This is a genomic window from Rhodobacteraceae bacterium M382 (genome assembly GCA_025141015.1).
In the GTDB taxonomy this organism is placed as follows: Bacteria; Pseudomonadota; Alphaproteobacteria; order Rhodobacterales; family Rhodobacteraceae; genus Aliisedimentitalea; species Aliisedimentitalea scapharcae.
Window position 1 is genome coordinate 4,436,442 of sequence record CP081098.1, and the last position, 115,343, is coordinate 4,551,784.

A 115,343-nucleotide genomic window follows, 5' to 3' on the forward strand; every position below is an offset into this window, starting at 1 on the left:
ACTGACATCATAGCCTTTGTTCCGAAGCAGACGCATGGCCATCGGGTTTGGCTCGGTCGCGGGGGTCACACCCGCAGAATAGACATTGAACACCTGTCCCGCTTCATGACGCAGGATCGCTTCGGCAAAAATCGAACGCGCCGAGTTTGCGCTACAGATGAACAGAACATTCAGCTTGCGGTCCGTCGGCAGGGCAAGATCACGCCCCCCCCCTATGTCGGGCCTGCCGCGCCCACAATCCAGCAGCAGGTAATCCATGATCTGTTGCACGGCTGACACCTGCGCCTTGTACAAAAGAGATGTGCCGTGCCGGGTCTGAGATATCAGCCCAATTTCTCTCAGGGCCGACAGATAGACTGAAAGCGTGCTTGGCTTGATCCCAAGCGCCGCACCGATATCACCGGCTGAAACATCATCGGGATATCTGCGCACCAACAACCTGAACACGGCCATGCGGTGTGGATGTCCCAAAGTGGTAAGGCGTTTCAGAATCTCTTTTTCCATAATTCATGGATTATTGAATTAAGGCGGCATGCGCAACCTTTTTTTGCCTCCCAAAACGTCCCACCCTGTGTGATCCTGCGTTCTCGTCAGAACACATCCAACGAAACTTTGACCCGGTCCATGGCAATCGAGGTCTTGAACCGGCTGATATTGGATTCCTCAAAGAAATAAGTTTGGGTAAACTGTTCATATTCCTTGATATTTTCAACCACGAGAACCAGAATGAAATCCGCCTCGCCCGTGGTGTAATAACACTGCTGCACACATGATGCGCCGCGCATTCTACGTTTGAACGCCTCCAACGACGCCAGATTTTCCCGCTCCAGGATCACCTCGACAATAACCGTCATTTCCCGGCCCAGCTTGGCCGGAGACAGAACCGCAATCTCCTTTTCGATCACCCCGGTATCGCGCAATTTCTTGAGCCGCTTTTGCACCGCAGCCTGCGATAGCCCGACGTCAAGGCTGATGGTTTCCGCGGTCAAACGTGCGTCGCCCTGGACCAATTTGAGAATCTTGTGATCTGTTTCGTCCATTGCCCTCGCGGTCCTTTCCAATGGTTCCGAATTTCGTAACAGATTATCCGAAAATGTCCGTTTTGCATCTCATAAATCTTCTAACCTCGCCGCAACGATTCAAAAGGTTTCCCGATGCCCGACCAGAGTTTTGACGCCCGGTTGCGCGATATGCGCCACGATTTTCACCGCCATCCCGAATTGGGGTTTTCCGAACACCGAACCAAGGCACAGGTGGCCCAGCGTCTGAGCGACCTGGGACTGGAAGTCCATGAAGGTCGCGGGGTTGTCGGCATTCTGAGGGCGGGATCTGGCAACCGGGCGATTGGCCTGCGGGCAGATATGGATGCGTTGCCGATCCTGGAGACCACTGGGTTGGACTATGCTTCGACCACGCCGGGTACGATGCACGCCTGTGGCCATGACGGACATACAACAATGCTGCTGGGGGCCGCTGAGCTGCTGGCCGAGAACCCCGATTTTGACGGCACTGTCGTCTTTCTATTCCAGCCCAACGAAGAACACGGGCTGGGCGCAATGGCGATGATCGACGAAGGCGTGCTGGAGCGGTTCCCTGTTGAAGAGGTTTACGCAATTCACAACCTGCCCGGCGCTCCTGTGGGTCAAATATCAACCCGTGTGGGCCAGATCTGCGCCTCGGAAAGCCTGTTCGAAATCACGGTCACAGGCAAAGGTGGCCATGCTTCGATGCCACAGGTTGGCGTGGATGCAATTACCGTGTCGGCCGAGCTGGTTACTGCGCTGCAAACCATCGTGTCGCGCAAGCTTGCACCATCAGCCGGTGCCGTGGTGTCGGTCACCGAATTCATCGCCAATGGGCAGCGCAACGTCCTGCCTGGTCAGGTCCTTCTCAAAGGCGACGCTCGGGCGCGTTTGCCACAGGATCGCGCCGACATCGAACGATTCATGCGCCAGATCTGCAACGGTATTGCGATAGCACATGGCGTAGAGGTTCAGGTGGATTTCCGCACTGAATTCATCGAAACCATCAATGCACAGGATCCCGCTGATGCGGTCATCCGCGTCGCTGAGTCCCAGAGGTTGCCGACCTGGCCCAATCGCCCCGCCATGAGCTTCTCCGAAGATTTTGCCCATTTTGCCGCTGCAGTTCCCGGGTGCTTCCTGTTGCTCGGCAACGGCGAACAGGGGGCACATGCGCAGCCGCTGCATGCCTCGGACTATGATTTCAACGACGCGCTTTTGCCCATCGGGGCCCAGTTCTGGGCCGGATTGGTGCATGACCGCCTGCCCAAGACCAAGGACTGATCAATATGACTGATGTTTACACCCAGGCCCAACTGACCCACACCACCGGCAACCCACATGGCCATACGGCAGCAACCCGCGTGTTGAGCCGGTCAGATTTCGATCAGGCCATCAGCGAAATCACCCAATGGCCAGGCTATGCCGCAACCCCGTTGGTGTCGTTGGATGATCTGGCCAGCGATCTGGGGGTGGGCGCAATCCTGTACAAGCATGAAGGCCCCCGCTTTGGGCTGGGCAGCTTCAAGGCACTGGGCGGTGCGTACGCAGCGTTGCGGGTGCTACAGCGTGAGATCGCGCGGCGTCGCGGCACAGACGTGGCGCTGGCCGATATCCGCGCTGGAAAATACGCCGACGACTGCTCCCAAATCACCCTGTGTTCTGCCACCGATGGCAATCACGGCCGGTCCCTGGCCTGGGGTTGCCAGACCTTTGGCGCACCGTGCCGGATCTACATCCATGCCGAAGTCAGCAAGGGTCGCGAAGTCGCGATGCAGGACCTGGGTGCCGACGTCGTCCGTATCGCAGGGGATTACGATGAATCTGTCGCGCTGGCCCGGAGCGAAGCCGAAGCCAACGGCTGGTTCGTGGTGTCCGATACCTCCTGGCCAGGATACAGTGAACCACCGCGCGACGTGATGGCCGGATATGGTGTCATGACACAGGAAGCCTGTGACGCCATGGATCAGGCTCCAACACATGTGTTCCTACAGGGCGGCGTTGGCGGGTTGGCCGCATCGGTCGCCGCGCGTCTGCGTCAGGTTTGGGGCGACGATACCCCGCGCGTCGTGATTGTGGAACCCGAACTGGCCGCCTGCCTGTTCGACAGCGCCAAAGCGGGCAAGGCGACCAATTTTTCCATACACCAGGAGACCATCATGGCCGGTCTTTCCTGTGGGGAACCATCGGAAATGGCGTGGGAAATTCTGACCGAGGAATCCAGCGACTTTGTGACAATCCCAGATAGCATCGTGGCCCCCACCGTGCGGATGCTGGCCCGCCCAACAGGTGTGGCCAAAATCGTCGAAGCCGGAGAAAGCGCAGTGGCAGGCCTGGCGGCCCTGATTGCCGCCTGCAAGTCGGACCTCAAGACCACGCTGGGACTGGACGCGGGCTCGCGGGTTCTTCTGATTGGGTCCGAAGGCATCACCGACCCGGAAATCTACGCCGAGATCATGGAAGGCACCAAACATGGCTGACATCGCGCGCGGTTTTGAAGTCCGCGAATTCGAAGCGCGCACTGCCAAGGCCCAGGCACGGATGGCCGAACAGAGTTTTGACGGCCTGCTGCTGCTATCAGAACCGGAAGTGCGCTATTTCAGCGGCTTCCATACGCTGTTCTGGCAAAGCCCGACACGCCCCTGGTTCCTGTTCGTCCCACGCGAAGGCAAACCAATTGCCATCATTCCCGAAATCGGTGCCGCACTGATGCGCACCGGGTGGCTGGATGACATTCGCACCTGGGCCGCGCCCCAGCCCGAGGATGACGGAATATCCCTTTTGACCGACGTGCTGACCCCGCTGGCGGACCGCGGCGCGACTCTGGGCGTGATGAAAGGGCATGAAACCGGGCTGCGTATGCCGCTGGGTGATTATGAAAGGTTGATGTCAGGGCTGACAGGATTGCATGTGCGCGATTGCACCGGGTTGATCCGGGATCTGCGAATGGTGAAATCCGAGGCCGAGATCGAAAAGCTGGCGCACATCTGCGCCATCGGCTCGCGCAGCTTTGCGCAGGTCGAGAGCTTTGCCCAGGCTGGACAGCCTTTTGCCGATACATTTCGCGCCTTTCGCCGCGAGGCCCTGGCACAGGGGGCCGATGACGTGCCCTATTTGGTCGGCGGCGCAGATCAGGGCGGTTATCACGATGTGATTTCCCCCCCGTCTATGCGCCCCCTGCAGACCGGCGACATCATGATGCTGGACACCGGGGCCACGTTTGACGGGTATTTCTGCGACTTTGATCGCAACTGGGCCATCGGGCGCGCTGATGACGCGTCCAAACATGCCTACGACACCCTGTGGCGCGCCACCGAGGCGGGCCTGACCGCAGCCCGCCCTGGTGCCACCTGCGCTGATCTGTTCCGGGCGATGATGTCGGTGATCGGTGAGGCAGATGGTGACGTTGGGCGTTTGGGTCACGGTCTGGGCATGCAGCTGACCGAATGGCCGTCCCATGCCGCATGGGATGAAACCGTTCTAACGGAAAACATGGTACTGACACTGGAGCCGTCCATGGGCTACGGTGACGGCCGGATCATGGTTCACGAGGAAAACATCGTGGTCCGCGACGGCGCTGCGCAATTGCTCAGCACTCGCGCCGCGCGGGAATTGCCCATAATATGATCCGGACACCAGGGAGAGCGTCATGAAACTGGATTTTGAAACCGACGCGGGGGTCGGAACCCGGGCCAAGATGGGTCTGATCGTTTTGGAAACCGACGAATCCCTGGAGCCTGAGTTGGCCCGGGTCGCCGGCCTGCCGGGCGTGGCCATCTATCACACACGAATCCCGATGGTCGCCGAGATCAACCCCGAGACACTGATGCGGATGAAACAGGATCTGCCTGCTGCTGCCAATGCCTTGCCAGAGCCGATGGAATTTGACGTGATCGGATATGGCTGCACGTCGGCTTCGACGGTGATCGGGTCTGATGCGGTACGCGATGCTGTGCGCACAGCGCGCCCGGGCGTTCAGGTCACTGATCCGCTGCGGGCCGCAATTGCCGCCTGTCAGGCCCTGAACGTCACGCGACTGGGGTTCGTGACACCCTATATCCCGGAAGTCTCCAACAGGATGCGGACCAAGCTGGAAGACGCAGGGATCGAGATCGCCGGTTTCGGGTCGTTTGAAGAAAGCGACGACCGTGTCGTGGCCCGGATCTCCGAAGCATCCGTCCTGAGCGCGATCGAAACCGTGGCCGCCCAGGCGTCTTGTGATGCAGTGTTTGTGTCCTGCACCAACCTGAGGATCCTGAACATTCTGGAACAGGCCGAAGCGAGGATCGGGTGCCCGGTGATATCCAGCAATCTGGCATTGAGCTGGCATATGTTGCGCCTGTCTGGCGTTTCAGAGCCGCGCATCGGGTTTGGGAAGTTGCTGCAAGTCTGAGGAAGATTTGGGGCGCTGCCCCCCGCGTTGCAATCCCATAGGGTTTCCTCCTCCACCCGAGGTGGGTTTGATCAGAACGAAACCGTACTCTCAAAGAGATCAGTAACGGGTGCTCATCCGATAGCCGGGGTGGTAGCTCATTCTCACATAAGTGACAGGCTGACCTTGAAACCAGGTGGTCCGATCAAGCTGCAAGACGGGTGTGGCCAATGGTATGGCCAGAAACTCCGACAATGACGCGTCCGCTGCAACGGATGTCAGACCGATCTCTGCATCGGTAAAGGGCACCCGCTCGAGCAGCCATTCATTTGGTCCCAGGGATGCAAAATCTGCCTCGAGGACATCAGGAACCGCATCGACATTGATCCAACGATTTTCGAATTGAAACGGTCGGTTGTCGGCATAATGCATACATTTCACCTGCAACGCGCGCGCGCGATCCGGCAGGTTCAACTGGGCCGCCAACCAATCGGGAGCGGTGACCAGGGTGCGCTGTACCAAAGCATATCGATAGGTTGCGTTGGTTTCTTCAATGGTGTGGCGCACAACGGCAATTTCGAACACGGCCTGTTTTACCGGTGCCACAGCCACCCGCGTGCCGCTTTTGCGTTTGCGATCGACGATACCGCGTTCGGCCAATTCACGCATGGCCCTGTTGACTGTCGCACGCGCACAGCCGAATTCTTCCGCCAGTTCGAATTCGGTGGGCAACAGGGTGCCCTGAGGCCATTCGCGATCCTGAATTCGGCGGATCACTTCGTCGCGTACGTCCTGGAAGCTGGTTTTTCGGCTATTGGTCACTTAGGTTCCGATATCTGGAAGGATTATGTTCTGGTTATCGCGATTATGTCTGCGATTATGTCCGGATCACAAAGGAGACGCAACCGATGCACTTTGATATTGCAATCTGCCCACCGGTGCCCTGGAAAAATGGCGGCGGGATGACCCGGATGTTGATGTCACAGGAGGGACCGAATGGGCTGTCCTGGCGTCTGAGCCTGGCGGACATACAGACCGACGGGCCATTTTCGACATTTCCCGGATTGCAGCGAATCCTGACCATCGTATCCGGGGACGGGATCGACCTGTTCAATTCGGACCACCGCCTACTGGCTCGCCCCTATCAGCCTGTGTCCTTTTCAGGTGATCTGGCGTTGGACAGCCAGCGTGTCGGGGCGGACACAAGAGCATTCAACCTGATGTTTGATGCGGATAAGATCCGGGGCGACGTCCGCGTGCTGCAAACTGGGCGATCGGATCTTTCGGGGACAAATGTTGTTTTTGTCATGCAGGGGGCGGTTCGGATTTTCGGACAACCCGACCTGCAAGATGGGCAGGGAGCCCGATTGGAAGGGTCCACACAGATTCAGGCCGAACCGGGAGCGTCCGGCCTGATTGTCTCTTTGGAGTCCCGATCTGTTTAGATCGACGCCAGAAGGGATTTGATTGCGACACCGTAGTTGGCAGTGATTTCCGCACGAGCGACATGTTGACCGTTCTGGACTTGATGACGGCCAGCAGACCACAGATCGGTGACAACCCGATCCTTGGCAGCAAAACACAGGCCATCCAAAAGCTGATCATCCCGCAGCGCGACCAAGGCCGGATCGGCGCTGTCAATTGCCACCAGATCTGCAAATTTGCCCACAGCAATGGCACCGCTGTTGCGCCCTACGGCGGTGGCACCTCCAGTGGCTGACCCCATGTAAAGGACTTCGCCCACCGACCCTTCGCCCGGGATCATAACATTGCGGCTAATGTCGCGCAAACGCTGGGAATATTCGAGCATCCTCAGTTCCTCGGTCAAGGAAATGCAAACGTTTGAATCCGAGCCGAGCCCAAATGCGCCCCCCTCTTCCAAGTAGGCAGGGCCGTTGAACGGACCGTCGCCCAGATTGGCCTCGGTGATCGGGCACAGGCCGGCCACCGCGCCCGACCGGGCCATGTCACGGGTTTCCGAGGCGGTCATATGCGTGGCATGGATCAAACACCAATTGCTGTCGACCGGAGCGTTCTCCAACAGCCATTCCACAGGGCGCGCGCCAAGCCAGGATTGGATATCCTCGACTTCCTTGGGTTGCTCGGAGATGTGGATGTGGATCGGGTTTCCGGCGGCAACTGGAAGAACCTCGGCCAAATCTTCGGGGCACGTGGCCCGCAGCGAATGTGGCGCGATGCCGACACGGGTATCTGCGGGCAGCGTCGCCTCAGCCACGGCCCGAGCTTCGCCCACCAGGTCGGCGAATTGGGCAACCGAATTGCCAAACCGCATCTGACCACCGCTCAGATCAGCACGCCCAGCGCCACCATAGGAATAGAGCACCGGCAAATGGGTCAGCCCGATCCCGGTTTGATCCGCCGCAGAAAATACCCGCTGGCTCAGCTCGCTGACCTGATCGAAACGTCCCCCACCATTCTGATGGTGCACATAATGAAACTCACCAACCGATGCATAGCCAGCTTCCTGCATCTCCATGAACACCAGCGCAGCGATGGCCTGGTATTGTTCGGGCGTCACATTCTGCATGAATTGATACATCAAGGTGCGCCAGGTCCAGAAGCTGTCGCGCCCGGCTGCGCGCACCTCGGTCATGCCGGCCATAGCCCGTTGGAACGAATGCGAATGCAGGTTGGCCAGCGCAGGCAACAACACATCCACCATTATGTCGCCCTGCTGAGGTGTCACATCCGTCTCTATCGCGGTGATTTTGCCGTTCTTATGACTGACCCGCACATTTCTTTGCCATCCGGCATCGGTTCTGGCGCGCTGCGCGAAAATCGTCTGCATGTGATCCTCTTATGTATAGACATAATAATCTTAAACGCATACCTTAAATACAGCAAGCAGAATGAAGGGATCGGATTCGGTGACAAGGGATTTTGTTCTGACCGGGGCGCGCATCGCGACAATGAACACCGGTGAAACGCCTTATGGGCTGATCAAAGACGGCGCGGTTGCGGTTCGAAATGGCGTGATCGAATGGGTCGGAGATACAGGAGACTTGCCTGCATCCTACGCTGACCTGACCGCTCGGGATATGGCGGGACGTCTGATGACACCTGGCCTGATCGACTGCCACACGCATATTGTCTTTGGTGGCAACCGGGCGTTGGAATTCGAAATGCGCCTGAATGGTGCCAGCTATGAGGAAGTAGCCCGGGCTGGTGGCGGCATCGTGTCCACCGTGACGGCGACCCGCGCAGCGTCGATCGAGACCCTGATCGCAAATGCCCTGCCCCGTCTGGACGCGTTGATCGCAGAAGGTGCAACGGTGGTCGAAGTCAAGTCCGGCTATGGGCTGGATCGCGAAACCGAATTGAACATGCTGCGCGCTGCCCGCACGCTGGCAACACTGCGCCCAATGACGATCAGGACCACGTTTCTGGGAGCCCATGCAACACCGGCCGAATACAAGGATCGCGATGACCACTATATCGACGAGGTCTGTATCCCGACCCTGCGCGCCGCCCATGCCGAAGGGCTGGTGGACGCCGTCGACGGATTCTGCGAAGGCATCGCCTTTCAACCCGATCAGATCGAACGGGTGTTCCAGGTCGCGGCGGAACTGAACCTGCCGGTCAAATTGCACGCCGAACAGCTGAGCCATCTGGGGGGGACCCAATTGGCGGCCCGCTATGGGGCGCTGTCGGTTGACCACGTGGAATATGCCAATGACGACGACGCCAGGGCGATGGCCGACAGCGGATCGGTCGCGGTCATCCTGCCCGGGGCGTTCTACACCATTCGCGAAACACAGGTGCCCCCCATCGGATCATTCCGCAATCGCGGCGTGCCGATGGCGCTGGCCACAGACTGCAACCCCGGATCATCGCCTCTGACCTCGCTGCTGCTGACCATGAACATGGGCTGCACCCTGTTCCGCATGACCCCCGAAGAGGCACTGGCTGGTGTCACTCGCAACGCCGCCAAGGCGCTGGGTCTGAAGGATCGTGGCCAGATCGCCCCCGGCATGGTGGCCGATCTGGCGATCTGGGACGTCGAAACCCCCGGAGAGCTCTCTTATCGCATCGGGTTCAACCCGCTCCACTCACGCATTTACGCTCAGACGCAAGAAGGTACATCATGATTTCAATGACGCCCGGCGAAGTCACGCTCGTCACGCTGCAAGAGATCTACCGCAACCTAACACCGGCGCGGTTGCATCGCGCGGCCCGACCCGCCGTCGAAGCCGCCGCCCAGATGGTGGCAGACGCCGCCGCCGGCAGCGAAGCCGTCTATGGCATCAACACAGGGTTCGGTAAGCTGGCCAGCACCAAGATTGCCCCAGAAGACACCGAGACCCTGCAACGCAACCTGATCCTGTCGCATTGCTGCGGTGTCGGCGATCCGCTGCCCGAAGACAAAGTCCGCCTGATGATGACGCTGAAGCTGTTGTCGATGGGCCGGGGAGCTTCTGGTGTGCGTTGGTTGGTGATCGAACAGATCGAAAACATGCTGGAGCACGGAGTTCTCCCTGTGGTTCCCTCTCAGGGGTCTGTTGGGGCTTCGGGTGATCTGGCCCCCTTGGCCCATATGGCAGCCGCAATGATCGGCGCTGGCGAAGCCACATTTGAAGGTGCCCGCATGCCCAGCGCGGAGGCATTGGAAAAGGCCGGGTTGCAGCCGATCGTTCTGGGCCCCAAAGAAGGTCTGGGGCTGATCAATGGAACGCAGTTTTCAACCGCCTGTGCCTTGGCCGGGCTATTTGATGGCTGGCGGCTGGCCGAAGCGTCCATGGTGATTGCCTCGTTGACCACGGACGCGATCATGGGGTCGACTGCACCTCTGGTGGCGGACATCCATACGCTGCGCGGTCACGCGGGACAGATCGATGTCGCCCGCGAAATGCGCGCCATCATGGAGGGGTCGGAAATCCGCGAAAGCCATCGCGAAGACGACACTCGTGTCCAGGATCCCTATTGTATCCGCTGCCAGCCACAGGTTGTCGGTGCCGCACTGGACGTGCTGCGCATGGCCGCCAAAACGCTGGAGATCGAAGCCAACGCCGTCACCGACAATCCGCTGGTTCTGGTGAACGAAGGGCGCATCGTATCGGGCGGCAACTTCCACGCCGAATATGTCGGCTTTGCCGCTGATCAGATCGCGTTGGCCGTGGCTGAAATTGGTGCCATCGCCCAGCGCCGCGTTGCGCTGATGGTCGACCCAACGCTCAGCTTTGATCTGCCACCGTTCCTGACCCCGAATCCGGGTCTGAACTCGGGCTTTATGATCGCCGAGGTGACCACCGCCGCGCTGATGAGCGAGAACAAGCATCTCGCCAATCCTTGCGTAACAGACTCTACTCCGACCTCCGCCAACCAGGAGGACCACGTGTCGATGGCCGCCCATGGTGCGCTGCGTCTGGGCCGGATGAACACCAACCTGTCGGTCATCCTGGGGGTCGAACTGCTGTGCGCCGCGCAGGGTGTTGAAGCCCGCAGCCCGCTGGCCACCTCCACCCGATTGCAGGACGTTATCAACGCGCTGCGCGCCAATGTGCCGTCGCTGGAAGATGATCGCTATCTCGCACCAGATATCGAAGCCGCATCCGCCATGGTGCGCGCGGGCGAAATCGCGGCCGCTGCTGGTATCGAGGTGGCCGCATGATCGAAATCACCCAAGGCACATCTCCGCTGGTGTTGGGGCTGCCCCACACCGGGACCGATGTGCCCGACGACATCTGGGGTAATCTGAACGAGACCGGACAGGGGTTGGCTGATACTGATTGGCACATCCAAGATCTCTATGACGGGGTGGTGGAAAACGTCACAACGGTACGCACGCCGATCCACCGTTATGTGATTGACGTGAACCGCGACCCAGCTGGGGTCAGCCTGTACCCCGGCCAGAACACCACCACTTTGGTGCCGATAACCGATTTCGACGGGAACCCGATCTGGCGCGAGGGTTGCGAACCGGATGAGGCAGAGATCATCCGCCGCCGCGAGGCGTTTCATGCGCCCTATCATGCCGCGTTGGAGGCCGAGATGGAACGGGTCAAGGAAATCCACGGGTTTGCCATTCTCTATGATTGCCATTCGATCCGCGGCGACATCCCGTTTCTGTTTGACGGGCGTCTGCCGGATTTCAATGTCGGGACCAATCTGGGCACCACCTGTGATCCTGCGATCGAGGCCATGACCGTGGCCCGATGTGCCGCCGCCGATGGGTACACCGACATCCTCAACGGTCGGTTCAAAGGCGGCTGGACCACTCGTCACTATGGCCGCCCTGCCGAAGGGCTGCACGCCATCCAGATGGAATTGGCCCAGGCCACCTATTGCCAGGAAAGCCCCCCCTGGAGCTATGAAGCTGACCGCGCGACCCGGTTGCGCACACATCTCACCGATATTCTCACCGACCTGCAGAACTGGAGACCCGCATGAGCGATCCCCGTAAGAACACCCGCGACGTTTTCCCCCCCACCGGCACCGAGATCACGGCCAAATCCTGGCTGACCGAAGCGCCAATGCGGATGCTGATGAACAACCTCCACCCGGATGTAGCCGAAAACCCGCATGAATTGGTGGTTTATGGCGGCATCGGCCGCGCCGCCCGCACCTGGAAAGATTTCGACCTGATCGTCGAAACCCTGAAGGGCCTTGAAGAAGACCAGACCCTGTTGGTGCAATCGGGCAAACCGGTTGGAGTGTTCCAGACCCACAAGGACGCGCCGCGCGTTCTGATCGCCAACTCCAATCTGGTGCCGCATTGGGCCAACTGGGACCACTTTAACGAGCTCGATAAAAAAGGCCTGATGATGTACGGCCAGATGACCGCCGGGTCCTGGATCTACATTGGCACCCAAGGCATCGTTCAGGGCACCTATGAGACCTTTGCCGAGGCCGGGCGTCAGCATTTTGACGGCGATCTGACCGGCAAATGGATCCTGACCGGTGGTCTTGGCGGCATGGGCGGAGCGCAACCTTTGGCAGCTGTATTTGCCGGGGCCTGTTGTCTGGCGGTGGAATGCAACCCTGACAGCATCGATTTCCGCCTGCGCACCAAATATCTGGACGAAAAGGCCGAAACCCTGGACGAAGCGTTGGAGATGATCGAGCGTTGGACCGCTGCTGGCGAAGCCAAATCCGTGGGTCTGCTGGGCAATGCCGCGGATGTGTTTGCCGAACTGGTGGACCGCGCCAAGGCGGGCGGCACAAAACCCGATATCGTCACCGACCAGACATCGGCCCACGACCCGGTCAACGGCTACCTGCCGCAGAACTGGACCATGGCCCAGTGGAAGGACATGCGCGAAAAAGACCCTAAAGCAGTGGAAAAAGCTGCCCGAGCATCAATGAAGGTGCAGGTTGCGGCAATGTGCGAATTCCACGCGATGGGCATTCCAACCGTGGATTATGGCAACAACATCCGCCAGATGGCGCTGGAAGAAGGTTTGGAAAACGCGTTCGATTTCCCCGGCTTTGTCCCCGCCTATATCCGTCCGCTGTTCTGCAAGGGCATTGGCCCGTTCCGCTGGTGTGCTCTGTCGGGTGATCCCGAAGATATCCGCAAGACCGACGCCAAAATGAAAGAACTGTTCCCTGACAACGCTGACCTGCATCGTTGGTTGGACATGGCGCAGGAACGCATCGCGTTCCAGGGCTTGCCGGCGCGGATCTGTTGGATCGGCCTGGGCGATCGTCACAAAGCGGGTCTGGCGTTCAATGAGATGGTCCGCACTGGCGAACTCTCAGCCCCGGTTGTCATCGGCCGTGACCATCTGGATTCGGGTTCTGTTGCCTCACCCAACCGTGAGACAGAATCGATGATGGACGGCTCGGACGCGGTGTCGGATTGGCCGCTGCTGAACGCGCTGCTGAACACCGCATCCGGCGCGACCTGGGTTTCGCTACACCATGGTGGTGGTGTTGGCATGGGCTTCTCTCAGCACTCGGGCGTGGTGATCTGTTGTGACGGCACCGAAGATGCTGATCGCCGTATCGGTCGTGTGCTGTGGAACGATCCGGCAACTGGTGTGATGCGCCATGCAGATGCAGGGTATGATATCGCCAAAGATCATGCCCGCGAATGCGGCCTGAACCTGCCTGGCATTCTCTGAAATAGGTTGCGGCCATCCGACCAGGGTGGCCGCTTCTCCCACTGGCCATTTGCGCCAAATCATGCGACCTGTGCGCGTATGAGCACCGGTACAGACTACACCCCCCCGCAAACCCCGCTGGACGTCCTGCACGAGGACAGCGATATTGTTGTTGTCAACAAACCTGCTGGTCTGTTGTCGGTTCCCGGGCGCGGCGAGCATCTGTCGGATTGCCTGTTGACCCGTGTGCAGGTTGCCTTCCCTACCGCCTTGTTGGTGCACAGGCTGGACAGGGATACATCGGGGGTGATGGTGTTCGGATTGACACCGCATGCCCAGCGCCATCTGTCGATGCAATTCGAAAAACGGTCGACCAAAAAGACCTATGTCGCCCGTGTTTCCGGTCGGCTGGAACCCAAGACGGGTACAGTGGATCTGCCGCTCATCGTGGATTGGCCGAACCGTCCTTTGCAAATGGTGTGCCACGAGACGGGCAAACCCTCAGTAACGGATTGGCGGGTGGTCAAATATGGTGCCGGGGAAACCCGGGTGCGGCTGACACCCAAAACCGGGCGAACACATCAACTGCGGGTGCATATGCTGGCGATGGGTCACCCCATGTTGGGCGACCCGCTGTATGCACCGGAAACGATGGATCAATATGGCCGCCTGATGCTGCATTCCGAAGAATTGCGGCTGAAACACCCTGAAAACGAGAAATCCATGAAATTCCGGGCCAAGGCCGAATTTTGAACAGGGCCGACACAACCGGGGCCCTGTTCCAATCGCTTACATTTCGTGGACTTCGGCCACTTCTACGGACCCGGACCCGTCCACAACCATCGGACAGCCTTTGGCCACTTCGCAGGCGGCCGCAATGTCAGCCGCCTGTATAACAGAGTAACCGGAAATCGGGTTGGCACCGCCATCATCAGCGACACCGCCACCAGACACGGTTTTTGACATGCCCACAGGCGCGCCGGGGATCACCAGGTCATCGCCCATTCCCCCCATCCAGGCCTGCCAGGCAGCCATGACTTTGGCGCCTTCTTCAGGGGTATCGGGGGTTTTTCCGCCGTGATAGGCAAATACGAACTGTGGCATAATATCTTCCTCCTGTTGAAAATCAGTTGAGTTTTGCAGTGAGTTTGCTCAATGCCGAGCTCCAACCGCGTTCGTGGCTTGCGCTCATTTCGCTGTCATCCAGATCCCGGTGATCAATGGTCAAACGCGCACCCGTCGCGGTTTCGGACACGCTGAATGTCACATGGCTTTCTGGTCCGCGCTGATCCTGATCGTCATGCCAGCCCCAAGTGAAGCCAACGGACTTTGGCGGATCCACATGGGTCACCTGTCCGGAGACCTTGAATTTCTGCCCGCTATCGTCACCGACCATCACGGACAGCCAGGGCCCGGGTTTGGTCAGGTTCAGATCATGTTCGCCAATGGTCATCCCTTCGGGCCCCCACCATTGCAACAATTTGGCCGGATCGGTCAGCCAGACATACAGACGATCAGGGGTCACAGGAAAATCGCGTTCCAGACGCAGGTCGGTCATTCCAATTCCTCTTCGCGTATTGCCGCCTCCAGGCGGTCCAGGCTGCTGTTCCAGAAATCACGTCGCGAAATCGTCCAATTAGCGATCAGCTGTATACCTTCGGGGCGCGCGGAATAGAGCCGCCGTGTCCCATCGGCGCGCTGTTCAATCAACCCCGCTTCGCGCAAGACCTTGAGATGCCGCGAGATCGCCGGGGCCGAGATCCCAGATCCTCGCACCAGATCCCCGGCGGGCAGTTCACCGTGATCCATAAGTTGTTCGACGATGGTCAGACGGGTTTCGTCAGACAGGGCCGAAAATGTTCTGAGCAAAGGTGCCATGCTCTGATCATTAATCATTTTGTTAATTAACACAATAGTTAATTTACGGATAGCAATAGATTGTTTGACGTTTCCGTCGCTCCGCCACGAGCCCGTGTTTTCATTGTGTTATTCGTTGCGTTCTTCGCCGTTCAGGTGGCAAATTCCGCTTTGGAATAGCCTTGGAGATACAACAGGGCCGTCAAATCACCGTGGTTGATCCGAATATCGCATTGTGCCGCGACGGATGGTTTGGCGTGCAGCGCCACCCCTGCGCCTGCCCGGCCCAACATGCCCAGATCATTGGCACCATCGCCCACCGCGATCACATCGAATTCGGAAATGCCCAAACGCGCCGAGATGTCTTCGAGCGCCTGCACCTTGGCCTCGCGCCCCAGAATTGGATGCCCAACATCTCCGGTCAGCTTGCCGTTTTCGATATGCAGCGTGTTGGCACGGTTTTCGTCAAACCCCAGGGTCGATGCCACATAGGCCGTAAATGCGGTGAACCCACCAGAGACCAACGCCGCATACCCGCCGTTTGCTTTCATTGTCGCCAGCAAGGCCCGGCCACCTGGCATCAGGGTGATCCGTTCCGCCAGAACTTTGGCAATCACGTTTTCATCCAGCCCTTTGAGCAGCCCAACCCGTTCGATCAACGCCCCTTCAAAGTCCAATTCTCCATTCATGGCCCGGGCGGTGATGTCCTTGACGTGATCCCCCACTCCAGCTTCATCTGCCAATTCGTCGATACACTCCTGCTGGATCATGGTGCTGTCCATATCCGCCAGAAGCATCTTCTTGCGCCGTCCCTGTTCAGGCTGAATGATCAGATCGACCCCCATCCCCTGAAGGTCCTGCCACACAGCCCATTGGTTGTCGGGTTTGGTTTCCAGTTGAAATTCTGCAGCCTCATCCACGGACAGCCACTGGGCCTCTCCGCCACCCCAGGCATTGCGTAGGGAGTCCACCAAAGCGGGATCCAGCGCAGGATTGGCAGGAGAGGTCAGAAGAGTGGCATAAAACATGATGTGCGGATCCTCGAGCTTGCAAAGGCCACGATGGCCTGTTGCGATGCCTTTTGGACCGATTGCGACCAAGTTTCAATGCGGCGTACAGGACCCAAAAGCGAGCAAAGCTTGACTTGTTAGGGTGTATACTTATCAATTAAAGGCGTCACTCAATGAGGAACATCGCCATGACGGACGAACTGGGACGCCTCGAAGATCTGCCTCAGGACTATCGGGAAGAGCTGGTCGCCGCAGGTGTTGCGCCGCTCTGGCCGATGATGCGCAATGTTCTGCCCCACGATGCGCCGGTACCGAAAACCCGTGCGGGGTACTGGAACTATCAGACCATTCGCCCACTGTTGATCAAGGCCGGTGCGCTGACCCCGGTGGAAAAGGCGGAACGTCGGGTTCTGGTCCTGTCTGACCCCGGTCGCGGCGTCGGCGCGATGCAGGCCACCTCGTCAATCTATCTAGGGCTGCAATTGCTGTTGCCAGGTGAATCTGCGCCAGCTCATAAACATACTCCGTCTGCTGTGCGCATCGTTGTCGAAGGCGAAGGCGGCTATACCGTCGTTGACGGTGAACGCCTCCCCATGTGCGAAGGCGATCTGGTGATGACGCCAGGTGGCGACTGGCACGATCACGGCCATGATGGCACGGACCCGGTGGTCTGGCTGGATGCGTTGGATCTGCCGCTATTTGTCTATCTCGAAGGGTCTTATGCCATCGGCGGCGACCTTCAGGCCCAGCGCAGCCGCCCAGATGCCAGCGCGGTCGAATATGCCGCCGCAGGGATGGTCCCCACCCGAGTGCGCCAACAGGCCGTGCGGCGCTATCCAATGATGCGCTATCCGTGGGCGAGTGCGGAACGGGCATTGCGGGCCATGGCTGCGCATGGAGAGGTGGCCGAGCTCGACTACATCAATCCCGAGACCGGCACCGACGTGCTGCCAACCCTGGGTTTTACCGCCATGATGTTGCAGCCAGGTGAAATCGTGACCCCGCCCCTGCGGTCCAGTTCAGCGGCGTTTCACGTGGTGCGCGGCACAGGACGAACAACCATCAACGGAGAACCGTTTGACTGGGGCCCCAAAGACACCTTTACCGCCCCTGTTTTTGCCGATCTGATACACGAGGCTGACGACGAAAGCTTTTTGATCCGCATACACGATCGCCCACTGCAGGACCGCCTGGGCTATTACGAGGAAAGACCCCGATGACATCCCCCCTGTTCGAATTGCCCGCTATTCCGATGATCCCGGTCAACGGTGAAGATAACGCATTTCCCATTGGACGTATTTTCTGCGTCGGGCGCAACTACGCCGCCCATGCAGCGGAAATGGGGCACGAGGTCGACCGCGAAGCACCGTTCTACTTTACCAAATCCCCCGCCAATGCGATCCTGAGCGGCAGCGAAACCGCCTATCCTCCCGGAACCGAGAATTTCCACTATGAAATGGAGCTGGCCGTCGCCATCGGCAAGCCGGTGTTCCGTGCAACCGCTCAACAGGCGTGGGATGCGATCTATGCCTATGGCTGTGCGCTCGACATGACCCGGCGTGATTTGCAGATTCGGGAGCGTAACAAACAGCGCCCCTGGGATCTGGGCAAAGACGTTGAGAATGCCGCGGTATTTGCCCCTCTGACCAAGGCCGGCGACTGGAGCCCCCTGGACGCGACCCGTATTCATTTGTCTGTCAACGGTGACACCAAACAGGATGCCACGCTCGAAGAGCTGATCTGGAAGCTGGATGAGATCATCTGCCATCTGTCAGGGTTCTACCACTTGCGACCTGGGGATCTGATCATGACCGGTACTCCAGCCGGAGTTGGACCGGTGGTTGCCGGGGATCAGATCACCGGTGGCATTGACGGGTTGGACCCGATCAGGCTCGACCTGAGCGCAGCGGAGTAGGCACATATGACCACGGATCGGATCGTCATTGCCGGAGGAGGGATTGGCGGTCTGGCTGCGGCCATTGGATTGGCCAATCGGGGTCGCGATGTCATCGTGTTGGAAAAGTCCGGTGCCTTTGGAGAAATCGGGGCAGGCATTCAACTGGGGCCCAATGCCTTTCACGCCTTTGACGCCCTGGGGATAGGCGACGCGGCTCGAAACATGGCCGTCTACATTGACAACCTACGCCTGATGGATGCGCTGACCGCGCGCGAAATCACCCGCATTCCTTTGGGCGAAGAATTCCGCGCCTTTATGGGCAATCCTTATGGGGTGGTGCATCGCGGTGAATTGCACCGGGTGTTCCTCAAGGCCTGCCAGGCGCATGATCGGGTCGAATTGCGGACCGACGCACGCGTGATCGGGTACGATCAGACCCAGGACCATGCCAGGGCCATTTTAGAAGATGGTCAGGCCATTCAGGGCACCGCCGTCATCGGAGCCGATGGGCTGTGGTCCAAGATTCGCAGCCAAATGCTGCACGATGGTCCGCCTCGTATTTCGGGTCACACGACCTATCGGTCGGTGATCCCGGTCGACGAAATGCCCGAAGATCTGCGCTGGAACGCGGCAACTCTGTGGGCCGGCCCCAAATGCCACATCGTCCACTATCCCCTGTCGGGCTGGAAGCTGTTCAACCTGGTGGTCACCTATCACAATGATGCACCCGCCCCGGTCGCGGGAACACCGGTGACGCATGATGAGGTGCGACAGGGTTTTGAACATGTGCATCCAAAAGCTTTGCAAGTCATCGACAAAGGGTCGAACTGGAAAAAATGGGTGTTGTGTGATCGCGATCCCGTGATGACTTGGACAGATGGGAATGTTGCGCTTTTGGGCGACGCTGCGCACCCGATGCTCCAGTATTTTGCACAGGGTGCCTGTATGGCAATGGAAGACGCTGTATGTCTGGCCGAAGAGCTTTCCCGTCCAAATGTTGCACCCCAGGATGCCTTGGTGACCTATCAGGGCAAGCGCCACCTGCGCACGGCACGCGTACAGCTTCAATCGCGCGAAATCGGCACCCATATTTACCATCCCGAAGGGGCGCATGCCGATTTACGTAACAAGTTAATGATTGAAAAAAATCCCCTAAATTGGTACGAAACGCTAAGCTGGCTTTACAAAAAAAAATAAAACTTCGGCATCTGACGGTTGATAGTTACAAATGCACTCAATACGAGTAGGGTGAAGAAATTACCCGACCGAACGGTCAGTTGTAAAATTATCTCAACTGCACTTCGAGGTTCGGGACATCTTTGCAAAGATTTTGGCAATATATTGCAATATCGTAATGGGTAGGCATTATATTGCGAGTAAGGTCAAAGGGAGGAATCATATGACCACTCGGAGAATGCTTTTGGGCGCAGTTGGCGCCGCGGCCATGATGGCCATGGGCGCAACCTCAGCCATGGCACAAGAGGTCACACTGAAACTGCACCAATTCCTGCCTGCGCAGGCAAATGTGCCAAAGCTGATTCTGGACCCCTGGGCCGACAGCATCGAAGAAGCGTCGGGCGGGCGGATCAAAATTGATCGCTTTCCGTCGATGCAACTGGGCGGCAAGCCCCCAGAGCTGATGGACCAGGCCATTGATGGCGTTGCTGATATCGTCTGGACCGTTGTTGGCTACACCCCCGGTCGGTATCCATCGACCGAAGTGTTCGAGCTGCCGTTCATGATGACCAATGCGCGCGCCGTTTCCCACGCCTATTGGGAAATGTTCGACAAGCATCTGAAGGACACCGAATTCAAGGACGTCAAAATCCTGGGAACCTGGGTGCATGGCCCCGGCATGATCCACACTGCGGATCCGGTTGAAACTCCTGATGATCTGCAAGGCATGAAAATCCGTGGCGGGTCGCGTTCTGTGAACGCGCTGCTGACACAGCTGGGTGCAACCCCGGTTGGCATGCCGGTACCTGCAGTCCCCGAAGGTCTGTCCAAAGGCGTGATCGACGGCACCACGATTCCGTGGGAAGTCACCGCAGCCCTGAAGGTCCCGGAGCTGGTTGAAAACCACACCGAATTCACCGGCAAGGCCCTGTACACGCTGACCTTTGTTCTGGCGATGAACAAAGAGAAATTCGACAGCCTGCCCGCCGATCTGCAAAAGGTGATCGACGACAAATCTGGTCTGGAATTCTCGGTTTTTGCTGGTGGAACCCAAGCCGATGCAGACGGCCCGTCGCGTGAAATGGCGCTGGATCTGGGAAACAACGTGATCACCCTGGACGCCGACGCGACCGCCGAGTGGCGCACATTGTCTCAGCCAATTTACGACAATTGGCTGGCTGACATGGCGGAAAAAGGCAAAGACGGTCAGGCCCTGATCGACGAAGCCACCATGCTGATCGAAAAATACACTCCGCAATACGAAAAGTAAGGCGGTCGTTCCATAAAATTTGGCCGCGGCGACTGGTTCGCCGCGGCTTTGCTTATCCGGCAAAAGGCAAACAGCCATGCACAGTTTCATGACGGGATTGGCCAGAAAGATGGCCATGATCGGCGGGCTCATCCTGAGCGTTCTCATCATTCTCACCTGCATTTCGATTACCGGACGCCTGTTGAACGGTTTCTTTCACAGCGACTTGATGGAAGGCATCGCGCCCGGTTTTTCAAAATGGATGATCAATCTGGGTGTTGGACCAATCAACGGCGACTTTGAATTGGTCGAAGCAGGCGTTGCCTTTGCAATTTTTGCCTTCCTTCCCCTGTGTCAGATCACCGCGGGCCACGCGTCGGTGGATATTCTGGCGAACTCTTTTTCCAAGCGAGTGAACCGGTTCCTGCGCATGGTTACCGAAATCGTGTTTGCAGTGGTCCTTGTTCTGATTGCCGTCAAATTGGGCGATGGAATGCTGAGCAAACTGAAAAATGGAGAGACCTCGTTTCTTCTCGAATTCCCGGTCTGGTGGGCCTATGCCGCCAGCCTTGTTGCCGCCATCGTCGCCGCCATTGTCGGCACCTATATGGCCTGCATCCGCACTCTTGAATTCTTTACAGGCCGCATCCGGATCTGGGACGGCGTGGAGGCTGAATAATGACTACCCTTGAAATCGGCATCGCGTCTTTTCCGGCCTTGATGGTCCTGATCTTTCTACGGGTCCCTATCGGGCTCGCCATGTTTCTGATTGGATTGATCGGCCTGGTGATCGTCACTGACGGCACCCAAGTGGCCTTTGGCCGGCTCAAAAGCGAGACCTATTCAACCTTCTCCTCTTATTCGCTGACCATCGTGCCGATGTTTCTGCTGATGGGACATTTCGCGACGTTGGGCGGCATGTCCAATGCGCTGTTCAAAGCGGCCGAGGGTTTCCTGGGGCATCGCCGCGGTGGTGTTGCCATGGCCGCCATCGGGGCCTGCGCTGGGTTTGGTGCGATTTGTGGATCGTCGCTGGCCACCGCGGCAACCATGGGCCGCGTTGCCCTGCCCGAACTCAAGGAATATGGTTATGCAGGTGGGTTCTCGACGGCCACGCTGGCTGCCGGTGGCACATTGGGCATCCTTATCCCGCCGTCGGTGGTGCTGGTAATCTATGCGATCCTGACCGAACAGAACATTGCCAAACTGTTCCTCGCAGCCTTTGTACCTGGCCTGCTGGCGGCGCTTGGCTATGTTATCGTGATTTCGATCTATGTCCGCCTTTATCCTGAAAGCGCAGGCACCCGCCCGGCAATTCCATGGGCGGACCGCTTTGCGGCCCTCTTTCGGGTCTGGCCGGTTCTGATGGTTTTTGGCGCTGTTGTCGGCGGCATCTACGGTGGCCTGTTCACCCCAACCGAAGGTGCCGCTGTCGGAGCCTTTGGCACCGGATTGATTGCCTGGTTGAACGGCGGGCTGGATCGTCCCAACCTGATCGACAGTTTTCTGGTAACCGCGCGTTCAACGGCAATGATCTTTTTCATCGTGCTGGGTGCTGGGTTTTATAATGGGTTCCTCGCGCTGACCCAGGTCCCCCAAGAACTGGCTGACTTCGTTGTCTCCCAAGGGTGGAGCCCTTGGGTCGTGCTTGCCATGATCTTGTGCTTCTATCTGGTCTTTGGTTGCCTGATGGACAGCCTTTCAATGATCCTTCTGACTATCCCGATCTTCTTCCCTGTGATTTCCGCCATGGATTTCGGATTTCTGTCGCTTGCCCAAGAACAGGCAGACGCGGCCATGGCAGTTCTGAATGCGGGTATCCCCGAAGGTATGGGGGCGGAAATGCTGGATTCGATCCGTCAATCCATTGCCTCGGGTGCCGAACTGACCCGTGAACAGATGAAAGAACTGGGTATCCGGGTCACACAGGGCAAGATCAACCGGCTGGAATCCGAATTTGTTGCCATCTGGTTCGGCATCCTGGTTCTGATCGTGGTGGAAGTCGGCTTGATCACTCCGCCCGTTGGGATGAACCTGTTCATCATCAACGCGATGGACCGGAAAACCCGGATGGTCGATACCTACAAGGCGGTCATGTTCTTTGTCGCCTCGGACATTGTTCGTGTGATCATATTGGTCATGTTCCCAACCATAACCCTGCTGTTCTTACCAGGGTGGTTCTAAACAGCATCAAAGCCGGGGAAATTTCCCCGGCTTTTTTGTTGGGTTGACGCGGTTCAGAGACAGTTGCAATCTAAACGTGCGGCCCCGTTCCTGGCGCACTTGTCGATCCGGCATTCACGAAACATGCCTTGGATAGATCACGTGTCGATCAGAACGCATTGGGGGCATCAGGCAAACCAATATATTCTAGCCGCCCGTTAGGACCCACGTGACCCAAAAACAGACCACACTCCCCCGACACAAAACAAATCGGCCAACCGTTTCCGATCAGGTTCTGCGAAAATTTACCAGTTACTCGGTGCGTCGCACTGCCAGCGTCATCTACGCTGACATCAATCGGTCGTTGAAACACCTGGGACTTCGCATGATCAGCTTTTCGGTTTTGACCATGGTCGCCCGGAATCCCCATATCAGACAGGCAAACCTGGCCGAAGCGCTGGGAATGGAACGGCCAAACCTGGTGGCGATTGTCAACGAATTGCAAAATGTCGGTTGGGTCATCCGCATTCCCGACCCTACCGACCGGAGAGCCTATGGCCTACGGATCACGACGGCAGGACGTAACGTTTTGTCAAAAGCAACTGCAGAAGCCAACGCCCATGAGGCTAAGGTCACTCAGCATTTGGACGATGACGAGCGGCAGATTCTGATACGCGCGCTGAAAAAGATCGAGGACGCAACCAAACAAGGGGGATGACATGGCCAGACCAAAGTACCGCACGCAAAAGGTTTCACGACAAAACCGGGCGGACGGATCGATTTTACTCAGGTCTGAATATGCATTGTCTCCAACGGCCAACAGCACAAATGACTGGCTTGAACAGTGGGCCCATTCGCGTCCTGACGCTGTTTTTCTTGCAGAGCGAAGCGGAGCAGGCTGGCGCGAATTGCGATATGGTGCGGCTCTGGAACAGGTGCGATCCTTGGCGGGTGGCCTTCTGGCACGCGGGTTAACCGCCAAAACACCTATCCTGATCCTTTCGGGCAATGGCATAGACCACGCGCTTGTGACTCTGGCTGCGCATTATGTCGGCATTCCTACCGTCCCGGTGGCCGAGCAATATTCGCTGATCCCCGGTGCTGACTCCCAACTCTCCTACATCACTGATCTGATCGACCCCGCATTGGTGTTCGCCGTCGATGGCCAGACATTTGCCAAATCTCTGGCTCTGGATGTCATGGAAGGTCGTGATCTGGTGGTGGCGCAGTCGCCCGGCCCCGGTATGACCACATTGGATGAACTGTCTCGCAGTGACGTCATGGAGGTCACCACCGCACGCAACGACGTTGGTCCGGACACCATTGCCAAGATCCTTATGACTTCGGGTTCGACATCAGATCCCAAAGGCGTAATCACCACCCAAGGCATGATGTGCACCAATCAGGCGCAATACATTGGCGCTTTGCCCTTTCTCGACAGCCATCCGCCTTGCCTGGTTGACTGGCTCCCCTGGAATCATGTGTTTGGTGGCTCAAACAACTTCAATCAGGTTCTATGTCATGGCGGAAGCCTGTATATCGACGACGGCAAACCAATCCCGGCCTTGATCGGGCGGACCGTCGAAAACCTGCTGCTGAAATCACCGACCGTTGCCTATAATGTTCCGGTTGGCTTTGGCCTACTGCGCACTGAAATGCAGAACAATGATGCACTGAAGCAGGCCTATTTTCGGCACATGGACATGCTGTTTTATGCCGGAGCCCCCCTGCCCCCGGACATCTGGAGCGATCTGGATGACATGGCCCGATCCGTGCGCCCGGACGGGATTATGATGACTACGTGCTGGGGCATGACCGAAACTGCTCCGGCGTGCATCTTCCAGCATCAGCCTGCGGCCAGCGTGGGATTGGTGGGTGTCCCCCTGCCCGAAGTCACAGCCAAATTGGTCCCTGACGGGCCAGACAGGTACGAACTGCGCGTAAAAGGTCCGAACATCACGCCGGGATATTTTCATGCATCGGCACAAACCGAACAGGCCTTTGACAACGAAGGGTTCTTTTTGACCGGCGACGCCATGACTTTTGCCGACATGGACGATGTGAATGCCGGGTTGAAATTCGCTGGACGACTGTCCGAAGATTTCAAGCTGGCAACTGGAACTTGGGTCCGGGCCTCCGATCTTCGAATGGCAGTCTTGAGCGCATTGAAACCATTGGCGCAGGATGTTGTTCTGACCGGTGAAGGGCGGGACGCAGTTGGGGTTCTGATCCTTCCCGCTCCCAATCAGATTGCCAAGGCTGACCTGTCGCCTCGTCCCGGCCTGATCTGCTCTGACGCCCTGCAACAACAGATCGCAGACCGCCTGGCCCCTTTTTCAGATCCATCCCGCGGCAGTGCAAACCGTATCACCCGCGCCTTGATCCTGTCAGAAGCACCAATGATGGCTGCCGGAGAGATTACGGCCAAGGGTAATCTGAATTTCCGAAAGCTGCTGACCCGGCGCGCTGCCTTGGTTGATTTGCTCTATGGCCCATGGATTGCGGAACAGATTCTGCTGGCACCTGCATAATGGCGCCACCTCTTTAAGCATTATATTGCATTATTCCAAAAGGAGTGCATTATATCTCCACACGAAGGTTGGCCTGTCTGATCGGCTGACCGAATCGTTCACCCGGAACATCCGGGGATACGCGCGAACAGAGAGGAGCAAGCATGTCAGGTGAAGGCAACGCCGCGAGCTATTTTGTGGATCGCCATCTGGTTGAAGGTCGCGGCGATCACTGTGCCTTTCGCGAGGCAGGCGGTCGCAAACGCCAGATATCATATGCAGAGCTGGCCGACCTGAGCGCCCGGACGGCGGGGGCCTTTGAACGTGCCAATGTTCCGCGTGAAGCCCGCGCGTTGATGCTCGTTCTGGATCAGATCGAATTCCCCCAGATCTTTTGGGGGGCACTCAAGGCAGGTGTGGTACCGGTCCCGCTCAACACTCTTTTGGCCACGGATGTCTACGAACTTATCCTGCGTGACAGCCGCGCCACGATCTTGTTTGTCTCCGAAGAATTATGGCCCGTTGTCGCGCCAGCAACCAAATCCGCGCCGGACCTGAAACAGATCGTGGTGATCGCGGATCAGGCCCCCGACGGCACGCAAAGCTTTGCTGATTTCATGGATGGCGCAGGCCCCGTCGATACCGCTGCATGTTCAGAAGATGAAATCGCCTTCTGGCTCTACTCTTCGGGCTCGACCGGCCAACCCAAGGGGGTGCGCCACGTCCATGGCGCACTCAAGGCGACATCGGACACCTATGGGGCCCATGTATTGGGAATTGCGCCACAGGATGTGATTTTCTCCGCGGCCAAGTTGTTCTTTGCCTACGGGCTTGGCAATGGGATGACCTTTCCCATGTCGGTTGGGGCCACGGCGATCCTGTACAATGGTCGCCCAACCCCGGACACGGTCATGGATGTGATCAACGCCGAAAAACCCACTATTTTCTGCGGAGTGCCAACGCTTTACGCCGCAACCGTTATGCACCTGGATCATCATGAAAAACCGGATGCGCCCTTGCGGCGCTGTATTTCTGCCGGTGAAGCCCTGCCAATGGATGTAGGCAAGGCATGGGAAGCCATCTGGGGGGTCGAAATTCTGGATGGTGTCGGTTCGACAGAAATGCTGCATATCTTCTTGTCCAATGCGCCGGGTGACGTGTTGTATGGCAGTTCGGGCATCGCGGTCCCCGGATATGAACTTCGTCTGGTCGACGAAGACGGAAACGACGCCGCTCCCGGTGACATTGGTGAATTGCTGGTGCGCGGAGCCTCGGCGGCGGATGGGTATTGGAATAAACGCGGCAAAAGCCGTAGCACATTCGAAGGGGAATGGACCCGCACTGGCGACAAATATGAAATGACCGCCGATGGCCGTTATATCTATTGTGGCCGCACCGATGACATGTTCAAGGTTTCCGGCATCTGGGTGTCCCCCTTTGAAGTCGAACAGGCTTTGGGCTCTCATCCCTGCGTTCTTGAAGCCGCTGTCGTGCCGGCGCAGGATGACTCAGGACTGGACAAGCCCAAGGCATTTGTCGTGCTCAAGGACACCGAAGGGTCAGATGCGTTGTCGCAGGAGCTGAAAGATCTGGTCAAAGAGCGGGCTGGAAAATGGAAATACCCACGCTGGATAGAGTTTCGCAACGACCTGCCCAAGACGGCAACCGGCAAGATTCAACGATTCAAACTGCGGGGCGAATGATTATGGACACCTTTGACTGGTCTGCCAATCCGCACGGTCTGCTCGACATCGAAGGGGTCCGGCTGGAATGCGCCTGTTATGGACCCTCGCCGGATCAGGCCCCGACCATTGTGCTTCTGCACGAAGGGCTGGGGTCAGTTTCATTATGGCGTGATTTCCCGCAAAAGCTCGGCGCGGCCACAGGGTTTGGCGTTTTTGCCTATTCACGGCAAGGGTATGGGCAATCCCAATCCATCGACCTGCCCCGCCCTCTGGATTTTATGACCCGCGAAGCCCAAGGGCCGCTTCCCGAACTTTTGGATCGGATCGGACTGCAACGCGGGATCTTGATGGGGCACAGCGACGGGGCGAGCATATCGGCGATCTACGCTGGGAGCGTGGCCGATCACCGCATTCGCGGGCTTATTCTCATGGCACCTCATTTCTTTACGGAACCGATTGGGCAGGCTGAAATCGCGCAAGCTCGAATAGCTTTTGAAACCACCGATCTGAAAGATCGGCTCGCCAGACATCACCGCGATCCAGAAGGTGCCTTTCGCGGCTGGAACGACACCTGGCTTGACCCCGAATTCCTGTCATGGAACATCGGAGATGTGATTGATTATTTCCGCATTCCAACGCTGGCGATCCAGGGGCGCGGTGACCAATATGGCACATTGGCACAGATCGAAGAGATTGAAACCAGATCTTATGCCCCGGTAGAAATGGTGGTGCTCGAAGATTGCCAACATTCTCCACATTTGGAACAAACTGATGCGGTTCTGGAGGCCGTGACCGATTTTACCCAGAGGCTGGAGCGGATAGAGGCCGAAGTCGTCATTCCTGCGTGATCTCTGTGACACGTTTTAAATCCCCCCCTTTTGCCTATGTTCCGGGTCAGACGCCCCGGCACGATCCATCCCAATTCAATCTCCTGTGCGCCACCGCAAAACCAGGAATGTCGGTTTCCCAACTCCTGTCCAGCGATGCCTGGGCCGCAGGCATTCAGTTTCTGAATTCAGACTACAACTGGGAAGCGCATGAAGTGTTCGAACCAGTGTGGCAAGCCCTGCCAAACCCGAGTCCGGAACGCGCTTTGACCCGTGCATTGATCCAATTGGCCAACGCGCAGTTGAAAAGAAAGATGAACAGACCCAATGCTGTTTTGCGATTGTGTGATCAGGTTGTTGAACTGATGGATGGCCTTCCGAACGACACCTTTGTGACATGCGGCGTGGTACGGGAGACCCTTGAACACCAGGTGGATCAATTGCGATCCACCGTGATTCTTCGCAATCCCTAATATTGCATTATATTGCAGATTCTCGAACCCGCCCGACGGGAGGTCAATTTAATAACCCCAAGAAACTCATGTTTTACTGAAGGTTACGTTGAGCATTATTTTGCATCATTACCTTTACCCATTCCCAAAGATGTATTAAGTTGCATCAAACCGATCTATTCAGGAGCGCGCCATGTCCAAAGTCATCGACTTTCAGACCGACCCCTCGCGATACCGCCATTGGCGGGTCGAATATGATGGGGAAATTGCCAACCTGTTCATGGATGTGGATGAAAAAGGCGGATTGTTTGACGGCTACGAGCTCAAACTGAACTCTTACGATCTGGGTGTAGATATTGAATTGGCTGACGTGGTTCAACGCATGCGGTTCGAACACCCCGAAGTCAAAGTGGTGATCATGCAATCCGCCAAGGATCGGGTGTTCTGCGCCGGGGCCAACATTCGGATGTTGGGCGGAGCCAGCCACGCACACAAGGTCAACTTCTGCAAGTTCACCAACGAAACCCGCAACACTTTTGAAGCCGCCGAAGCAGACTCTGGTCAGAAATACATGGCTGCTGTCAAAGGTGCCTGCGCCGGGGGGGGATATGAACTGGCTCTGGCCTGCAATTACATCATGCTGACCAATGACAGTTCTTCGTCTGTCGCCCTGCCCGAAGTGCCGCTGTTGGCCGTGCTACCTGGTACCGGCGGGCTGACCCGTGTCACCGACAAACGCAAGGTGCGCCGAGACCTGGCCGATGTTTTCTGTTCCGTCGAAGAAGGCGTCAAAGGTCAGCGGGCAGTGGACTGGAAACTGGTGGACGAGGTTGTCGCCAATTCGAAATTCGACGCGACGGTACAGGACCGCGCTCGGGAGTTCGCCGCTGCATCCTCCAAACCCATCAACATCACCGGGATCGCATTGACCCCACTTCGGCGCAGCTTTGGTGATGATGGTTCAGTCGCCTATTCCAGCGTGGAAATCACCGTCAATCGAGACGCAGGGCGCGCAACGATCACCATCAGCGGGCCCCAAGAAGATGCACCAACCTCTGGTGATGCCCTGCAACAGCAAGGTGCCGATGCCTGGATCCTCCGGGCAGCACGCGAATTGGATGATGCTCTGCTGCATTTGCGTCTGAACGAACGAGAGCTTGGGCTTGTCGATTTTCGCACCCAAGGTGATGCAGACAAAGTTATGGCCCATGAAGCGGTGCTGCTGGAGAACACCGACAACTGGCTCGCCAATGAGATCCTGAAATATTGGAAGCGGGTGTTGAAGCGGGTCGATATGACGTCGCGCTCGCTGGTGGCGCTGGTCGAGCATGGTTCGTGTTTTGCCGGGCCGCTGGCCGAATTGCTGTGGGCCGTCGACCGGTCTTATATGATGCTGGACGAATTTGAGGGCGATAACCGCCCGATGGCGGCCGTCGCACTGAGCCCCGGAAATTTCGGCCTCTACCCAATGGGCAATGATCTGACCCGTTTACAAACCCGGTTCCTGGGCACTCCTGAAACTGTGGATGCCCTGCGGGAGCATATCGGAGAGTCGCTGGAGGCGGACCAGGCCGAGGAACTGGGCCTGATCACCTATGCCTTTGATGATATCGACTGGGAAGACGAAGTGCGGATTTTTCTCGAAGAACGCGCCAGCTTCTCGCCTGATGCGATGACAGGGATGGAAGCCAACCTGCGGTTTGCAGGGCCGGAGACCATGGAAACCCGGATTTTTGGCCGCCTGACCGCCTGGCAGAACTGGATTTTCCAGCGCCCCAATGCGGTGGGGGAAAACGGGGCCCTGCAACGCTATGGCACCGGGATCCGCGGCGAATACGATATGGAACGTGTGTAAAACAAGCGGTGCGTGCAAGCACGCACCCTACGGCGCAACGCGCTGTATGACCTGAGTCAACGGAGGAAAGACATGCTCGACCTGATCAATGTGAGCTACGATACCCAGATCCCAAACAACGTTGGGCTCAGCTCGGACAAACGGGTGCTGAAGGCGCTGGAAAAATGGCATCCCGGCTATATCAACTGGTGGAATGACCTGATCCCGCAGAATTTCCAGGAAAGCATGGTCTACCTGCGCACGGCCGTGTCGGTCGATCCCAAGGGTTGGGCCAAGTTCGACTATGTGAAGATGCCGGAATACCGCTGGGGCGTACTGCTGGCGCCTCAGGTCGAAGACCGCCGTATCCCCTGTGGCGAACACGCGGGTGAGCCGGCCTGGCAGGAAGTGCCGGGTGAATACCGGTCGCTGATGCGCCGTCTGATCGTGATCCAGGGTGACACCGAACCCGCATCGGTCGAGCAGCAGCGTTTTCTTGGGCTGACGGCACCGTCGCTTTATGACATGCGCAATCTGTTTCAGGTCAACGTCGAAGAGGGCCGCCACCTGTGGGCAATGGTCTATCTGTTGCAAAAGTATTTCGGTCGCGATGGACGGGAAGAGGCCAACGATCTGCTGCGCCGCAGTTCAGGCAGCGAGGAAGCGCCCCGGATGCTGGGGGCGTTCAACGAAGAGACACCGGATTGGCTGTCGTTTTTCATGTTCACCTACTTCACCGATCGCGACGGCAAGATGCAGCTGGAAAGCTTGGCGCAATCTGGCTTTGACCCTCTGTCACGCACCTGCCGGTTCATGTTGACCGAAGAGGCACACCACATGTTCGTCGGCGAAACTGGCGTGGGTCGCACCATCCAACGCACATGCGATGCCATGAAAGAGGCCGGGATCACCGATCCCTATGACATCGACCGGATCCGCGATTTGGGTGTCATCGACCTGCCGCTGATCCAGAAAAAGCTGAACCTGCATTACACGCTGTCGCTGGATCTATTCGGCCAAGAAGTATCGACCAACGCCGCAAACGCGTTCAACGCCGGGATCAAGGGACGCTATATGGAATCCCGGATTGACGATGACCACAAGCTGACCAACGACACATATACCGTCTGGGATATGGAAGACGGCCAACTGGTGCGCAAGGAAGTCCCCGCCCTGACCGCAATCAACATGCGACTGCGCGACGATTATACCAAGGACGCCGCCGGCGGTGTAGGCCGCTGGAACAAACTGATCCAAAAGGCCGGTGTCGAATTCGAAATGAAGCTGCCCCATGAAGCGTTCAACCGCAAAATCGGTGTCTTTGCCGACAAGCTGTTTGATCCGGACGGAGGGTTGGTGACCGGTGCTGACTATGACGCCGGGTTGCCCAAATGGCTGCCGACCAAGGCAGATGGCGATTTCATCCAATCGCTGATGAAGCCGTGTTTCGAGCCTGGAAAATACGCTGGTTGGATTGCACCACCCAAAGTCGGGATCGACAACAAGCCCGGCGATTTTGAATATGTCAAACTTCATATGGCATAACCAACCGTCCGGTGCCCAATCGGGCACCGGTCCCCATCGAGGGTTTTGGGAAATGCCATATCTTGTGCTAACCTATGATTCGTCAGGATAATCCCGACGCGCCACGTTGCATTCTATCGCTCGACCCGACCCATTCCAGTCCGGAGCTCTGTCATGCAGATCAACCGTAGCAAAGCTGAAACCCCACGCGTAAATTCCTTGTCTTCCGAGATCTCGGAGCTTCAAGGTCCCTGTGTCGGGTGCGCGGATTGCGTCGGATTGTGCATGCCGTTGATCGAAGCCTTGGTGGTGCCCGACGTCATCCTGTCCAAGAAACGCGAGACGCAATGACCGCACCGATCAAGCAGCATCTCATTGATCCTGAAATCTGTATCCGCTGTTATACCTGCGAAATGACCTGCCCGCTGGAGGCAATCCTGCATGACGATGACAATGTTGTCGTAGATGCAGAGAAATGCAATTTCTGCATGGATTGCATACCGGTCTGCCCAACCGGCTCAATTGATGAATGGCGGGTGGTTGCCCAACCCTATTCCGTTGAGGAGCAATTCGGCTGGATGGAACTTCCTGAACAGGAGGACATTGCCGAATCCGACACGGATCCCGGTTCTGACGAAGCCCTGGATTCCGAAATGGCGGCCTTGCTGGCGCAGGCCCACGCAGGTGCGGGTGGCAAGGCCAAGGCCCCTTCCAGCGCAGCGAAACCCGTAATCAACATGTACAATCTGGGCAAACCCGCGCAGGTCCGGGTGCAGGGCAACTATCGCCTGACTGACGAAAACAGCGACAGCGACGTGCGCCACATCATTCTGGATATGGGTGGTGCGCCAATGCCGGTGCTCGAAGGGCAATCTATCGGTATTTTGCCTCCCGGCACCGACGACACTGGCAAACCTCATCTCCCGCGTCTCTATTCCGTATCCAGCCCCCGCGATGGCGAACGTCCCGGTTATCAAAACATATCCCTGACGGTGAAACGTGAAGAACACGGCGTTTGCTCGAATTATGTCTGCGATCTGAACCCCGGAGACACCATCAATTTGACAGGTCCTTTTGGCTCGACCTTCTTGTTGCCATCGGATCCACAAGCAGATGTTCTCATGATCTGCACGGGAACCGGATCAGCGCCGTTCCGGGGCTTTACGATGCGCCGGTTGCGGGTGGCGCCTCATGAAACCGGAAAAATGACGCTGGTATTTGGGGCCCGCCGCTCGAGCGAATTGCCTTATTTTGGCCCGCTCAAGAAGATCCCGGACAGCTTTATGACCAAACATTTTGCGTTCTCCCGGCAAAAAGATGGCCCCAAGCAATATGTTCAGGATCGGCTGCGCGACGAAACGGATCGCGTTGCCCAGCTTTTGCAGAACCCCGATGGGTATATCTATATTTGCGGCCTGAAGGCGATGGAGCAGGGAGTTGAAGAGGCGCTCAAGGATATCGCTCGGGGTATCGGTTTGAACTGGTCAGAGCTGCGCGATAGGATGCGCGACGATGGCAGGTACCATGTGGAAACCTATTGAATGACCGCTCACGACACGCGCGCCGACCAAGCGACCTTTGTACATGAAATCCGCGTCGGCTGGGGGGATTGCGACCCAGCCCAGATTGCCTATACCGGCCATCTGCCCCGCTTTGCCCTGTCTGCGATTGACGCCTGGTGGGAACACCATCTGGACGGGGACGGGTGGTTTCAAATGGAGCTGGATCGTGGAACCGGCACCCCGTTTGTGCATATGAGCCTCGATTTCCGCTCGCCGGTTACACCGCGCCACAGATTGATGTGTGAGGTCTGGCCAGTCAAGTTGGGCAATACATCAGTGACCTTTCGGGTCGATGCGCGTCAGAACGGCAATCTGTGTTTCGAAGGACGGTTTGTCTGTGTGTTCATCGACCCGAACGCATTCCGCCCCAAGTCTCCCCCCGAGGATATGCGCGCCGTGGTCACCGCGAACCTCAGGCCAGAATAGGCACGACTTCGCAAGATACTGCAGGTACGACCCCGTACCTTGGGGATATATCATTGTATTTTGGCGCGATAACCACCAGAGTTGTGCAATATTATTCACAACGATACCGTAGACATGGCCGAAATCACCAACTTCCGTGGAGAGATCACTTCTGACGCTGATGGCGACGCGGTGTCAGCATCCGTAAAGGAAATGATCGGTCGGGTCGGTGACAGGGTCCGAAAGGCGAGGGAACGCAAGGGGATACCACGCCGTGTTCTGTCCGAAAGATCCGGTGTTTCTCCGCGTTATCTCGCACAATTGGAAGCAGGCGAAGGCAACATCTCTATCGGACTGTTGCAGCGTGTCGCGATCGCTCTTGACCATCGTATCGAATGGTTGACCGGCGAAGAAGATCCCTGGACATCCGAAGCTCTGCGCGTGGCTGACCTGTTCCGTTCGGCCAACGCCGATACACAACAGGCCGCTTTACGGGTTCTTGCCCCCGAACCTGTCACAACGATGCGTGCGCAACGGATTTGCCTGATCGGGTTGCGTGGTGCTGGCAAGTCCACGCTCGGCCGGTTGGCCGGACAAGCCCTGACCCTGCCCTTTGTTGAATTGAACACAGAGATCGAAGAGCAAAGCGGTATGCCTGTTGACGAGGTCATGGCTCTTTACGGCCAAGAAGGCTATCGGAAGCTCGAGTATCAAGCGATCAATCGCGTAATTGCAACCTATGAAACCATGATCCTTGCCGTGGCTGGTGGGATTGTTGCGGAACCCGATACTTACACCACATTGCTCAGCAACTTTCATACCGTATGGGTCAAGGCATCGCCCGACGAACACATGAACAGAGTCCGCGCCCAAGGCGATGAACGTCCAATGTCGGGCAATCCGGAAGCCATGGAACAGCTGCAGTCAATCTTGACCAGCAGGGAAGCTCTTTACAGCCGCGCCGAAGCCTGTCTCGATACAAGTGGCCAGGACGAAACCGTCTCGTTGGAAGAATTTCTAACCTTGATCGCCAAACACAAATTCCTGGACTAACGCACAGCGAGAGTGTCGCGCGATCCTGGGCCCTTTCTTATTCTGTCATTGATTTTTGTTTGTATTTTTTTGTGTTGTTTGGAGATTTTATTTGAGGCGCATTCGGGCACGTTGGGGTCTGAGGTTTTATTGCTGTCTTGGGTTATGTTTGGGTGGCTTTGCGTCTCGTATTCGCAAGTTTTTGACCCAAATTCACCGGCATTGGGGCGATGGGGGGCGCATATTGGTGTCATCAGACACGGAGCGGGCCGCAGATCGGTCACACCGCTCACAGGGAAAGGACCCAGATCATGTTCACCAAAGCCACCTTCGCCGCCGTCGCCGTTGCGCTCACCGCCTCTCTGGCTTCCGCTTCGACCGCGCCGATGCCCGTCCTGGACACGGGAATGATGCCCGCGAGCTCCAGCTATGAGGTTGCCGACACACGCGGCATGGACAACCGCCAGGACCGCCGGGGCGATCGCCAGGATTGCCGTCAATCCGAAGGTGCCGGGCACGACAAACGCGACTGCAAGCAGGACGCCCGCCAGGCGGGATAAGCCCTCAGAGACAGTCAATCCTCGGTTTTCGCACCGGATGAGCCAAGCTCGTCCGGTGCGATGGGTTTGAGGCCACGATTTTGTCACCGCATCCTGAGCCCACCGAATTTCCCGAAGGTTTCAGCCCTGTTCCTTGACCCTCTGAATGATCTGCTCGCCGATGTCTCCCACCTTCATTTCTCCGTCCTGTGGTTGGGCGGAGGTTACACAAAGCTGGAGGCGTTTCAGGGCCACACGTCAATTTTGTCGATGACATATCGACTTGCGATTATTTTAGTTTGTCTGGTGTTTTTTTGGGAGGGTGTGTGTTTTGGATCGAATTGAGAGATTTTGTGAGTATTTATTAGGTTTGGCGGTGACCTACTCTCCCACGACTTAAGTCGCAGTACCATTGGCGCTTCGGTGCTTAACTTCCGGGTTCGGGATGGGACCGGGTGTTTCACTCGTGCTATGACCACCAAACCGAATAAATACTCACTGTCCGCTCTCGGACAGTGAGAGTGACAGACAGCGTTTTCCAAAGGAAAGCGCGTTGTCACCCATTCATTGTCAGAGCGGATAGAGATCAATCAACATTGTGCTGTCCAAGCCAAGATTTTTTGGGGCTGTATGCTTTTGTTTGGTTCCAGTTTTGTTGGCCTATTGCGCGGAGCGCTACATGAGGCCAGCAGTCTTACTTTTACTGGATCAAATCAAGCCTATCGGACCATTAGTACCAGTCAACTGAACATGTTACCATGCTTACATCTCTGGCCTATCGACGAGGTGGTCTACCTCGGTCCTCAGGGATACCTTGTTTTGAGGGGGGCTTCCCGCTTAGATGCCTTCAGCGGTTATCCTGTCCGAACATAGCTACCCAGCACTGCCGTTGGCACGACAACTGGTCCACCAGTGGTTCGTTCACCCCGGTCCTCTCGTACTAGGGGCAACTCCTCTCAAGTATCCTACACCCACGGCAGATAGGGACCGAACTGTCTCACGACGTTCTAAACCCAGCTCACGTACCTCTTTAAACGGCGAACAGCCGTACCCTTGGGACCTGCTCCAGCCCCAGGATGAGATGAGCCGACATCGAGGTGCCAAACACTGCCGTCGATATGGACTCTTGGGCAGTATCAGCCTGTTATCCCCGGCGTACCTTTTATCCGTTGAGCGATGGCCCTTCCACTCGGGACCACCGGATCACTATGGCCGTCTTTCGACTCTGCTCGACTTGTCAGTCTCGCAGTCAGGCTGGCTTCTGCCATTGCACTCAACGAGCGATTTCCGACCGCTCTGAGCCAACCTTCGCGCGCCTCCGTTACGCTTTAGGAGGCGACCGCCCCAGTCAAACTACCCGCCACACAGGGTCCCGGATCCGGATAACGGACCGCGGTTAGACATCAAGCAGAGCAAGGGTGGTATCTCAAGGGAGGCTCCACAGAGACTTGCGTCTCTGCTTCAAAGCCCACCACCTATCCTGCACATGCTCGGCCTAATGCCAATGTGAAGCTGTAGTAAAGGTGCACGGGGTCTTTCCGTCTAACCGCGGGAAGCCTGCATCTTGACAGGCAATTCAATTTCGCTGAGTCTATGTTGGAGACAGCGGGGAAGTCGTTACGCCATTCGTGCAGGTCGGAACTTACCCGACAAGGAATTTCGCTACCTTAGGACCGTTATAGTTACGGCCGCCGTTTACCTGGGCTTCAATTCAGAGCTCTCACCCCTCCTTTTAACCTTCAGGCACCGGGCAGGCGTCAGACCCTATACGTCGTCTTGCGACTTCGCAGAGCCCTGTGTTTTTAATAAACAGTCGCCACCCCCTGGTTTGTGCCCCCAGCCCCTAGTTGCCTAGGAACCGGGCCTCCTTCTCGCGAACTTACGGAGGTATTTTGCCGAGTTCCTTCAACATAGTTCTCTCAAGCGCCTTGGTATTCTCTACCAGTCCACCTGTGTCGGTTTAGGGTACGATCTTATAGGAGGGCTATTTCCAGGAACCTCTCAGCAGCCCATTCAATCCGATAAGGATGAACTACCTTCGAGATCCGTCACCACTCCATGGCCCAGGAATATTAACCTGGTTCCCATCGACTACGCCTTTCGGCCTCGCCTTAGGGGTCGGCTTACCCTGCTCAGATTAGCTTTAAGCAGGAACCCTTGGACTTTCGGCGAGAGTGTCTCTCACACTCTTTGTCGCTACTCATGTCATCATTCTCACTAGTGATCTCTCCACGGGATCGCTCACGCGCCCGCTTCATCGAAAGCCTCTCTCCTCCAATACTCCCGAAGGAGTTAAGGAGGAATGAGACTATGTCACACTACGCTCTGCTACCATGCACTATGTGCATCCTAGACTTCGGCTCATGGCTTGAGCCCCGTTACATCTTCGCCGCAGGACAACTTGATTAGACCAGTGAGCTGTTACGCTATCTTTAAAGGATGGCTGCTTCTAAGCCAACCTCCTGGTTGTTTTGGTCGTCCCACCTGCTTTCCCACTTAGCCATGAATTAGGGGCCTTAGTCGTAGGTCAGGGTTGTTTCCCTCTCCACTACGGACGTTAGCATCCGCAGTGTGTCTGCCATCTAGTACTCCCCGGTATTCGGAGTTTGGTTAGGATCAGTAAGCCTGTGGGGCCCCATTACCCATCCAGTGCTCTACCCCCGGGGGTATTCGGATGACGCTCTACCTAAATAGATTTCGCAGAGAACCAGCTATCTCCGAGTTTGATTGGCCTTTCACCCCTAGGCACAATTCATCCCGATCTTTTTCAACAGATGTGGGTTCGGTCCTCCAGTGCATGTTACTGCACCTTCAACCTGATCATGCCTAGATCACTCGGTTTCGGGTCTGATCCATCTAACTCATGCGCCCTATTAAGACTCGCTTTCGCTGCGCCTACACCTAACGGCTTAAGCTTGCTAGATAGACCAAGTCGATGACCCATTATACAAAAGGTACGCTGTCAGGCCGCAAGGGCCCTCCAACTGATTGTAGGCGTTCGGTTTCAGGTACTGTTTCACTCCCCTCGTCGGGGTGCTTTTCACCTTTCCCTCACGGTACTGGTTCACTATCGGTCAGTAAGGAGTACTTAGCCTTCGAAGGTGGTCCTCCGATCTTCAGACAGAATTTCACGTGTTCCGCCCTACTTAATACGTCCATCAAAGCTTCCTATACGGGGCTATCACCCGCTATGGCCATGCTTCCCAACATGTTCTAGTCACTCATCTGGCTCGGCTGGTCCCCGTTCGCTCGCCGCTACTAGGGGAGTATCAATTGATTTCCTTTCCTCCGGGTACTTAGATGTTTCAGTTCCCCGGGTTTGCTCTTATAAACCTATGTATTCAGTCTATAAGTACCTGTTTAAGAACATTATAAACTACCGAAGTAATTATAATGAACTTTCAGGTGGGTTGCCCCATTCAGAGATCCATGGATCAAAGCTTATTCTCAGCTCCTCATGGCTTATCGCAGAGTATCACGTCTTTCATCGCCTCTTACTGCCAAGGCATTCACCAAACGCCCTTCTCGCGCTTGATTTGATCCAGAAAGAGAAAGACTGATCTTTCGCGGCACCCCAGCTGGTAACTAAAGGGGCCTTAACTTTCTGAACCAAAAGCATACTTTCCCGCTCTTCACCCCGAACCCACACTTCCGATGTCGGTCGGACCCGTGTGGAGGATGAAGAACATTTGGTTCAAATCCGTGCAGAATTTGAACCGGGTTAGTGTACTTGACTTGGACAACTCTGTTCGTTTCAGACGGGATACGCACAAAGGAGACGAGGAAACATCTCCAATCACGCCTTCTGGACCTTCTTGCGAAGAACCAGAACCGTACTGAGATCATCCACGTACTTGTGGCGATCAAACAGTGTTGATTGATTTTCTCTCTAAACGATGTCAATGCAACCGAAGTTGCGTGCGTCCGATTGGACGATCAAACACTCAATACAAAGTGCTTGATGATCTAATCGGGAAAGTAATGGTGGAGCCTAGGAGGATCGAACTCCTGACCTCCTGAATGCAAATCAGGCGCTCTCCCAGCTGAGCTAAGGCCCCACGTTATGCAGTCGCTATCGTGACCTTTTGCTCCGCAAAAGACACTGTCGCGACAACGACATTTTCTGCCAATGGCAAAAAATGTCTTGGTGGGTCGAGGAGGACTTGAACCTCCGACCTCACGCTTATCAGGCGTGCGCTCTAACCACCTGAGCTACCGACCCAGACAGGCCGGCAGGCCTGGTGTGTGCTGAAGAGATATGAGGACGGCCTGGTCCGTGATGTGGTCAGTTTTGATTACTGACCGTTGCTAAGTGTTCCACGAACAAAAACAAGTTCTTGCTGACTAGGAACATCCTTAGAAAGGAGGTGATCCAGCCGCAGGTTCCCCTACGGCTACCTTGTTACGACTTCACCCCAGTCGCTGAGCTCACCGTGGTCCGCTGCCCCCTCGAAAGGTTGGCGCACGGCCTTCGGGTAAACCCAACTCCCATGGTGTGACGGGCGGTGTGTACAAGGCCCGGGAACGTATTCACCGCGTCATGCTGTTACGCGATTACTAGCGATTCCGACTTCATGGGGTCGAGTTGCAGACCCCAATCCGAACTGAGACAGTTTTTTGGGATTAACCCATTGTCACTGCCATTGTAGCACGTGTGTAGCCCAACCCGTAAGGGCCATGAGGACTTGACGTCATCCACACCTTCCTCCCGCTTATCACGGGCAGTTTCTTTAGAGTGCCCAGCCGAACTGCTGGCAACTAAAGATGTGGGTTGCGCTCGTTGCCGGACTTAACCGAACATCTCACGACACGAGCTGACGACAGCCATGCAGCACCTGTCACTAGGTCACCGAAGTGAAAGCCAAATCTCTCTGGCGGTCCTAGGATGTCAAGGGTTGGTAAGGTTCTGCGCGTTGCTTCGAATTAAACCACATGCTCCACCGCTTGTGCGGGCCCCCGTCAATTCCTTTGAGTTTTAATCTTGCGACCGTACTCCCCAGGCGGAATGCTTAATCCGTTAGGTGTGTCACCGAATAGCATGCTACCCGACGACTGGCATTCATCGTTTACGGTGTGGACTACCAGGGTATCTAATCCTGTTTGCTCCCCACACTTTCGTACCTCAGCGTCAGTATCGAGCCAGTGAGCCGCCTTCGCCACTGGTGTTCCTCCGAATATCTACGAATTTCACCTCTACACTCGGAATTCCACTCACCTCTCTCGAACTCAAGACCAGGAGTTTAAGAGGCAGTTCCAGGGTTGAGCCCTGGGATTTCACCCCTTACTTTCTGATCCGCCTACGTACGCTTTACGCCCAGTAATTCCGAACAACGCTAACCCCCTCCGTATTACCGCGGCTGCTGGCACGGAGTTAGCCGGGGTTTCTTTACCAGATACTGTCATTATCATCTCTGGCGAAAGTGCTTTACGACCCTAAGGCCTTCATCACACACGCGGCATGGCTGGATCAGGCTTGCGCCCATTGTCCAAGATTCCCCACTGCTGCCTCCCGTAGGAGTCTGGGCCGTGTCTCAGTCCCAGTGTTGCTGATCATCCTCTAAAACCAGCTATAGATCGTAGACTTGGTAGGCCATTACCCCACCAACTATCTAATCTAACGCGGGCTGATCCAAATCCGATAAATCTTTCCCCCGAAGGGCGTATAAGGTATTACTCACCGTTTCCAGTGGCTATTCCTTAGATCTGGGTACATTCCCACGCGTTACTAACCCGTCCGCCGCTCGCCCCGAAGGGTGCGCTCGACTTGCATGTGTTAGGCCTGCCGCCAGCGTTCGTTCTGAGCCAGGATCAAACTCTCAAGTTGAAATGATCTTGCGATCATGTCCTTGACGTTCGAACCTCTGCACATCCACATAATGGCCTTACTGAAACCATCATGCGTCTTTTCTGTTTGTCTGTGCTTCAGCTACCAAAGTAACCGAAAGCCGTCCAAACAGTGAAGCTGACACTCCATCATCGGCCGAAGCCTAAGAGCGCGATATGCGAGGCTGATCCATCGAAATGAACCAAACCGCCCACATATCTCTTCAGATATTAGCAATGTCAAATAACGTTGGACCACCAAGCCTAAACCCGACAACCCGAGAGACAAAATCAACCGACTGCGCTAAACTTCCTAGCGCGGCCCGCTCAACTTATCCCCAATTCTTTCCGCCTCACTTCGCTCAAGTTCCGAACCTTCCGTCCGTCCCCGCCGCTCCGTCTGGCGTCCCGTTGTGCGCCTCAGCGCCGCCGGTGAGGGGGGTTCTACGGTTAACCCACCATACCCGCAACCCCTAATTTACAAAAAATACAACTTTCTCAAAAAATCACAAATATATAAACAATAACAATGACTTAGATGGGGTGTATAATGAGCGAAGACATGGAACGTCACCTCAAGACTGTACCGTCGGCGGACCCCATCCTCTACATATTGCGTTACCAACAGAGTTACCCACAAAATTGCCCACAACGCGGTGGAATCAACATGCCGAATCCCCGGTGAATCGTTGGTTTTTTCGCGAAGGTGGGCTCCAAACCAATCTCGGCACCAATGCCCGAGTCGCTTCAGGCCAGTATCCTGCGGCTGGGCAGCTTTATGCGAAGACACAACAACGCAACCGCCACACCAAGGTAGATCAGAGGTTCAATCTGAAACCCTTTGACCAGCATGACAAAATGCAGCGCACCAAGAAGGACCGCCAAATAGGTCAACCGATGCAATTGACGCCAGCGTGGTCCAAGTTTGCGCACAGACGTATTGTTCGACGTTATCGCCAATGGCAACAGAACCACAAACCCGATCATCCCAATCGTAATATAGGGTCGCTTCACGATGTCCGCCCAGATCTGATCGGGAAGCTGAACATCCAACACCAGCCAGACAAGAAGATGACAGGACACATACAGGAACGCCAACAGGCCAAATGCACGGCGAAACCGGATCAGTGATATTCCTGTAAATCGGCGTAGCGGTGATATGGCCAACCCGATCAACAGAAGCTGCAGGGCCAGCTCGCCGTATTCATGTTCCAATGCCTTGATCGGGTCCACGCCCAGACCACCGGTCAGCCCCTGATAGAACAGCCATGGCACAGGCAGAGCACCGACCAGGTAGATTCCCCAAGTCGGTACTTTGCGTAATAAGGCATTGAGACCGTCGGCCATCAATAGAACCTTGTCAGATCCATACCGTCATAAAGAGCGGCGACCTCCTCTTTGTAGCCATTGAACATCAAAGTGGGTTTGCGACGTGCGAACAACCCGCCCCCCAAAGGACGTTCCGACGCCTGGGACCAACGTGGATGATCCACATTGGGGTTCACGTTGCTATAGAACCCATATTCGCCAGGATTAGCCATGTTCCAGCTTGCCGGTGGTTCCTTGTCGGTCAGTGTAAGACGAACGATCGACTTGATCGACTTGAAGCCGTACTTCCACGGCACCACCAACCGCAGCGGGGCGCCGTTCTGGTTCGGCAATGGCTTACCAAAGATCCCGGTGGCCATCAGGGTCAACGGGTGCATAGCCTCATCCAGACGCAATCCCTCTCGATATGGCCAGTCCAGAACCCGGTATTGGGTGCCCGGCATTTCTGAGGGGCGGTACAGGGTTTCAAAGGCGACGTATTTGGCCCCATCCTTGACACCGGCCATGTTCAACAGATCGGCCAGTTCAAAGCCGTTCCAAGGAACAACCATCGACCATGCCTCAACACAGCGGAACCGATAGATCCGCTCTTCGATGGTCATCTCGGACAAGATTTCATTGAAGTCGTATTCGCCAGGGCGATCGACCATCCCGTCGATAGTGACACTCCAGGGCGAGGTGGTCAGACTGTGGGCATTGGCAGACGGATCGCCTTTGCCGGTGCCGAACTCATAGTAGTTGCAATAGGTCGTCACGTCTTCCCAGCTGTTGGGTTCCAATCCTTCGCCAGCCTGCGCTGCGCCGCCGGTCATCGCGGCCAATCCCGCCCCGGCCATTCCGGCCATTATCTGGCGGCGGTTCAGGAATGCCGCCTGTGGGGTAACATCAGCCGATGTCAGATCATTGGTCCAGCGATAAGCCATTCAGCGTGTCTCCTCGATTAAATCATTATACATGACTTAGTGAATGGGGCCGAAACAGCCAAAACATATCCTCTCACGATTCAGCGACGGGACTGTAACTTGGTTGGATTTCATTCATCGGAACCGACCGCCCATTGTCCTGCATGATCCGCATATGACGGCGGCGCATCAGACGGGGTTCAGACACGCCAACGGAATTCGCAATGGTTTCAACCTCGTGGATGATCTCGGTCGCATAGCGGGCCACGCGACGGTATTTCTGTTCTGCCACCAATCCCTTTTGGAACCTCGGGTCATGGGTGGTGATCCCTGTGGGGCAGGTATTCTTGTTGCATTTGAGCGCTTGGATACAGCCCAGCGCGAACATAAAGCCCCGCGCCGAAGTTACAAAATCCGCACCAGTCGCCAGCGCCCAGGCCACATCCGACGGGTTCACCAGCTTGCCCGAAGTGATCAACCGGATCCGATCCTTGAGCCCATATTCATCACGCAAGTTCGCCACCAACGGTAAGGCTTCGCGCACAGACATACCCACCAGATCAATCAACGGCATCGGTGCAGCACCAGTACCGCCCTCGCCCCCGTCAATGGTGATAAAGTCCGGCGCGCATTCTTCGCTACGTCGGCTGATGGTTTCAAACAGGTCGCGCATCACCTCTTCGGAGCCCACAACAGTTTTGATCCCAACGGGCTTACCAGTGACACCGCGGATATGGCGGACCATGTCCAGCAGGTCGTTAAAACAATTCATCTCGCGGTGGCGGTTTGGGGATAGGCTGTCGTGGTCTTTGGAAATGCCTCGGATCGCCGCGATTTCATCCGTGATCTTTTCGGCAGGCAGGATACCTCCCTTGCCCGGTTTGGCCCCCTGGGACAGCTTTAGCTCAAACATACGCACGGTGTCATGGGCGGCGATTTCGCGCAGCTTGTCATCGCTCAGATTGCCCTCGCTGTCGCGCACCCCATATTTGGCGGTTCCAATCTGAAATACGACGTCACAACCCCCTTCCAGATGAAACGGGCTCAGCCCCCCTTCCCCGGTGTTCAGCCAGACACCGGCCTCTTTGGCACCTCGGCTCAACGCCTGAACCGCGGGCTTTGAAATCGCGCCATAGCTCATCCCCGAGATGTTAAAGAACGACGGCGCATCAAAGGGGGTTCGGGCCGTGGGCCCAATCACAAGAGGTTCGGATTTGGCGTATTGGTCATCCAGTGGCGGAAACGGAGCGTTGACGAAAATTGGTGTGCCCGGAATGTTCAGATTGCGCGTAGACCCAAAAGCCACCGTATTGCTTTTCCCGGAGGATGCCCGACCAACCCATTCCCGCTGCGCCCGGTTGAATGGCAGCTCTTCCCGGTCCATGGCAAAGAAGTATTGCCGGAAAAATTCGCCCAACTCGCTGAACAGATGGCGAAACCGGCCAATTACCGGATAATTGCGCCGGATTGCATCGCTGGTTTGAAACCGGTCGACCACAAACATGACGACGGCCAAGACCGCCACCAGCCCGATGATAGAAACAAAACTTATCGCAAAGAATTCTATAGCCTTCATTGCAAAACCCATGCAAAAACTCCGATATGTTGACGTATCGCAAGGCAGTACTGCGCGACTCTCCCGAACAGTGAAAGGGAAGGACGCAGCTGGCAAGCCACGCCGGATCACATTGGGAGAAGATAGATGAAACAATTCGTTTTTGCAGCAATCTTGGGTGTTTGCGCCCAGACGTCTACAGCACAGGACATGGTGACCTATACGACAGATCAGGATTTTGATGACGTCGCCTTTGGGATCGAGAGCGCAATTACCGATGCAGGTCTGGTTGTGGACCACGTCAGCCACGTAGGTGCCATGCTGGAACGCACACGGGCGGATGTCGGTTCAGATATGGTTTTGTTTGAAAAGGCCGACGTCTATTCTTTTTGTTCGGCCACTATATCCCGTCAGGTGATGGAGGCAGATCCGATGAACATCGTCTTTTGCCCGTATGACATCTTTCTCGCCCAGCAACCTGGGTCCGATCAGGTCGTCGTGGGCTATCGCCAGTTCCCTGAAGGGGCAATGCAGACAGTACAGAAGCTGCTCGATGACATCGTTCAGGAAGCCATTGGCGAATAACATCCACTGTTATTTTCTGTTTTGGACAAAAAAGCCCGCCTTTGCCGGCGGGCTTTTTCATCTAACTGTGGCTTAATCGGATCAATGCACAACCGCATCGTCGGGACGCGGACGGTCCGAAGTGCCCAGCCGGTCCCCGATGATCAACCCATCGCTTCCAGCAGATACCGGCAGCGTGTCACCATCTTTGACATCACCGGCCAACAGCAGCTCCGCCAGCGGGTTCTGCAAGGCGCGTTGGATCACCCTCTTCAATGGGCGGGCACCAAACACCGGATCATACCCTTCATCCGCCAACCAGGTCTTTGCGGTTTCATCCAGCTCCAGCTGGATCTTGCGTCCGGCAAGCCGCTTTTTCAAACGGGCCAGCTGAATATCCACAATACCGTCCATATCTTTACGCGCCAGACGGTCAAAGATGATCGTCTCGTCCAGTCGGTTCAGAAATTCGGGACGGAAGTGCGCCCGCACCGCATCCATCACATCCCGACGCGCGTCGGACGCATCCGCTCCTTCGGGCAATTGGCTCAGAGCCTGCGCTCCCAGGTTTGAAGTCAACACGATCAGCGTCTGTTTGAAATCGACCGTGCGCCCCTGACCATCGGTCAGCACCCCATCGTCCAAAACCTGCAACAGCACGTTGAACACATCCGGGTGGGCTTTTTCAACTTCGTCAAACAGGACGACCTGATAGGGGCGACGCCGAACGGCTTCGGTCAGCGCTCCGCCTTCGTCATACCCGACATAACCGGGAGGGGCCCCGATCAGACGCGCGACGCTATGTTTCTCCATGTATTCGGACATGTCGATGCGCACCATCGCGTTGTCGTCATCAAACAGGAAATTCGCGACGGCCTTGGTCAATTCGGTCTTGCCCACGCCGGTCGGCCCCAGGAACAGAAAGGAGCCCAGCGGACGACCTTCGTCGTTCAACCCGGCCCGGGCGCGGCGCACGGCATTGGACACCGCAGTCACCGCCAAATTCTGACCAATCACGCGTGCGTGCAGGTCATCTTCCATGCGCAGCAATTTTTCCCGTTCGCCTTCGAGCATCTTGGACGTCGGGATGCCGGTCCAGCGTTCCACCACGGCAGCAATCTGTTCCGGGCGCACCGCCTCTTCGACCATCAGCCCACTGTCTTCCCGGTTTTCGGCCTCGGACAGCTTTTTCTCCAGATCGGGGATCACGCCATAGGACAGCTCTCCGGCCTTGGCCAGATTGCCCTCGCGCTTGGCGATTTCCAGGTCGGCTCGTGCCTTGTCCAGCAGCTCCTTGAGATCGCGTGCCCCTGCCAGCTTGTCCCGTTCCGCCTGCCACTGGGCCGTCATCTCGGCGGATTTTTCCTGCAGATCGGCCAAATCCTTCTGCAAGGTTTCCAACCGATCCTTGGAGGCCACGTCATCTTCGAGTTGCAAGGCTTGCTCTTCGATCTGCAATTGCAGGATCTGACGGTCCAGCTGGTCCAGCTCTTCGGGCTTGCTGTCTACTTCCATACGCAGACGGCTGGCCGCTTCGTCCACCAGGTCAATCGCCTTGTCCGGCAAAAACCGGTCAGTGATATACCGGTGCGACAGGGTCGAAGCCGCCACCAACGCGGAATCGCTGATCCGCACACCGTGGTGAAGTTCGTATTTCTCCTTGATCCCGCGCAGGATGCTGATTGTGTCCTCGACTGTGGGTTCGGTCACCACAACCGGCTGGAACCGACGGGCCAAAGCCGCATCCTTTTCCACGTACTTGCGATATTCATCCAGCGTGGTTGCACCGATACAATGCAACTCCCCACGGGCCAACGCCGGTTTGATCAGATTCGCAGCATCCATTGCACCATCGGATTTCCCCGCGCCAACCAGCGTGTGCATTTCATCAATGAACAGGATGATTTCACCGGCGGCTTCGGTCACTTCGGTCAGAACCGCCTTCAGGCGCTCTTCGAATTCGCCCCGGTATTTGGCCCCGGCAATCAGCGCGCCCATGTCCAGCGACAACAGTTTCTTGTCGCGCAGGGATTCAGGCACATCGCCGTTGACGATGCGCAGCGCCATACCTTCGGCAATCGCAGTCTTACCCACACCGGGTTCACCGATCAGAACCGGATTGTTCTTGGTCCGGCGGCTCAGCACTTGCATGGCGCGGCGGATTTCCTCGTCCCGGCCAATGATTGGATCGATCTTGCCTTCGGCTGCGGCCTCGGTCAGGTCCCGCGCGTATTTCTTGAGCGCATCATAGCCTTCTTCGGCACTGGCGCTGTCAGCGGTGCGCCCTTTGCGGATGTCGTTGATGGCTTCATTCAGCTTTTGCGCACTCACGCCACCGGCGTCCAATGCGTCCTTGGCCTTGGATTTGACCATGCACAGAGCCATCAGAACCCGTTCGACAGGCACAAAGCTGTCGCCAGCCTTTTTCGCCAGTTTTCCGGCCTCGTCCAGTACTTTGGCGGTCTGGCCATCCATATAGATCTGGCTTGCATCACCACTGACTTTGGGCTGTTTGCCCATGGCGATATCCAGGTGTTCAACCACCCGTGACGGCGTGCCGCCCGCGCGTGAAATCAGGTTGCTCGCCAACCCCTGATCATCATCCATCAGTGCCTTGAGAATATGTTCGGGAACCAGACGCTGGTGTCCCTCGCGCAGCGCGATCGTCTGGGCTGCCTGCACGAAACCACGTGCCCGCTCAGTGAACTTGTTCAAGTCCATCTCGTCTCTCCTTTTACAAGCGCCCGATGTAGGTACTGACGCCCGCTATGCGGCACGCCCCGGTTCGGGCCTCGCATTCAATCTGGGGAATGAGTGGCGATGCTTCAAGACCCGTTTTACAGGAAATTGCTTGCTTTTTTCTGATGCGTATCCTCTCACGGCCAGCACGAAATCAGCACGGCCGGGCCACAGTTCCACCGCAATTGAACAGCACCTTATTCCTGAGGCAAAATGGGAAAAACACTGTGCTGGTAACCGATATCGAAATTTCACACTATTCTTATGACCCGCTGTCGGCGCGCCATCAGGCCAACGTCGCCATGACGCTCAAGAACCAGGTGATCAGCCTGTTCTGCAAATTGGACATGCCCGAAGACGAACCGGACCGAACCCGGGCGACCGCCTTTGTACGCGATGCTATCCGGCAGTTGAAACGCATGCCTGAATTCCGCTCTGGGGCATCACAGCTGCAATTCTCTGATAATCTGACATATCGTTCGGCATGACCAAAGGGCGCGACCGCGCCACGCCCCGGCGTGGCGCCCGGCCCAAGGCTGTATCTCGCCCCGTCAGGGGCGCGATCAGGCGCGGGAGCCCCCCCGAATCAAGCCCCCTTTCCCCGGACCACTTTGCGGTTTAAACAGCCCCAACGCTGCGCAACCTCCGGAGACCTGCCATGTCCGCCCCCTCAACCGATGACCGCCTGATTGTCGCCCTCGACGTTCCCGACGCCCTGTCGGGATTGAAACTCGCCGAGCAGTTGGGGGATTGCGTATCCTTCTACAAAATCGGGCTGGGTATGTTGACCGGCGGCGGATTGGCCCTGGCCAACGAACTCAAGCAGGAGAAGGGCAAGCGTATCTTTCTGGACATGAAGCTGTTCGACATCGGCGCAACCGTAGAGAATGCGGTCCGCGGACTGGCCCAGTTCGACCTGGACTTTCTGACCGTCCACGGTGACCCGCATGTGGTTCGCGCCGCCAAAGAAGGTGCCGCGGACAAGGATCTGAAAATCCTGGCAGTGACCATTCTGACTTCTCTGGATCGCGCCGATCTGGACGCCGGCCTGATCAAGCCAGGAGACGTGCAGGAATTGGTGCTGGAGCGGGCAGCGCGAGCCTTCGAAGCCGGTGCAGATGGCGTTATTGCATCACCACAGGAAGCGGCCTTGATCCGTGCCTTGCCCGCATCCAAGGATCGTCTGATCGTGACCCCTGGTGTCCGACCTGCCGGTGCCGATCTGGGAGATCAGAAACGCGTTGCAACCCCAGCCAGTGCGATTGCTGATGGTGCAGATCACATTGTGGTCGGTCGCCCGATCTGGAAATCCCCAACCCCCCGAGACGCGGCAATGGCGATTCTCGATGAATTGAAGACAGTCTGACCCGCTCGTTTATTTTGCCACCCAAAATCCCGGTATCGCTGCGCCGGGATGACAGGCGTCCGGCTTAGCGTGCTGTTTGGGCCCGACCCTGCCCAAAGACCCAAACGTCAGATTACTTTGCATCCTTGCCCCTGAGCACAGCAGCTCCGGGTCGCGCCCAAATCTTTGAATTCAACTGGCTGTGTCTTCACAGCCATCATCAACCTGCCTGCAACCCCTTAATTACACATGATTTTGCCTGAGGCGTTGGCGGTTGAGACGGTCAACTGCACGGCATTTTGCCTGTGCCTGCAAAAGCACATTCGGAACTTCCGTACCAGAAATGAGGCATAACCAGCTTTGAGAATACACATTTTTAGGCGAGATTAAGATCAACACTCCCCAACGAACCATCTCTTCCTGAGGTTCGTCACCTCCCCCCGCCTCAGCAGCGGGGGGTATTTATTGAAACTTCATTTGATCCTTTGATCGGCCGCAAAAGAGCCCAATGATCATCGCGCTTGGTCCTCCGTCAGAGAGTTTCCAGGTAGCTGCGCAGCCGGTCAGCAAAATGGGGCACTGCCAATGGGTGCGCACAATATTGCCCCGGAGCCATTAACGCCCATCCCTGACCTTCTGATCCAAAACGCACGTCGTTCACCAACCGAGCGGGCTGATGCGACACAAAAAACCAGGTCAAGTCGCCTTCGGGCGAGATATAGGACGTTGCCCAAACCAGATCTTGCTCACGCAGCTCCAACCCAACTTCTTCCTGCGTTTCACGCAAGGCGCATTGCTCAGGGCTTTCGCCCATCTCTCGTCCGCCACCGGGCAAATCCCAATGATTGGGATAAGGGATATCCGCGTGATCATCCCGACGAATGACCAACAATTCCTTCCCCAGAAACAGGGCCAGTTTGGCACCAGTAAATTCCATCTTCGCTCCAAAATGTCGTCAGAATGGCCCGGGTCTGTCTGCACCCATAAAACGCACTAAACCCTGCGCATTGTAACGTGTAGACTGTGTAACAAATAGTCTGTCGAACCGGGAATACCAACCGCCATGCCCGCCTTTTGTCGCGACTGCCTGACCATTCAGCCCCCTGCCCGCCGGTGCAGTCAATGCACCAGCCCGCGGGTCAAGGTGCATGACGAGCTGTTTTCCCTGACGGTCGCGCATATGGATTGTGACGCCTTTTACGCAAGCGTTGAAAAACGTGACAATCCCGAACTCGCCCACAAGCCGGTCATCATCGGCGGTGGCAAACGGGGAGTTGTCTCCACAGCCTGCTACGTTGCCCGCATTCGTGGCGTCAAATCCGCCATGCCCATGTTTCAGGCGATGAAGCTGTGCCCCGATGCCGTGGTGATCAAACCCCGGATGGAAGTCTACGCGCAGGTCAGCAAGCAAATTCGCGCCCTGATGGAAGAGCTGACCCCGGTTATCGAGCCATTGTCTTTGGACGAAGCTTTCATGGATCTTTCCGGAACACAGCGACTGCATGGTGCACCGCCGGCCGTGATGCTGGGGCGTTTGGTCAAACGCATGAAAGACGAATTGGGCGTAACCGGATCTATCGGGTTGAGCCACAACAAGTTCCTGGCCAAAGTCGCATCAGATCTGGACAAACCCCGTGGGTTTTCGGTGATCGGAGAGGCCGAAACATCGGCGTTCTTACAGGACAAACCCATTCGTTTGATTTGGGGCATCGGCCCTGCTGCACAGGAATCTCTGGACAAGGCCGGAATTCGCACCTTTTCCGACCTGCTGCGCTGGGACCGCCGCGATCTGGGTGCCCGCTTTGGCAGTATGGGCGATCGTCTGTGGCATCTGGCGCGGGGCGAAGATCGACGCAGGGTTTCTGCCCACACTCCAATGAAATCCATCTCCAATGAAACCACCTTTTTCGAGGACACAGCCGATTTACTGACACTGGACGGGCACTTGTGGCGCATGGCAGAAAAAGTCGCGGATCGCGCCAAGGCCAAATCTCTGGCGGGCCGTGTCGTGACCCTGAAACTTAAGCGTGCCAATCATGCTCTCCTGACCCGCCGGCAATCACTGCGTGACGCCACCCAAATGGCTGACATTGTGTACCGCGTCGCACGGGGATTGATGGATCAGGTCGGCAATCAAGGACCGTATCGGCTCTTGGGCTGCGGGTTGTCAGATCTGGTGCCCGAAGAGCAGGCCGATCTTTCCGGAGACCTGTTGGATCCGGACGCGCAACGGCGCGCAAGAGCAGAACGGGCCACAGATGCGATCCGGGCGCGATTTGGAGCCGATGCGATTCTCAAGGGGCGCGCATTGCGATGACCCGTTATTCAGCGGCGCATGGCAACTGAGACTGACCAATGGCTGCGATATCACGAATCACATCGTTTAAAACCCCACGCAGCATGTCGAAATTTGCATTAGGCCGGATCTGGCGCTCATCCATATAAATTGAGCGATCAATTTCGATCTGAATCGCATGCTGTTCCCGGGAAGGGCGTCCATACGCCTGCGTGATATAGGCCCCCGCGAACGGCGAGTTGCGCACCACGTTCAAACCCGTTGCTACAAATGCGGCTTCGATCTTGTCCACGACTTCGGAGGAGGCAGAGGCCCCAAACCGATCCCCCAATACGATCTCTGGTCGTCGCCCCTTGACGGACAGATTCTCAATCGCTTCGTGCGGCATCGAATGGCAATCCACCAGGATCGCCTGTCCGAACTGGTCGTGTGCCCGGGCCAGAAGGAACTGCAATGCCTGATGATACGGATGCCAACAATCACGCAGACGGGATTCGGCCTCGGCAAGAGGGATCTTGCCCCGATAGATCGAGCGACCATTGGAAACGACTCGGGGAATCACCCCGAGACCCGAAGCGACTCGGGGGTTGTGCCCCTGCTTGCGAATCCCGGCGATCAGAGCCGGGTCCAGTTCGTCCGGCGACCGATTCAGGTCGACAAAAGCACGTGGAACCTGCGCACAGATCAGCGGCGCACCAAACCCAGGGGCTGCGGCGAACAGTTGATCCACAAACGCATCTTCCGAGGATCGCAACGCCTGCCTCGTCAAAACCGTCTTGTTTTTAAGGGCCTCAGGATAGACTGCACCACTGTGTGGCGATGCGAACACAACAGCCGATAGGATCTGCTGGGGCTCAATCAGGTCAAATACGGCGTTCGTCATCGTGTCTCCTTGTCTTTTCATCATAGACCGGAAATATCTTGTGCCAAAAGCCCTTGAACACAGCGTAACAACCTTTTATAGACCCCTCACCGGCGCGGACTTCCGCGCCCCTTTACATTAAGGGGCAGGATGAAACGCAGGTATTCATGGGCGATTAGCTCAGTGGTAGAGCACTTCGTTGACATCGAAGGGGTCACAAGTTCGAACCTTGTATCGCCCACCATGAATTCACTGTTCCGGCCATCCGGAACACCCGCAAACCCAGGCGCTGGCCCGCGCCGCATGAACAGGAGATCGGCTATGAAAGTCAAGAACTCGCTCCGCTCGCTGAAGAACCGGCATCGTGATTGCCGGATCGTGCGTCGTAAAGGCCGCGTGTATGTGATCAACAAAACACAGCCGCGGTTCAAAGCTCGCCAGGGCTGAGATCAACCGCATATGGTTTTGAAAACCGCGCCCTTGGGTGCGGTTTTTTTGTGCCTTCTTCAGATTTCAACGCTCTTGATCCGACTTGGGGCTGTTCCTGTTCAATGGCCCGCGTAAAGGCCGGGAACCAGGCATTCCGCGCTGTTCTTGATATCTTCGGAGGGCGTTCCCGGAGACAAGGGCGCGCCATAGTGGACCTCGAACTCTCCTCCCAATTTCTCCAACATCTCAGACGAATAGCGCAAGGATCCAACCATCGCGCCAAAGTTGTCATCCCCGCCGCTGAGAAACTGGGCCATTGACCGCAACCGGTAATAATATCGCGAATTCCTGGCATCAACAGCCGCCGGAACAATCGGGGCCTGGCAATGTTCGGATATGCGCGACGTCCCACTGCGCCAATCCGGTTCGATCAGGCGTCCGCTTTTTGCGTTCGGGACCCGGCCGGATCCAAAGATCAACAACGCCCCGCCCGCATCCAGATGGTGCAACATGGCCGCGTGGGTTTTGCGAGTCGAAGTTGCGTTGTTCTGTTTGTCGATACTGACCGGGACAATGTAATCCGCTCCTAGAAACATCTCAGTTTCCGCGTTCGCGACCACTTTGAGATCAGGACGCCGGTGAAACAGCGCCCCGGCATGAGCGACAAAATCGAACATGCCCGTTGGGTGCGTCGATGCGATGATCGTCGGACCTGATGTTGGAACATGCTCCAGCCCGAGAGGCGTAATCCGTGTGCCGCCCCTGCAATTCAGGATGTGGTGAACCAACCCTGGCCCTGTCAAACCGTCCACTTCGCCCAACAGATCTTCGCTTTCCCGCAAGGAAAAGAAGGGCTTGCCGACAAAGGTCCGGCTGACGGCATCCATAACGTGCAACGACAGACGCACGGCCGCCAGTTGGAACCGGGATGTTTCCGCCAAATGGAGACGCGCTCGCAGCGCGCCATCCAACGGGCGGCTTTGCTCGCTGTCTGTCACATTCGATCTCACGATCAGGGATATCTAATAGGTGTTTTATCACGCCAGACCACCAGTCCAAGGGTCCGGGATTCCCTACCCTCCAAATCGAGGTGGCAGGAAAGACGATTTTTTGCCTCTCGCCCACAAATCGTGCAACGTGGTCGAACTGGGGGAGAGGAAACCATGACCACCGCAAACAACCGTAAACCAAACGTCATCCTGATCCTTGCCGATGATATGGGGTTTGCGGATCTGGGCTGTACCGGATCAGAGATCCGAACCCCGAATATTGATGCTCTGGCCAGGGACGGTGCCATGTTGAGCGCAATGTACAACTGCGCCCGGTGCTGCCCTACCCGGGCATCGCTTTTGACTGGGCTATATCCCCACAACGCTGGGGTTGGGCACATGGGCGCCAATTTGGGAACCCCTGCCTATCAGGGCTTTCTGCGAAATGACTCTGCGACCATCGCGGAACATCTGCGCGCCGACGGATATCGCACCCTTATGTCCGGAAAATGGCATGTGGCTGGCGACTTCGAGTCCCGCGACTATGACAGCTGGCGACCGGGTGATCTGGAACATCCGACGCCGCGCCAACGCGGGTTCGACCGCTTCTTTGGCATCATGGATGGGGCGACACATTTCTTTTCCCCTCACTACATGATGGAAGACGACAGCAGGGTCGAAGTCCTGCCAGATAATTTCTATTTCACCGACGCCATCACCGAGAAGGCCATCGGCATGATCGAAGACGCGGTGACCGACGAGCAACCGTTCTTTCTGTATCTCGCACACACCGCACCGCACTGGCCGCTCCACGCCCACCCCGAAGACATTGCCCGTTATGAGGGGACCTATTACAAAGGCTGGGACTCTATTCGCACGGCCCGTCACGAAACGATGAACGCGACGGGCGTGTTTCAAACGACCTGGGACATCTCCCCGCGCGACACCGATGTGCACCCTTGGGATCACGAGGAAAACCCAGATTGGGAAGCCAGCAAGATGGCCACCTATGCGGCAATGATCGACCGGATGGACCAATCCATCGGCACCCTTGTCGCCACATTGAAGCGACTAGGTCAGTTCGAAGACACCCTGATCCTGTTTCTCAGCGACAATGGCGGCTGCGCCGAATTCATGGCCGAGGATGGCTGGGCACAGTTCTATCCCGACACCACCCACGACGGTCGCAAGATCACTATGGGCAATGTCCCAGGCCTGCGTCCGGGCGATGCTCAGACCTTTCAGAGCTATGACAAACCCTGGGCCAATGTCTCGAACGCTCCGTTTCGTCTGTTCAAACATTACGTTCATGAGGGGGGGATTTCGACTCCGTTGGTGGCCCACTGGCCAAATGGGTTCCAACCACGAAGCACGGCCCATGCCGCCTGTCATGTCGTGGATATCCTGCCCACCATTCTCGACGCGACGGGCGCAACCTATCTAAAGGAATTGGGAGGTCATGAAATCCAACCCTTACAGGGCGAGAGTCTGATCGATCTGTTACGTGACAAGGAATGGGAGCGCAGCCAACCCATATTCTTCGAACACGAAGGCAACGCCGCGATCCGGCTGGGACAGTTCAAATTGGTGCGTCTGCACGATCAGGATTGGGAACTGTACAACATCGAGCACGACCGAACCGAGTTGAACAATATCATAAAAGGCGAAGCTGTTCGCGCGCAGATGATGGTCCGTCAATATATGGATTGGGCCGATAAATCCGGGGTGATGGATTGGAGCATAGCCCTGCCCAGGCTGCTCACAGCCTGGGGAATGGATAACGCCGAAGGATAGGTCGGTGCCAATTGGCTTCAACGCCCTTCGGAATACCCAGCCCCAGCAAACCCGTGATCTGGTCGTTGATATCCGAGGAAAATGTACATTTTGCGTATCTCTCAGCTTCTGCATAGGTTCTGTTTTGAGGACCGTTTGCTGGGAAGGAATCTGAGGACAGGTGTTAGGCTGTGAGGGCCATGGCTTTCCCAGAGATGTTGCGGTCGCCATTCCCGTCGGATTTCGGGCAAAAACCGCCCTGACACTTCCTGAGTAAAATAATCAGAAATCTATTGCATTTCGGTGAAAATTCGATAATTGACTAATTCAGTCGGGTTAAGCCCACGAGAATGATTGACTAGGGACATGTCATGCTAAAATCTTCCTCTTGTCTTGCTGCTGTACTGGTAGCATCCGTTGCAACCTCGGCCACTGCCGAAGGTGAATTGAACTTGTACTCTTCGCGCCATTACGACACCGATGAACGCCTGTATTCGGATTTCGAGCAGGCAACCGGTATCACCATCAACAGGATCGAAGGCAAAGCCGACGAACTGATCGCGCGAATGCAGGCGGAAGGAGCCAACTCTCCGGCGGATGTTCTTTTGACCGTGGACACATCGCGCCTGGCCCGGGCCAAGAACGCCGGTATCCTGCAAGCCATCGAAAACCCTCTGCTGGAAGAGCGCATTCCTGCCAACTTGCAGGACGAAGACAATCAGTGGTTTGGGTATTCGCAACGCGCACGCATCATTTTCTTCGACAAGACAGACGTGAAAAACCCACCCGCCAGCTACCTGGATCTGGCCAAACCAGACTACAAGGGTTTGGTTTGCATCCGGTCCTCGACCAATACCTATAACCAGACGCTTCTGGCTGCGATCATCACCAATCATGGCGCTGAAGCGGCCAAAACCTGGGCTGCAGGCGTCGTCGACAACATGGCGCGCGCGCCACAGGGCGGGGACACGGACCAGCTGCGTGGCATTATTTCGGGTGAATGTGAGATCTCGGTTTCGAACTCCTATTACTTCGCCCGCGCTCTGCGCAAATCCGTAAAAGGCCTGTCTGACGAAATCGACCAAATCGGCATCGTATTCCCCGCACAAGACGCGGAAGGGGCCCATATGAACCTGTCCGGTGCAGGTGTCACGGCTCATGCCCCGAACAGGGAGAACGCCGTCAAATTCCTGGAATATCTGGCCGGAGATCAGGCACAGGTCTATTTCTCGAACGGCAATGACGAATACCCGGCCGTTTCCGGCGTTGCTCTGGCCGAAAATGTTGCAGCATTGGGTGAGTTCAAGGCCGATGACATCAATCTGTCCGCTGTCGCCAAAAACATCCCCGAAGCCCAGAAGATCTTCAACGAAGTGGGTTGGAAGTAATCCACTCGCATGGTTTGATCTTCAAAAGGCGCGGCTCAGACCGCGCCTTTTTTGTTGAACCATGTCCAAATCGTCTAGCACCTTGCATCCTCCTGCCCTAACCGGGTAGCGAGAGGTCAACTCGGCCAAAATAGGATGCCCAACTCATGATGCGAATGCCTGTCACTGTGATCAGCGGATACTTGGGTGCAGGAAAAACCACGCTCATCAACCAGCTTCTGTCCGAGGATCACGGCATGAACCTGACAGTGGTGGTGAATGACTTTGGTGCAATCAACATAGACGCTGACCTGATCGCGCGGGCCGATGGAGACCAGATCGCCCTGACCAACGGATGCGTGTGCTGCACCATGGGAAATGACTTGACCCTGGCGTTGAAAGAGGCGCTCAATCGGTCGCCGCGCCCGGATCATCTCCTTATCGAGGCAAGCGGCATTGCAGACCCTGCCGCAATTGCCAACACCGCGAGCGACGATCCTGATCTGGGCTATGCCGGCATTGTCACTCTTGTCGACGCCGACAATATCTTCACCCTCCTTGAAGATCCGCTGATCGCCCCCCAGGTCACGCAACAGATCAAAGCGGCGGACTTGGTTCTCATTTCCAAATCTGATGAAATTGATGCTCGGCTGAGCGAAACCCTAACCGGCCTGGGGGCACGTCACCCGGTTTTGCCAGTTCACGGTGCTTTGTCAGATCTGTTGCTCGACGTCATTCCCCTGCCAAAAGGACACAAGGTCGTTCACCACCCCGGATATACAACCTGGCAGCACACCAGCGACCTTGTCCTGGATCGCCGTGCTCTGGGTGACAAACTGGCCGACAGACCCGAAGGGTTGTACCGTTTGAAAGGATTTGTGCAGACAACCGGTGGCGGTTACGAGCTGCACATCGTAGGCCGCAACGTCGATGCCCGACGCGTGCATACTGATAAAACGGTTCTGGTGGCACTGGGACCGACTGGTCGGATCTCATCCGAAGAAATCGAAGCTTGGTGGTCTGCGTGACCCAGACTTTTATCAAAAAGTCTGGCCAAAAGTTTTAGAAAAACTTTTGGCTCTTCACCCCTTTCGCCCGACTTGGCGGCAGATCAAAATCACCGGCAGCAACCCGACGAGCATAATCACCAGAGACGGCACCGCAGCACCTTCGAGACGTTCATCAGAGGCCAATCGATAAGCCTGCACTGCCAGAGTGTCATAGTTGAAGGGACGCATGATCAGAGTAGCAGGCAATTCTTTCATCACATCGACAAAGACAATCAACAACGCTGTAAGCAAGCTGGGCGTCAAAATCGGCAGATGGACGCGTCGCAACATTCCCAAAGGCGTTTGCCCCAGTGATCGCGCAGCGGCGTCAATATTGGCCTGCACCGTGCTTAGCCCGCCCTCATAAGCTCCCAGAGCCGCCGCTAGAAATCGAACCATATAGGCCGCAACCAACAACCAAATGGACCCTGTAATCAACAGGCCCGTTCGGATGTCGAATGTCGCTCGCATCCAGGCGTCCAGGGCGTTGTCAAAGGCGGCAAACGGCACCATCAGACCCACCGCGATCACGCCACCAGGAACCGCATATCCCAAACGCGCCGAATAGGCGGCGGCCGAAGCCAACCGGCCAGGGCGCAATCTGAGATAAAATCCGATACAAACTGCAGCGCAAACCGTGATCATCGCCGCAGCCCCGGCAAGCGTCACGGAGTTTCTCAGGAAACCGATGTAGCGACGGCTGAACAGATCTTGTTCAGATTCGAGCCCCATGTTGATCAGGATAACAACTGGGAGCAAAAACCCCAAAACCACCGGAACCGAACATAAAACCCAGGCAAAAACCGCGCGTGCCCCTTTCAGTTGGGCCGGGGGCATCTTGGCATGGTGCTTGCCCGCTTGGTGGTATCGTGCCTTGCCTCTGGAAATCCGTTCAATGACCGCAAGGGTCAGTGCAAAGCTCAGCAAACACAATGCCAATTGTGCCGCCCCCGCCCTGTCCGCCATGGAAAACCAGCTCGTATAGATCCCCGTGGCAAAGGTCTGCACACCAAAATAGGCCACGGTCCCAAAGTCGGCAATGGTCTCCATAATGGCAAGCAACACGCCACTGGCAATCGCCGGGCGGGCCATAGGCAGGCTCACACGCCAAAACGCTTGCCACGAGGTTTTTCCCAACGCCCGCGCAGCCAGGAATGCACCCGAGCTTTGCTGTAGAAAGGCCGCCCGTGCCAACAGGTAAACATATGGATACAAAACCAGCACCAACATCAGCGCGGCACCGGGCAAAGACCGAATTTCGGGGAACCAATAATCTCTTGGCCCCCATCCTGTCACGTCCCGCAATGTGCTTTGCACGACCCCAGGGTGGTCGAGAATAAACGTATAGGCATAGGCCAAAACATACGCCGGGAAAGCAAGCGGCAGGATCAGGGCAATTTCAAACAGCCGCACACCGGGGAACCTGGTCATGGTCACCAGCCAAGCGGAACCAACGCCCAAACAGAACGTCCCGATTGCAACCAGAACCACCAGGGTCAATGTCGTTGCGGCATAGCCTGGCAGGACTGTCTCCAGAAGATGTGTAATCGTCCCTGTTCCGCCGGTCAGTGCTGCCAGAGCTACTGCGATCATGGGCAACAGACAGGATATCGCAACGGCCCAGGACAAACCGGCAAACAGCCCTGTCCCACCCTTCTTGCCACGTCGGCTGCCCCCGGGGGCATAGTGCTGTAACTCTGTCACGGCTGATCGGGCCTGCTCACGAATGTTTCTTTGATGCGGCTTAGCCCTGCCTTATTCGATGATTTCTGTCGGAAATTCCAGACTAAAACACTCATCCACAGGTGATTACGCTCGTCACGAGTGATCCGCGCGCCCTGCATCGGGCCATCAGGCCCGATGCAGGGCAAGGCCCAACGCTTTTTGCAGCATCTTGTGATGCAGGGAAAAGGGACGGGAGCGCATCGACTGAAGAAACCCCGGACGCGGGAGGAGCATCCGGGGTTGATGAGCCAGGTACAGGAAAATCAGTCGTAGCTGCGCTGATCTTCAATCACCAGCCCGTCTTTGGGCAGGGTGCCAGGCGCGACCACCTCGATTGCCCCCTTGAGCTTGAGAACTTCGATCACCGATTTGGCATAGGACGCATCATTGCCACTGCTGGCTTCGATCCTGACCGTCATGGTGTCCATTTCCCCATCCCGTGATGCCACCACGCGCGCCTTGAGAATTTCATCGTGTTTCTCAACCAATGCTGCCACCTGTTCCGGGCGCACAAACATGCCTTTGATCTTGGTCGTCTGGTCGGCACGTCCCATCCAACCTTTGATCCGCAGATTGGTCCGACCACAGGGGGATTGCCCTGGCAAAACGGCACTCAAGTCACCGGTTGCAAACCGGATCAGCGGATAGTCAGGGTTCAGCGTCGTAACGACAACCTCACCTACTTCACCCGCTGACACAGGTGTTCCGGTTCCGGGTGTCACGATTTCAACGATGACATTCTCATCGACAATCATGCCCTCCATCGCCGCACTTTCATAAGCAATGTTGCCCAGATCAGCGGTGGCATAGGATTGCAAACAGGTGATACCCCGATCCGCATACTCCTGGCGCAGAGATGGGAACAAGGCACCTCCACCCACGGCCGCCTTGGTGAACTTCAGTTTGACCCCCATGGAATCAGCCTTGTCCAGAATCACCTTTAGATAATCGGGTGTCCCGGCATAGGCGGTCGCGCCGACATCATGGGCCGCTGTGACCTGTAGTTCGGTTTGACCAGTGCCCGCAGGCAACACCGCTGCACCAACAGCGCGCGCGCCATTTTCAAAGATCATGCCAGCTGGTGTCAGGTGATACCCAAAACAGTTCTGAACCACGTCCCCCTGACCAATGCCTGCGGCATGCAGGAATCGACCCATTCGCCACCAATCCTGATCGGCACCACCGGGTTCGTAAATCGGACCGGGAGATTGAAAGACATGTGCGAACCCGGTCGCAGGCTTGACAGTGAACCCACCAAACGGAGGGTTCGCGGCCTGCGCCCGGCTGAGTTCGGATTTGCGCAACACCGGGAGGTCGGCCAAAGCAGTGACCGACGTAATGGTTAGGGGGTCAACATTATCCAGAACCCCATCATACCCGGACGTCGTTTTGGCACGTGCAATCTGCTCGGGCAGTGCGCGCGCCAGATCCGCGGCGCGCTCGTCCGGGGAACGGGTTTCGAGTGTATCGAAAAAGGTCATACTCAATACCCTCCTTAGCTCAGCCACCGCTTGCGGCGACGATACGACCGGACATCGCGAAAGCTTTTGCGGCCATCATCGGACATACCAAGATAAAATTCCTTGACGTCCGGGTTCTCACGCAATTCAGCGGCAGGGCCATCCATCACAACCCGACCGGATTCCAGAATGTATCCATAGTGCGCATAGCGCAGCGCCACATTGGTATTCTGTTCAGCCAAGAGAAAGGTCACGCCTTCCTTTTCGTTGATGGATTTCACGATCTCAAAGATCTGTTCGACCAATTGCGGAGCCAATCCCATAGAAGGTTCGTCCAGCAGAATGGTTTCTGGGCGGCTCATCAACGCCCGACCCATGGCCACCATTTGCTGTTCCCCGCCCGAGGTATACCCCGCCTGCGACCGGCGGCGTTCCTTGAGACGCGGGAAATAAGAGTACACCATTTCCAGATCTCTCTGGATGTTGGCACCACCATCTGAACGGGTATACGCCCCGGTCAGCAGATTTTCTTCGACAGTCAAATGTTCAAAACAGTGACGGCCTTCCATCACTTGAATCACGCCTTGCTTCACCAATTCGGCAGGGTCCGATTCATGCACATCCACGCCGCGGTATTTCACCGATCCCTTGGTCACCTCGCCACGTTCAGAGTGCAGCAGGTTCGAGATTGCCTTGAGCGTGGTGGTCTTGCCAGCACCATTGCCCCCAAGCAGCGCGGTAATGCCACCTTTGGGAACATTTAGGCTGACGCCTTTGAGCACGAGGATCACATGGTTGTAGATCACTTCGATATTGTTGACTTCAAGCAGAGTTTCGGTCTGCACGTCATTGTTGTTCGCTGCATCCAGCATCAGAGCTTGTCCTCATGCCTGTTCCGGATCTTGGCCGGAACCTGGTTGGGGTGGCGCGGCGAACAGACCCGCCGCGCCGATTTCGTCAAATTCTCCGGGTCAGACCCGGAGAAAGCCGCACTTATTTGCAGTTGGGTGCAATTTTGTTTTCAGCTGCATAGGCTTCCGAATCTTCGGTGATCAGCGCACCGATGACCTCGGCGTCAGTCGCCGCAAAGTCAGACACCTGCGACCAAGTCTGGCTACCGGCATCCCACTCAGCAACACCAACCAGGCCTGATCCACCGTGGTTTTTGCACGATACCTGGAAGCTGGGACCAAAGTTCGGCATTCCCAGACCAGCCATACGCTCCTCGGTGATATTCAGGCTTTCCATTGCATCGCGAACCATACCAGCGGTCACGTCACCTGTGCCATTGGCGGCTTGTGCATCCTTGATGGCTTCGGCTGCCAACATCGCAGCATAAAGACCACGGTTGTACAGAACACGGCCAACATTGTCGCCGGCGCCCGATGCATTCCCTTTGTCGACAACATGCGTACGGATGTCATCAAAAACCGGGAAGTCGCTGCCCACAGCGTGGAAAGTGACTGCCTTATAACCATCGGCTGCTTCACCGGCGGGCAGCACGTCATGTTCTGCGCCAGACCACCAGACACCGATAAAGTTTTCCATCGGGAAGCGAATGTTCGCGGCTTCCTGTACGGCCACCTGGTTCATCACACCCCAACCCCACATCGTGACGTAGTCTGGGCGTTCGCGACGGATCTGCAACCACTGGGACTTCTGCTCTTGGCCAGGGTGGTCAACGGCCAGAGTCACCAGTTCAAAGCCATGCTTCTTGGACAGTTCTTCCAGGGTCCGGATCGGTTCTTTGCCGAATGACGAATTGTGATACACCAGAGCGATTTTTTTGCCCTTGATGTCGCCACCGTTGATTTCCAGAAGATAGTTTACAACACCCGATGCACCATCCCAATAGTTGGCGGGGTAGTTGAAGACATGGCTAAACACATCGCCATTGGCGGCTGACGTCCGGCCATAACCCATGGTGTGAATCGGAATGTCGTCAACGGTGGCTTTGGGGATGATCTGATAAGTGATACCGGTCGACAGCGGTTGATAAATCAACGCGCCTTCACCCTTGGTGGATTCATAGCACTCCACGCCTTTTTCGGTGTTGTACCCGGTCTCACACTCAATGAGTTTAACTGGAACGCCTCCGATACCACCATCGCGCTCATTCAAAAGCTTGAAGTAGTCTTCGTACCCATCAGCAAACGGGATACCGCCAGCCGCATAGGGGCCCGTCCGATAGCTCAGCGACGGGATAACCAGATCCGCCAGCGCGGGGCCAGCGGCCATAACGACGCTCAGCGCCAGAGTTGTCAGTGTCTTTTTCATCGGTATCATTCCTCCCTTGGTATTATCCGATAGTGTATTTGGCGGAGCCCAATCAGAAAGCCCCACCTATTTCAGGCCTGCCCCAGTCAGTGCGGGAAGGGCCAGAGTCTCAGTTTTTCTTTGGCGACGCGCCACAGCTGGGCCAATCCATGCGGTTCCACGATCAGAAAAAACACGATCAACGCGCCCACGATCACCAGTTGAAAATGCGCAACGATATCCGTGGGCCATCCCATCACGTCCACGCCGACAACCTTCAAAACCACCGGCAGCAAAACCAGGAATGCCGCGCCGGCAAACGAACCAAAGATCGACCCCAGGCCACCAATGATGACCATGAACAGCACCAGGAACGACTTGGTGATGCCAAACGCTTCGCCAACTTCGACCGCGCCCAGATAGATGGCAAAGAACAACGCCCCGGAAATGCCAATGAAAAAGCCCGATACGGCAAAGGCCGTCAGCTTGGCTTTCAGTGGGTTTACCCCAATGATTTCAGCCGCGATATCCATGTCCCGGATCGCCATCCAGGATCGGCCGATTGTCCCGCGTGTCAGGTTCCGGGCGATCAGGGCACAAAAGGTCAGGAACACCAGGCAAAAGACATAGGTCGCTGTTGCCGATGCATTGGGACCCGTGATGATGATGCCGAACACTTCGCGTTCCGGTGCACTGATCTGACCCGACGCCGAGTAGTTGTAGAACCACGGCACCCGGTTGAACAACCAGACCAGAAAAAATTGTGCGGCCAATGTTGCCACCGCCAGATAAAACCCCTTGATCCGCAGACTGGGCAGACCAAAGGCCACACAGACAATGGCTGTGATGCCCCCCGAAATCAGCACATGTACCAACATCGAGACCTCGGGAAATCCGGTCATCAATTTGTAGCAGGCATAAGCGCCTACCGCCATGAAACCGCCCGTCCCCAAGCTGACCTGACCGCAATAGCCAACCAGAATGTTCAGCCCGATGGCCGCGATCGCATAGATCAGGAACGGCAACAGGATCGCATTGGCCCAATAATCATTGATGATGAACGGCACGACCAGAAAGGCAAACGCCATAACTGCATAATAACGAAACCGGTCGAACTTGATCGGGAACGTCTGGCTGTCCTCTGGGTAGGAGACTTTGAAATCTCCAGCTTCACGATAGAACATGACTTAGATGCTCCCTGTTGCGTGCGCACGGTTACGAGCCGTGGCATCAAGTTGATTTGACTTCCTTGCGTATCCGGCCTGCTCGGTAAACCGAACCAGCCGCAGATATGCGAGTACTCCTGAAACCAGACCACCGGCAGCCAGCAGAGCAGCGGTGATCAGTTGGGTCTGTGTCAGCCCCTGGGCCGAAATCGCCAGATATCCAAAAGCCCAGAACCCAGACCAGGAGACGACATTGATGATGGCAATCAGCTTGGGCATCGCTGCACTCCCTCGTCTAGCTTTCTCTCGCGAAGGGTCCGGGCGGGCGGGTGTCGTGGCGCACGGCGACACGCAGTCGCCCGAAATGACCCCGACGCCCTTGCCTCATCAGACCCTCTCAATGATCTTCTCACCAAACAGGCCTTGCGGGCGGAACACCAGGAACAGCAGCGCCAAAACATAGGCGAACCAGTTTTCTGTCGCGCCACCAACCATCGGCCCAATGGCGAATTCGAACAGTTTTTCGCCAACTCCAATGATCAGACCACCGACGATGGCACCGGGGATCGACGTGAACCCACCCAGCATCAGAACCGGCAACGCTTTCAGTGCGATCAACGACAACGAAAACTGCACACCCGACTTGGTGCCCCACATGATGCCTGCGACCAGCGCCACGAACCCGGCAACCGACCAGACCAGGACCCAGATAAAGTTCAACGAGATGCCAACAGACAAAGCCGCCTGATGATCGTCCGCCACGGCCCGCATCGCACGACCCTGTTTGGTGAACTGTGCGAACACGACCAGACCGGTCACCAGCAAGGCCGCGATGATCGTCGCAACGATATCCAGATTGTCGATAAAGAACCCGTAACCCAGGATATTGAACGTAACTTCGTCGATCCACAGATTGATCCCCTGCGGCAGACCCACGTCCAGCTTCTTGATCTCTGAGCCCCACATCAGATCCGACACTCCCTCCAGGAAGTAGGCCAGACCAATGGTCGCCATGAACAGGATGATCGGCTCCTGCCCAACCAAATGACGCATCACCAGTTGCTGCACCAGCCAGGCAAAGACCACCATCACGCCGACCGTCAGGACGATCGCGAGGAATCCAGGCACATGCCAGCCAAAATGGTGCACCTCAGTTCCCAGAACCGCGTTGATCATGTGGGAGAACGGAACCTGTCCATTCATGATCCCCACCAACGTCATTGCGGCGAACAACGCCATGACCCCCTGGGCATAGTTGAATATCCCGGAGGCCTTGTAGATCAGCACAAACCCCAGCGCCACGAGCGCATAAAGAACCCCGGCCATGAGGCCGTTGAGCGTGACCTCCATCGCAAATACGAGTTGTTCAGGCATCCCGCTCTCCTCCTGCAAACGTCGGTCCCGACATTTGCGCAAATTTCTCGAATTTATGTGTCAGCGCATCAATCATGAGCCACCCCCAGATAGGCGTCGATCACGTCCTGATTGTTGCGCACTTCGTCCGGGGTCCCGTCACCGATCTTCTTGCCGTAATCCATCACGACAACCCGATCCGACAGGTCCATTACGACCCCCATGTCGTGTTCGATCAATGCAATGGTAGTGCCGAACTCGTCATTCACATCCAGGATAAAACGACTCATGTCCTCTTTTTCCTCGACGTTCATGCCCGCCATCGGTTCATCCAGCAGCAACAGCTTGGGCTCCGCAGCCAATGCGCGGGCCAGCTCGACGCGTTTCTTCAGACCATACGGCAAACGCGCCACCGGGGTTTTCCGGATGTGCTGGATCTCCAAAAAGTCGATGACCTTCTCCACCACTTCCCGGTTCGCGGTCTCTTCGGCCTCGGCCTTTCCCTTCCAGATTGCCTGAGCAAACATCCCGGTTTTCATATAGTTCAACCGGCCTGTCATCACGTTGTCCAGAACGCTCATCCCTTCAAACAAGGCGATGTTCTGAAAAGTCCGGGCGATCCCTTGACGCGCAACTTCATAAGGGCGCATTTGCGGGCGCTTTTTGCCACGGAACAGAACCTCACCTTCCTGAGGCACATAGAACCCGGATATCACATTCAGCATCGACGACTTGCCGGCACCATTCGGGCCAATGATCGCGCGAATTTCGCCTTCGCGGATGTCAAAGCTGATATCCTTGATGGCAACCACACCACCAAAACGCAGCGTGATGTTCTTCATTTCCATCACCACGCTGCCGATCTGGCGGCCGTCTTCGGTGACATATCCTTCAGATGCATCCAGCATCGAATTCTCCCTTGTTAGATCGGTGTGCCCCATCGTGCCTCTCGGGACGGTGGGCGGGGCGACGCCTTGTAAAGGCGAGCGTCGTCCGACCGTTCTTTACTCTGCCGCCATTTTTCCAGTGATTGGCATGATCGCTGCATCCCGAATATCCAGAGTCGCGCTGATCGATCCTTTGCGACCGTCTTCATAGGTCACTTCGGTCGTGGTCGAGATCTCGGCAGCACCGCCATACATGGCATCAATGATATCCTTGAACTTGTCCGCGACGATGATGCGGCGCACTTTGCGGGTGCGGGTCATTTCACCGTCATCAGCATCCAGTTCCTTGTGCAGAACAACAAACCGATGCACCTGACAGCCCGACAACATCGGGTCCTCGGCAACCGATTTATTCACCGCCTCCACATGTTCCTGAATGGTTTCCAAAACCCGCGGATGTCCCGCCAGTTCCTGATACGACGCATAAGCGATATTGTTGCGTTCCGCCCAGTTGCCGACTGCTGTCAGATCAATGTTGATAAAGGCGGTGCACCGGTCCTTGCCATTGCCAAACAGCACGGCCTCCAGAATATCGGGATAGAACTTCAGCTTGTTCTCGACATACTTGGGCGCAAACATCCGGCCATCGGCCATTTTGCCAACATCCTTGGCACGGTCGATAATCCGAAGATGACCTGAGCCTTCTTCGAAGAAACCAGCATCGCCTGTGGCAACCCAACCTTCGGGGTCCTTGGTCGATGCCGTGGATTCCGGGTTTTTGTAGTACTCAACAAACGTTCCGGGCGAGCGATAGAAAATCTCGCCATTGTCGGCGATCTTGATTTCCACGTCTGGTGCCGGAACACCGACAGTGTCGGCCCGTACTTCGCCATCTGGCTGTACGGTGATGAACACGGTGGCTTCGGTCTGGCCATAGAGCTGCTTCAGGTTGATCCCCAGAGACCGATAAAACTCAAAGATCTCCGGTCCGATTGCTTCACCAGCGGTATAGCCGACACGCACCTTGCCAAAACCCAAGGTGTCCTTGAGCGGCCCATAGACCAGCACATTGCCGAGCGCATATTTCAAACGATCCGCAAAGCCGACAGGCTTGCCGTCCAGAATATCCGGCCCAACTTTTTTGGCGTGCGCCATATAATGCTTGAACATCTTGCGTTTGAAGGCCCCGGCGTCTTCCATCCGGATCATGACGTTGGTCAGCTGTGTTTCGAACACCCGCGGCGGCGCAAAATAATACGTTGGTCCGATTTCCCGCAGGTCGGTCATCATCGTGTCGGCGCTCTCGGGACAATTCACACAGAAACCGGTCCAATACGCCTGACCGATCGAAAAGATGAAATCCCCGACCCAAGCCATCGGCAGATACGCCAGAATTTCGTCATCCACACCCAGCTTGTCGAACTCGGACGCGTTCTTGGCACTTTCGATGATGTTACGATTGGACAGAACAACGCCCTTGGGCTTGCCCGTGGTACCGGATGTGTACAGCATCACGCAGGTGCTGTCATAGGTCAGCTTGGCCCGGCGGTCCTGCAGATCACTGATCCATTCGTCATAGGCAGCACGCCCCTGATTTTGCACATGGCTGTATTCGTGCAACTGATGGTGGTCATATTTGCGCATACCGCGCGGATCCAGATAGATCATATGTTCGAATTGATGCAGTTGATCCTGCACTTCGATCACTTTGTCAGCCTGTTCCTGATCCGCCACCACAACGAACCGGGCACCACAATGGCCCAGCACATAGGCCATCTCTTCGGCATTGGCGTCCTGATACAGGGGCACCGGCACGGCACCCACCGATTGCGCGGCAACGATCGCCCAATACAGATAGGGCCGGTTGCGGCCAATGATGGCGATAAAATCGCCTTCGTTCACGCCAAGGTTGATGAAACCAAGAGCAAGAGCCTCAATTTCCTTTTCCGCTTCAGCCCAACTCCAGCATTGCCAAATGCCGAATTCCTTCTCCCGATAGGCGGGGGAATTGCCGAATTTTGTCGCGTTGCGTTGAAGCAGCGCCGGAAGGGATTGCAACCCTTCGGCGCCCGACTGCGTCTGAGCCAATTTCATTCTCCTCCCAATCCGGCCCTCCGTGGCCGGAATGATCGCTTCCAGGCGATTCTGCCCCGATTAGGGACGCTGACATGATGCGCCGTCAACTTTTTCCTGATGTTTTCCCAATTGTTACGAATTGTAACAGCTTCGCACTGACCCTCGCGCTTCCCGATACATGTCAAGAAAACAAGGGGATTTACGTCCTGCTGCGGCACGCCGCCACACGCAAAACAAGCCGCACCAAGGACAAAAGATCTGCCACCACAACGGCCAAAGTTCGTATTGCGGCCGATTTCAAAGCCCAAAGGTGTTTCGGGTCGCGGTGGGATGGCAGGATTTTCTCCATCGTGCGTCGGATCGCGGGTAAACCACTGCCCCGGATTCGCGTCATCACAGTGCTGGGAATCCTGCTCTACCCTGGATTGCGCTCCCTATCCGCAAAGCGACAGGTTGCACCGCCCGTGACTCAATGACTCTTTGCGTCGCGCACCAGCAATGTTAGCCATGTGGCGGGAGGCGCTATGGATTATTCCGAAAAACAGACCAGAGCATTGACCAAAGCCGGGTTGAATTTGATTGCCCAGGCGCTGTCCATTTATGACAGCAACCTGCGTCTGGCAGTTTGCAACCATCGGTTTCAGGAAATGTTCGACCTCCCGGAGGCCCTCACCCTCCCTGGTGCCAAATTCGAAGACACGATTCGCCATATGGCAGAAAAGGGCGAATACGGCGATGTTGATGACATCGAAGAACTGGTGCAGATCCGCGTCGAGCAGGCCCAGGCTTTTGAGCCACATTACCTGGAGCGCAAGCGCAACAACGGTCAGGTCATTTCCATCGAAGGAGCCCCCTTGCCCCAGGGCGGCTGGGTGGCTGTCTATACAGATATCAGTCGTGCCAAGCAGATCGAGGAGCTGCTGCGCACCCGATCCGAAGAACTGTCTGATCAGTTACTGACCCACGCCGAAGAATTGAGCGCCACCAACCGAAAGCTCGCCGCAACAATTACCCAGCTGGAAGAAACAAAACGCCAGCTGACCGAGATTGAAAGCCGCACCCGTCTGACCACCGAAATGATGCCCGCCCATATCGCACATGTTGATGAGGACGGCCATTACACCTACACCAACAGACGCCTCAGCGCCGTGTTTCCCGGCCGACCTTCGGATATTGTTGGGCTTCACATAAGCGAGGCATTGGGCCCCTTTGCCTATGCCAAGATCGAACCGAATTTGCTGGCAGCGTACAAGGGCGCAAATTCGGTTTTCGAATTCACCGAAGATCACAACCAGCGCCGTATTCGAGTCGCATTGACCCCGGATCAGATGGGCGGGGTCTATGTATTGTCGATGGATATCACCGAAGAAACCCAAGCCAGGGTAGCCCTGCAACAATCCAGACGCCGGGCCATGGCCGCCCAGATGACGAGCGGCCTGGCGCACGACTTCTCGAATTTGCTGACTATCATCATGGGGATGCAGGGCAAGTTGGAGAAAATGGCGCTGGACTCCGAAGCCGACGATCTTGTTCAGGCCACCCTGTCCGCAGCACGGCGCGGCGGGCGGTTGCTGAACCGCATCGCAGATATGACCGGAAATAGAACTCTGCGCCCCCAAGCCTGCAACATGCACTCCCTGCTCGAAGAATTGAAAGTCCTGGCTTCGCCGTCATTGCCCCGCGACGTAGGCCTGAGCGTGCTCGACAACACGCCGGACAAATTGTTGCTGCTTGACCCTGGAATGCTACAGGATTCTCTGCTCAATCTTCTGCTCAACGCGCGGGATGCCTGCGGGACCAATGGGCAAATCACGGTCAGCGCGCACACAGTCGCCACAACTTGGTTGGAGATATCGGTTACCGATACCGGCCCCGGGTTTTCTGCCGAAGCATTGGACAAAGCCCTGAACCCGTTCTTCACCACCAAGGGTGGTGAAGGATCGGGGTTGGGGCTTCCCATGGTCTATGACATGGCGAAACTGGCCGGTGGTGATATGCGAATCGGCAATACCCCGTCAGGGGCCAGCATCACGCTGCGTCTCCCCTATCGCGAAGCTCCGGACGCCCGCGGTGGATTGGCATTGTTGGTCGAGGACAGTGATGAGCTGCGCGCTACCTTCCGCGACATGTTGATCGATTTGGGGTTTTCTGTGATCGAAGCAACTTCTGTGGATGAAGCCTGTGCCCTGGCCGCTGATCTGGAAAGCATCACGCTGATTCTGTCGGATATCAAATTGGAAGGCGAAGCAACGGGGATTGATTTGGCAGACCGTATGGCCGCGTCTCGGCTCCCGGTGATTCTGATGACTTCGCTTCCCGCAACCGACCCGCTACATCGCATCGCATTGACCAAGGGCCCAGTCCTTGGCAAACCGTTTACAACCCATCAGCTTTCGGCGCTGATCAAACCGGAGGCCGCCGCATGACCGCACCGCTGGTTACAATTCTGGATGACGAACCTGGCATTCGCCAGATTCTATCCGACGCGCTAGAAGAAGCCGGATTTCGCACACAGAGCTTCTCGCGCGCCCGCGAATTCGAAGCCTCGTTGAAACGGGTGACGCCTGATGTTTGCCTCGTCGATCTTTCGCTGCCCGACACCGATGGTCTCGCGTTGGTTCACCGGCTGGCGCTGGAACAGGGCGCGGCCGTGATCATCGTGTCAGGCCGGGCGCAAGTCCAGGACCGTGTGACGGGTTTGGAATTGGGCGCAGATGATTATATCACCAAGCCGTTTGACCCGGCCGAAGTTGTCGCCCGTGTTCGGGCGCGGTTGCGTGGCGGATCCAGAACCGTGACCCAATCTGGTGACACCGCAAGCTTCAATGGCTGGACCGCGCATTTCGACCGGTATGTTCTCGAAGACGACACCGGCACGGAAACCCCGTTTTCCCATGCCGAAGGCGAGGTTCTGCGGTTGTTTCTGGACAGCCCAAAACGACTGATCAGCCGCGCTCAGATGCAGGAAATGTTGGGTGGGGCCGCGGGTGACAGTTTTGATCGGGCAATGGATGTCCGCATCTCACGTTTGCGGACCAAATTGCGCGAAGATCCCAAAAATCCACGCCTGATCAAAACCATCTATGGCGCAGGATACATTTTTCTCGGCGATGTCAGCTGGGGTTGAAAAAAGCAGCAAACGGTTATCACGAGTCGTCCCCGGTCCCGCCAGCAATCTTCCAAACAAAAACGCCCCCGGAAAACCGAGGGCGTTTAGAATTTTGTCGGGGCTAACCCCAAGAAAGTGCTTAGTCGCGCTCTTCGATGATCTCGACCATGTGCGAAACTTTGCGCACCATGCCGCGGATCGCAGGAGTATCTTCCAACTCACGAGTCCGGTTCATCTTGTTCAGGCCCAGGCCCACCAAAGTGGCGCGCTGGTCTGCGGGGCGACGGATCGGCGAACCGACCTGCTTGACGACGATAGTTTTAGCCATGATGTCGTCTCCTTACGCTTCTGCGGTTTCAGCAGCAGGTGCTTCGTCCCGCTTGGGCAGGATGTCGGCAACTTTCTTACCACGACGCTGTGCAACCGAACGCGGGCTCTGCTCTTTGGTCAGGCCGTTGATGGTTGCGCGGATCATGTTGTAAGGGTTCTGCGAGCCGATCGACTTGGACACAACGTCCTTGACGCCCAGCATTTCGAACACGGCACGCATTGGACCACCGGCGATGATCCCAGTACCTTCCGGAGCGGTCCGCATGACCACTTTACCGGCACCGTGACGACCTTCGATGTCGTGGTGCAGCGTACGACCTTCGCGCAGCTGTACGCGGATCATCTGACGCTTGGCCTGTTCTGTTGCCTTGCGGATCGCCTCGGGTACTTCTTTCGCTTTACCCTTGCCGAAACCCACACGGCCTTTTTGGTCGCCTACGACAACCAGAGCGGCAAAGCCAAAGCGCTTACCACCTTTAACGGTTTTCGATACGCGGTTGATCGCAACCAAACGATCTGCGAATTCCGGTGTTTCATCGCGGTCGCGACGGTTACCCCGGCGGTTATCACGTTCTGCCATTAGGCATTCCTTTTTCTTGGCGACAAGCGCCCTTTGTCCAATCCCAGTGGGACATCAGCCCCCGGATCATCGAGGCAGGCGAACCTGCCTTCGCTTTAACATCGCAAGGTGCGTGACAAGCACGCACCCTACGGTTTTATCGCTGTTGTAGGGTGCGTGCTTGCACGCACCGCTCCATCAGATCTTCAGGCCGCCTTCACGCGCAGCGTCGGCCAAAGCCTTCACCTTGCCGTGGAACAGGAAGCCGCCACGATCGAAATAGGCTTCTTCGACGCCTGCCTTCTTGGCACGCTCGGCGATAGCCGCACCCACTTTGGTGGCTGCTTCGACGTTGTTCTTGCCCACAACACCCAGATCTTTTTCCAGGGTCGAGGCCGAGGCCAGGGTCACACCCTGCACGTCGTCGATCAATTGAACAGAGATGTTCTTGTTCGAGCGGTGTACAGACAGGCGCGGACGCCCTGCGTTGACCTTGCGAAGTTTGTTCCGGACGCGCAGACGGCGCTTCAGAAACAGAGTTCTTTTGCTGTTTGCCATTTTGCTGGTCCTTACTTCTTCTTGCCTTCCTTGCGGAAGATAAATTCGCCCTTGTAGCGGATGCCTTTGCCTTTGTAGGGCTCGGGCTTACGCCATGCGCGGATTTCAGCGGCGACCTGGCCGACCTTTTGTTCGTCGATACCTTCGACAACAATTTCGGTCTGCTTGGGCGCAGTGACGGTCACACCTTCAGGTGCAACATAGTCAACATCATGCGACAGGCCGAGGTTCAGCTTCAGGGTATTGCCCTGAACCTGTGCCCGGTAACCAACACCCTGGATCTCCAGCTCTTTCTTGAAGCCGGTGGTGACACCAGCAACGAGATTGGCAACCATGGTGCGGGACATGCCCCACTGTTGACGCGCGCGCTTGGACGAACCGCGCGGCGTGATTGTGACGACGTTGTCTTCGACAGCGAGCGACACATCATCGGTGGCGTTGAAGCTGCGGGTGCCTTTCGGACCTTTGACTTCGATGGTCTGACCCGACACAGAGGCGGTTACGCCGCTGGGCAGTTCGACCGGCTTTTTACCAATACGAGACATCGATGGACCTCCTTAGAAGACGGTGCAAAGAACTTCGCCGCCAACATTCTGGCTACGAGCTTTTGCATCCGACATCACACCCTTGGGGGTGGAGACAATCGACACACCCAGGCCCTGACGGACCGACGGGATGTCACTGACGCCCATGTAAACGCGACGACCGGGTTTAGAGACCCGCTTCAGTTCGCGAATGACAGGTTCGCCATCGAAGTACTTCAGGCTGATTTCGATCGCCGGGTGACCATTGGCCCCCGTCGAATTCTCATAACCGCGGATGTAACCTTCGTCAGCCAGCACATCCAGAACCCAACCGCGCAGCTTGGAAGCCGGGGTCGAGACAGTGGATTTGCCGCGCATCTGAGCGTTACGGATACGGGTGAGCATATCGCCGATAGGATCATTCATATCAATCTCTCCCTTACCAGCTCGATTTCACCATGCCGGGGATCTGACCAGCAGAGCCCAGCTCGCGCAGCGCGATACGGCTGACCTTCAGCTTACGGTAGTAAGCGTGAGGACGACCTGTCAGCTGACAACGGTTGTGCAGACGGTTTGCTGCGCTGTTGCGCGGCAGTTTCGCCAATTTCAGACGCGCTTTGAAACGCTCTTCCATCGGGAGACTTTCGTCTTTCGCGATCTCTTTGAGCTCGGCACGCTTGGCTGCGTATTTAGCCACCAGGCGTTCGCGCTTCTTTTCGCGTTCGATCATTGCTTTTTTAGCCATGTCTCTTCCTTCCCGCGCTTAAGCGTTGAACGGCATGTTGAAAGCTTTCAACAGGCTCTTGGCTTCCGCGTCGGTGTTCGCGGTGGTGGCAATTACGATGTCCAAGCCCCAAGGCTCGTCGATCTTGTCGAAATCGATTTCCGGAAACACGATGTGCTCTTTCAGACCCATGGCAAAGTTGCCACGGCCGTCAAAGCTCGGTTTGACACCACGGAAGTCACGCACGCGCGGCAGCGCGACGGTGATCAGGCGGTCCAGGAAGTCGTACATGCGGTCGCCGCGCAGGGTCACTTTCGCACCCATCGGCATACCTTCGCGAACCCGGAAACCAGCGATCGAATTCTTGGCGATCGTGGTCAGAGCTTTTTGGCCCGCGATCAGAGTCAGATCACCCTGGGCGGATTTGGCTTTCTTGCTGTCTTTGACAGCCGCGCGGCCACAACCAATGTTCAGAACGATCTTTTCCAGCTTGGGCAGCTGCATGTCGTTCTTATAGCCGAATTCCTCTTTCATGGCAGCACAGATGCTGTCCTTGTAGACGGTCTTCAGGCGCGGGGTGTAGGTTGCAGAATCAAGCATCGATCACGTCCCCTGTGGTCTTGGCGAAACGAACCTTCTTGTCACCTTCCATACGGAAGCCAACGCGGGTTGCTTTGCCGTTTGCGTCCAGCATTGCCAGGTTCGACAGTTCGATCGGCAGGGCCTTGGGCAGGCGACCGCCCTGATCTGTCTGGGTCTGACGGGTGTGACGGATGGCCATGTTCACGCCATCTACAACAGCTTTGCCGGCTTTGGGGTCAACAGAGGAAATGGTACCCTCTTTGCCTTTGTCCTTGCCGGCCAGCACGACGACCTTGTCGCCTTTGCGGAGTTTAGCAGCCATGATTACAGCACCTCCGGAGCGAGCGAGATGATCTTCATGAAGTTCTTGGCGCGCAATTCACGAACAACCGGGCCAAAGATACGGGTACCAACCGGCTCGTTGTTGTTGTTCAGGATGACGGCGGCGTTGCGATCGAAACGGATCGCTGTGCCATCTTCGCGACGGACTTCTTTTGCGGTGCGAACGACGACGGCCTTGCGGACATCACCTTTCTTCACGCGACCGCGTGGAATGGCTTCCTTGACCGAGACGACGATGATGTCGCCTACGGATGCGTATTTACGCTTGGAACCACCCAGGACCTTGATGCACTGAACTCGGCGAGCGCCGGAGTTGTCAGCGACATCCAGATTGGTCTGCATCTGGATCATGTGGTTTCTCCCGACCTGTGGGGGCTGGTCTTGTTAAATCCCCCAGGGTTTCGACTAAGTCGAAAGGATCTGAAAGCTTAGGCTTCCAGAACCTCCCAACGTTTCGTTTTCGAGCGCGGCGCACATTCGATGATGCGTACGGAATCGCCGACCTTGAAAGCGTTCTTTTCATCGTGAGCCCGGTACTTCTTGGACTTACGGATGGTTTTCTTCAGAACAGGGTGTGTGAAACGACGTTCAACCGAAACTGTTACGGTCTGGGCGTTGGCGTCGCTTGTCACGGTGCCGGAGAGGATACGTTTGGGCATACTTCAGGCTCCTTATTCTTCAGAAGCTGCTTCAGCAGCTTTTTGGTTCAGAATGGTCTTCACACGGGCAGCTTCGCGGCGAGCCGCTTTGATGCCTGCAGTGTTTTCCAGCTGTCCGGTGGCCTGTTGAAAGCGCAGGTTAAAGCTTGCTTTCTTCAGGTTGGTGAGCTCCTGACGAAGCTCGTCCGCCGATTTGGCGCGCAGTTCTTGGGCGTTCATCGCCTTTTCCTTTTCTCAAAACACCAGAAGGCCCCTGCAATAGGGTCACCTTTGACCTGGTGGATGAATGACAAACATACGAATCCCTTCAACAGAAGGAATCCGCAGGATGACGCTCTATAGGGGAGGATCGGCATGGGGGCAAGGGAAAGTTTCCCTATCCTCAAAGCTCTACAAAATAAGGGCTTCGACCCATAGCGTTTGGAACTGCATTCCTCAGTTTTTCCAGAGAAGTCTGCCCGGCACAGCCAAGGCAGTTCACGCCCCCCCTTTACCCGACAAATTAAATCAGGATTGACAACATTTCGACGACAAGATACCAAACCAAAAAAGTCAGGTAAGTGAAATGATCGTCTGTAGCTGCCAAACCATCAGTGACAAGGACATCCATGCCGCCATCAACTGGATGCGGGCGTCGGATAAAAGCACCATCATCACCCCCGGCAAAATCTACCATGCGCTCGGCAAAACCCCCGAGTGCGGCGGCTGCATGAAGCTTTTTGTTGCATCCATGCGGTCGAATTCTAATCTGGAAGTTCCATTCGAGCTTCGTGGATTGAAAGCCAAACAACAAAATTGGAGATGACGCATGAAGGGTGACAAGAAAGTCATCGAATACCTGAACAAGGCGTTACGTGTTGAGCTAACAGCCGTCAGCCAGTTCTGGTTGCACTATCGTCTGCAAAAGGACTGGGGCTATGGCAAGCTGGCTAAAAAGATGCGCGAAGAAAGCATCGAAGAGATGGAGCATGCCGACAAGCTGATCGACCGCATCATCTTTCTGGAAGGTCATCCAAACCTACAGACGCTGGACCCGCTTCGGATTGGAGAAAACGTCCGCGAAACCCTGACCTGTGATCTTGCAGCTGAGATGGAAGCCGTCTCGCTTTATGCCGAAGCCCGAAAATATTGCTCGGACGTGGGGGACTATGCCTCGATGCATCTGTTCGAAGAGCTTATCCTGGACGAACAGGGGCACGTCGACTTCCTCGAGACCCAGATCGGGTTGCTGGACGAAATCGGCGCGGCAAACTATGGCCAACTCAATGCCGACCCCGCAGATCAGGCGGACTGACCTGAGCCGATCAACTCAGATACCTGGCAAAAACGAAAAAGCCCTCCCGGATCATTCGAGAGGGCTTTGTCAATTCAGATGGCGCGGCAGGTCAACCCCAACTGTAGTTGAAACTCACCGAAATCCGCTCGTCTTCGTCTGCCATGTTCAGCGGTACTTCGTGACGCAACCAGCTTTCCCACAACAGGACATCCCCCACATCGGGGGCCAAATAGATGAACGGCTGCAACTTGCGTCGGGCGTCTTTCTTGCGCGCTGGTGCGGCCATCATCCGGGCGGACCGCGGGTCCTCCAGCTTGAGCGCGCTGGCTCCCTTGGGCATCGACACATAGGTGGTGCCGCTGATCACTGAATGCGGGTGGATGTGGCTGGCGTGGGTGCCGCCCGGGGGCAGGATGTTGATCCACAGGTCTTCCAGCTTCAACTTGCGACCATCCAGATCAAACTCCAGATCCTTGGCAAAGGCGGCGACATGTTTGTCCAACACCTTGACCAGATCCGCAAACACCGGGAACCGCCACGGCAAATCCGTCAGCGACGCATAGGACGTATAGCCAGGATATCCGTTTGCCTCGGACCAGGCCTGGCCTGCTTCGTCATCTTCGGCGATGACCAAACAGGAATTTTCCAATTCATCCGCATCGATCTTGGGCCGGTATTCCGACAATGATGCGCGATAGAGACGGGTTACAAAGAGAGATTCGATCTGTGCCATGGGCCGGGTGTAGCGCAGGAGAGCGCCAAGCGCGAGAGCGACATTTGCACCTGCGTCGCCTTTTCCTTTTCCTCCTCTCTGTCCTGCTGCACAGTTGGCCGCAAGCATCACAATCAGGGATACGGGCCATGCAGACCAGCAAAACAGACCAGATCCGGGCATTGCTGAAGAGCATCGAAACCGGAGACCCCGGCCCCATCGCCGTCGTGAACCAATCCAAATACATTCAGCACAACCCCCAGACCCATGAGGGCAGCGAAGGGTTGGAGGCGCTGTTCAAACGCCTGTCGCTGACCAACCCGCGGGTCAATGTCGTCCGCGCGTTCGAGGATGGGAATTTCGTGTTTGGCCACACCGAATATGATTTCTCCAGCCAGCGCATCGGGTTCGAGGTGTTTCGCTATGACGGGGATCAGGTGGTCGAACATTGGGACAATATCCAGGCCCGCAAGGGTCCGAATGGCAGCGGACACAGTATGGTGAACGGCCCGACCGATGCCGGGGACCTGAACCGGACCGAAGAAAATCGCGCTTTGGTCGCCGCGTTTGTTCAACAGATTCTGATCCGACGGGATCACACCCACATGGATGACTATTTCCAAGAGGACCAACTGATCCAACACGATCACGCGCTCTCGGACGGAGCAGATGCCCTCCTGGCCAGCCTGACATCCCAGACAACTGCCAAACTATATGAAAAATGCCACCGGGTTCTCGCCTGCGGGAGTTTTGTTCTGGCTGTCTGCGAAGGCCGTCAGCAAGGACGCCACAGTTCGTTCTACGAGATGTTCCGGATCGAAAACGGCAAGCTCGTCGAGCATTGGAACACTGTGGAAACCGTTCCACCCCGCGAGCTTTGGAAGAATGACAACGGTAAATTCTGAAAAGACTCCGAAAAAGCAAAAAGCCCCCGCCGATTTCTCGACGGGGGCTTTTGGTTGTCTCAAGACCGGAGTTACCAGTCTTCGCGAACCACGACGCGGGTTTTGACCGGGAGTTTCATCGCGGCAAGGCGCAGGGCCTCGCGTGCGATGTCTTCCGATACACCGTCGATTTCGAACATCACGCGGCCAGGTTTGACCTTGGCTGCCCAATAATCCACGGAACCTTTACCTTTACCCATACGGACTTCGGTTGGCTTCGAGGTTACCGGGGTATCCGGGAAGATCCGGATCCAAACACGGCCCTGACGCTTCATGTGACGCGTCATGGCACGACGTGCGGCTTCGATTTGACGGGCGGTTACCCGCTCGGGCTGGGTCGCTTTCAGACCGAATGAACCGAAGTTCAGGTCCGAACCGCCTTTTGCCAGGCCTTTGATCCGGCCTTTGTGCATCTTGCGGAATTTAGTACGCTTTGGCTGAAGCATGTGATCTTCTCCTTAGCGACGACCGCCACCAGCACCACGAGGTGCAGGGCCGTCCTGGAGTTCCTGTGCTTTACGGTCACGTGCCGCAGGATCGTGTTCCATGATCTCGCCTTTGAAGATCCAGACCTTGATCCCGATGATCCCATAAGGGGTCATCGCTTCGGCAGGTGCGTAATCGATGTCCGCGCGCAGTGTGTGCAGAGGCACACGGCCTTCACGGTACCATTCGGTACGGGCGATTTCAGCGCCACCCAGACGACCAGCAACGTTCACCCGGATACCCAGGGCACCCATACGCATGGCGTTCTGAACAGCACGTTTCATCGCGCGACGGAACGATACACGACGTTCCAGCTGCTGTGCGATGGACTCACCAACCAGAGCAGCGTCCAGTTCCGGCTTGCGGACTTCGACGATGTTCAGGTGCAGTTCGCTGTCGGTCAAACGGCCAAGTTTCTTGCGCAGACCTTCGATGTCTGCACCTTTCTTGCCGATGATGACACCGGGACGTGCAGTGTGGATCGTGACGCGGCACTTTTTGTGCGGACGTTCGATGATCACACGCGCGATACCGGCCTGCTTGCACTCGGTCTTGATGAACTCACGGATTTTCAGATCTTCCAGCAGGAGATCACCGTAGTCCTTGGTGTCGGCGTACCAGCGGCTGTCCCAGGTGCGGTTGACCTGAAGGCGCATGCCGATCGGATTGACTTTATGACCCATTAGGCTTGCTCCTCAACTTGACGCACCGTGATGGTGATCTCCGAAAACGGCTTCAGGATCTTGCCAAACCGGCCACGGGCCCGAGGGCGACCGCGCTTCATGACCATATTCTTGCCAACATAAGCCTCGGACACGATCAGTTCATCGACGTCCAGGTTATGGTTGTTTTCGGCGTTCGCGATGGCGGACTGAAGGCATTTCTTCACGTCCTGAGCGACCCGTTTGTTCGAGAAAGTCAGATCGGTCAAAGCACGATCAACTTTCTTGCCACGGATCATCTGAGCCACCAGGTTCAGTTTCTGCGGGCTGGTACGGAGCATGCGCGTTTTCGCCATTGCTTCGTTTTCAGCCACGCGGCGGGGGTTCTTTGCCTTGCCCATGACTTACTTCCGTTTCGCTTTTTTGTCAGCCGCGTGACCATAATAGGTACGAGTTGGCGAATATTCACCAAACTTCTGACCGATCATGTCTTCGGTGACGTTGACTGGGATGTGCTTCTTGCCGTTGTAGACACCAAACGTCAGGCCCACGAACTGGGGCAGAATGGTGGAACGACGAGACCAAATCTTGATGACTTCGTTGCGGCCCGAATCCTTCGCAGCTTCGGCTTTTTTCAGCACGTAAGCGTCGACAAAGGGGCCTTTCCAAACAGAGCGAGACATATATTAACGCCCCTTCTTCTTGGCGTGCCGCGAGCGGATGATCAGCTTGCTGGACGCTTTGTTCTTGTTGCGGGTGCGTGCACCCTTGGTCGGCTTACCCCATGGGGTCACCGGGTGACGACCACCCGAAGTCCGGCCTTCACCACCACCGTGGGGGTGATCGATCGGGTTCATGACCACACCACGAACCGACGGACGCACACCTTTGTGGCGCATACGACCGGCTTTACCGTAGTTCTGGTTGGAGTTGTCGGGGTTGGACACGGCACCAACGGTGGCCATGCATTCCTGACGGACCAAGCGCAGTTCACCCGAGCTCAGGCGGATCTGGGCGTAACCGCCGTCACGACCAACGAACTGAGCATATGTACCGGCTGCACGGGCGATCTGGCCGCCTTTGCCGGGCTTCATTTCGATGTTGTGAACGATGGTACCGATCGGCATGCCCGAGAATGGCATTGCGTTACCAGGCTTGATGTCGGCCTTGGCGGATGCCACGACTTTGTCACCAACTGCCAAACGCTGCGGAGCCAGGATATAGGCCTGTTCCCCGTCGGTGTATTTGACCAATGCGATGAAGGCGGTCCGGTTCGGGTCATATTCGATCCGTTCAACGGTTGCCGCAACATCAAATTTGTTCCGTTTGAAGTCAACGATACGGTAAAGGCGTTTCGCCCCACCACCGCGGCGACGCGATGTAATCCGTCCGGTGTTGTTCCGGCCACCCGATTTCGTCAGACCCTCGGTGAGGGATTTGACGGGGCGTCCTTTCCAGAGCTCCGAACGGTCGATCAGCACCAGCCCGCGCTGGCCCGGCGTCGTCGGCTTATACGACTTAAGTGCCATGCTTTCTGTCTTCCGTTTAGCGTGCCAGACCTTAGGTTGTTGTCTTTGGTCCGGCTATGTTTAAGGCCCCCGAAGGTGCCCGATGATATAGGGCCCCGAAGGTCCCCGATTCGCAAAAATCAAGAGCCCCGGAACGAATCCGAGGCCTCAAGATTGGTGGCATTTAGCAGGGATGAGAGGGGCTGTCTATAGAACGGCGTCAGAATCTTGGGTTCGTCAACAGGTATCGATGGCACGCGCTTTTCGACTCAGTCAAACACTGCCAGATCTAGCGGGTCTTCCCCCATCACTTCTTGTCGCGTGCTGCCTTTTCTTCTTTGGTGAGCTTGTTGTTCCAAACATTGTTGCTCAACCCCAACTCGGCCGGCTGAGGCTTGGTTTTACCAACACTGACCCGGCCTCCTTTTTCAAGGAACTCCCGAATTAATGCGTCATCCGTGGTTTCTTTGGGGACATGTTTCATACGGATCAGCCTAACGGGCCTTTGCGCGCGAGGCAACGGTACCCGTACAATCGGAAACAGGGCCAGATCAGCGTCCACTTGGTCCATGCGATTGGTTTCCCGAACATGCCCATTGTTCTGCAAAACTGATGTCAAATTGGAAAACGTGATCTCCTGGGCCCTGACGTCAGCGCTTCATTCGCTATGCCCATGTTGAAAAATGTCGTACACTCACCGGCATTATCCTATCCATTAAAACAGGACCTCCGATGAAACGCATTCTGACACTTCCCGCCGTTTGCCTCACGCTGGCGACGCTGCCGGCCGTGGCCAGCGCCTGCCCCTGGGGCGGTGGTGCCTTCAAATTCAGCGAGCACGGTATTTATGGTGATTTCACCGTCAATGGCGGTTGCACTGAAATGGTCTGGGATCGCCTGAGCGATGGCCCGGAAACCGCTGCATTGGAACGCACGAAATATGGCTGGAAGGGCTCGTTGGAAAAGGCGGACGTCGAGTTGCTGGAAGACGGCGAACACCTGCGACTGACCGGCCACGGCGGCCCGACCCGTCAATTTCCGGTCAAGCGCACCCAATAAATCCTGCTGCCAGAACCAAAAAACACCATGCTGGACAGGAGCGCAGCCAATTGCGGCGATGCGTATTATTCCAATCCAAGGAGTTTCCAGCATGGTTCATACGCCAAAACACTTGGGGTTTTCCGACACATCAGCTTGAGGTCCGACTTTCGTTTGCACCAGACGGGTTGAGCCCAAGACTTCTGTCTTCCAGCTTCCAGGCACCGTAATGCCGTTAGGATCGCAACCCAGTATTGTCTGCTAACCCAGCCGTTCGCCTCAAGGGCAAGACGACTGGACAGATCCTTCAAAGCCGACAACGTCGTCTGGTTGTTCATGCCACGTAACCACCGACTGACGCGGCAACCACCAAGATTGGCGTGTGGTGGGTTGTCGAGAAGTTCCTGTGTGCCACGCGCCCCATGGTTTCCTCATCGCCCACGAAAGTGCCGACAGTTTCCCTGGATAGCCAGCGCCGGCCTCAGCCAGACATCTCATAGCCAACAGACTGGCCGCGATGCCGCCTTTGACGTCGGCGTTGCCCAACCCATTGGCTTTGTCGCAGTCCAGCTCACCCTGGGGCGCGCGTCCAAGAGACCGCGCCAACTACAGCCAAGATCGTCGGACCGACCAGGCCAAGCAACAAAAAAGGCCCCCGCTTGCGCGAGGGCCTTTGATCTTGGCAAAAGCCGATCAATCAGAGTCCGGTGGACACGTCGATGGTGTTGCCCTCTTCCAGGGTTACATAGGCTTTCTTGACGTCTTTGCGACGACCCAGCTGGCCGCGGAACCGCTTGACCTTGCCTTTGGTGATCGTGGTGTTGACGGCTTTGACCTTCACACCAAAGAGGCTTTCAACAGCTTCTTTGATCTGGGGTTTGTTGCTGTCGATGGCCACTTCAAACACAACCGCACCGTTTTCCGACGCCATGGTCGATTTCTCGGTGATGATCGGCTTGCGGATCACGTCGTAATGTTCTGCCTTCGCGCTCATTTCAGACGAGCCTCCAGTGCTTCGATCCCCGCTTTGGTGATCACCAGGGTGTCACGCTTGAGGATGTCATAAACATTTGCACCCATCGTCGGCAGGATATCCAGACCTTCGATGTTGCGCGATGCGTTCAGGAAGCCTTCGTTGACCGCGGCACCGTCGATGACCAGAGCGCGTTTCCAGCCCAGGTTTGCAACCTGTTTGGCCAGAGCGGCAGTCTTGCCTTCTGCGGCAGCGTTTTCGATCACAACCAGCTCACCAGCTGCCATTTTGGCAGACAGAGCATGGCGCAGACCCAGCTTGCGGAACTTTTTGGTCAGCTCGTGACCGTGCGACCGCACAACGGGGCCTTTGTAAACACCACCACCACGGAAGATCGGTGCCGAACGGGCGCCGTGGCGTGCGCCACCGGTACCTTTTTGGCGATAGATCTTCTTGGTCGAGTATTTGACTTCCGAACGGGTCTTGACCTTGTGGGTACCGGCCTGTGCGTTGTTACGCTGCCAACGGACCACACGGTGCAGGATGTCCGCACGTGGCTCCAGACCAAACAGGTCTGCGTTCAGCTCGATGTCGCCGGCTTTGGAGCCGTCCAGATTGATCACATCAAGTTTCATGCTTCACCACCTTCCGCAGGGGCTTCTTCGGCCGGGGCCTCAGATGCAGCAGCTTTCAGACCAGCCGGGAACGGCAGACCTTCGGGCGCTTTCTTCTTCACGGCATCCTTCACGGTAACCCAGCCACCTTTGGAACCAGGTACGGCACCTTTGATGAACACCAGACCACGGTCGGCGTCGGTTTTGACGACTTCCAGGTTCTGAGTGGTCACGCGGGCAGCACCCATGTGGCCGGCCATTTTCTTGCCTTTGAACACCTTGCCGGGGTCCTGACACTGACCAGTCGAACCATGCGAACGGTGCGAGATCGACACACCGTGCGAGGCGCGCAGACCACCAAAGTTCCAGCGCTTCATTGCGCCAGCAAAACCTTTACCGATCGAAGTACCCGAAACGTCAACCTTCTGACCTTCGAGGAAGTGTTCGGCCGAGATTTCGGCACCCACTTCGATCAGGGCATCTTCGGAAACGCGGAATTCGACCAGTTTGCGTTTGGGGGCAACATTCGCAGCTGCGAAGTGACCACGCATGGCTTGGCTGGTGCGTTTTGCTTTGGCAGAGCCAGCGCCGAGCTGAACAGCTGTATAGCCGTCTTTGTCTTCGGTACGCTGAGCAACGACCTGCAAACCATCCAGATGAAGAACAGTCACAGGAATCTGCTTGCCGTCTTCTTTGAACAGCCGGGTCATGCCGACTTTCTTTGCGATAATACCAGAGCGCATATTCATTACCCTCCGATCTTACGATTGCAGCTTGATTTCGACGTCCACACCAGCGGCCAGGTCGAGCTTCATCAGCGCGTCCACGGTCTGGGGGGTCGGATCAACGATGTCGAGCAGACGCTTGTGCGTCCGGATTTCGAACTGATCGCGGGATTTCTTGTCAACGTGGGGACCACGCAGAACAGTGAATTTCTCGATCTTGTTCGGCAGCGGGATGGGGCCGCGTACAGTGGCACCGGTCCGCTTGGCAGTGTTGACGATCTCTTGTGTGCTGGCATCCAGTACACGATAGTCAAATGCCTTGAGCCGAATACGGATATTTTGGCTTTGCATTCAAAACAGCCTTTTATCTTAGGCGTCGAGGTTGAGAGGAGGGCCGGCGCTCATCGCAAACCCTCATCGAACCCAAAAGGCGGGAATCACCCCGCCCTCGTGTCGCAACTGCGAACTTGCGCGCTATACGCCTGTTAGCTGCGTCTGGCAAGAGTATATGTGTAATCCGGACCTGATGCTCGCCGAAAGCGCGATCAAGACAGATCAACAGGCGCTCGCCTCTCGGAATTGATCTTACTTGAGCAAATCACCGACGATCCCAACAGCGTCAACCACGGTCGACAGATCTTTCGAAACTTCCAAAATTTCATCATCCACCCGAATATAGCGATTGCCATTTCCAGGAGACTTGAGCTTCCATTTCGATAGGTCATCAATATTCACATAGTTCAGGTCACTCGGAAGCTTTGCCCCCCGAGTGTAGCGTTTGATCTGCCCGGGAGGGATCGTCTTTGCACCCTTGCCAGGTTTGCCTTCTACCTTAACTTTCTTTCCTTTGGGTTTTCCGCCCTTGTCTTTGGCCGCCGCAACGTCGGCCAAACCGAACGCCAAGCAGAAAGAAAGAATGGAAATCAACGCTGCAAAATATCTCAAAACGAACTCCCGCCATTTGCCTAACACCCATGTGACGCTGAAGAGCACATCGGTGTGGTTCCAAGCCTAGGTGCCTTACGTCCGTGCGTCAAATTTTCCAGCAAATGCAGAGAAGGCACCTGAATGTCTCAGCACGCAAAGCCAGTTTGCTTTTGCTAGCCCACACATTAGGTACAACCGCTTGCGCGCTGAGACCTCGGGAACTGTCTCTTTAGGCGAGACACCATTTTGGATTGAAGACTGCCGACTGTTTTGACCTGCAACAGGTGCCAAAACGCCTTGTCCAATAGAAAAAAGGCCGCTCCGGGTTGGAGCGGCCTTCTTTTGGTGTTCACCGGTGTGGCGCTTGGCAGGTTTTCCCGGAAGGGAAAACCGCCTGTTGCCACTGGCCAGAGTTTTCTGCGAAAACTCGGCCTTACTCAGTGATTTTGGACACGACGCCAGCACCAACGGTGCGGCCGCCTTCGCGGATGGCGAAACGCAGACCGTTTTCCATCGCGATCGGGGCGATCAGTTCAACGTCGAACTTCAGGTTGTCGCCAGGCATAACCATTTCGGTGCCTTCGGGCAGGGTCACGGTCCCGGTCACGTCGGTGGTCCGGAAGTAGAACTGCGGACGGTAGTTCGCAAAGAACGGGGTGTGACGACCGCCTTCTTCCTTGGTCAGGATATAGGCTTCGGCTTCGAATTTGGTGTGCGGCTGAACCGATTTCGGAGCACACAGAACCTGGCCACGCTCAACACCGTCACGGTCGATACCGCGCAGCAGGGCGCCGATGTTGTCGCCGGCTTCACCGCGATCCAGCAGCTTGCGGAACATTTCAACACCGGTACAGGTGGTGGTTTTAGTGTCGCGGATACCAACGATTTCGATGCTGTCGCCAACATTGATCACGCCACGTTCCACACGACCGGTCACAACAGTACCACGACCCGAGATCGAGAACACGTCTTCGACCGGCATCAGGAACGGCTGGTCAACAGCACGCGCCGGAGTCGGGATGTATTCGTCGACAGCAGCCATCAGCTTCTTGATGGATTCTTCGCCGATTTCAGGGTTGTTGCCTTCCATCGCGGCCAGAGCCGAACCAGGGATGACGGGGATGTCATCGCCGGGGTAGTCATACGAAGACAGCAGCTCGCGGATTTCCATTTCCACCAGTTCCAGCAGCTCTTCGTCGTCAACCTGGTCAACTTTGTTCATGTAGACGACCATGTGCGGGATGCCAACCTGGCGGCCCAGCAGGATGTGTTCGCGGGTCTGGGGCATCGGGCCGTCAGCTGCGTTCACAACCAGGATCGCGCCGTCCATCTGGGCAGCACCGGTGATCATGTTCTTGACGTAGTCGGCGTGGCCGGGGCAGTCAACGTGGGCATAGTGACGTGTTTCAGTCTCATATTCCACGTGCGCGGTCGAGATGGTGATCCCGCGCGCTTTTTCTTCCGGTGCGCCATCGATCTGGTCGTAGGCTTTGAAGTCACCAAAGTATTTGGTGATCGCTGCGGTCAGCGTGGTCTTGCCGTGGTCAACGTGGCCAATGGTGCCGATGTTGACGTGCGGCTTGTTACGCTCAAACTTTTCCTTTGCCATGGTAAGGCTCCTTTTGTCTTTCAAACGGTGCGTGCAAGCACGCACCCTACGGGGTGGTAGGGTGCGTGGTTTCCCACGCACCGTGGATTATGCGTACTTCGACTGGATCTCTTCCGAGATGTTCTGCGGTACCGGATCGTAGTGATCAAACTGCATGCTGAACTGGGCACGGCCCGAGCTCATCGAACGCAGTGTGTTGATGTAGCCGAACATGTTGGCCAGAGGCACAAAGCTGTCGATCGCAATCGCGTTGCCGCGTGGCTCCTGACCTGTCACCTGTCCCCGACGCGAAGTCAGGTCGCCGATGATCCCGCCGGTGTATTCTTCCGGTGTGATCACTTCGACCTTCATGATCGGTTCCAGCAGTTTCGCACCGGCTTTGCGCATGCCTTCACGCATGCCCATACGGGCGGCAATTTCAAAGGCCAGAACGCTCGAGTCCACATCGTGGAACTTACCGTCGATCAGAGCAACCTTGAAGTCGATCACGGGGAAGCCGGCCAGAGGGCCGCTGTCCATGACCGAGTTGATGCCTTTTTCAACGCCCGGGATGTATTCCTTGGGCACAGCACCACCAACGATGCGGGATTCAAACGAATACCCTTCGCCAGGTTCAGTCGGCGAGATGATCATCTTCACCTCGGCGTACTGACCCGAACCACCCGACTGTTTCTTGTGGGTGTAGGTGTGCTCGACCTCGTGACCAATGGTCTCGCGATAAGCAACCTGAGGGGCACCGATGTTGGCTTCGACCTTGAATTCACGCTTCAGGCGATCAACCAGGATGTCCAGGTGAAGTTCGCCCATGCCCTTCATGATGGTCTGACCCGACTCAATGTCGGTTTCAACACGGAAGGAGGGATCCTCGGCAGCCAGACGCTGCAGACCCTGAGACATTTTCTCCTGGTCGGCTTTGGTCTTGGGCTCAACCGCGATCTCGATCACCGGATCAGGGAAGGTCATGGTTTCCAGAACCACAGGATCGTTGACGGCGCAGAGCGTGTCACCGGTTGTGGTGTCTTTCAGACCTGCCAGCGCAATGATGTCGCCCGCGAACGCTTCCGTGATTTCCTCACGGTTGTTCGAATGCATCATCATCATACGACCGATACGCTCTTTACGACCTTTGGTCGAATTGAGCAGCGTGTCGCCCTTGGACAGAGTACCCGAATAGATGCGGGTAAAGGTCAGCGAACCAACAAAGGGGTCGTTCATGATTTTGAACGCCAGGCCCGAGAACGCCATCTCGTCATCCGCACGGCGCGGAATGTCACGAACTTCGTCTTCATCGCCAGGTTTGAAACCCATGTAATCGACAACGTCCAGCGGGCTGGGCAGATAGTCGATCACAGCGTTGAGCAGGGGCTGAACGCCTTTGTTTTTGAACGCAGAACCGCCCAGAACCGGAACAAAAGCCATTTCCAGCGTCCCTTTGCGCAGCAGTTTGCGCAAAGTTGGGACGTCGGGCTCTTCACCTTCCAGGTAGGCCATCATCGCGTCGTCGTCCATTTCGACGGCCGCTTCGACCATTTTTCCGCGCCATTCGGTTGCCATGTCCTGCAGGCTTTCGCGGATCGGTGCTTTGATCCACGACGCGCCAAGGTCTTCGCCCTGCCACAGCCATTCTTCCATGGTGACCAGATCAACCAGGCCCTCCAGCTCGGTTTCTGCGCCAATCGGAACACCAACCGGGATCGCAACAGCGCCGGTCCGGTCTTCGATCATGTTGACACAGTTAAAGAAGTCGGCGCCGATCTTGTCCATCTTGTTGACGAACACCATACGCGGAACCTTGTAGCGGTCAGCCTGACGCCACACGGTTTCGGTCTGGGGTTCAACACCAGCATTGGCGTCCAGAACACAGACTGCACCGTCGAGAACCGCCAGCGAACGTTCGACTTCGATGGTGAAGTCAACGTGGCCGGGGGTGTCGATGATGTTCAGACGGTGTTTGGGCGTGTCGGCGGTCTGACCGTCTTCGGTGCGTTCCCAAAAAGTGGTGGTCGCAGCCGATGTGATGGTGATGCCGCGTTCCTGTTCCTGCTCCATCCAGTCCATGGTGGCCGCACCGTCGTGCACCTCACCAATGTTGTGGGATTTGCCGGTGTAATACAGGATGCGTTCCGAGCAGGTGGTTTTACCTGCATCGATGTGCGCCATGATACCGAAGTTACGGTAATGTTCGAGTGTATAGTCGCGTGCCATAGGTCTGGATCCTCTGGATTACCAACGATAATGGCTAAAGGCTTTGTTTGCCTCGGCCATCTTGTGGGTGTCTTCGCGTTTCTTCACAGCGGTCCCACGGGACTGAACAGCGTCCAGCAGCTCGCCGGCAAGGCGCTCTTCCATGGTGTTTTCGTTGCGCTTGCGCGATGCGGTGATCAACCAGCGGATGGCCAGGGCTTCGCGACGCTCGGGGCGCACTTCGACCGGAACCTGATAGGTTGCACCACCCACACGGCGCGAACGAACTTCGACCGAAGGTTTGATGTTGTCCAGCGCTTCGTGGAAGACTTCGACGGGGGCGCGTTTGATCTTGTTTTCAACGCGATCAAGAGCGTTGTAAACGATGCTTTCTGCGACCGATTTCTTACCATCGATCATCAGGTTGTTCATGAATTTAGACAGAACGCGATCGCCATATTTGGCGTCGGGCAGAATTTCGCGTTTTTCGGCGGCGTGACGACGTGACATCTAAGCCTCTCCTTCTTACTTGGGACGCTTGGCGCCGTACTTCGAACGACGTTGCTTACGGTCTTTGACGCCCTGGGTATCCAGAACACCACGCAGGATGTGGTAACGGACACCCGGAAGGTCTTTTACTCGACCACCGCGGATCAGAACCACAGAGTGCTCCTGAAGGTTGTGGCTTTCACCCGGGATATAGGAAATCACTTCGAAACCGTTGGTCAGGCGAACCTTGGCCACTTTCCGCATAGCGGAGTTCGGTTTCTTAGGTGTGGTGGTGTACACGCGTGTGCAAACGCCGCGCTTTTGCGGGCATTCCTGCAGGTGCATGGACTTCGAGCGTTTCACTTTCGGCTGCCGCGGTTTGCGGATCAGCTGTTGGATCGTTGGCATTCCGGTTTTTTCCCCGTTTCCAAACTCACATTCGTGCACGTCGAGACGTGCGGCTCATATTCTGCTGCGCTGGTGCGTCCACAAGCGCAAAATCCGCGACGTTCCCATTCCGAGGTGAACGACGCGGTGGGTTATCAGCGGATCGGGACAGCAAAATCGTCCTGGATCTTGACCACTCAAGTATAGAAATCGACTGTTGGGGCGACCCCCGGCTGTCGAGATAGGCGCGCGTATATGGGGAGTCGCGCCCGCTGTCAACAGCCAGCCCCGGTTCCGGGTGGGCATTCCCGGCTCATGACGTGAAAGTCGCACCGGTTTAAACCGTTTGCCGTCCGTGCCTTGTTCGGTGGCGGTGGACCGGGCATAGTCGCGCAAACGAATATTCCACCAAGGCGTTCATATGCAAGTCATCGGATTATGCCGGTTTTCCTATCCCGCCATTGGCGGTTTTCAGGTTGAACATGATGCGATCCAGGATCGAATTCGTTACCTTTACGGTGCCCAAAGGATCGAAGAGCGGTTTCGCTTGTTCGAAACCTTTGCCCTGCCCTGTCTAAAGGAACAAACCGATCCTGATTTCACAATGGTACTGGTCATCGGGGACCAGATGCCACGGGAACATGTGCAGCGATTGATGGACCTGACATCCGGGATGAAACAGATACGCATCGAGGCGCATCCACCCCGCAATCATCGCGAAATCATGAAAGAGATCCTAAATCGCGCACGAATAAACCCGTCTGATCCCTGCCTGCAGTTCCGCTTTGACGATGACGACGCAATCTCAGTCGATTTTGTGGAACGGCTTCGCCAGACTGCGGTCGCCTGCCAGGGGTTGCTGGACCAGAACCGCACCGTTGCCATCGACTTCAACAAAGGATTCGTTGCCGAAGTTCAGGGGCACTCTCTTGTCGCGACACAAATTCTGCGCCCCTATTACACTGCGGCTCTGGGCATGTATGCCGCCGGCGGATGCGCGCGGACCATCATGAATTTTGCGCATCAAAAGATTCACCATCACATGCCCACCATAACCATGGCAGATGCGCCCATGTGGGTTCGCACGCACAATGGCTATAACGACTCGCGCCAAGGCAAGGTCAAGCATTTCGACATGACCCCACTCACGCGCGAACAGGAATCAGAATTCCAGGCTCGATTTGCCCTGGACGTCGATCTGATCCGGCAAACTTTTTCTTCTGACAGAGAAGGCTGATCATGCAAATTCTGGGACTCTGCCGGTTTTCCTACCTCGGGCGCGGTGGGTTCAAGGTTGACCACAAGACATTGGAAGAGCGGCACAGCTTCCTATACGATCCACAGCGGATGGACGAACGCCTGCGGCTGTTCGAGGCCATCACCTTGCCCTCCATCATAGGGCAAACGGACCCGGATTTCACCCTGATCGTTGTGACCGGCGAGACAATGCCAGCCCCTTATGTTGAACGATTGAACGCCCTGGTTCAGGGTATTCCACAAATCCGGATCTGCCCTTACCCACCTGGCCGCCATCGCAACGTCATGGCACGTGCCTTTCACGAGGCGACCGATAACACAGATATTGAACCCTGCCTGCAATTCCGCCTGGACGATGACGACGCCATGGGATGCCGGTTTGTCGAACGGTTCCGTGAAACCGCCTGGGACCTCCAGAGCCTGTGGTCAAAACATGATCGGATCGCAGTAGACTTCAACACAGGTTATGTGTTTCGCGCCGACATCAACGGTGTCTCGATCTGGCCTTACAAATACCAATACAGCGCCATCGCGCTTGGCATGATCGTTCAACCCGGTTGCACCGACACAATCATGAGCCACGGCCACCACAAACTGTGGACGACGATGCCGACCATGACCTTGACCGACGAAGACATGATGATGCGCGGGCACAACGACTTCAATGATTCACGGCTGAAAACCGGGGGAAACACGTTCGACTACCAGCCCCTGACGGCGGACCAGGAACTGTACTTCAAGAACACCTTCAATATCGACAATGCCAACGTACGCGAGATCTTTTCACGCCCCCCGCCTGAGCCGCTCGCGATATAGGGTGAACACGCCTGTCGACACAACCAGCAGCGCCCCCAACAACGTCACATTGTCCGGCCAATCTGCAAAAATCAGCCACCCCAGCAACAACGCCCAGATCAGGCCAGTATAACGGAACGGGCTGGTAAAGGAGACGTCCCCCACCCGCATGACCAGAACACTGAAGAGATAGCCGCCAAGGATCAGAAAACCTGCGACGGACAGGATCACAACCTGCCCTGTATCGACCGATTGCCAGGGCGTTCCCACCGACGCAAGCCCGGCGCAGACAGTGACCAGAGTGGATGTTAGCAATGTCACCGTCAACGACGGGACAGAGGATGACATGCCCCGCGAACACAGGTCGCGCACGGTGATGCAGGCAACGGCCAACAGGACATAGACCCCGCCATGCGAAAACCCTTCGGGGCCTGGGCGAATGATCAGCAAAACGCCAACGAACCCGATCAGAATAGCTCCCAACCGCCGCCAACCGACCGCCTCACGAAAAACCAGCGCCGCACCCAAAGTCACGGTCAACGGCAAGGCCTGAAGCACGGCCGTGACATTGGCAATGGGCATCACGAGCAAGGCCGTGAGAAAAAAGTAGGTTGTAAAGATTTCGGATACACTGCGTAGCCCCACCAGGGCCCAGTCCCGCCGAGAAAAATCAAACCGCAGCTTTCCCAGATACCGCGCCAGTGCATAGATAAGAGCGGTCGCCAGAATGCCGCGCATTGCAATGATCTGAAACAGGGGCAGATCCTGACCGATCACCTTCACCAACGCATCATTGAACGTGAAACACGCCATGCTGGCAATCATCAGCAAAGCGCCGCGGATATTGTCGGTCAAATTGGGCATCGGATTCCTGCGGGTGTTCAATCCAGGCGACCTTAGTCGCGGCCCGGGTCTGGGCCAAGCGGTGAAACCGAAAAGATGGTCAATCTCTGGCGTGCGAAAACGGCAAAACCACCGCTGTTCAGGATCGCGGCCCCTGGACCTGTATTGCACAAAAAAAAGCCCCCGACATGCGGGGGCCTTTTCGAATTTATTTGACGTGGATCAATCGCGGCTTTCGGGCGTATCGACCATGTTGCTGAACGTATCGTCGATGATATCGCCATCCATCACCGGAGCAGCCAGCGCGGCCGCTGCTTCGGCTTCTTCGCGACGGGCTTCGACCACCACGTTGTCGCGATCCTGGGCGATACGGCGCACGCGCTGAGTTGCGCCACCGGTACCGGCCGGGATCAGACGTCCCACGATGACGTTCTCTTTCAGGCCAACCAACTTGTCGCGTTTGCCCTGAACCGAAGCTTCGGTCAGAACTCGCGTGGTTTCCTGGAACGACGCCGCCGAGATGAACGAACGGGTCTGCAACGAAGCCTTGGTGATCCCCAGCAGGATCGGCTCGCCCTGTGCCGGACGACCACCTTTGGAGATCGCCTTTTCACAGGCCGCGTCGAATTCCTGTTTGTCGACGTGTTCGCCCTTCAACAGGGTGGTGTCGCCGCTGTCCTGGATTTCCCATTTCTGCAACATCTGGCGCACGATCACTTCGATGTGCTTGTCGTTGATCTTCACGCCCTGCAAACGATACACGTCCTGCACTTCGTCAATCATGTAGTTTGCCAGCGCTTCGACACCCATGATCGACAGGATGTCATGCGGCGCCGGGTTGCCGTCCATGATGTAATCGCCCTTTTGCACAAAGTCGCCTTCCTGCACCGGGATGTGCTTGCCCTTGGGCACCATGTATTCGACTGGATCCCGCCCTTCCTCGACCGGGTCGATCGAGATACGCCGCTTGTTCTTGTAGTCGCGGCCAAAGCGCACGTGACCATCAACTTCAGCGATGATTGCGTGATCTTTCGGACGACGGGCTTCGAACAGTTCGGCAACACGCGGCAGACCACCGGTGATGTCCTTGGTCTTGGCACCTTCACGCGGGATACGCGCAACGACGTCACCGGCCTGAATCTCCTGACCGTCTTCGATCGACAGGATGGCATCCACGGACATCGGGTAATGCACCGGGTGGCCCAGGCTGTTGCGCACCGGTTCACCGTCTTCACCAACCAGGATGATTTCCGGTTTCAGATCATTGCCCTTGGGTGCCGCACGCCAGTCGATCACGATCTTCTGGGTCATCCCGGTCGCATCGTCGGTTTCGTCGCGAACGGCGATCCCCGACACCAGGTCGACGAATTTCGCGGTACCCGGCTTCTCTGCGATGATCGGCAGAGTGTAGGGATCCCATTCGTACAGCTTGTCACCGCGACCAATCTTCTGGCCTTCCTTGACGAACATCTTGGAACCATAGCCCAGCTTGTGGCTGGAGCGTTCCTCGCCGTGCTCATCGCGGATGATCAGCTTCATGTTGCGGCCCATGACCATGGTGTCGCCCTGAGCGTTGTCCAGAACATTGGGGTTCTCGAACTCGATCACACCTTCCTGGCTGGCTTCCTGGAATGACTGCTGGCCACCCTGGGCAACCCCACCAATGTGGAAGGTCCGCATGGTCAGCTGTGTACCAGGTTCACCGATCGACTGTGCCGCAATGATACCCACGGCTTCGCCAGTGTTCACCATTGTACCACGTGCCAAGTCGCGACCATAACACATGGCGCAGACGCCCTCTTCGGCCTCACAGGTCAAAGGCGAACGGATACGCGCGGTGGGGACACCGGCCTCTTCGATCGCATCGGCCATCCGTTCATCGATCAACTGACCCAGGGCCACGATGATCTGCTCTGTGCCCGGCTTTTTGATGTCCTCGGCCGCGACACGACCCAGGATACGCTCAGAGATAGACGAAACGACTTCGCCATCATTGACCGCCGCTTCGGCTGTGATCGCACGATCGGTTCCACAGTCACGGGCCCGCACGATGCAGTCCTGTGCCACGTCCACCAGACGACGGGTCAGATACCCCGAGTTCGCAGTTTTCAACGCCGTATCCGACAGACCCTTACGGGCACCGTGGGTCGAGTTGAAGTACTCAAGAACGGTCAGACCTTCCTTAAAGTTCGAGATGATCGGCGTTTCGATGATGTCGCCGTTCGGCTTGGCCATCAGACCACGCATCCCGCCCAGCTGTTTCATCTGCGTGACCGAGCCACGCGCACCAGAGTGAGCCATCATGTAGACCGAATTCGGCTCCATGACTGCGCCGTTCTCGTCGCGTTTATCGGCCGAGATCGTGCCCATCATCGCATCGGTGACGCGGTCGTTACACTTGGACCAGGCATCAACAACTTTGTTGTACTTTTCGCCCTGAGTGATCAGGCCGTCCATGTACTGCTGTTCGAAATCTTTCACCTGGTCGCGGGTTTCGTCCACGATGCCCCATTTGTCGTCCGGGATCACCATGTCGTCCTTGCCAAAGGAAATGCCGGCCTTGAACGCTTCGCGGAAACCCATGGTCATGATCTGGTCACAGAAGATGACCGACTCTTTCTGACCACAGTAACGATACACTGTGTCGATGACCTGCTGCACTTCCTTCTTCCGCAGAAGACGGTTCACCAACGCAAACGGAGCTTTGACGTTCTTTGGCAGCAAGCTGCCCAGACGCACCCGACCTGGCGTGGTTTCAAAGCGATCAAACACTTCGTTGCCTTCTTCGTCGATCTGGGTGATCCGCGCGGTGATCTTGGTGTGCAGGTGCACTTCACCGGCGTCCAGCGCGTGCTGAACTTCGTCGATGGACCCAAAGACCTTGCCTTCGCCAACCATGCCTTCGCGTTCCAGGGTCAGATAGTAGAGACCCAGAATCATATCCTGCGACGGAACAATGATCGGCGCGCCGTTTGCAGGCGACAGAACGTTGTTGGTGGACATCATCAGAACACGTGCTTCCAGCTGGGCCTCAAGGCTCAGCGGGACGTGAACAGCCATCTGGTCACCGTCAAAGTCAGCGTTGAACGCCGAACAGACCAGCGGGTGCAGCTGGATGGCCTTGCCTTCGATCAGCGTGGGTTCAAATGCCTGGATGCCCAAACGGTGCAGCGTCGGCGCGCGGTTCAGCATGACGGGGTGTTCGCGGATGACTTCATCCAGGATGTCCCAAACTTCGGGACGTTCCTTTTCCACCAGCTTCTTGGCCTGTTTCACGGTGCTGGACAGGCCTTTGGCCTCCAGACGCGAATAGATGAACGGCTTGAACAGCTCGAGCGCCATCTTCTTGGGCAGACCACATTGGTGCAGCTTCAGCTCCGGACCGGTCACAATGACCGAACGACCGGAAAAGTCGACGCGTTTACCCAAAAGGTTCTGACGGAAGCGGCCCTGCTTGCCTTTCAGCATGTCGGACAGCGATTTCAACGGACGCTTGTTGGCACCGGTGATCACGCGACCGCGGCGGCCGTTGTCAAACAGCGCATCCACAGATTCCTGCAGCATCCGCTTTTCGTTGCGCACGATGATGTCAGGCGCACGCAGTTCGATCAGACGCTTCAGACGGTTGTTCCGGTTGATCACACGACGATACAGATCGTTCAGATCCGAGGTCGCAAACCGACCGCCGTCCAGCGGCACCAGCGGGCGCAGCTCTGGCGGGATCACGGGGATCACTGTCAGAACCATCCATTCCGGGCGGTTGCCGGATTCCAGGAAGCTCTCGACCACTTTCAGGCGCTTGATGATCTTCTTGGGCTTCAGTTCACCGGTGGCTTCCTTCAGATCGGCACGCAGCTGTTCGGCTTCGTTTTCCAGATCGATGGCGGCCAACATTTCACGGATCGCTTCGGCACCGATATTGGCCGTGAAAGCGTCCATGCCATAGGCGTCCTGGGCGTCCATGAACTCTTCTTCGGTCAACATCTGGCCATAGGTCAGATCGGTCAGACCGGGTTCGATCACCACATAGTTTTCGAAATACAGCACACGTTCCAGATCACGCAGGGTCATGTCCAGCATCAGGCCGATGCGCGATGGCAGCGACTTGAGGAACCAGATATGGGCGCAAGGCGCGGCCAGTTCGATGTGACCCATGCGTTCGCGACGCACTTTTTGCAGCGTGACTTCGACACCGCATTTTTCGCAGACAACGCCGCGATATTTCATGCGCTTGTATTTGCCGCACAGGCATTCATAATCTTTGATCGGGCCAAAGATACGCGCGCAGAACAGACCGTCACGTTCGGGTTTGAACGTCCGGTAGTTGATGGTTTCCGGCTTTTTGATCTCACCGTAAGACCACGACAGGATCCGCTCGGGCGATGCGAGAGATACTTTGATCTCATCAAACATCTTTTGCGATGCGAGCGGGTTGAACGGGTTGTTCGTCAGTTCCTGGTTCATTTTGATACCTCAAATTCGTGCGGAAGGGGGGAGAGGTGAGCGGAAACTTTCAAAGTTTCCGCCCAAGAATTTTTGCAAAATTCTTATTCCTCGACCTCCGCATCCAGGAGTTCCATGTTCAGGCCAAGGCCACGGACTTCTTTCACCAGAACGTTGAACGATTCCGGAATGCCCGCTTCAAAGTTGTCCTCGCCCTTGACGATCGATTCATAGACCTTGGTCCGGCCTGCCACGTCATCCGACTTCACAGTCAGCATTTCCTGCAGGGTATAGGCAGCGCCATAGGCTTCCAGAGCCCAGACTTCCATTTCCCCGAAACGCTGACCACCGAACTGTGCCTTACCACCCAGCGGCTGCTGCGTAACAAGCGAGTAGGGACCGGTAGACCGGGCGTGGATCTTGTCGTCGACCAGGTGGTGCAGTTTCAGCAGGTATTTGATACCCACGGTGACCGGACGGGCGAATTGTTCACCTGTACGACCATCAAACAGCACCGACTGACCCGACGTGTCGAACCCGGCACGCACCAGCGCGTCGTTGACGTCTGCCTCTTTGGCACCGTCAAAGACTGGCGTTGCGATCGGCACACCACGGGTCACATTGCCAGCGGCCTCCAGCAGTTCACCTTCGGTCATATCCGACAGACCTTCGGCATAGACGTCTTCGCCATAGGCGTGGCGCATCGCGTCCCGCACCGGGGTCAGATCGCCGGACCGGCGGTATTCCTGCATGGCGTCGTCGATCTTGATCCCCAGACCGCGCGCGGCCCAACCCATGTGGGTTTCCAGAATCTGACCAACGTTCATCCGCGATGGAACACCCAGCGGGTTCAGACAGAAATCGACAGGGGTACCATCGGCCAGGAACGGCATGTCTTCCATCGGTACAACTTTGGAAATAACACCTTTGTTCCCGTGACGACCGGCCATCTTGTCACCCGGCTGCAGCTTGCGCTTCACCGCGATGAACACTTTGACCATCTTCATCACACCCGGGGGCAGATCGTCGCCACGACGGACTTTTTCGACCTTGTCCTCGAACCGTGCATCCAGGGCCCGCTTTTGCACTTCGTATTGGTCGTGCAGCGCTTCGACCACCTGGGCGTCGGCCTCGTCTTCCAGCGCCAGCTGCCACCACTGACCGCGGGTCAGCGTTTCCAGCAGGTCCTGGTTGATTTCCGAATTCGGACGTACACCTTTGGGGCCTTTAACCGCGGTCTTACCCAGGATCATGCCCTGCAGACGCGCATAGATGTTGCGGTCCAGGATCGCCAGCTCGTCGTCCCGGTCACGGGCCAGACGTTCGACTTCTTCCCGTTCGATCTGCAACGCACGTTCGTCTTTTTCAACGCCGTGACGGTTAAAGACGCGCACTTCGACAACAGTCCCGAAATCACCCGGCTTTACACGCAACGAGGTGTCGCGCACGTCAGATGCTTTTTCACCAAAGATGGCACGCAGCAGCTTTTCTTCCGGGGTCATTGGGCTTTCGCCCTTGGGTGTGATCTTGCCGACCAGAATATCGCCCGGCTCAACATCCGCACCGATGTAAACGATGCCAGCCTCGTCGAGGTTGCGCAGCGCTTCTTCACCGACGTTTGGAATGTCGCGGGTGATCTCTTCCGGCCCCAGCTTGGTGTCACGGGCGGCGACTTCGAATTCCTCGATGTGTACCGAGGTAAACACGTCGTCCCGTGCGATACGTTCGCTGATCAGGATCGAGTCTTCGTAGTTGTAACCGTTCCAGGGCATAAACGCGACGACCACGTTTTTACCCAACGCCAGTTCACCCATGTCGGTGGACGGGCCATCGGCAATCACTTCGCCTTTCAGAACCGTGTCACCCACTTTGACCAGCGGACGCTGGTTGATACAGGTGTTCTGGTTCGACCGCTGGAATTTACGCATGCGATAGATGTCAACGCCTGCGTCACCCAGTTCCAGATCCTCGGTTGCCCGGATCACGATACGCTGGGCGTCGACCTGGTCGATGATGCCAGCGCGTTTCGCCATATAAGCCGCACCGGAATCTCGGGCCACGATCTCTTCGATCCCTGTGCCAACCAGCGGAGCTTCGGCCCGCAGCAGCGGAACCGCCTGACGTTGCATGTTCGAACCCATCAGGGCCCGGTTGGCGTCGTCGTTTTCCAGGAACGGAATCAGCGAAGCCGCAACCGAAACCAACTGTTTCGGGCTCACGTCGATCAGGTCGACATTTTCCGACGGTGCCAGAGTGTAGTCACCGGATTGACGGGTCGAAACCAGGTCATTCTTGAACTTGCCAGCTTCGTCCAGCTGCGCGTTCGCCTGAGCCACAGTGTGGCGCATTTCTTCGGTCGCGGACATATAATGGACTTCGTCCGTAACCTGACGCTCTTTGACAACGCGATAAGGTGTTTCGATGAACCCATATTTGTTCACGCGGGCAAAGGTCGCCAACGAGTTGATCAGACCAATGTTCGGACCTTCAGGCGTCTCAATCGGGCACATCCGACCATAGTGGGTCGGGTGAACGTCGCGCACCTCAAAGCCAGCACGTTCGCGGGTCAGACCGCCAGGCCCAAGCGCCGAAAGACGGCGTTTGTGGGTCACTTCGGACAGCGGGTTGGTCTGGTCCATGAACTGCGACAGCTGCGAAGAGCCGAAGAATTCGCGCACAGCAGCAGCGGCAGGTTTCGCGTTGATCAGGTCCTGCGGCATGACGGTGTCGATTTCGACCGACGACATGCGCTCCTTGATCGCGCGTTCCATACGCAACAGACCCACGCGGTACTGGTTTTCCATCAGCTCGCCGACCGAACGCACACGACGGTTGCCCAGGTGGTCGATGTCGTCGATATCGCCCTTGCCGTCACGCAGCTCAACCAATGCCTTGATACAGGAGACGATGTCTTCCTTGCGCAGGGTGCGCATGGTGTCTTCTGCATCCAGCGCAAGACGCATGTTCATCTTGACCCGGCCAACGGCCGACAGGTCATAGCGTTCACTGTCAAAGAACAGCGTGTCAAACAGCGACGATGCGGCTTCGACGGTGGGCGGCTCACCCGGGCGCATCACACGGTAGATATCCATGAGCGCGCTTTCGCGGTTCATGTTCTTGTCCACAGCCATGGTGTTGCGGATGTAGGGGCCGACATTGATGTTGTCGATGTCCAGAACCGGAATGTCGGTGATACCGGCGTCCAGCAGTTCCTTGACCGACCCGCCAATGATGTCACCATCCTTGTCGTGTTCCAGGGTCAACTCATCCCCGGCCTCGACATAGATCGCGCCGGTTTCTTCGTTGATGATATCCTTGGCAACAAATTTGCCGACGATGTGATCAAACGGAACCAGCAGATCGGTAACAGTGCCTTCGTCGATCAGTTTCTTGACCGCACGAGGGGTCACTTTCTTGCTGGCTTCGGCGATGATTTCACCGGTGGCCGCATCGACCAGATCATATGTAGGACGCGTGCCGCGCGCACGCTCCGGGAAGAACGGGGTAACCCAACCCTTGTGCTTCTCCAGGCGATAGCTGACGGTGTTGTAATAGGCATCCATGATGCTTTCCTGGTCCAAACCCAGCGCATACAGCAGGGTGGTCACAGGCAATTTACGACGACGGTCGATCCGCGCGAACACGATATCCTTGGCATCGAATTCAAAATCCAGCCAGCTGCCGCGATACGGGATGATGCGGCAGGCAAACAGCAATTTACCCGAAGAGTGGGTCTTGCCCTTGTCGTGGTCAAAGAACACGCCGGGGGAACGGTGCATCTGGGACACGATAACGCGTTCGGTGCCGTTCACGACAAAAGTGCCGTTCGGGGTCATCAGGGGCATATCGCCCATGAACACGTCTTGCTCTTTAATATCCTTGACCGATTTTGCACCGGTATCTTCGTCCACATCAAACACGATCAGACGCAACGTCACCTTCAACGGTGCGCTATAGGTCATGTCGCGCTGCATGCATTCTTCGACGTCATACTTGGGCTTTTCCAGATCGTATTTCACGAACTCCAGAACGGAGGTTTCGTTGAAATCCTTGATCGGGAAAACCGACTGAAAAACGCCGCGGATGCCTTCGCCGTCCATGGGTTCGGCTTCATCGCCAGACCGCAGGAACAGATCATACGAAGACTTCTGAACCTCGATGAGGTTCGGCATGTCCAGCACTTCACGGATTTTACCAAAGTATTTACGAAGACGTTTCTGGCCAAGGAACGTTTGAGCCATGTCAGATGTCACCTTTTCAAGTTCTCACCGGACAAGAACGCCGTCGGGTCCCGACGCCTTGCCCATACGAGACAGCGTGTTCAGATCAATTCATGGCTACCGTCCCGAGTGGTAGCCTCCCGATCCATTGAACCTCGCCTTAGAAAAAACCTCATGACCAAATTGGCAAAAGGTCCTTTCTGAGACAGATTCGGCTGGACCCGGTTTTCCCGGATCCAGCCTGAATATCTGGGTACGAACCGGATCATTTCAAGATGATCCGGACGTTTCCCTCGAAGGCGCTTAGGCGACTTCGACTTCGGCGCCAGCTGCTTCCAGCTTGCCTTTGACTTCTTCAGCTTCGTCTTTGGAAACTGCTTCTTTGATCTTGCCGCCAGCTTCGACCAGTTCTTTGGCTTCTTTCAGGCCCAGACCGGTGATTGCGCGAACTTCTTTGATCACGTTGATTTTCGAAGCGCCGGCGTTCTTCAGAACGACGTCGAATTCGGTTTTTTCTTCTTCTGCAGCTGCGCCACCTTCGGCGGCCGCCATGACAACTGCGCCGCCAGCTGCGGGCTCGATGCCATACTCATCCTTCAGGATGGTTTTCAGTTCTTGTGCTTCCAGCAGGGTCAGACCCACGATGCTTTCTGCGAGTGCTTTCAGATCAGCCATTGTATCAGCTCTTTCCGTTTTCAGTATATGTGTTCCAACGTCCGGGCACATGCCCCACGCCAGTCATTCAGTACCAACCGCTTACGCAGCTTCCGCCTTCTCTTCGATGGTCGAAAGGATGCTTGCGATGTTGCTTGCAGGTGCGCCAATCGCGCCCGCGATGTTGCTTGCAGGTGCGCCAAGCATGCCGGCGATGGTAGCAATAAGCTCCTCGCGAGACGGCATTTTCGACACGGCTGCAACGCCAGCGCGGTCCAGAGCGTTCTCGCCCATAGCACCACCAAGGATTTCAAACTTCTTGTTATCCTTGGCGAAGCCCTCGGCAACCTTGGCCGCAGCCACAGGATCCTCGGAATAGGTCAGAACGGTCATCCCTGTCAGCAGGTCAGAAATGCTTGCACATGACTTTCCCTCGAGGGCGATTTTGGCGAGCCTGTTTTTGGCAACACGCACAGATCCACCCGCTTCGCGTGCACGCGCGCGCAGATCTTGCATCTCGGCAACTGTCAGACCGACGTAGTGTGCAACCACCACGACGCCAGAGCTTTCGAAGATCTGGCCGAGTTCCTCGACCAATTTCTCTTTCTGGGCTCTATCCACAGTTCTCTCCAAGTTTGGGATGATAATCATCCCGGCTCAATTTTGCCGGGCGTTAACCCGGCGTTCAGGTCCGTTTTACGGGGTGAGCCAAAAATCGCCCGAGGCGTCCAAAAGGATCCCTCGTCATATTGGTCGTTCCCGTCTCAGGAGGGAAATTAAGACCCTATACAGGGTCACCCACCATCTTGGACGAAACGAAATAAAGCGCACGACGAATCGCACGCTTCACTTCGAAGACTTTCCTAGTGCGAAAACAGGGGACTTCCAAGGGGTAATTTACCCGGAAAACACATCCGTACCAAAAATCCGTCGTGCAACCGCATCCGGGTCTACCGGCAATTCCAGACAGACCCCTTCGGCACGCAATCGCTCGAGACGCGACTGATCCATCCCGTGCAGATCAGCATGCAAGGCTCTCAGCCGATCCTCGGCTTCCGGCTCCTGCATGACTTCGGTGATCTTTGCAGACAATGGTACGGTGAACCCGCGTGACTGAATGCGCCAATCCAGCTTGGCCCGCCAAACATCGTAATCCAGCCCGATATGATGCAACAGCGCCAGGTTGGCCTGCGCCGCCACGATCCGTTCGGTCAAACCGCCCGGACGCTGGGCCCAATGCTGGCGCAACGTCACCCCGTCCAAACCGCTGCGCACGAATGATTTGCCCTGTGAATGACCGATCAGCCCCTTGCGCCTGGGCCCAAAATATCCGGCACTCCCTTGATACACCCGCTTGGCCACGTCCCGCTCCATCGGAAGCCGATAGACCCGGCCCACATGATCCGGCGCGTCAACGATCTCGGCTGTCCCAACCCGAAACACATCCACCTCAGCCGGAAGATCACTCAGGCAGGCGGCAATATCGCTGTCGGGCAAATACATGAATTCATCCGCATCGACATTCAAAAGCCAGTCACAGCCTTGCTGCCGATAGATCCAGGTCAGCCCAACATTCTGTCGTTTGGTGAAACGTGTGTCCTGTGTCACACCCCGCGCCTGCCAGAATTCTGGTGTGCAGGGGATACAGGTTATTTGGGGGTGGTCACCCAGGACCCCGATGGCGGGGTCCTGGGGATTATCAAACAACAGGGTCAGACCTGTGGCACCAGCATCCAGATACCAAGCCGCAAACCGAAGCGTTTCGGCCAAAGGCTCGTTCAGGATTGCGCCGACATGCCAGGTCGCAGTCAAACCCTGCGCTCCGGCTTATTCGCCGGTTGCGTTTGCAACATCAACCGTGATGCCCGGACCCATGGTCGAGCTCAGCGCGATTTTCTTCATGTAGGTGCCTTTGGCGCCCGACGGCTTGGCACGGGCCACAGCCGAAATGAATGCGCGGATGTTCTCGATCAGCTTGGCTTCGTCGAACGACGCTTTGCCAACACCGGCGTGAACAACACCACCTTTTTCGGCCTTGAACTGGACTTCGCCGCCTTTGGCCGCTTCCACAGCTGCTTTGACGTCCATGGTCACGGTGCCAACCTTGGGGTTCGGCATCAGGTTGCGCGGGCCCAGGATTTTGCCCAGACGACCAACGATGGGCATCATGTCCGGGGTTGCAATGCAACGATCGAAATCGATGTTGCCGCCCTGGATGGCTTCCATCAGGTCTTCTGCGCCGATGACATCTGCGCCGGCTTCCTTGGCTTCGTCTGCCTTGGGGCCACGTGCAAACACAGCAACGCGCATGGATTTGCCTGTGCCGTTGGGCAGGCCAACAACACCGCGGACCATCTGGTCTGCGTGACGGGTGTCAACGCCCAGGTTCAGAGCCACTTCGACGGTTTCGTCGAATTTGGCAACTGCGCTGGCTTTGATCAGCGCGACGGCTTCTTCAACAGTCACGTTCTCTTTGCCTGCAAAGGCTTCGCGTGCTGCGCGGGTACGTTTTCCGAGCTTTGCCATCTTACTTCACCTCGATGCCCATGGAGCGGGCCGAACCCAGAATGATCTGCATCGCCGCTTCAACGTCATTGGCGTTCAGGTCGGTCATTTTCGCTTCTGCGATTTCCTTGACCTGAGCAACGGTCACGGTGCCGGCGGTCTCACGACCAGGGTTGTTGGCACCCGACTTCAGCTTGGCAGCCTTCTTCAGGTAATAAGACGCAGGCGGCGTCTTGATTTCCATGGTGAAGGATTTGTCCTGGTAATAGGAAATCACGGTCGGGCAAGGTGCGCCAACTTCCATGTCTGCGGTCTTGGCGTTGAACGCCTTGCAGAATTCCATGATGTTGATGCCGCGCTGACCCAGCGCAGGACCCACTGGCGGGGACGGGTTTGCCTTACCGGCAGGAACCTGAAGCTTCAGGCTCCCTACGAGCTTCTTGGCCATTGGCCTTCTCCTTTGCAACACCCCTGGGACGCGTCCCTCGGGGTTCATGTTGTGTGGTCTGGGTCACGTATCGCGATACGCTTGCCTCCCACAATGAAACGACGTCTTCACGCCGTAGGGTGCGTGCTGGCACGCACCGTTCGCTCAGATCTGTTTGTTGACCTGAGTGAAATCCAGTTCGACCGGGGTTTCCCGGCCAAAGATCGACACCGTCACCTTGAGCTTCTGGTTGTCGTCGTCGACCTCTTCGACCATGCCGTCGAAATCTTCGAACGGACCGTCGTTGACCTTGACGCGTTCACCAATCTCAAAGCTGATGAGCGTCCGCGGTGCGTCTTCACCTTCCTGAACACGGTTCAGGATCTGGTTCACCTCGGCATCACGCATCGGCATCGGGCGGCCCTGGGGACCCAGAAACCCGGTGACGCGGTTGATCGAGTTGATCAGGTGATAGCCCTGGTCGGACATTTCCATGTGCACCAAAACATACCCCGGCATGAACCGGCGCTCGGTGGTGACCTTCTTGCCGCGGCGCACTTCGATCACTTCTTCGGTCGGCACCAGAACTTCGTCGATCTCATCCTCGAGACCCTGTTCGGCAACCGAGGTGCGGATCTGCTCTGCGATCTTCTTCTCGAAATTCGAGAGAACGCTGACCGAATACCATCGTTTCGCCATGAACCTGCCGTCCTTGTATTGCCCGACGCGCATCAATCTCGGCGTCATTTGCGTAAGTCATTTCGTTGCGGTGTTCCGCTGCGACCCGGAACAAAAAGCGGCGCGCAACACGAATCGCCGCACGCCCATCCAGAGTCAGCCAGTCACCTAACCGGCATTGCCGACCAAATCAAGGGGGGCATAGGATCAACCGTCCGTCGCAAACGCACGATCCCGGAATTATCCGAAATAGCTCAGAACACCCGTCAGGCCAGCTTTGATCAGCACATCGACCAAGGCAAAGAAAATCGCCGTCAACGCCGCCATCAGGAACACCATGACCGTGGTCAATAGCACCTCACGACGAGTCGGCCAAACGACCTTGGAGACCTCGGCGCGGACTTGCTGAACGAACTGAACTGGATTGGTGGTGGCCATGTGGCTCTCGTTTCTTTGGGTATGTCGACAACAGGGCACATAACCGGGCCGACCGGCATTTTCAAGACCGCTTTGGCGCACAGTCGATCATATCGCCGACACCGGGGCGCAAACGCATCACCGCACATGCGGCCAGCAACCCGCCCAGTGACACCAACAGCATCAGAACAAACAACACCAAAACCGACCCACCCGGAGGCAAGAGGGCGGCCGCCATCCCGGCAAAGGCCGCTCCGCCTGCCACCATCAGCGCTCCGCTCAATCCCGACGCGCTCCCGGCCAGCCGCGGATTCACCGACATGACCCCGGCCGTCGCCGCGGGCAGCGTCAAACCGTTGCCGATCCCGACCCCGACAACCGGCACAAAAAATCCCAACGCAGACGGCCCCACCAACAGATACCAAAACAGACCCGCCGCCATCGCGCTACAGGCAACGACCCGCCCCGCAATCATCAATCCCGTCGGACCCCAGCGACGGTTCAACCGACCCGACAGGAAACTGCCGAACATGAAACCACCCGTGATCGACCCCATGCCGACGCCCACAGCCACCGGGGACAACCCAAAAATCTCTGCGGCCACCAACGGTCCGCCCCCCAGGAATGCATAAAACGCCCCAACCGAGAACGTCAGACACAGCGCATAGGACCAGAAAACAGGGGACGCGATCAGCGTCGGATACGCCGAAAACTGTGCGGCAAAGGTGCCAATCGGTTTGGAATTCGTTTCACCCAGATCAACCCAGCACAGACAGAACATGGCCGCTCCGGCACCTGCCAGCACAACAAATCCCGACCGCCAACCGAACGCCACGTCCAGCGCGCCGCCCAACGCGGGCCCCAGCATCGGGGCCACCGCCATGACCATCGCCACCAGACCGATCAGACGCACCGCTTCCTGTTCAGGGGCCATGTCCCGGATCACTGCGCGGGACAGAACTGCCCCGGAAATAATCCCGCCCTGCAACAGCCGAAAGGCCAGAAACACCCGAATATCCTCGGCCCACACACATCCCAGCGAGGCCAGCGTGAAAACGGCCAGCGCCCCCAACAGAATCGGCCTGCGCCCATATCGGTCCGACAACGGTCCCAGAACCAGTTGCAAGACGGCAGACACCAACATGAACCCGGACACCGCCAGATTCATCACCGAATACTCCACGCCAAATTCCAATGCCATCTCTGGCAAGGACGGGAGGAACAGGTTGAGCGACAATACGGCCAGCGCTGTCATCAGAATAAGTGTTGCCAGATGCGGTGGCGACCGAAAGGCAGAAGTCATACAGGTGCTTTCTGTGCATGTCCCTTAAATCGCTAACAGGTTCACCGCGCGGGGCTAAGATAGCGCAGGCAGTCGCTGACGTATTTCACGGAAGTTTATTGTAACACAGCTCTTGCCTGTTGAACCGGACCCGGCTGCACCGCCCAGCACACCATCATACAGAGGTTCCAAGGCTCAAGCCTGCGACACACATGCAGGATCAGTCAACGCACGTTTGACAGCCAGGGACAGGCGCACCGTATTTACTGTTTTCTGGGGGCCTTTTCGATCGTGTCCACGGGAAATCCCGCCGCGATGTCCGCCTTGTCCGTGATCTCATCCAGCGACGCCTCCAGGCTGAGCCGCAGCTGTTCCATCTGGTCTTCGCTGGGTTTGCGCGGCACCGGATCCGTCCATTCCTGACATATCAGCACGCCACGCGACCAGGGTTTGGGCAACATCTGCCTGTCCCAGGTCGGCAGACGGAACACCCGATGTTCGGCAAAGGCCACCGTGAACACCCGGCACCCGGTCATGCGCGCCCAGACCAGCGGTACGGTTGACGACACCCGCGCCGGACCTCGCGGCCCATCCGCTGCAATCCCGATCGAGCTCCCCTCCTTGACCAGCCGCAACACCTCACGCGACAGGGCGACGTGCCGTTTGTGGCTGGACATCGGTATCGTTTCAAACCCCAACCGCACCAGGATCTGCCCCGCCAGACGCCCGGCCCGCGCAGCAGAGGTCAAGGCGCAGATTCGGCCCAGGGATGTATCGAAGAGAAAGGGGGCCATGATCAGCCGCTGATGCCACAGCACAAAGATCACCGGCTCGCCATTTCGCACACAGTCATCCATCGCGTCGAATCCGCTGCGCTCCCATGTCGAGGTGCGGTAAGCGAATCGCACATAGGACGTGATCAACGCCTGAATGCTGTTGTTGAACCACGCGCTATCCGCGATCCTTTTCCTCAAACTCACCAGCCTGTTCCTCTGATTGACGGCCTCTGTCATATCGCAAAGGCAAAGCTGCACAAGCCCCGAGCACAGAGTGTGCATTCTTGCCCCCCGAATATGCAATTCCCTCTTGTTTCTGCCTGCGCGCTGTCTTAGGAGAGGGCCCACTGCAGGGGTATAGCTCAGTTGGTAGAGCGACGGTCTCCAAAACCGTAGGTCTCGGGTTCGAACCCTGATGCCCCTGCCAGTACCTCAAAATCAGACCAGCCCCCCAAACAGATCACATAACCTTTTGTCAGCCGACTCTCACCGTTTGTCAGCCGACTCTGGTGCAGCTGGGGTGCAGCTGACTCAGGCTTACCTGATTTGGGGCCCGCCTGATCTGGGGCCTATCTGATCTGAACCCCACCAACCGGCGTATCTGTCATTCGAAAAAGACCGCCCAAAAGGGCGGTCTTTTCTGTTTTAATTGGTGGTGGTCTCCAACCCGTCGGGTCTTCCCACCACGACAAAATGCAGACCGTCGGGTTTCAACCATTCGCGCGCAACCCGTTTGATATCCTCCAACGAGACGGCATTGATCCGGTCATTGCGAGTCGCGATATAGTCGATCGGCAATCCCTGTATCTGCATCCCGACCATGATCCCTGCAATCTGGCCATTGCCATCGAATCGCAACGGATAGGCACCGGTCAGATAGGTCTTGGCGTCTTCCAGCTCCTTGGGTGTCACCCCTTCGGTCGCCATATGTGTCCATTCATCATGGATCACCTTGATCGCCTCGGCGACCTTGTCATTCGAAGACGCCACGCTGCCCATGTACAAGGATGCCAGATCCTTGGGCACCAGATAGGAATAGACCCCATAGGTCAGCCCGCGTTTTTCACGGACTTCGGTCATCAGACGGGATTCAAACGACCCGCCTCCCAAAATCTGGTTCATCACGTAAACGGCAAAGAAATCATCGTCGTCGCGGTCAATACCCTGATGGCCAAACATCACCGTGGATTGCGGGGTATCATAGTCGACCACTGTTACACCGCCAGGAATTGCAACCTCGGCTTTGACCGGGAACGCGACCCCGGTGTCCGGCAGATCGCCCAACAGGCGGTCCAACAGCTCTCCCAACTCTTCTGGCGTAATGTCACCGACAGCCGACACATACAGCCGGTCCCGGGCAAACACGGCCCGGTGCGCGGCGAACATGTCGTCACGGGTCAACGCGGACACGCTCTCGGTCGTGCCCTTGCCATCGGTTTCATAGGGATGATCCTCATAGGCGGCCTCGGCAAAGGTGCGCCCGGCGATGGCTCCGGGGTCTTTGGCGTCCGACTTCAGGCCGGACAGCACCTGCGCGCGCACCCGTTCCAACGCGTCTGGATCAAACCGGGGCTTCATCAGGGTATCGCGCAACAGGTCAACGGCCTGATCGCGGTTTTCGGTCAGGAACCGGGAAGACAGCGACATCGAATCGCTGCGGGCATCATGGGCGAACGACGCCGCAAGAGATTCCACCGCACGGGCATACTCCTGGGCGTTCAGGTCCCCCGACCCTTCCTCGAGCAGCCCGGACATCAGATAGATCGCCCCGCGTTTGCCCGGCGCATCCAGCGACGTCCCGCCGCGGAACCGCAATTCCAGCGCGGTAAAGGGAATCGAATGCTCTTCGACCAGCCAGGCCGTGATCCCGCCAGGCGACACGACTTCCTGGATCTTGATTTCGGCCTGCACTGGCAAGGCCAGGACAACAGCGACCGCGGTCGCCCAGATCAGACGCAGATGTTTCATTGGGTCTTCTCCTCATCCCGCATCAACCATCCGGTGACGGACCGCTCCGGTTGGAACAGATCACGGGCTGCTGCGATAATTTCCTCGCCCGTAACGGCCTGCACGATATCCGGCCACTGCTGAACATCCTCGATCGTAAGTCCACTGGTCAGCGCCCGCCCATAGCGGTTGCCGATCCCGTCCACATTGTCCCGGGCATAGATTTCCGAAGCCCGCAATTGCAATTTGATCCGCTCCAGCTTCTCCTGATCCACGCCCTCCGCAATAAACCCGGCAACGGCCTGGTCCAGCGCGTCTTCGGCCTGCTGCAGACTCACCCCTTCGGCAGGAACAATAATCAAACCAAAACTGGTTTCGTCCAGGGCAACGCCATTGTAAAAGGCCCCGCTGTAGACGGCGGTCTGGGTTTCGAACTGCAATTTGTTGGTCAAATAAGACGTGGTCCCACCGCCCAAAAGTTTGGCCAGCAGAAACAGGGCGGCGGCCTCTTCTTGGTCACCGGCGTCGCGTTCAGGGGCCAGATAGGACCGATGCACATAGGGCTGCGCCACACGGGCATCGCGAAAGATCAAACGGCGTTCGGCCGTCTGGGGCGGTTCCTGCGCCCGGTACCGCTCGGGCAGCTCCGGATTGGCAGGGATCACGCCATAATACTGTTCGGCCAAGGCCCGCACCTGATCAGGATAGACATCTCCGGTCACCACCAGAATTGCATTGTTCGGCGCGTAATAGGTTGAATAGAACGACAGCGCGTCGTCCATATCCAGCTCTTCCATTTCGTGACGCCACCCGATGATCGGCACCCCATAGCGGTGGTTCAGATATTGCGCGGCATTCAATTGTTCGCCAAACAACGCACGGGGATTGTTGTCGGTTCGCTGGTTGCGCTCTTCGAGAATAACATCACGTTCGGTGACGATATCGGTTTCCGTCAGACGGATGTTGCGCATCCGGTCCGCTTCCATTCGCATCATCAATTCCAGACGATCCGCGGCAATACGTTGATAATAAGCGGTGTAATCATAGCTGGTAAACGCATTGTCCCGCCCGCCATTGGCGGCCACGGTTGCCGACAATTCTCCGGCTTCCAATGTGTCCGTGGCCTTGAACAGCAGATGTTCCAGAAAATGGGCCACTCCGGATTGTCCCTTGGGTTCATCCGACGATCCGGCGCGATACCAGACCATGTGCTGCACGACCGGCGCGCGATGATCTTCGACCACCACGACATCCATTCCGTTTTGCAACGTAAATGTTGTCACCGCTTCATCCGGGGCGGCTGATGACCCGGTGCCGATCCACCCGAACAGGGCGGCGGCGCATACGATCCTGCGGATCATGCATAGTCCTCCAATTGCGACATGCCTGTAACCTACGTCAGCCGTGGCCACAGACAAGAAGTCATATCGCAATTGTGAGGATATTGGCGGATTTACAGGTCGCTTGGCGGAGCGGACGGTGTCCCAAACCCGGAGCGACGGAATTTCTCGGTCTCATTGAACGGATTCAGCGACTCTTTGCGATAGGCCTGTGCATATCGGTCGACCGGGAACAGCTTGATCCGCCCCGTACGTCTGGCCCGTTTGCGATAGGCCGCATCTTCGGTCGCCAGCGAACTGCGCACACCCGGTTCAACGCCGTACCGGCTCGCAGCCGTGACCAACGCCCCATCAGACCCCGGAATTGCCGCATTCGGGTCAAGCGCGCTGGAGCGCCCACCCAAGGCCGCAACCAGATCTGCCTTTGGCGTCGGATCGACCAGATTTCCGCCACCCGGCGTCGGCGCTGGCAAGGCACTGTAATTGGTTGGCGGCGTCAGGGGTTTGTTGGGCAGCACCATGAATTCATCCGGCCCCGGCCCATTCGGGCGCAGGTCACGCAATCCTTTTTGCGCACAGCCCGACACGGCAATGGCACCGACCAGTACAACGATAAATGGCGAGATCCGCATGGGCCCCAACTCCTGCCTATTTGCGAGGCTTTTAACCCATTTGAAACCAGAGGTCACGCGGGCTTTTTGCTGCGCCCCTCGAACAGGACCAAACCCGCCGCTCCGGCAAAGACAAAAATGTCGGCCACATTGAAAACAAACGGGTTTTCGATGCCACAACACGACATGTTCAAAAAGTCGAGAACATAGCCATACAGCAGCCGGTCCACCACATTGCCCAGCGCGCCACCGATCAACAGACCAGCGCTGAGTTGCATCAGGCGCCGGGGGTGTGATCGCTGAACCCAGACGGCCACCGCCAGACACACGACCAGCGAAAACCCGATCAACAGCCAGCGGGCGGTATCGGACCCTCCGTCAAAGAGCCCGAAATTGATGCCGGTGTTTTCGCCATAGCGAAAATTCAGCAACGGCGGCAGCACGTCGATGCTGCGAATGCGGGACAGCTCCATCCAGTGAACCACCAGATATTTGCTGGCCTGATCCGCCAAAAAGACCCAAAACCCGGCCCAGAACATCAAACGTGCACCCATCGCAATCATCCTTTAGTGACGGAAGTGACGCATACCGGTGAACACCATGGCCAGACCTGCGTCATTGGCCGCCTTGATCACCTCGTCGTCACGCATCGACCCACCCGGTTGGATCACACAGGTCGCACCTGCGGCGGCGGCTTCCAGCAGCCCGTCCGCAAATGGGAAAAACGCATCCGACGCCACGGCAGATCCTTTGGCGAGACTGTCGGGCAGACCCAATTCATTGGCCATGCGCTGCGCCTTGGAGGCGGCGACATTGGCGCTGTCCAGGCGGCTCATCTGGCCAGCCCCCACACCGACGGTTGCATTGTCACGGACATAAACGATGGCATTGGATTTGACATGTTTGGCAACTTTCCAGGCAAACAGCAGATCCTGCATTTGCTCTTCGGTCGGGGCCTTCTCGGTCACCACCTTCAGATCATCCATACCGATGTATCCGACATCCTTGTCCTGAACCAGCATACCACCGGCAACCTGCTTGTAGGCCACGATGGGCTTGCGTGGGTCGGGCAGACCATCGGTCAACAGCAGACGCAGGTTCTTCTTGGCGGCAAAGATGGCTTTGGCCTCGTCCGATGCCCCCGGAGCGATCACCACTTCGGTAAAGATCTCGACGATCTTGGCGGCGGTGTCTGCATCCAGCGGCTGGTTCAGCGCCACAATCCCGCCAAAGGCCGAGGTGCGGTCACAATCAAACGCTTTCTGGTAGGCGTCGACCAATGTCGCACCGCGAGCCACCCCACAGGGGTTGGCGTGTTTGATGATCGCCACCGCCGCAGTGTCTGCCGGATCGAATTCCGCGACCAGCTCATAGGCGGCGTCGGTGTCGTTGATGTTGTTATAGGACAGTTCCTTGCCCTGCAGCTGCACCGCAGTGGCCACACCGGGGCGGTTCGTCCCATCGGTATAGAACACAGCTTTTTGGTGGCTGTTCTCGCCATACCGCAGCGTCTGTTTCACTTCACCGGCAACGGCCCGACGACGCGGGGCCTCCAGCGCCAGCGCACCAGCCATCCAGGTCGATACAGCTGCATCATAGGCCGCTGTGCGGGCATAGGCGGTCTGGGCCAGCTTTTGGCGGAACCCGTATGAAGTCTGACCCTCATTGGCGTCCAGTTCCGCCAACAGCGCGTCATAATCCTGCACATCCACCACCACGTTCACAAACAGATGGTTTTTCGATGCCGCGCGAATCATCGCCGGGCCGCCAATGTCGATGTTTTCGATGCAGGTGTCATAATCGGCACCCTTGGCGACGGTCTCCTCGAACGGATACAGGTTCACCACCAACAGATCGATGGCACCGATCCCATGGTCGGTCATCGCCTGAACGTGACTGTCCTTGTCGCGCAGCGCCAACAGACCCCCATGCACCATCGGGTGCAGGGTCTTGACCCGGCCGTCCATCATTTCCGGGAACCCGGTGATTTCGGCCACATCCTTAACCATCAACCCGGCATCGCGCAGCGCCTTGGCAGATCCGCCAGTCGACAACAGCTCGACCCCACGGTCGGCCAATGCCTTTCCCAGCTCGATCAGGCCG

At 56.7% G+C, this 115,343-nt stretch carries 113 protein-coding genes, 4 tRNA genes and 3 rRNA genes (2 of these 120 cut by a window edge); 47 read left to right on the forward strand and 73 right to left on the reverse strand.

The genetic code is table 11. From position 1 onward, the window contains the following. Both K3727_20560 and K3727_20565 read right to left on the reverse strand, forming a co-directional pair. Window positions 1-504, reverse strand: partial view of a helix-turn-helix domain-containing protein gene (locus tag K3727_20560; GenBank protein ID UWQ91102.1) — the 5' portion only. It extends 312 nt beyond the left edge of the window; 504 of the gene's 816 nt are visible here — the first part of the coding sequence; its start codon is at window positions 502-504; the stop codon falls past the left edge of the window. Between the two features lie 86 nt (window positions 505-590). Further along, window positions 591-1,040, reverse strand: a complete 450-nt coding sequence (locus K3727_20565; protein UWQ91103.1) for an Lrp/AsnC family transcriptional regulator — start codon at window positions 1,038-1,040, stop codon at window positions 591-593. A gap of 150 nt (window positions 1,041-1,190) precedes the next feature. Here K3727_20565 and K3727_20570 point away from each other — a divergent pair, with 150 nt between their 5' ends. From K3727_20570 to K3727_20585, 4 genes are read left to right on the forward strand one after another with little or no spacing between them, the layout of a single operon-like run. Continuing rightward, entirely contained in the window at window positions 1,191-2,306 is a 1,116-nt protein-coding gene (locus tag K3727_20570) for an amidohydrolase (protein ID UWQ93477.1), read from the forward strand. 5 nt (window positions 2,307-2,311) lie between these two features. After that, the gene (locus K3727_20575; GenBank protein ID UWQ91104.1) at window positions 2,312-3,502 is read left to right on the forward strand and encodes a diaminopropionate ammonia-lyase; all 1,191 of its coding nucleotides are present in this window, start codon (window positions 2,312-2,314) and stop codon (window positions 3,500-3,502) included. Further along, complete coding sequence (locus tag K3727_20580) at window positions 3,495-4,649, forward strand: Xaa-Pro peptidase family protein (protein ID UWQ91105.1); 1,155 nt, start codon at window positions 3,495-3,497, stop codon at window positions 4,647-4,649. The genes K3727_20575 and K3727_20580 overlap by 8 nt, the downstream gene beginning before the upstream one ends. Before the next feature lie 22 nt (window positions 4,650-4,671). After that, window positions 4,672-5,415, forward strand: coding sequence for an Asp/Glu racemase (locus K3727_20585; GenBank protein UWQ91106.1), 744 nt, complete (start codon window positions 4,672-4,674; stop codon window positions 5,413-5,415). A 99-nt stretch (window positions 5,416-5,514) separates the two neighbouring features. Here K3727_20585 and K3727_20590 read toward each other — a convergent pair whose 3' ends face one another. Continuing rightward, window positions 5,515-6,216, reverse strand: coding sequence for a GntR family transcriptional regulator (locus K3727_20590; protein UWQ91107.1), 702 nt, complete (start codon window positions 6,214-6,216; stop codon window positions 5,515-5,517). An 86-nt stretch (window positions 6,217-6,302) separates the two neighbouring features. On the opposite strand from K3727_20590, the gene K3727_20595 reads away from it, so the two are divergent. Then, window positions 6,303-6,839: a HutD family protein gene (locus K3727_20595; protein UWQ91108.1), complete on the forward strand. Its 537-nt coding sequence runs from the start codon at window positions 6,303-6,305 to the stop codon at window positions 6,837-6,839. Here the strand turns inward: K3727_20595 and K3727_20600 are convergent. Then, window positions 6,836-8,203, reverse strand: a complete 1,368-nt coding sequence (locus K3727_20600; GenBank protein UWQ91109.1) for a formimidoylglutamate deiminase — start codon at window positions 8,201-8,203, stop codon at window positions 6,836-6,838. The two genes, K3727_20595 and K3727_20600, sit on opposite strands and share 4 nt — an antisense overlap. Before the next feature lie 61 nt (window positions 8,204-8,264). On the opposite strand from K3727_20600, the gene hutI reads away from it, so the two are divergent. The 5 genes from hutI (at window position 8,265) to K3727_20625 (ending at window position 14,210) form a co-directional block, all read left to right on the forward strand. Beyond that, window positions 8,265-9,503 carry an imidazolonepropionase gene (hutI, locus tag K3727_20605; GenBank protein UWQ91110.1) on the forward strand — a complete coding sequence of 413 codons (1,239 nt, stop codon included), beginning with the start codon at window positions 8,265-8,267 and terminating at the stop codon, window positions 9,501-9,503. After that, complete coding sequence (gene hutH, locus K3727_20610) at window positions 9,500-11,023, forward strand: histidine ammonia-lyase (GenBank protein ID UWQ91111.1); 1,524 nt, start codon at window positions 9,500-9,502, stop codon at window positions 11,021-11,023. The genes hutI and hutH overlap by 4 nt, the downstream gene beginning before the upstream one ends. Next, on the forward strand, window positions 11,020-11,802 hold the full coding sequence (gene hutG / locus K3727_20615; protein UWQ91112.1) for an N-formylglutamate deformylase: 783 nt from the start codon (window positions 11,020-11,022) through the stop codon (window positions 11,800-11,802). The genes hutH and hutG overlap by 4 nt, the downstream gene beginning before the upstream one ends. Further along, window positions 11,799-13,478, forward strand: a complete 1,680-nt coding sequence (locus K3727_20620) for a urocanate hydratase (GenBank protein UWQ91113.1) — start codon at window positions 11,799-11,801, stop codon at window positions 13,476-13,478. Before hutG ends, K3727_20620 begins: the two co-directional genes overlap by 4 nt. A 78-nt stretch (window positions 13,479-13,556) precedes the next feature. Then, window positions 13,557-14,210 (forward strand): RluA family pseudouridine synthase, encoded by a 654-nt coding sequence (locus tag K3727_20625; GenBank protein UWQ91114.1) that lies wholly within the window; start codon window positions 13,557-13,559, stop codon window positions 14,208-14,210. A 36-nt stretch (window positions 14,211-14,246) separates the two neighbouring features. On the opposite strand, the gene K3727_20630 is transcribed toward K3727_20625, so the two are convergent. From K3727_20630 to serB, 4 genes are all read right to left on the reverse strand, one after another. After that, window positions 14,247-14,561, reverse strand: a complete 315-nt coding sequence (locus tag K3727_20630) for a YciI family protein (GenBank protein UWQ91115.1) — start codon at window positions 14,559-14,561, stop codon at window positions 14,247-14,249. A 22-nt stretch (window positions 14,562-14,583) separates the two neighbouring features. Continuing rightward, window positions 14,584-15,015 carry an SRPBCC domain-containing protein gene (locus tag K3727_20635; protein ID UWQ91116.1) on the reverse strand — a complete coding sequence of 144 codons (432 nt, stop codon included), beginning with the start codon at window positions 15,013-15,015 and terminating at the stop codon, window positions 14,584-14,586. Continuing rightward, entirely contained in the window at window positions 15,012-15,335 is a 324-nt protein-coding gene (locus K3727_20640; protein ID UWQ91117.1) for a metalloregulator ArsR/SmtB family transcription factor, read from the reverse strand. The genes K3727_20635 and K3727_20640 overlap by 4 nt, the downstream gene beginning before the upstream one ends. A 131-nt stretch (window positions 15,336-15,466) precedes the next feature. Further along, window positions 15,467-16,342 carry a phosphoserine phosphatase SerB gene (gene serB / locus K3727_20645; protein ID UWQ91118.1) on the reverse strand — a complete coding sequence of 292 codons (876 nt, stop codon included), beginning with the start codon at window positions 16,340-16,342 and terminating at the stop codon, window positions 15,467-15,469. A gap of 170 nt (window positions 16,343-16,512) precedes the next feature. On the opposite strand from serB, the gene K3727_20650 reads away from it, so the two are divergent. The 18 genes from K3727_20650 to K3727_20735 all read left to right on the forward strand — a co-directional run bounded on the left by K3727_20650 (window position 16,513) and on the right by K3727_20735 (window position 35,200). Beyond that, window positions 16,513-17,544 carry a cupin domain-containing protein gene (locus tag K3727_20650; protein UWQ91119.1) on the forward strand — a complete coding sequence of 344 codons (1,032 nt, stop codon included), beginning with the start codon at window positions 16,513-16,515 and terminating at the stop codon, window positions 17,542-17,544. Next, complete coding sequence (locus K3727_20655) at window positions 17,541-18,239, forward strand: fumarylacetoacetate hydrolase family protein (GenBank protein UWQ91120.1); 699 nt, start codon at window positions 17,541-17,543, stop codon at window positions 18,237-18,239. The genes K3727_20650 and K3727_20655 overlap by 4 nt, the downstream gene beginning before the upstream one ends. 6 nt (window positions 18,240-18,245) lie before the next feature. Further along, window positions 18,246-19,418, forward strand: a complete 1,173-nt coding sequence (locus K3727_20660; GenBank protein UWQ91121.1) for a 3-hydroxybenzoate 6-monooxygenase — start codon at window positions 18,246-18,248, stop codon at window positions 19,416-19,418. Window positions 19,419-19,620: 202 nt separating this feature from the next. Next, complete coding sequence (locus K3727_20665) at window positions 19,621-20,667, forward strand: TRAP transporter substrate-binding protein (GenBank protein ID UWQ91122.1); 1,047 nt, start codon at window positions 19,621-19,623, stop codon at window positions 20,665-20,667. 76 nt (window positions 20,668-20,743) lie between these two features. Next, complete coding sequence (locus K3727_20670; GenBank protein ID UWQ91123.1) at window positions 20,744-21,325, forward strand: TRAP transporter small permease; 582 nt, start codon at window positions 20,744-20,746, stop codon at window positions 21,323-21,325. Then, on the forward strand, window positions 21,325-22,830 hold the full coding sequence (locus K3727_20675) for a TRAP transporter large permease (protein UWQ91124.1): 1,506 nt from the start codon (window positions 21,325-21,327) through the stop codon (window positions 22,828-22,830). The genes K3727_20670 and K3727_20675 overlap by 1 nt, the downstream gene beginning before the upstream one ends. Window positions 22,831-23,038: 208 nt before the next feature. Next, window positions 23,039-23,527, forward strand: coding sequence for a MarR family winged helix-turn-helix transcriptional regulator (locus K3727_20680; GenBank protein ID UWQ91125.1), 489 nt, complete (start codon window positions 23,039-23,041; stop codon window positions 23,525-23,527). Between the two features lies 1 nt (window position 23,528). Then, window positions 23,529-25,340: a feruloyl-CoA synthase gene (locus K3727_20685; GenBank protein UWQ91126.1), complete on the forward strand. Its 1,812-nt coding sequence runs from the start codon at window positions 23,529-23,531 to the stop codon at window positions 25,338-25,340. 143 nt (window positions 25,341-25,483) lie between these two features. Then, window positions 25,484-27,022: a benzoate-CoA ligase family protein gene (locus K3727_20690; protein UWQ91127.1), complete on the forward strand. Its 1,539-nt coding sequence runs from the start codon at window positions 25,484-25,486 to the stop codon at window positions 27,020-27,022. A gap of 2 nt (window positions 27,023-27,024) precedes the next feature. Beyond that, window positions 27,025-27,852: an alpha/beta hydrolase gene (locus tag K3727_20695; GenBank protein UWQ91128.1), complete on the forward strand. Its 828-nt coding sequence runs from the start codon at window positions 27,025-27,027 to the stop codon at window positions 27,850-27,852. Window positions 27,853-27,959: 107 nt separating this feature from the next. Next, window positions 27,960-28,304 (forward strand): DUF309 domain-containing protein, encoded by a 345-nt coding sequence (locus K3727_20700; protein UWQ91129.1) that lies wholly within the window; start codon window positions 27,960-27,962, stop codon window positions 28,302-28,304. Window positions 28,305-28,476: 172 nt separating this feature from the next. After that, entirely contained in the window at window positions 28,477-30,138 is a 1,662-nt protein-coding gene (gene boxC / locus K3727_20705; GenBank protein UWQ91130.1) for a 2,3-epoxybenzoyl-CoA dihydrolase, read from the forward strand. A 72-nt stretch (window positions 30,139-30,210) separates the two neighbouring features. Then, window positions 30,211-31,662, forward strand: coding sequence for a benzoyl-CoA 2,3-epoxidase subunit BoxB (boxB, locus tag K3727_20710; GenBank protein ID UWQ91131.1), 1,452 nt, complete (start codon window positions 30,211-30,213; stop codon window positions 31,660-31,662). A gap of 153 nt (window positions 31,663-31,815) precedes the next feature. Further along, window positions 31,816-31,992, forward strand: coding sequence for a hypothetical protein (locus tag K3727_20715; GenBank protein UWQ91132.1), 177 nt, complete (start codon window positions 31,816-31,818; stop codon window positions 31,990-31,992). Further along, on the forward strand, window positions 31,989-33,182 hold the full coding sequence (boxA, locus tag K3727_20720; protein ID UWQ91133.1) for a benzoyl-CoA 2,3-epoxidase subunit BoxA: 1,194 nt from the start codon (window positions 31,989-31,991) through the stop codon (window positions 33,180-33,182). Before K3727_20715 ends, boxA begins: the two co-directional genes overlap by 4 nt. Next, a complete protein-coding gene (locus tag K3727_20725; GenBank protein ID UWQ91134.1) occupies window positions 33,183-33,629 on the forward strand; it encodes an acyl-CoA thioesterase in 447 nt (148 codons plus the stop codon). Window positions 33,630-33,743: 114 nt separating this feature from the next. Next, complete coding sequence (locus tag K3727_20730) at window positions 33,744-34,661, forward strand: helix-turn-helix transcriptional regulator (protein ID UWQ91135.1); 918 nt, start codon at window positions 33,744-33,746, stop codon at window positions 34,659-34,661. A 290-nt stretch (window positions 34,662-34,951) separates the two neighbouring features. Next, on the forward strand, window positions 34,952-35,200 hold the full coding sequence (locus K3727_20735; GenBank protein UWQ91136.1) for a hypothetical protein: 249 nt from the start codon (window positions 34,952-34,954) through the stop codon (window positions 35,198-35,200). Between the two features lie 347 nt (window positions 35,201-35,547). Here the strand turns inward: K3727_20735 and rrf are convergent. From rrf to K3727_20775, 8 genes are all read right to left on the reverse strand, one after another. After that, a 5S ribosomal RNA gene (rrf, locus tag K3727_20740) occupies window positions 35,548-35,662 on the reverse strand. Between the two features lie 226 nt (window positions 35,663-35,888). Beyond that, window positions 35,889-38,716: ribosomal RNA gene (locus K3727_20745) — 23S ribosomal RNA — on the reverse strand. 445 nt (window positions 38,717-39,161) lie between these two features. Then, a tRNA-Ala gene (locus tag K3727_20750) sits at window positions 39,162-39,237 on the reverse strand. Between the two features lie 87 nt (window positions 39,238-39,324). Continuing rightward, window positions 39,325-39,401 (reverse strand) — tRNA-Ile (locus K3727_20755). Window positions 39,402-39,539: 138 nt separating this feature from the next. Continuing rightward, window positions 39,540-41,003: ribosomal RNA gene (locus K3727_20760) — 16S ribosomal RNA — on the reverse strand. Together the 16S, 23S and 5S rRNA genes with 2 tRNA genes alongside form the textbook arrangement of a ribosomal RNA operon. A 746-nt stretch (window positions 41,004-41,749) precedes the next feature. Then, complete coding sequence (msrQ, locus tag K3727_20765) at window positions 41,750-42,349, reverse strand: protein-methionine-sulfoxide reductase heme-binding subunit MsrQ (protein ID UWQ91137.1); 600 nt, start codon at window positions 42,347-42,349, stop codon at window positions 41,750-41,752. Then, on the reverse strand, window positions 42,349-43,254 hold the full coding sequence (gene msrP, locus K3727_20770; protein ID UWQ91138.1) for a protein-methionine-sulfoxide reductase catalytic subunit MsrP: 906 nt from the start codon (window positions 43,252-43,254) through the stop codon (window positions 42,349-42,351). Before msrP ends, msrQ begins: the two co-directional genes overlap by 1 nt. 73 nt (window positions 43,255-43,327) lie before the next feature. After that, window positions 43,328-44,821: an FMN-binding glutamate synthase family protein gene (locus K3727_20775; GenBank protein UWQ91139.1), complete on the reverse strand. Its 1,494-nt coding sequence runs from the start codon at window positions 44,819-44,821 to the stop codon at window positions 43,328-43,330. Between the two features lie 114 nt (window positions 44,822-44,935). On the opposite strand from K3727_20775, the gene K3727_20780 reads away from it, so the two are divergent. Continuing rightward, window positions 44,936-45,373 carry a DUF302 domain-containing protein gene (locus tag K3727_20780; GenBank protein UWQ91140.1) on the forward strand — a complete coding sequence of 146 codons (438 nt, stop codon included), beginning with the start codon at window positions 44,936-44,938 and terminating at the stop codon, window positions 45,371-45,373. Window positions 45,374-45,454: 81 nt separating this feature from the next. Here K3727_20780 and clpB read toward each other — a convergent pair whose 3' ends face one another. Next, window positions 45,455-48,073, reverse strand: coding sequence for an ATP-dependent chaperone ClpB (clpB, locus tag K3727_20785; protein ID UWQ91141.1), 2,619 nt, complete (start codon window positions 48,071-48,073; stop codon window positions 45,455-45,457). Window positions 48,074-48,318: 245 nt separating this feature from the next. Here clpB and K3727_20790 point away from each other — a divergent pair, with 245 nt between their 5' ends. Together K3727_20790 and pyrF are read left to right on the forward strand one after the other, a co-directional pair. Further along, window positions 48,319-48,579: a hypothetical protein gene (locus K3727_20790; protein UWQ91142.1), complete on the forward strand. Its 261-nt coding sequence runs from the start codon at window positions 48,319-48,321 to the stop codon at window positions 48,577-48,579. 170 nt (window positions 48,580-48,749) lie between these two features. After that, window positions 48,750-49,457, forward strand: coding sequence for an orotidine-5'-phosphate decarboxylase (pyrF, locus tag K3727_20795; GenBank protein ID UWQ91143.1), 708 nt, complete (start codon window positions 48,750-48,752; stop codon window positions 49,455-49,457). A 511-nt stretch (window positions 49,458-49,968) separates the two neighbouring features. Here pyrF and K3727_20800 read toward each other — a convergent pair. Next, window positions 49,969-50,373 carry an NUDIX hydrolase gene (locus tag K3727_20800; GenBank protein ID UWQ91144.1) on the reverse strand — a complete coding sequence of 135 codons (405 nt, stop codon included), beginning with the start codon at window positions 50,371-50,373 and terminating at the stop codon, window positions 49,969-49,971. A gap of 126 nt (window positions 50,374-50,499) precedes the next feature. Here K3727_20800 and K3727_20805 point away from each other — a divergent pair, with 126 nt between their 5' ends. After that, the gene (locus K3727_20805; GenBank protein UWQ91145.1) at window positions 50,500-51,753 is read left to right on the forward strand and encodes a DNA polymerase IV; all 1,254 of its coding nucleotides are present in this window, start codon (window positions 50,500-50,502) and stop codon (window positions 51,751-51,753) included. Window positions 51,754-51,757: 4 nt separating this feature from the next. Here the strand turns inward: K3727_20805 and K3727_20810 are convergent, their stop codons facing one another. Next, window positions 51,758-52,615: an N-formylglutamate amidohydrolase gene (locus K3727_20810; GenBank protein UWQ91146.1), complete on the reverse strand. Its 858-nt coding sequence runs from the start codon at window positions 52,613-52,615 to the stop codon at window positions 51,758-51,760. Window positions 52,616-52,763: 148 nt separating this feature from the next. Between K3727_20810 and K3727_20815 the strand changes: the two genes are divergently transcribed. Both K3727_20815 and ykgO read left to right on the forward strand, forming a co-directional pair. Beyond that, window positions 52,764-52,838 (forward strand) — tRNA-Val (locus tag K3727_20815). Between the two features lie 77 nt (window positions 52,839-52,915). Beyond that, entirely contained in the window at window positions 52,916-53,041 is a 126-nt protein-coding gene (gene ykgO, locus K3727_20820) for a type B 50S ribosomal protein L36 (protein UWQ91147.1), read from the forward strand. A 101-nt stretch (window positions 53,042-53,142) separates the two neighbouring features. On the opposite strand, the gene K3727_20825 is transcribed toward ykgO, so the two are convergent. Continuing rightward, entirely contained in the window at window positions 53,143-54,021 is an 879-nt protein-coding gene (locus K3727_20825; GenBank protein UWQ91148.1) for a 1-acyl-sn-glycerol-3-phosphate acyltransferase, read from the reverse strand. 165 nt (window positions 54,022-54,186) lie between these two features. Here K3727_20825 and K3727_20830 point away from each other — a divergent pair, with 165 nt between their 5' ends. The 3 genes from K3727_20830 to K3727_20840 all read left to right on the forward strand — a co-directional run bounded on the left by K3727_20830 (window position 54,187) and on the right by K3727_20840 (window position 58,180). Continuing rightward, window positions 54,187-55,806 carry an arylsulfatase gene (locus K3727_20830; GenBank protein UWQ91149.1) on the forward strand — a complete coding sequence of 540 codons (1,620 nt, stop codon included), beginning with the start codon at window positions 54,187-54,189 and terminating at the stop codon, window positions 55,804-55,806. A 350-nt stretch (window positions 55,807-56,156) separates the two neighbouring features. Then, window positions 56,157-57,173 carry an extracellular solute-binding protein gene (locus K3727_20835; protein ID UWQ91150.1) on the forward strand — a complete coding sequence of 339 codons (1,017 nt, stop codon included), beginning with the start codon at window positions 56,157-56,159 and terminating at the stop codon, window positions 57,171-57,173. Window positions 57,174-57,319: 146 nt separating this feature from the next. After that, window positions 57,320-58,180: a GTP-binding protein gene (locus K3727_20840; GenBank protein UWQ91151.1), complete on the forward strand. Its 861-nt coding sequence runs from the start codon at window positions 57,320-57,322 to the stop codon at window positions 58,178-58,180. Window positions 58,181-58,234: 54 nt separating this feature from the next. On the opposite strand, the gene K3727_20845 is transcribed toward K3727_20840, so the two are convergent. The 9 genes from K3727_20845 to K3727_20885 form a co-directional block, all read right to left on the reverse strand. Continuing rightward, entirely contained in the window at window positions 58,235-59,929 is a 1,695-nt protein-coding gene (locus K3727_20845) for an iron ABC transporter permease (protein UWQ93478.1), read from the reverse strand. Between the two features lie 260 nt (window positions 59,930-60,189). Beyond that, window positions 60,190-61,407, reverse strand: a complete 1,218-nt coding sequence (locus K3727_20850; GenBank protein UWQ91152.1) for a phenylacetate--CoA ligase family protein — start codon at window positions 61,405-61,407, stop codon at window positions 60,190-60,192. 14 nt (window positions 61,408-61,421) lie between these two features. After that, window positions 61,422-62,258, reverse strand: coding sequence for an ABC transporter ATP-binding protein (locus K3727_20855; protein ID UWQ91153.1), 837 nt, complete (start codon window positions 62,256-62,258; stop codon window positions 61,422-61,424). A 121-nt stretch (window positions 62,259-62,379) separates the two neighbouring features. Further along, the gene (locus K3727_20860; GenBank protein UWQ91154.1) at window positions 62,380-63,663 is read right to left on the reverse strand and encodes an ABC transporter substrate-binding protein; all 1,284 of its coding nucleotides are present in this window, start codon (window positions 63,661-63,663) and stop codon (window positions 62,380-62,382) included. 86 nt (window positions 63,664-63,749) lie between these two features. Further along, a complete protein-coding gene (locus K3727_20865) occupies window positions 63,750-64,826 on the reverse strand; it encodes a branched-chain amino acid ABC transporter permease (GenBank protein UWQ91155.1) in 1,077 nt (358 codons plus the stop codon). Window positions 64,827-64,829: 3 nt separating this feature from the next. After that, on the reverse strand, window positions 64,830-65,087 hold the full coding sequence (locus K3727_20870; protein UWQ91156.1) for a hypothetical protein: 258 nt from the start codon (window positions 65,085-65,087) through the stop codon (window positions 64,830-64,832). A 108-nt stretch (window positions 65,088-65,195) separates the two neighbouring features. Then, window positions 65,196-66,182, reverse strand: a complete 987-nt coding sequence (locus K3727_20875; protein ID UWQ91157.1) for a branched-chain amino acid ABC transporter permease — start codon at window positions 66,180-66,182, stop codon at window positions 65,196-65,198. Between the two features lie 68 nt (window positions 66,183-66,250). After that, window positions 66,251-67,069, reverse strand: coding sequence for an ABC transporter ATP-binding protein (locus K3727_20880; GenBank protein UWQ91158.1), 819 nt, complete (start codon window positions 67,067-67,069; stop codon window positions 66,251-66,253). Between the two features lie 96 nt (window positions 67,070-67,165). After that, window positions 67,166-69,142 (reverse strand): AMP-binding protein, encoded by a 1,977-nt coding sequence (locus K3727_20885; GenBank protein ID UWQ91159.1) that lies wholly within the window; start codon window positions 69,140-69,142, stop codon window positions 67,166-67,168. Window positions 69,143-69,216: 74 nt separating this feature from the next. Between K3727_20885 and K3727_20890 the strand changes: the two genes are divergently transcribed. The 3 genes from K3727_20890 to K3727_20900 are packed head-to-tail and all read left to right on the forward strand — an operon-like array spanning window position 69,217 to window position 72,251. Continuing rightward, window positions 69,217-69,600, forward strand: a complete 384-nt coding sequence (locus tag K3727_20890) for a hypothetical protein (GenBank protein UWQ91160.1) — start codon at window positions 69,217-69,219, stop codon at window positions 69,598-69,600. 48 nt (window positions 69,601-69,648) lie between these two features. Then, window positions 69,649-71,550 carry a PAS-domain containing protein gene (locus tag K3727_20895; GenBank protein ID UWQ91161.1) on the forward strand — a complete coding sequence of 634 codons (1,902 nt, stop codon included), beginning with the start codon at window positions 69,649-69,651 and terminating at the stop codon, window positions 71,548-71,550. After that, a complete protein-coding gene (locus K3727_20900; GenBank protein ID UWQ91162.1) occupies window positions 71,547-72,251 on the forward strand; it encodes a response regulator transcription factor in 705 nt (234 codons plus the stop codon). The genes K3727_20895 and K3727_20900 overlap by 4 nt, the downstream gene beginning before the upstream one ends. A gap of 121 nt (window positions 72,252-72,372) precedes the next feature. Here K3727_20900 and rpmD read toward each other — a convergent pair whose 3' ends face one another. The 11 genes from rpmD to rpmC all read right to left on the reverse strand — a co-directional run bounded on the left by rpmD (window position 72,373) and on the right by rpmC (window position 76,730). Beyond that, complete coding sequence (rpmD, locus tag K3727_20905; GenBank protein UWQ91163.1) at window positions 72,373-72,561, reverse strand: 50S ribosomal protein L30; 189 nt, start codon at window positions 72,559-72,561, stop codon at window positions 72,373-72,375. Window positions 72,562-72,573: 12 nt separating this feature from the next. Then, complete coding sequence (gene rpsE / locus K3727_20910) at window positions 72,574-73,143, reverse strand: 30S ribosomal protein S5 (GenBank protein ID UWQ91164.1); 570 nt, start codon at window positions 73,141-73,143, stop codon at window positions 72,574-72,576. A 177-nt stretch (window positions 73,144-73,320) separates the two neighbouring features. Next, on the reverse strand, window positions 73,321-73,680 hold the full coding sequence (rplR, locus tag K3727_20915; GenBank protein UWQ91165.1) for a 50S ribosomal protein L18: 360 nt from the start codon (window positions 73,678-73,680) through the stop codon (window positions 73,321-73,323). Between the two features lie 11 nt (window positions 73,681-73,691). After that, entirely contained in the window at window positions 73,692-74,225 is a 534-nt protein-coding gene (gene rplF, locus K3727_20920) for a 50S ribosomal protein L6 (GenBank protein ID UWQ91166.1), read from the reverse strand. 12 nt (window positions 74,226-74,237) lie between these two features. Beyond that, the gene (rpsH, locus tag K3727_20925) at window positions 74,238-74,630 is read right to left on the reverse strand and encodes a 30S ribosomal protein S8 (protein UWQ91167.1); all 393 of its coding nucleotides are present in this window, start codon (window positions 74,628-74,630) and stop codon (window positions 74,238-74,240) included. Between the two features lie 13 nt (window positions 74,631-74,643). Next, entirely contained in the window at window positions 74,644-74,949 is a 306-nt protein-coding gene (gene rpsN, locus K3727_20930) for a 30S ribosomal protein S14 (GenBank protein UWQ91168.1), read from the reverse strand. 18 nt (window positions 74,950-74,967) lie between these two features. After that, the gene (gene rplE / locus K3727_20935) at window positions 74,968-75,528 is read right to left on the reverse strand and encodes a 50S ribosomal protein L5 (GenBank protein ID UWQ91169.1); all 561 of its coding nucleotides are present in this window, start codon (window positions 75,526-75,528) and stop codon (window positions 74,968-74,970) included. Further along, entirely contained in the window at window positions 75,521-75,832 is a 312-nt protein-coding gene (gene rplX / locus K3727_20940) for a 50S ribosomal protein L24 (protein ID UWQ91170.1), read from the reverse strand. Before rplX ends, rplE begins: the two co-directional genes overlap by 8 nt. 2 nt (window positions 75,833-75,834) lie before the next feature. Beyond that, window positions 75,835-76,203 (reverse strand): 50S ribosomal protein L14, encoded by a 369-nt coding sequence (gene rplN, locus K3727_20945; GenBank protein ID UWQ91171.1) that lies wholly within the window; start codon window positions 76,201-76,203, stop codon window positions 75,835-75,837. Window positions 76,204-76,280: 77 nt separating this feature from the next. After that, a complete protein-coding gene (rpsQ, locus tag K3727_20950; protein ID UWQ91172.1) occupies window positions 76,281-76,511 on the reverse strand; it encodes a 30S ribosomal protein S17 in 231 nt (76 codons plus the stop codon). Window positions 76,512-76,523: 12 nt separating this feature from the next. After that, window positions 76,524-76,730, reverse strand: a complete 207-nt coding sequence (gene rpmC, locus K3727_20955) for a 50S ribosomal protein L29 (protein ID UWQ91173.1) — start codon at window positions 76,728-76,730, stop codon at window positions 76,524-76,526. A 346-nt stretch (window positions 76,731-77,076) separates the two neighbouring features. On the opposite strand from rpmC, the gene K3727_20960 reads away from it, so the two are divergent. After that, entirely contained in the window at window positions 77,077-77,316 is a 240-nt protein-coding gene (locus K3727_20960; GenBank protein UWQ91174.1) for a (2Fe-2S)-binding protein, read from the forward strand. Window positions 77,317-77,319: 3 nt separating this feature from the next. Next, complete coding sequence (gene bfr, locus K3727_20965) at window positions 77,320-77,805, forward strand: bacterioferritin (protein UWQ91175.1); 486 nt, start codon at window positions 77,320-77,322, stop codon at window positions 77,803-77,805. A 91-nt stretch (window positions 77,806-77,896) separates the two neighbouring features. Here the strand turns inward: bfr and K3727_20970 are convergent, their stop codons facing one another. Beyond that, a complete protein-coding gene (locus K3727_20970; protein UWQ91176.1) occupies window positions 77,897-78,520 on the reverse strand; it encodes a 2OG-Fe(II) oxygenase family protein in 624 nt (207 codons plus the stop codon). Window positions 78,521-78,648: 128 nt separating this feature from the next. Between K3727_20970 and K3727_20975 the strand changes: the two genes are divergently transcribed. After that, window positions 78,649-79,404 (forward strand): hypothetical protein, encoded by a 756-nt coding sequence (locus tag K3727_20975; GenBank protein ID UWQ91177.1) that lies wholly within the window; start codon window positions 78,649-78,651, stop codon window positions 79,402-79,404. Window positions 79,405-79,475: 71 nt separating this feature from the next. On the opposite strand, the gene rplP is transcribed toward K3727_20975, so the two are convergent. The 6 genes from rplP to K3727_21005 all read right to left on the reverse strand — a co-directional run bounded on the left by rplP (window position 79,476) and on the right by K3727_21005 (window position 82,670). Beyond that, window positions 79,476-79,889, reverse strand: a complete 414-nt coding sequence (rplP, locus tag K3727_20980; GenBank protein ID UWQ91178.1) for a 50S ribosomal protein L16 — start codon at window positions 79,887-79,889, stop codon at window positions 79,476-79,478. 12 nt (window positions 79,890-79,901) lie between these two features. Further along, window positions 79,902-80,612 carry a 30S ribosomal protein S3 gene (gene rpsC / locus K3727_20985; GenBank protein ID UWQ91179.1) on the reverse strand — a complete coding sequence of 237 codons (711 nt, stop codon included), beginning with the start codon at window positions 80,610-80,612 and terminating at the stop codon, window positions 79,902-79,904. Further along, entirely contained in the window at window positions 80,612-80,992 is a 381-nt protein-coding gene (rplV, locus tag K3727_20990; protein UWQ91180.1) for a 50S ribosomal protein L22, read from the reverse strand. Before rplV ends, rpsC begins: the two co-directional genes overlap by 1 nt. Window positions 80,993-80,995: 3 nt before the next feature. Then, entirely contained in the window at window positions 80,996-81,274 is a 279-nt protein-coding gene (gene rpsS, locus K3727_20995; protein UWQ91181.1) for a 30S ribosomal protein S19, read from the reverse strand. Window positions 81,275-81,277: 3 nt separating this feature from the next. After that, window positions 81,278-82,120, reverse strand: a complete 843-nt coding sequence (rplB, locus tag K3727_21000) for a 50S ribosomal protein L2 (protein ID UWQ91182.1) — start codon at window positions 82,118-82,120, stop codon at window positions 81,278-81,280. A gap of 286 nt (window positions 82,121-82,406) precedes the next feature. Next, on the reverse strand, window positions 82,407-82,670 hold the full coding sequence (locus K3727_21005; protein UWQ93487.1) for a hypothetical protein: 264 nt from the start codon (window positions 82,668-82,670) through the stop codon (window positions 82,407-82,409). A 161-nt stretch (window positions 82,671-82,831) separates the two neighbouring features. Between K3727_21005 and K3727_21010 the strand changes: the two genes are divergently transcribed. Next, complete coding sequence (locus K3727_21010; GenBank protein ID UWQ91183.1) at window positions 82,832-83,158, forward strand: hypothetical protein; 327 nt, start codon at window positions 82,832-82,834, stop codon at window positions 83,156-83,158. A 676-nt stretch (window positions 83,159-83,834) separates the two neighbouring features. Here the strand turns inward: K3727_21010 and K3727_21015 are convergent. From K3727_21015 to rpsL, 9 genes are all read right to left on the reverse strand, one after another. Then, window positions 83,835-84,131, reverse strand: a complete 297-nt coding sequence (locus K3727_21015; protein UWQ91184.1) for a 50S ribosomal protein L23 — start codon at window positions 84,129-84,131, stop codon at window positions 83,835-83,837. Then, the gene (rplD, locus tag K3727_21020) at window positions 84,128-84,745 is read right to left on the reverse strand and encodes a 50S ribosomal protein L4 (protein UWQ91185.1); all 618 of its coding nucleotides are present in this window, start codon (window positions 84,743-84,745) and stop codon (window positions 84,128-84,130) included. Before rplD ends, K3727_21015 begins: the two co-directional genes overlap by 4 nt. Continuing rightward, on the reverse strand, window positions 84,742-85,467 hold the full coding sequence (rplC, locus tag K3727_21025; protein ID UWQ93479.1) for a 50S ribosomal protein L3: 726 nt from the start codon (window positions 85,465-85,467) through the stop codon (window positions 84,742-84,744). The genes rplD and rplC overlap by 4 nt, the downstream gene beginning before the upstream one ends. Before the next feature lie 18 nt (window positions 85,468-85,485). After that, on the reverse strand, window positions 85,486-85,800 hold the full coding sequence (gene rpsJ / locus K3727_21030) for a 30S ribosomal protein S10 (GenBank protein UWQ91186.1): 315 nt from the start codon (window positions 85,798-85,800) through the stop codon (window positions 85,486-85,488). A gap of 234 nt (window positions 85,801-86,034) precedes the next feature. Further along, window positions 86,035-86,394, reverse strand: coding sequence for a hypothetical protein (locus K3727_21035; GenBank protein UWQ91187.1), 360 nt, complete (start codon window positions 86,392-86,394; stop codon window positions 86,035-86,037). Window positions 86,395-86,809: 415 nt separating this feature from the next. After that, a complete protein-coding gene (gene tuf, locus K3727_21040) occupies window positions 86,810-87,985 on the reverse strand; it encodes an elongation factor Tu (GenBank protein ID UWQ91188.1) in 1,176 nt (391 codons plus the stop codon). A gap of 87 nt (window positions 87,986-88,072) precedes the next feature. Beyond that, window positions 88,073-90,190, reverse strand: a complete 2,118-nt coding sequence (gene fusA, locus K3727_21045) for an elongation factor G (protein UWQ91189.1) — start codon at window positions 90,188-90,190, stop codon at window positions 88,073-88,075. Between the two features lie 18 nt (window positions 90,191-90,208). Further along, window positions 90,209-90,679: a 30S ribosomal protein S7 gene (gene rpsG, locus K3727_21050; protein ID UWQ91190.1), complete on the reverse strand. Its 471-nt coding sequence runs from the start codon at window positions 90,677-90,679 to the stop codon at window positions 90,209-90,211. A gap of 15 nt (window positions 90,680-90,694) precedes the next feature. Continuing rightward, window positions 90,695-91,066: a 30S ribosomal protein S12 gene (gene rpsL, locus K3727_21055; GenBank protein ID UWQ91191.1), complete on the reverse strand. Its 372-nt coding sequence runs from the start codon at window positions 91,064-91,066 to the stop codon at window positions 90,695-90,697. 400 nt (window positions 91,067-91,466) lie between these two features. Here rpsL and K3727_21060 point away from each other — a divergent pair, with 400 nt between their 5' ends. Together K3727_21060 and K3727_21065 are read left to right on the forward strand one after the other, a co-directional pair. Then, a complete protein-coding gene (locus K3727_21060; protein UWQ91192.1) occupies window positions 91,467-92,282 on the forward strand; it encodes a putative rhamnosyl transferase in 816 nt (271 codons plus the stop codon). Between the two features lie 2 nt (window positions 92,283-92,284). After that, window positions 92,285-93,118 carry a putative rhamnosyl transferase gene (locus K3727_21065; protein ID UWQ91193.1) on the forward strand — a complete coding sequence of 278 codons (834 nt, stop codon included), beginning with the start codon at window positions 92,285-92,287 and terminating at the stop codon, window positions 93,116-93,118. Here K3727_21065 and K3727_21070 read toward each other — a convergent pair. The 12 genes from K3727_21070 to K3727_21125 all read right to left on the reverse strand — a co-directional run bounded on the left by K3727_21070 (window position 93,086) and on the right by K3727_21125 (window position 109,546). Next, window positions 93,086-93,952 carry a DMT family transporter gene (locus K3727_21070; GenBank protein UWQ93480.1) on the reverse strand — a complete coding sequence of 289 codons (867 nt, stop codon included), beginning with the start codon at window positions 93,950-93,952 and terminating at the stop codon, window positions 93,086-93,088. The genes K3727_21065 and K3727_21070 overlap by 33 nt on opposite strands. 210 nt (window positions 93,953-94,162) lie before the next feature. Further along, the gene (gene rpoC, locus K3727_21075) at window positions 94,163-98,404 is read right to left on the reverse strand and encodes a DNA-directed RNA polymerase subunit beta' (protein ID UWQ91194.1); all 4,242 of its coding nucleotides are present in this window, start codon (window positions 98,402-98,404) and stop codon (window positions 94,163-94,165) included. 83 nt (window positions 98,405-98,487) lie between these two features. Next, entirely contained in the window at window positions 98,488-102,624 is a 4,137-nt protein-coding gene (gene rpoB, locus K3727_21080; GenBank protein ID UWQ91195.1) for a DNA-directed RNA polymerase subunit beta, read from the reverse strand. A gap of 282 nt (window positions 102,625-102,906) precedes the next feature. Further along, window positions 102,907-103,278: a 50S ribosomal protein L7/L12 gene (rplL, locus tag K3727_21085; protein ID UWQ91196.1), complete on the reverse strand. Its 372-nt coding sequence runs from the start codon at window positions 103,276-103,278 to the stop codon at window positions 102,907-102,909. An 81-nt stretch (window positions 103,279-103,359) separates the two neighbouring features. Beyond that, window positions 103,360-103,878 (reverse strand): 50S ribosomal protein L10, encoded by a 519-nt coding sequence (rplJ, locus tag K3727_21090; GenBank protein UWQ93481.1) that lies wholly within the window; start codon window positions 103,876-103,878, stop codon window positions 103,360-103,362. Between the two features lie 276 nt (window positions 103,879-104,154). Further along, the gene (locus K3727_21095) at window positions 104,155-105,069 is read right to left on the reverse strand and encodes a glycosyltransferase family 2 protein (GenBank protein UWQ91197.1); all 915 of its coding nucleotides are present in this window, start codon (window positions 105,067-105,069) and stop codon (window positions 104,155-104,157) included. A 15-nt stretch (window positions 105,070-105,084) separates the two neighbouring features. Then, window positions 105,085-105,783 (reverse strand): 50S ribosomal protein L1, encoded by a 699-nt coding sequence (gene rplA, locus K3727_21100; GenBank protein ID UWQ91198.1) that lies wholly within the window; start codon window positions 105,781-105,783, stop codon window positions 105,085-105,087. A 1-nt stretch (window position 105,784) separates the two neighbouring features. Continuing rightward, window positions 105,785-106,210, reverse strand: coding sequence for a 50S ribosomal protein L11 (gene rplK / locus K3727_21105; protein ID UWQ91199.1), 426 nt, complete (start codon window positions 106,208-106,210; stop codon window positions 105,785-105,787). A 144-nt stretch (window positions 106,211-106,354) separates the two neighbouring features. Beyond that, window positions 106,355-106,888: a transcription termination/antitermination protein NusG gene (gene nusG, locus K3727_21110; GenBank protein UWQ91200.1), complete on the reverse strand. Its 534-nt coding sequence runs from the start codon at window positions 106,886-106,888 to the stop codon at window positions 106,355-106,357. A 219-nt stretch (window positions 106,889-107,107) separates the two neighbouring features. Further along, complete coding sequence (gene secE / locus K3727_21115; protein UWQ91201.1) at window positions 107,108-107,305, reverse strand: preprotein translocase subunit SecE; 198 nt, start codon at window positions 107,303-107,305, stop codon at window positions 107,108-107,110. A gap of 61 nt (window positions 107,306-107,366) precedes the next feature. Then, window positions 107,367-108,587, reverse strand: coding sequence for a multidrug effflux MFS transporter (locus K3727_21120; protein ID UWQ91202.1), 1,221 nt, complete (start codon window positions 108,585-108,587; stop codon window positions 107,367-107,369). Window positions 108,588-108,829: 242 nt separating this feature from the next. Next, the gene (locus tag K3727_21125) at window positions 108,830-109,546 is read right to left on the reverse strand and encodes a DUF374 domain-containing protein (protein UWQ91203.1); all 717 of its coding nucleotides are present in this window, start codon (window positions 109,544-109,546) and stop codon (window positions 108,830-108,832) included. A gap of 147 nt (window positions 109,547-109,693) precedes the next feature. On the opposite strand from K3727_21125, the gene K3727_21130 reads away from it, so the two are divergent. Then, a tRNA-Trp gene (locus tag K3727_21130) sits at window positions 109,694-109,769 on the forward strand. A 218-nt stretch (window positions 109,770-109,987) separates the two neighbouring features. On the opposite strand, the gene K3727_21135 is transcribed toward K3727_21130, so the two are convergent. The 5 genes from K3727_21135 to purH form a co-directional block, all read right to left on the reverse strand. Further along, window positions 109,988-111,310 (reverse strand): insulinase family protein, encoded by a 1,323-nt coding sequence (locus K3727_21135; protein UWQ91204.1) that lies wholly within the window; start codon window positions 111,308-111,310, stop codon window positions 109,988-109,990. Beyond that, complete coding sequence (locus K3727_21140) at window positions 111,307-112,650, reverse strand: insulinase family protein (GenBank protein ID UWQ91205.1); 1,344 nt, start codon at window positions 112,648-112,650, stop codon at window positions 111,307-111,309. Before K3727_21140 ends, K3727_21135 begins: the two co-directional genes overlap by 4 nt. Window positions 112,651-112,742: 92 nt before the next feature. Beyond that, window positions 112,743-113,261, reverse strand: a complete 519-nt coding sequence (locus tag K3727_21145; protein ID UWQ91206.1) for a DUF3035 domain-containing protein — start codon at window positions 113,259-113,261, stop codon at window positions 112,743-112,745. Between the two features lie 53 nt (window positions 113,262-113,314). Beyond that, the gene (gene lspA, locus K3727_21150) at window positions 113,315-113,794 is read right to left on the reverse strand and encodes a signal peptidase II (GenBank protein ID UWQ91207.1); all 480 of its coding nucleotides are present in this window, start codon (window positions 113,792-113,794) and stop codon (window positions 113,315-113,317) included. 12 nt (window positions 113,795-113,806) lie between these two features. Next, window positions 113,807-115,343, reverse strand: the 3' portion of a protein-coding gene (gene purH / locus K3727_21155; GenBank protein ID UWQ91208.1) for a bifunctional phosphoribosylaminoimidazolecarboxamide formyltransferase/IMP cyclohydrolase. The gene runs 53 nt beyond the window's last position; the window shows 1,537 of its 1,590 coding nt (coding positions 54-1,590); its start codon lies off the right edge, out of view; the stop codon is at window positions 113,807-113,809.

Excerpts from the sequence above, each read along its gene's own strand:
- rpsJ (UWQ91186.1), bottom strand. The coding sequence starts at position 85,800 with ATGCAAAGCCAAAATATCCGTATTCGGCTCAAGGCATTTGACTATCGT.
- hutI (UWQ91110.1), top strand. The coding sequence starts at position 8,265 with ATGAAGGGATCGGATTCGGTGACAAGGGATTTTGTTCTGACCGGGGCG.
- clpB (UWQ91141.1), bottom strand. The coding sequence starts at position 48,073 with ATGGACTTGAACAAGTTCACTGAGCGGGCACGTGGTTTCGTGCAGGCA.
- rplK (UWQ91199.1), bottom strand. The coding sequence starts at position 106,210 with ATGGCCAAGAAGCTCGTAGGGAGCCTGAAGCTTCAGGTTCCTGCCGGT.
- boxB (UWQ91131.1), top strand. The coding sequence starts at position 30,211 with ATGCTCGACCTGATCAATGTGAGCTACGATACCCAGATCCCAAACAAC.
- K3727_21065 (UWQ91193.1), top strand. The coding sequence starts at position 92,285 with ATGCAAATTCTGGGACTCTGCCGGTTTTCCTACCTCGGGCGCGGTGGG.
- K3727_20570 (UWQ93477.1), top strand. The coding sequence starts at position 1,191 with ATGCGCCACGATTTTCACCGCCATCCCGAATTGGGGTTTTCCGAACAC.
- K3727_20730 (UWQ91135.1), top strand. The coding sequence starts at position 33,744 with ATGGCCGAAATCACCAACTTCCGTGGAGAGATCACTTCTGACGCTGAT.
- K3727_20780 (UWQ91140.1), top strand. The coding sequence starts at position 44,936 with ATGAAACAATTCGTTTTTGCAGCAATCTTGGGTGTTTGCGCCCAGACG.
- rplN (UWQ91171.1), bottom strand. The coding sequence starts at position 76,203 with ATGATCCAGATGCAGACCAATCTGGATGTCGCTGACAACTCCGGCGCT.
- K3727_21060 (UWQ91192.1), top strand. The coding sequence starts at position 91,467 with ATGCAAGTCATCGGATTATGCCGGTTTTCCTATCCCGCCATTGGCGGT.
- rpsL (UWQ91191.1), bottom strand. The coding sequence starts at position 91,066 with ATGCCAACGATCCAACAGCTGATCCGCAAACCGCGGCAGCCGAAAGTG.
- K3727_20975 (UWQ91177.1), top strand. The coding sequence starts at position 78,649 with ATGCAGACCAGCAAAACAGACCAGATCCGGGCATTGCTGAAGAGCATC.
- K3727_20895 (UWQ91161.1), top strand. The coding sequence starts at position 69,649 with ATGGATTATTCCGAAAAACAGACCAGAGCATTGACCAAAGCCGGGTTG.
- rpsN (UWQ91168.1), bottom strand. The coding sequence starts at position 74,949 with ATGGCTAAAAAAGCAATGATCGAACGCGAAAAGAAGCGCGAACGCCTG.
- rplE (UWQ91169.1), bottom strand. The coding sequence starts at position 75,528 with ATGCTTGATTCTGCAACCTACACCCCGCGCCTGAAGACCGTCTACAAG.
- boxA (UWQ91133.1), top strand. The coding sequence starts at position 31,989 with ATGACCGCACCGATCAAGCAGCATCTCATTGATCCTGAAATCTGTATC.
- rplB (UWQ91182.1), bottom strand. The coding sequence starts at position 82,120 with ATGGCACTTAAGTCGTATAAGCCGACGACGCCGGGCCAGCGCGGGCTG.
- K3727_21135 (UWQ91204.1), bottom strand. The coding sequence starts at position 111,310 with ATGAAACATCTGCGTCTGATCTGGGCGACCGCGGTCGCTGTTGTCCTG.
- K3727_21015 (UWQ91184.1), bottom strand. The coding sequence starts at position 84,131 with ATGAGCGCGAAGGCAGAACATTACGACGTGATCCGCAAGCCGATCATC.
- K3727_20810 (UWQ91146.1), bottom strand. The coding sequence starts at position 52,615 with ATGACGAACGCCGTATTTGACCTGATTGAGCCCCAGCAGATCCTATCG.
- K3727_21145 (UWQ91206.1), bottom strand. The coding sequence starts at position 113,261 with ATGCGGATCTCGCCATTTATCGTTGTACTGGTCGGTGCCATTGCCGTG.
- rpsQ (UWQ91172.1), bottom strand. The coding sequence starts at position 76,511 with ATGCCCAAACGTATCCTCTCCGGCACCGTGACAAGCGACGCCAACGCC.
- rpsE (UWQ91164.1), bottom strand. The coding sequence starts at position 73,143 with ATGGCAGAACGTGATAACCGCCGGGGTAACCGTCGCGACCGCGATGAA.
- K3727_20630 (UWQ91115.1), bottom strand. The coding sequence starts at position 14,561 with ATGCCACAGTTCGTATTTGCCTATCACGGCGGAAAAACCCCCGATACC.
- K3727_21140 (UWQ91205.1), bottom strand. The coding sequence starts at position 112,650 with ATGATCCGCAGGATCGTATGCGCCGCCGCCCTGTTCGGGTGGATCGGC.
- rplD (UWQ91185.1), bottom strand. The coding sequence starts at position 84,745 with ATGAAACTTGATGTGATCAATCTGGACGGCTCCAAAGCCGGCGACATC.
- rplF (UWQ91166.1), bottom strand. The coding sequence starts at position 74,225 with ATGTCTCGTATTGGTAAAAAGCCGGTCGAACTGCCCAGCGGCGTAACC.
- K3727_20670 (UWQ91123.1), top strand. The coding sequence starts at position 20,744 with ATGCACAGTTTCATGACGGGATTGGCCAGAAAGATGGCCATGATCGGC.
- K3727_20960 (UWQ91174.1), top strand. The coding sequence starts at position 77,077 with ATGATCGTCTGTAGCTGCCAAACCATCAGTGACAAGGACATCCATGCC.
- rplX (UWQ91170.1), bottom strand. The coding sequence starts at position 75,832 with ATGGCTGCTAAACTCCGCAAAGGCGACAAGGTCGTCGTGCTGGCCGGC.
- K3727_20580 (UWQ91105.1), top strand. The coding sequence starts at position 3,495 with ATGGCTGACATCGCGCGCGGTTTTGAAGTCCGCGAATTCGAAGCGCGC.
- K3727_20575 (UWQ91104.1), top strand. The coding sequence starts at position 2,312 with ATGACTGATGTTTACACCCAGGCCCAACTGACCCACACCACCGGCAAC.
- K3727_20840 (UWQ91151.1), top strand. The coding sequence starts at position 57,320 with ATGATGCGAATGCCTGTCACTGTGATCAGCGGATACTTGGGTGCAGGA.
- K3727_20880 (UWQ91158.1), bottom strand. The coding sequence starts at position 67,069 with ATGCTGGATGCATCTGAAGGATATGTCACCGAAGACGGCCGCCAGATC.
- K3727_20650 (UWQ91119.1), top strand. The coding sequence starts at position 16,513 with ATGACGGACGAACTGGGACGCCTCGAAGATCTGCCTCAGGACTATCGG.
- boxC (UWQ91130.1), top strand. The coding sequence starts at position 28,477 with ATGTCCAAAGTCATCGACTTTCAGACCGACCCCTCGCGATACCGCCAT.
- K3727_20715 (UWQ91132.1), top strand. The coding sequence starts at position 31,816 with ATGCAGATCAACCGTAGCAAAGCTGAAACCCCACGCGTAAATTCCTTG.
- K3727_20585 (UWQ91106.1), top strand. The coding sequence starts at position 4,672 with ATGAAACTGGATTTTGAAACCGACGCGGGGGTCGGAACCCGGGCCAAG.
- tuf (UWQ91188.1), bottom strand. The coding sequence starts at position 87,985 with ATGGCAAAGGAAAAGTTTGAGCGTAACAAGCCGCACGTCAACATCGGC.
- msrP (UWQ91138.1), bottom strand. The coding sequence starts at position 43,254 with ATGGCTTATCGCTGGACCAATGATCTGACATCGGCTGATGTTACCCCA.
- K3727_20690 (UWQ91127.1), top strand. The coding sequence starts at position 25,484 with ATGTCAGGTGAAGGCAACGCCGCGAGCTATTTTGTGGATCGCCATCTG.
- K3727_21120 (UWQ91202.1), bottom strand. The coding sequence starts at position 108,587 with ATGACTTCTGCCTTTCGGTCGCCACCGCATCTGGCAACACTTATTCTG.
- K3727_20640 (UWQ91117.1), bottom strand. The coding sequence starts at position 15,335 with ATGGCACCTTTGCTCAGAACATTTTCGGCCCTGTCTGACGAAACCCGT.
- K3727_20685 (UWQ91126.1), top strand. The coding sequence starts at position 23,529 with ATGGCCAGACCAAAGTACCGCACGCAAAAGGTTTCACGACAAAACCGG.
- K3727_20635 (UWQ91116.1), bottom strand. The coding sequence starts at position 15,015 with ATGACCGACCTGCGTCTGGAACGCGATTTTCCTGTGACCCCTGATCGT.
- K3727_20565 (UWQ91103.1), bottom strand. The coding sequence starts at position 1,040 with ATGGACGAAACAGATCACAAGATTCTCAAATTGGTCCAGGGCGACGCA.
- K3727_20835 (UWQ91150.1), top strand. The coding sequence starts at position 56,157 with ATGCTAAAATCTTCCTCTTGTCTTGCTGCTGTACTGGTAGCATCCGTT.
- K3727_20600 (UWQ91109.1), bottom strand. The coding sequence starts at position 8,203 with ATGCAGACGATTTTCGCGCAGCGCGCCAGAACCGATGCCGGATGGCAA.
- rpsG (UWQ91190.1), bottom strand. The coding sequence starts at position 90,679 with ATGTCACGTCGTCACGCCGCCGAAAAACGCGAAATTCTGCCCGACGCC.
- K3727_20850 (UWQ91152.1), bottom strand. The coding sequence starts at position 61,407 with ATGACCTTTTTCGATACACTCGAAACCCGTTCCCCGGACGAGCGCGCC.
- K3727_20970 (UWQ91176.1), bottom strand. The coding sequence starts at position 78,520 with ATGGCACAGATCGAATCTCTCTTTGTAACCCGTCTCTATCGCGCATCA.
- K3727_20885 (UWQ91159.1), bottom strand. The coding sequence starts at position 69,142 with ATGAAATTGGCTCAGACGCAGTCGGGCGCCGAAGGGTTGCAATCCCTT.
- K3727_20700 (UWQ91129.1), top strand. The coding sequence starts at position 27,960 with ATGTCGGTTTCCCAACTCCTGTCCAGCGATGCCTGGGCCGCAGGCATT.
- K3727_20870 (UWQ91156.1), bottom strand. The coding sequence starts at position 65,087 with ATGCCCAAGCTGATTGCCATCATCAATGTCGTCTCCTGGTCTGGGTTC.
- rplP (UWQ91178.1), bottom strand. The coding sequence starts at position 79,889 with ATGCTTCAGCCAAAGCGTACTAAATTCCGCAAGATGCACAAAGGCCGG.
- lspA (UWQ91207.1), bottom strand. The coding sequence starts at position 113,794 with ATGGGTGCACGTTTGATGTTCTGGGCCGGGTTTTGGGTCTTTTTGGCG.
- K3727_20735 (UWQ91136.1), top strand. The coding sequence starts at position 34,952 with ATGTTCACCAAAGCCACCTTCGCCGCCGTCGCCGTTGCGCTCACCGCC.
- K3727_21010 (UWQ91183.1), top strand. The coding sequence starts at position 82,832 with ATGAAACGCATTCTGACACTTCCCGCCGTTTGCCTCACGCTGGCGACG.
- K3727_20655 (UWQ91120.1), top strand. The coding sequence starts at position 17,541 with ATGACATCCCCCCTGTTCGAATTGCCCGCTATTCCGATGATCCCGGTC.
- rplA (UWQ91198.1), bottom strand. The coding sequence starts at position 105,783 with ATGGCAAAGCTCGGAAAACGTACCCGCGCAGCACGCGAAGCCTTTGCA.
- hutG (UWQ91112.1), top strand. The coding sequence starts at position 11,020 with ATGATCGAAATCACCCAAGGCACATCTCCGCTGGTGTTGGGGCTGCCC.
- hutH (UWQ91111.1), top strand. The coding sequence starts at position 9,500 with ATGATTTCAATGACGCCCGGCGAAGTCACGCTCGTCACGCTGCAAGAG.
- rplV (UWQ91180.1), bottom strand. The coding sequence starts at position 80,992 with ATGGGCAAGGCAAAGAACCCCCGCCGCGTGGCTGAAAACGAAGCAATG.
- K3727_20860 (UWQ91154.1), bottom strand. The coding sequence starts at position 63,663 with ATGAAAAAGACACTGACAACTCTGGCGCTGAGCGTCGTTATGGCCGCT.
- K3727_20695 (UWQ91128.1), top strand. The coding sequence starts at position 27,025 with ATGGACACCTTTGACTGGTCTGCCAATCCGCACGGTCTGCTCGACATC.
- rpoB (UWQ91195.1), bottom strand. The coding sequence starts at position 102,624 with ATGGCTCAAACGTTCCTTGGCCAGAAACGTCTTCGTAAATACTTTGGT.
- rpoC (UWQ91194.1), bottom strand. The coding sequence starts at position 98,404 with ATGAACCAGGAACTGACGAACAACCCGTTCAACCCGCTCGCATCGCAA.
- rpmC (UWQ91173.1), bottom strand. The coding sequence starts at position 76,730 with ATGAACGCCCAAGAACTGCGCGCCAAATCGGCGGACGAGCTTCGTCAG.
- K3727_21005 (UWQ93487.1), bottom strand. The coding sequence starts at position 82,670 with ATGGACCAAGTGGACGCTGATCTGGCCCTGTTTCCGATTGTACGGGTA.
- K3727_20725 (UWQ91134.1), top strand. The coding sequence starts at position 33,183 with ATGACCGCTCACGACACGCGCGCCGACCAAGCGACCTTTGTACATGAA.
- nusG (UWQ91200.1), bottom strand. The coding sequence starts at position 106,888 with ATGGCGAAACGATGGTATTCGGTCAGCGTTCTCTCGAATTTCGAGAAG.
- rpsC (UWQ91179.1), bottom strand. The coding sequence starts at position 80,612 with ATGGGTCATAAAGTCAATCCGATCGGCATGCGCCTTCAGGTCAACCGC.
- K3727_20625 (UWQ91114.1), top strand. The coding sequence starts at position 13,557 with ATGAGCACCGGTACAGACTACACCCCCCCGCAAACCCCGCTGGACGTC.
- secE (UWQ91201.1), bottom strand. The coding sequence starts at position 107,305 with ATGGCCACCACCAATCCAGTTCAGTTCGTTCAGCAAGTCCGCGCCGAG.
- ykgO (UWQ91147.1), top strand. The coding sequence starts at position 52,916 with ATGAAAGTCAAGAACTCGCTCCGCTCGCTGAAGAACCGGCATCGTGAT.
- K3727_20800 (UWQ91144.1), bottom strand. The coding sequence starts at position 50,373 with ATGGAATTTACTGGTGCCAAACTGGCCCTGTTTCTGGGGAAGGAATTG.
- serB (UWQ91118.1), bottom strand. The coding sequence starts at position 16,342 with ATGTTTTATGCCACTCTTCTGACCTCTCCTGCCAATCCTGCGCTGGAT.
- msrQ (UWQ91137.1), bottom strand. The coding sequence starts at position 42,349 with ATGGCCGACGGTCTCAATGCCTTATTACGCAAAGTACCGACTTGGGGA.
- K3727_20805 (UWQ91145.1), top strand. The coding sequence starts at position 50,500 with ATGCCCGCCTTTTGTCGCGACTGCCTGACCATTCAGCCCCCTGCCCGC.
- K3727_20830 (UWQ91149.1), top strand. The coding sequence starts at position 54,187 with ATGACCACCGCAAACAACCGTAAACCAAACGTCATCCTGATCCTTGCC.
- rplR (UWQ91165.1), bottom strand. The coding sequence starts at position 73,680 with ATGGCAAACAGCAAAAGAACTCTGTTTCTGAAGCGCCGTCTGCGCGTC.
- K3727_20665 (UWQ91122.1), top strand. The coding sequence starts at position 19,621 with ATGACCACTCGGAGAATGCTTTTGGGCGCAGTTGGCGCCGCGGCCATG.
- K3727_20865 (UWQ91155.1), bottom strand. The coding sequence starts at position 64,826 with ATGTTCTATCGTGAAGCTGGAGATTTCAAAGTCTCCTACCCAGAGGAC.
- K3727_20595 (UWQ91108.1), top strand. The coding sequence starts at position 6,303 with ATGCACTTTGATATTGCAATCTGCCCACCGGTGCCCTGGAAAAATGGC.
- rpsS (UWQ91181.1), bottom strand. The coding sequence starts at position 81,274 with ATGTCTCGCTCTGTTTGGAAAGGCCCCTTTGTCGACGCTTACGTGCTG.
- rplC (UWQ93479.1), bottom strand. The coding sequence starts at position 85,467 with ATGCGCTCTGGTATTATCGCAAAGAAAGTCGGCATGACCCGGCTGTTC.
- K3727_20675 (UWQ91124.1), top strand. The coding sequence starts at position 21,325 with ATGACTACCCTTGAAATCGGCATCGCGTCTTTTCCGGCCTTGATGGTC.
- bfr (UWQ91175.1), top strand. The coding sequence starts at position 77,320 with ATGAAGGGTGACAAGAAAGTCATCGAATACCTGAACAAGGCGTTACGT.
- K3727_20775 (UWQ91139.1), bottom strand. The coding sequence starts at position 44,821 with ATGGGTTTTGCAATGAAGGCTATAGAATTCTTTGCGATAAGTTTTGTT.
- K3727_20660 (UWQ91121.1), top strand. The coding sequence starts at position 18,246 with ATGACCACGGATCGGATCGTCATTGCCGGAGGAGGGATTGGCGGTCTG.
- fusA (UWQ91189.1), bottom strand. The coding sequence starts at position 90,190 with ATGGCACGCGACTATACACTCGAACATTACCGTAACTTCGGTATCATG.
- rpmD (UWQ91163.1), bottom strand. The coding sequence starts at position 72,561 with ATGGCTAAAACTATCGTCGTCAAGCAGGTCGGTTCGCCGATCCGTCGC.
- rplL (UWQ91196.1), bottom strand. The coding sequence starts at position 103,278 with ATGGCTGATCTGAAAGCACTCGCAGAAAGCATCGTGGGTCTGACCCTG.
- pyrF (UWQ91143.1), top strand. The coding sequence starts at position 48,750 with ATGTCCGCCCCCTCAACCGATGACCGCCTGATTGTCGCCCTCGACGTT.
- K3727_20855 (UWQ91153.1), bottom strand. The coding sequence starts at position 62,258 with ATGCTGGATGCAGCGAACAACAATGACGTGCAGACCGAAACTCTGCTT.
- K3727_20900 (UWQ91162.1), top strand. The coding sequence starts at position 71,547 with ATGACCGCACCGCTGGTTACAATTCTGGATGACGAACCTGGCATTCGC.
- K3727_20890 (UWQ91160.1), top strand. The coding sequence starts at position 69,217 with ATGATGCGCCGTCAACTTTTTCCTGATGTTTTCCCAATTGTTACGAAT.
- rpsH (UWQ91167.1), bottom strand. The coding sequence starts at position 74,630 with ATGAATGATCCTATCGGCGATATGCTCACCCGTATCCGTAACGCTCAG.
- K3727_20875 (UWQ91157.1), bottom strand. The coding sequence starts at position 66,182 with ATGCCTGAACAACTCGTATTTGCGATGGAGGTCACGCTCAACGGCCTC.
- K3727_20620 (UWQ91113.1), top strand. The coding sequence starts at position 11,799 with ATGAGCGATCCCCGTAAGAACACCCGCGACGTTTTCCCCCCCACCGGC.